Annotated in this window: 105 protein-coding genes (1 of these 105 cut by a window edge); 70 read left to right on the top strand and 35 right to left on the bottom strand. The window is 73.2% G+C overall.

All coding sequences use genetic code 11. From position 1 onward, the window contains the following. From ACA514_RS10185 to ACA514_RS10165, 5 genes are all read right to left on the bottom strand, one after another. Positions 1-99, bottom strand: partial view of a DUF4097 domain-containing protein gene (locus ACA514_RS10185; RefSeq protein ID WP_375040801.1) — the 5' portion only. It extends 726 nt beyond the left edge of the window; 99 of the gene's 825 nt are visible here — the first part of the coding sequence; the start codon lies at positions 97-99; the stop codon falls past the left edge of the window. Between the two features lie 98 nt (positions 100-197). Further along, the gene (locus tag ACA514_RS10180) at positions 198-377 is read right to left on the bottom strand and encodes a DUF6104 family protein (protein WP_375040800.1); all 180 of its coding nucleotides are present in this window, start codon (positions 375-377) and stop codon (positions 198-200) included. A 95-nt stretch (positions 378-472) separates the two neighbouring features. Beyond that, complete coding sequence (locus ACA514_RS10175) at positions 473-4,198, bottom strand: multifunctional oxoglutarate decarboxylase/oxoglutarate dehydrogenase thiamine pyrophosphate-binding subunit/dihydrolipoyllysine-residue succinyltransferase subunit (protein WP_375040799.1); 3,726 nt, start codon at positions 4,196-4,198, stop codon at positions 473-475. A gap of 204 nt (positions 4,199-4,402) precedes the next feature. Next, the gene (locus ACA514_RS10170; protein WP_344261644.1) at positions 4,403-5,074 is read right to left on the bottom strand and encodes an AIM24 family protein; all 672 of its coding nucleotides are present in this window, start codon (positions 5,072-5,074) and stop codon (positions 4,403-4,405) included. A gap of 107 nt (positions 5,075-5,181) precedes the next feature. Beyond that, positions 5,182-6,102 carry a glutathione S-transferase family protein gene (locus ACA514_RS10165; protein WP_375040798.1) on the bottom strand — a complete coding sequence of 307 codons (921 nt, stop codon included), beginning with the start codon at positions 6,100-6,102 and terminating at the stop codon, positions 5,182-5,184. Between the two features lie 271 nt (positions 6,103-6,373). Here ACA514_RS10165 and ACA514_RS10160 point away from each other — a divergent pair, with 271 nt between their 5' ends. Further along, complete coding sequence (locus ACA514_RS10160) at positions 6,374-7,045, top strand: DedA family protein (RefSeq protein ID WP_375040797.1); 672 nt, start codon at positions 6,374-6,376, stop codon at positions 7,043-7,045. Between the two features lie 3 nt (positions 7,046-7,048). Here the strand turns inward: ACA514_RS10160 and ACA514_RS10155 are convergent, their stop codons facing one another. Next, positions 7,049-8,131, bottom strand: a complete 1,083-nt coding sequence (locus ACA514_RS10155) for a dihydrodipicolinate reductase (protein ID WP_375040796.1) — start codon at positions 8,129-8,131, stop codon at positions 7,049-7,051. A gap of 271 nt (positions 8,132-8,402) precedes the next feature. On the opposite strand from ACA514_RS10155, the gene ACA514_RS10150 reads away from it, so the two are divergent. Together ACA514_RS10150 and ACA514_RS10145 are read left to right on the top strand one after the other, a co-directional pair. Further along, entirely contained in the window at positions 8,403-9,305 is a 903-nt protein-coding gene (locus ACA514_RS10150; RefSeq protein WP_375040795.1) for an SDR family oxidoreductase, read from the top strand. Between the two features lie 4 nt (positions 9,306-9,309). Next, complete coding sequence (locus ACA514_RS10145) at positions 9,310-10,107, top strand: enoyl-CoA hydratase/isomerase family protein (protein WP_375040794.1); 798 nt, start codon at positions 9,310-9,312, stop codon at positions 10,105-10,107. Between the two features lie 56 nt (positions 10,108-10,163). Here the strand turns inward: ACA514_RS10145 and ACA514_RS10140 are convergent, their stop codons facing one another. Then, positions 10,164-11,006 (bottom strand): hypothetical protein, encoded by an 843-nt coding sequence (locus ACA514_RS10140; protein ID WP_375040793.1) that lies wholly within the window; start codon positions 11,004-11,006, stop codon positions 10,164-10,166. A gap of 306 nt (positions 11,007-11,312) precedes the next feature. Here ACA514_RS10140 and ACA514_RS10135 point away from each other — a divergent pair, with 306 nt between their 5' ends. The 10 genes from ACA514_RS10135 to ACA514_RS10090 all read left to right on the top strand — a co-directional run bounded on the left by ACA514_RS10135 (position 11,313) and on the right by ACA514_RS10090 (position 23,206). Next, positions 11,313-14,201 carry a nitrate- and nitrite sensing domain-containing protein gene (locus ACA514_RS10135; RefSeq protein WP_375040792.1) on the top strand — a complete coding sequence of 963 codons (2,889 nt, stop codon included), beginning with the start codon at positions 11,313-11,315 and terminating at the stop codon, positions 14,199-14,201. Then, a complete protein-coding gene (locus ACA514_RS10130; RefSeq protein ID WP_375040791.1) occupies positions 14,198-14,668 on the top strand; it encodes a roadblock/LC7 domain-containing protein in 471 nt (156 codons plus the stop codon). The genes ACA514_RS10135 and ACA514_RS10130 overlap by 4 nt, the downstream gene beginning before the upstream one ends. A 62-nt stretch (positions 14,669-14,730) precedes the next feature. Continuing rightward, positions 14,731-15,108, top strand: a complete 378-nt coding sequence (locus ACA514_RS10125) for a DUF742 domain-containing protein (RefSeq protein WP_344261663.1) — start codon at positions 14,731-14,733, stop codon at positions 15,106-15,108. Then, positions 15,089-15,778, top strand: a complete 690-nt coding sequence (locus ACA514_RS10120) for an ATP/GTP-binding protein (RefSeq protein ID WP_375040790.1) — start codon at positions 15,089-15,091, stop codon at positions 15,776-15,778. Before ACA514_RS10125 ends, ACA514_RS10120 begins: the two co-directional genes overlap by 20 nt. 105 nt (positions 15,779-15,883) lie before the next feature. After that, positions 15,884-18,685, top strand: coding sequence for a nitrate- and nitrite sensing domain-containing protein (locus ACA514_RS10115; RefSeq protein WP_375041103.1), 2,802 nt, complete (start codon positions 15,884-15,886; stop codon positions 18,683-18,685). Continuing rightward, positions 18,682-19,125, top strand: coding sequence for a roadblock/LC7 domain-containing protein (locus tag ACA514_RS10110; RefSeq protein WP_375040789.1), 444 nt, complete (start codon positions 18,682-18,684; stop codon positions 19,123-19,125). Before ACA514_RS10115 ends, ACA514_RS10110 begins: the two co-directional genes overlap by 4 nt. Position 19,126: 1 nt before the next feature. After that, entirely contained in the window at positions 19,127-19,606 is a 480-nt protein-coding gene (locus tag ACA514_RS10105) for a DUF742 domain-containing protein (RefSeq protein WP_375040788.1), read from the top strand. Then, on the top strand, positions 19,587-20,195 hold the full coding sequence (locus tag ACA514_RS10100) for an ATP/GTP-binding protein (RefSeq protein WP_375040787.1): 609 nt from the start codon (positions 19,587-19,589) through the stop codon (positions 20,193-20,195). Before ACA514_RS10105 ends, ACA514_RS10100 begins: the two co-directional genes overlap by 20 nt. 221 nt (positions 20,196-20,416) lie before the next feature. Beyond that, entirely contained in the window at positions 20,417-21,622 is a 1,206-nt protein-coding gene (locus ACA514_RS10095; RefSeq protein ID WP_375040786.1) for an ROK family protein, read from the top strand. A gap of 60 nt (positions 21,623-21,682) precedes the next feature. After that, on the top strand, positions 21,683-23,206 hold the full coding sequence (locus ACA514_RS10090) for a sugar ABC transporter ATP-binding protein (protein WP_375040785.1): 1,524 nt from the start codon (positions 21,683-21,685) through the stop codon (positions 23,204-23,206). Between the two features lie 14 nt (positions 23,207-23,220). Here the strand turns inward: ACA514_RS10090 and ACA514_RS10085 are convergent, their stop codons facing one another. Next, positions 23,221-24,417 carry an RNA-guided endonuclease InsQ/TnpB family protein gene (locus tag ACA514_RS10085; RefSeq protein WP_375040784.1) on the bottom strand — a complete coding sequence of 399 codons (1,197 nt, stop codon included), beginning with the start codon at positions 24,415-24,417 and terminating at the stop codon, positions 23,221-23,223. Positions 24,418-24,518: 101 nt separating this feature from the next. On the opposite strand from ACA514_RS10085, the gene ACA514_RS10080 reads away from it, so the two are divergent. From ACA514_RS10080 to ACA514_RS10065, 4 genes are all read left to right on the top strand, one after another. Next, the gene (locus ACA514_RS10080) at positions 24,519-25,553 is read left to right on the top strand and encodes an ABC transporter permease (RefSeq protein WP_375040783.1); all 1,035 of its coding nucleotides are present in this window, start codon (positions 24,519-24,521) and stop codon (positions 25,551-25,553) included. 111 nt (positions 25,554-25,664) lie between these two features. Next, positions 25,665-26,729 (top strand): ABC transporter substrate-binding protein, encoded by a 1,065-nt coding sequence (locus ACA514_RS10075; protein ID WP_375040782.1) that lies wholly within the window; start codon positions 25,665-25,667, stop codon positions 26,727-26,729. A gap of 55 nt (positions 26,730-26,784) precedes the next feature. Beyond that, positions 26,785-27,933: a Gfo/Idh/MocA family protein gene (locus ACA514_RS10070; protein WP_375040781.1), complete on the top strand. Its 1,149-nt coding sequence runs from the start codon at positions 26,785-26,787 to the stop codon at positions 27,931-27,933. After that, positions 27,933-28,937, top strand: a complete 1,005-nt coding sequence (locus ACA514_RS10065) for a sugar phosphate isomerase/epimerase family protein (protein ID WP_375040780.1) — start codon at positions 27,933-27,935, stop codon at positions 28,935-28,937. Before ACA514_RS10070 ends, ACA514_RS10065 begins: the two co-directional genes overlap by 1 nt. Positions 28,938-29,009: 72 nt before the next feature. Here ACA514_RS10065 and ACA514_RS10060 read toward each other — a convergent pair whose 3' ends face one another. Then, positions 29,010-29,717, bottom strand: a complete 708-nt coding sequence (locus ACA514_RS10060; protein ID WP_375040779.1) for a cupin domain-containing protein — start codon at positions 29,715-29,717, stop codon at positions 29,010-29,012. A 154-nt stretch (positions 29,718-29,871) separates the two neighbouring features. Between ACA514_RS10060 and ACA514_RS10055 the strand changes: the two genes are divergently transcribed. Continuing rightward, complete coding sequence (locus ACA514_RS10055; protein ID WP_375040778.1) at positions 29,872-31,761, top strand: GTP-binding protein; 1,890 nt, start codon at positions 29,872-29,874, stop codon at positions 31,759-31,761. Here the strand turns inward: ACA514_RS10055 and ACA514_RS10050 are convergent, their stop codons facing one another. After that, positions 31,762-32,706, bottom strand: a complete 945-nt coding sequence (locus tag ACA514_RS10050; RefSeq protein WP_375040777.1) for an NADP-dependent oxidoreductase — start codon at positions 32,704-32,706, stop codon at positions 31,762-31,764. A gap of 123 nt (positions 32,707-32,829) precedes the next feature. Further along, positions 32,830-33,414 carry a Uma2 family endonuclease gene (locus tag ACA514_RS10045; RefSeq protein ID WP_375040776.1) on the bottom strand — a complete coding sequence of 195 codons (585 nt, stop codon included), beginning with the start codon at positions 33,412-33,414 and terminating at the stop codon, positions 32,830-32,832. Between the two features lie 174 nt (positions 33,415-33,588). Here ACA514_RS10045 and ACA514_RS10040 point away from each other — a divergent pair, with 174 nt between their 5' ends. Both ACA514_RS10040 and ACA514_RS10035 read left to right on the top strand, forming a co-directional pair. Then, entirely contained in the window at positions 33,589-34,146 is a 558-nt protein-coding gene (locus ACA514_RS10040; protein WP_375040775.1) for a DUF1707 domain-containing protein, read from the top strand. A gap of 110 nt (positions 34,147-34,256) precedes the next feature. Continuing rightward, positions 34,257-36,779 (top strand): hypothetical protein, encoded by a 2,523-nt coding sequence (locus ACA514_RS10035; protein ID WP_375040774.1) that lies wholly within the window; start codon positions 34,257-34,259, stop codon positions 36,777-36,779. A 230-nt stretch (positions 36,780-37,009) separates the two neighbouring features. On the opposite strand, the gene ACA514_RS10030 is transcribed toward ACA514_RS10035, so the two are convergent. The 3 genes from ACA514_RS10030 to ACA514_RS10020 all read right to left on the bottom strand — a co-directional run bounded on the left by ACA514_RS10030 (position 37,010) and on the right by ACA514_RS10020 (position 39,495). Beyond that, positions 37,010-37,198, bottom strand: a complete 189-nt coding sequence (locus tag ACA514_RS10030) for a hypothetical protein (RefSeq protein WP_344261694.1) — start codon at positions 37,196-37,198, stop codon at positions 37,010-37,012. A gap of 130 nt (positions 37,199-37,328) precedes the next feature. Further along, entirely contained in the window at positions 37,329-39,221 is a 1,893-nt protein-coding gene (locus ACA514_RS10025) for an endonuclease/exonuclease/phosphatase (protein ID WP_375040773.1), read from the bottom strand. Between the two features lie 82 nt (positions 39,222-39,303). Further along, the gene (locus ACA514_RS10020) at positions 39,304-39,495 is read right to left on the bottom strand and encodes a ferredoxin (protein ID WP_344261698.1); all 192 of its coding nucleotides are present in this window, start codon (positions 39,493-39,495) and stop codon (positions 39,304-39,306) included. Between the two features lie 296 nt (positions 39,496-39,791). Here ACA514_RS10020 and ACA514_RS10015 point away from each other — a divergent pair, with 296 nt between their 5' ends. Beyond that, entirely contained in the window at positions 39,792-40,466 is a 675-nt protein-coding gene (locus tag ACA514_RS10015; RefSeq protein ID WP_375041102.1) for a class I SAM-dependent methyltransferase, read from the top strand. Positions 40,467-40,581: 115 nt separating this feature from the next. Here ACA514_RS10015 and ACA514_RS10010 read toward each other — a convergent pair whose 3' ends face one another. From ACA514_RS10010 to ACA514_RS09990, 5 genes are all read right to left on the bottom strand, one after another. Beyond that, positions 40,582-41,697, bottom strand: coding sequence for a prenyltransferase (locus ACA514_RS10010; RefSeq protein WP_375040772.1), 1,116 nt, complete (start codon positions 41,695-41,697; stop codon positions 40,582-40,584). After that, positions 41,687-42,448, bottom strand: a complete 762-nt coding sequence (locus tag ACA514_RS10005) for a class I SAM-dependent methyltransferase (RefSeq protein WP_375041101.1) — start codon at positions 42,446-42,448, stop codon at positions 41,687-41,689. The genes ACA514_RS10010 and ACA514_RS10005 overlap by 11 nt, the downstream gene beginning before the upstream one ends. An 83-nt stretch (positions 42,449-42,531) precedes the next feature. After that, positions 42,532-43,824 carry a glycosyltransferase family 4 protein gene (locus tag ACA514_RS10000; RefSeq protein WP_375040771.1) on the bottom strand — a complete coding sequence of 431 codons (1,293 nt, stop codon included), beginning with the start codon at positions 43,822-43,824 and terminating at the stop codon, positions 42,532-42,534. Positions 43,825-43,852: 28 nt separating this feature from the next. Beyond that, complete coding sequence (locus tag ACA514_RS09995) at positions 43,853-45,088, bottom strand: cytochrome P450 (RefSeq protein ID WP_375040770.1); 1,236 nt, start codon at positions 45,086-45,088, stop codon at positions 43,853-43,855. Positions 45,089-45,125: 37 nt separating this feature from the next. Continuing rightward, positions 45,126-46,391 (bottom strand): cytochrome P450, encoded by a 1,266-nt coding sequence (locus tag ACA514_RS09990; protein ID WP_375040769.1) that lies wholly within the window; start codon positions 46,389-46,391, stop codon positions 45,126-45,128. 333 nt (positions 46,392-46,724) lie between these two features. Between ACA514_RS09990 and ACA514_RS09985 the strand changes: the two genes are divergently transcribed. Next, positions 46,725-46,967, top strand: coding sequence for a hypothetical protein (locus ACA514_RS09985; protein WP_375040768.1), 243 nt, complete (start codon positions 46,725-46,727; stop codon positions 46,965-46,967). Between the two features lie 46 nt (positions 46,968-47,013). Here ACA514_RS09985 and ACA514_RS09980 read toward each other — a convergent pair whose 3' ends face one another. The 3 genes from ACA514_RS09980 to ACA514_RS09970 form a co-directional block, all read right to left on the bottom strand. Beyond that, complete coding sequence (locus ACA514_RS09980; RefSeq protein WP_375040767.1) at positions 47,014-48,006, bottom strand: MBL fold metallo-hydrolase; 993 nt, start codon at positions 48,004-48,006, stop codon at positions 47,014-47,016. A 108-nt stretch (positions 48,007-48,114) separates the two neighbouring features. After that, positions 48,115-49,275 carry a steroid 3-ketoacyl-CoA thiolase gene (locus tag ACA514_RS09975; RefSeq protein ID WP_375040766.1) on the bottom strand — a complete coding sequence of 387 codons (1,161 nt, stop codon included), beginning with the start codon at positions 49,273-49,275 and terminating at the stop codon, positions 48,115-48,117. A 781-nt stretch (positions 49,276-50,056) separates the two neighbouring features. After that, positions 50,057-51,301 (bottom strand): cytochrome P450, encoded by a 1,245-nt coding sequence (locus tag ACA514_RS09970; RefSeq protein ID WP_375040765.1) that lies wholly within the window; start codon positions 51,299-51,301, stop codon positions 50,057-50,059. Between the two features lie 343 nt (positions 51,302-51,644). Between ACA514_RS09970 and ACA514_RS09965 the strand changes: the two genes are divergently transcribed. From ACA514_RS09965 to ACA514_RS09935, 7 genes are all read left to right on the top strand, one after another. Beyond that, the gene (locus ACA514_RS09965) at positions 51,645-52,091 is read left to right on the top strand and encodes a hypothetical protein (RefSeq protein WP_375040764.1); all 447 of its coding nucleotides are present in this window, start codon (positions 51,645-51,647) and stop codon (positions 52,089-52,091) included. 231 nt (positions 52,092-52,322) lie between these two features. Next, the gene (locus ACA514_RS09960) at positions 52,323-53,324 is read left to right on the top strand and encodes a 3-oxoacyl-ACP synthase III family protein (RefSeq protein ID WP_375040763.1); all 1,002 of its coding nucleotides are present in this window, start codon (positions 52,323-52,325) and stop codon (positions 53,322-53,324) included. Continuing rightward, positions 53,321-54,085, top strand: a complete 765-nt coding sequence (locus ACA514_RS09955; RefSeq protein WP_375040762.1) for a glycosyltransferase family 2 protein — start codon at positions 53,321-53,323, stop codon at positions 54,083-54,085. The genes ACA514_RS09960 and ACA514_RS09955 overlap by 4 nt, the downstream gene beginning before the upstream one ends. After that, complete coding sequence (locus ACA514_RS09950) at positions 54,082-55,245, top strand: cytochrome P450 (RefSeq protein WP_375040761.1); 1,164 nt, start codon at positions 54,082-54,084, stop codon at positions 55,243-55,245. Before ACA514_RS09955 ends, ACA514_RS09950 begins: the two co-directional genes overlap by 4 nt. Further along, on the top strand, positions 55,242-56,771 hold the full coding sequence (locus ACA514_RS09945) for a class I adenylate-forming enzyme family protein (protein WP_375040760.1): 1,530 nt from the start codon (positions 55,242-55,244) through the stop codon (positions 56,769-56,771). The genes ACA514_RS09950 and ACA514_RS09945 overlap by 4 nt, the downstream gene beginning before the upstream one ends. Beyond that, the gene (locus ACA514_RS09940) at positions 56,768-57,694 is read left to right on the top strand and encodes an NAD-dependent epimerase/dehydratase family protein (protein ID WP_375040759.1); all 927 of its coding nucleotides are present in this window, start codon (positions 56,768-56,770) and stop codon (positions 57,692-57,694) included. Before ACA514_RS09945 ends, ACA514_RS09940 begins: the two co-directional genes overlap by 4 nt. Positions 57,695-57,743: 49 nt before the next feature. Beyond that, positions 57,744-58,484 (top strand): Clp protease N-terminal domain-containing protein, encoded by a 741-nt coding sequence (locus tag ACA514_RS09935; protein ID WP_375040758.1) that lies wholly within the window; start codon positions 57,744-57,746, stop codon positions 58,482-58,484. Between the two features lie 61 nt (positions 58,485-58,545). On the opposite strand, the gene ACA514_RS09930 is transcribed toward ACA514_RS09935, so the two are convergent. The 3 genes from ACA514_RS09930 to ACA514_RS09920 all read right to left on the bottom strand — a co-directional run bounded on the left by ACA514_RS09930 (position 58,546) and on the right by ACA514_RS09920 (position 61,337). Further along, positions 58,546-59,127: a carboxymuconolactone decarboxylase family protein gene (locus ACA514_RS09930; RefSeq protein WP_375040757.1), complete on the bottom strand. Its 582-nt coding sequence runs from the start codon at positions 59,125-59,127 to the stop codon at positions 58,546-58,548. Continuing rightward, complete coding sequence (locus ACA514_RS09925; RefSeq protein WP_375040756.1) at positions 59,117-59,452, bottom strand: hypothetical protein; 336 nt, start codon at positions 59,450-59,452, stop codon at positions 59,117-59,119. The genes ACA514_RS09930 and ACA514_RS09925 overlap by 11 nt, the downstream gene beginning before the upstream one ends. Before the next feature lie 607 nt (positions 59,453-60,059). Next, positions 60,060-61,337, bottom strand: coding sequence for a DUF222 domain-containing protein (locus ACA514_RS09920; protein WP_375040755.1), 1,278 nt, complete (start codon positions 61,335-61,337; stop codon positions 60,060-60,062). Between the two features lie 538 nt (positions 61,338-61,875). Between ACA514_RS09920 and ACA514_RS09915 the strand changes: the two genes are divergently transcribed. Together ACA514_RS09915 and ACA514_RS09910 are read left to right on the top strand one after the other, a co-directional pair. Continuing rightward, the gene (locus tag ACA514_RS09915) at positions 61,876-62,802 is read left to right on the top strand and encodes an alpha/beta fold hydrolase (RefSeq protein ID WP_375040754.1); all 927 of its coding nucleotides are present in this window, start codon (positions 61,876-61,878) and stop codon (positions 62,800-62,802) included. 51 nt (positions 62,803-62,853) lie between these two features. Continuing rightward, positions 62,854-63,921 (top strand): DUF4037 domain-containing protein, encoded by a 1,068-nt coding sequence (locus tag ACA514_RS09910; protein ID WP_375040753.1) that lies wholly within the window; start codon positions 62,854-62,856, stop codon positions 63,919-63,921. Here ACA514_RS09910 and ACA514_RS09905 read toward each other — a convergent pair. Beyond that, a complete protein-coding gene (locus ACA514_RS09905) occupies positions 63,918-65,438 on the bottom strand; it encodes a PucR family transcriptional regulator (protein WP_375040752.1) in 1,521 nt (506 codons plus the stop codon). The two genes, ACA514_RS09910 and ACA514_RS09905, sit on opposite strands and share 4 nt — an antisense overlap. Before the next feature lie 174 nt (positions 65,439-65,612). Between ACA514_RS09905 and uraD the strand changes: the two genes are divergently transcribed. The 16 genes from uraD (at position 65,613) to alc (ending at position 82,435) form a co-directional block, all read left to right on the top strand. Next, positions 65,613-66,152 (top strand): 2-oxo-4-hydroxy-4-carboxy-5-ureidoimidazoline decarboxylase, encoded by a 540-nt coding sequence (gene uraD / locus ACA514_RS09900; RefSeq protein ID WP_375040751.1) that lies wholly within the window; start codon positions 65,613-65,615, stop codon positions 66,150-66,152. Further along, positions 66,149-66,463 carry a hydroxyisourate hydrolase gene (uraH, locus tag ACA514_RS09895; protein ID WP_375040750.1) on the top strand — a complete coding sequence of 105 codons (315 nt, stop codon included), beginning with the start codon at positions 66,149-66,151 and terminating at the stop codon, positions 66,461-66,463. The genes uraD and uraH overlap by 4 nt, the downstream gene beginning before the upstream one ends. A gap of 4 nt (positions 66,464-66,467) precedes the next feature. Continuing rightward, positions 66,468-67,334 (top strand): factor-independent urate hydroxylase, encoded by an 867-nt coding sequence (gene pucL, locus ACA514_RS09890; protein WP_375040749.1) that lies wholly within the window; start codon positions 66,468-66,470, stop codon positions 67,332-67,334. 12 nt (positions 67,335-67,346) lie between these two features. Further along, complete coding sequence (locus ACA514_RS09885; RefSeq protein ID WP_375040748.1) at positions 67,347-68,219, top strand: FAD binding domain-containing protein; 873 nt, start codon at positions 67,347-67,349, stop codon at positions 68,217-68,219. Continuing rightward, complete coding sequence (locus tag ACA514_RS09880) at positions 68,219-68,704, top strand: (2Fe-2S)-binding protein (protein ID WP_375040747.1); 486 nt, start codon at positions 68,219-68,221, stop codon at positions 68,702-68,704. Before ACA514_RS09885 ends, ACA514_RS09880 begins: the two co-directional genes overlap by 1 nt. Further along, the gene (locus ACA514_RS09875; protein ID WP_375040746.1) at positions 68,701-70,053 is read left to right on the top strand and encodes an 8-oxoguanine deaminase; all 1,353 of its coding nucleotides are present in this window, start codon (positions 68,701-68,703) and stop codon (positions 70,051-70,053) included. The genes ACA514_RS09880 and ACA514_RS09875 overlap by 4 nt, the downstream gene beginning before the upstream one ends. Then, the gene (gene pucD, locus ACA514_RS09870; RefSeq protein ID WP_375040745.1) at positions 70,053-72,407 is read left to right on the top strand and encodes a xanthine dehydrogenase subunit D; all 2,355 of its coding nucleotides are present in this window, start codon (positions 70,053-70,055) and stop codon (positions 72,405-72,407) included. Before ACA514_RS09875 ends, pucD begins: the two co-directional genes overlap by 1 nt. Before the next feature lie 175 nt (positions 72,408-72,582). Next, positions 72,583-74,028, top strand: a complete 1,446-nt coding sequence (locus ACA514_RS09865; protein ID WP_375040744.1) for an NCS2 family permease — start codon at positions 72,583-72,585, stop codon at positions 74,026-74,028. Between the two features lie 9 nt (positions 74,029-74,037). Continuing rightward, positions 74,038-75,162 (top strand): XdhC family protein, encoded by a 1,125-nt coding sequence (locus ACA514_RS09860; protein ID WP_375040743.1) that lies wholly within the window; start codon positions 74,038-74,040, stop codon positions 75,160-75,162. A gap of 14 nt (positions 75,163-75,176) precedes the next feature. After that, positions 75,177-75,563: a gamma-glutamylcyclotransferase gene (locus ACA514_RS09855; protein WP_375040742.1), complete on the top strand. Its 387-nt coding sequence runs from the start codon at positions 75,177-75,179 to the stop codon at positions 75,561-75,563. Beyond that, entirely contained in the window at positions 75,560-76,369 is an 810-nt protein-coding gene (locus ACA514_RS09850; protein WP_375040741.1) for a hydroxypyruvate isomerase family protein, read from the top strand. The genes ACA514_RS09855 and ACA514_RS09850 overlap by 4 nt, the downstream gene beginning before the upstream one ends. After that, the gene (locus ACA514_RS09845) at positions 76,366-77,262 is read left to right on the top strand and encodes a 2-hydroxy-3-oxopropionate reductase (RefSeq protein ID WP_375040740.1); all 897 of its coding nucleotides are present in this window, start codon (positions 76,366-76,368) and stop codon (positions 77,260-77,262) included. The genes ACA514_RS09850 and ACA514_RS09845 overlap by 4 nt, the downstream gene beginning before the upstream one ends. Before the next feature lie 17 nt (positions 77,263-77,279). After that, on the top strand, positions 77,280-78,995 hold the full coding sequence (gcl, locus tag ACA514_RS09840; RefSeq protein ID WP_375040739.1) for a glyoxylate carboligase: 1,716 nt from the start codon (positions 77,280-77,282) through the stop codon (positions 78,993-78,995). Positions 78,996-79,014: 19 nt separating this feature from the next. After that, positions 79,015-80,154 carry a glycerate kinase gene (locus ACA514_RS09835; RefSeq protein WP_375040738.1) on the top strand — a complete coding sequence of 380 codons (1,140 nt, stop codon included), beginning with the start codon at positions 79,015-79,017 and terminating at the stop codon, positions 80,152-80,154. Continuing rightward, positions 80,127-81,458, top strand: coding sequence for an allantoinase AllB (gene allB / locus ACA514_RS09830; protein WP_375040737.1), 1,332 nt, complete (start codon positions 80,127-80,129; stop codon positions 81,456-81,458). The genes ACA514_RS09835 and allB overlap by 28 nt, the downstream gene beginning before the upstream one ends. Beyond that, positions 81,455-82,435 (top strand): allantoicase, encoded by a 981-nt coding sequence (gene alc, locus ACA514_RS09825; RefSeq protein WP_375040736.1) that lies wholly within the window; start codon positions 81,455-81,457, stop codon positions 82,433-82,435. The genes allB and alc overlap by 4 nt, the downstream gene beginning before the upstream one ends. A 244-nt stretch (positions 82,436-82,679) precedes the next feature. Here alc and ACA514_RS09820 read toward each other — a convergent pair whose 3' ends face one another. Beyond that, positions 82,680-82,913, bottom strand: a complete 234-nt coding sequence (locus ACA514_RS09820; protein WP_375040735.1) for a DUF397 domain-containing protein — start codon at positions 82,911-82,913, stop codon at positions 82,680-82,682. Between the two features lie 157 nt (positions 82,914-83,070). Here ACA514_RS09820 and ACA514_RS09815 point away from each other — a divergent pair, with 157 nt between their 5' ends. Together ACA514_RS09815 and ACA514_RS09810 are read left to right on the top strand one after the other, a co-directional pair. Then, positions 83,071-83,670 (top strand): RNA polymerase sigma factor, encoded by a 600-nt coding sequence (locus tag ACA514_RS09815; RefSeq protein WP_375040734.1) that lies wholly within the window; start codon positions 83,071-83,073, stop codon positions 83,668-83,670. Beyond that, positions 83,667-84,659: a CU044_5270 family protein gene (locus tag ACA514_RS09810; protein WP_375040733.1), complete on the top strand. Its 993-nt coding sequence runs from the start codon at positions 83,667-83,669 to the stop codon at positions 84,657-84,659. The genes ACA514_RS09815 and ACA514_RS09810 overlap by 4 nt, the downstream gene beginning before the upstream one ends. 79 nt (positions 84,660-84,738) lie before the next feature. Here the strand turns inward: ACA514_RS09810 and ACA514_RS09805 are convergent, their stop codons facing one another. Further along, positions 84,739-85,383 (bottom strand): TetR family transcriptional regulator, encoded by a 645-nt coding sequence (locus ACA514_RS09805; RefSeq protein ID WP_375040732.1) that lies wholly within the window; start codon positions 85,381-85,383, stop codon positions 84,739-84,741. A gap of 261 nt (positions 85,384-85,644) precedes the next feature. On the opposite strand from ACA514_RS09805, the gene ACA514_RS09800 reads away from it, so the two are divergent. The 7 genes from ACA514_RS09800 (at position 85,645) to ACA514_RS09770 (ending at position 92,154) form a co-directional block, all read left to right on the top strand. Next, positions 85,645-86,751: an acyl-CoA dehydrogenase family protein gene (locus tag ACA514_RS09800; RefSeq protein WP_375040731.1), complete on the top strand. Its 1,107-nt coding sequence runs from the start codon at positions 85,645-85,647 to the stop codon at positions 86,749-86,751. Beyond that, on the top strand, positions 86,752-87,924 hold the full coding sequence (locus ACA514_RS09795; protein WP_375040730.1) for an acyl-CoA dehydrogenase family protein: 1,173 nt from the start codon (positions 86,752-86,754) through the stop codon (positions 87,922-87,924). An 18-nt stretch (positions 87,925-87,942) separates the two neighbouring features. Continuing rightward, complete coding sequence (locus ACA514_RS09790) at positions 87,943-89,238, top strand: OB-fold domain-containing protein (RefSeq protein WP_375040729.1); 1,296 nt, start codon at positions 87,943-87,945, stop codon at positions 89,236-89,238. Further along, a complete protein-coding gene (locus tag ACA514_RS09785) occupies positions 89,235-90,401 on the top strand; it encodes a lipid-transfer protein (protein ID WP_375040728.1) in 1,167 nt (388 codons plus the stop codon). Before ACA514_RS09790 ends, ACA514_RS09785 begins: the two co-directional genes overlap by 4 nt. Positions 90,402-90,514: 113 nt before the next feature. After that, the gene (locus ACA514_RS09780; protein ID WP_375040727.1) at positions 90,515-90,802 is read left to right on the top strand and encodes a DUF3303 family protein; all 288 of its coding nucleotides are present in this window, start codon (positions 90,515-90,517) and stop codon (positions 90,800-90,802) included. Between the two features lie 96 nt (positions 90,803-90,898). After that, positions 90,899-91,528 carry a ClpP family protease gene (locus ACA514_RS09775; protein WP_375040726.1) on the top strand — a complete coding sequence of 210 codons (630 nt, stop codon included), beginning with the start codon at positions 90,899-90,901 and terminating at the stop codon, positions 91,526-91,528. After that, complete coding sequence (locus ACA514_RS09770; protein ID WP_375040725.1) at positions 91,525-92,154, top strand: ClpP family protease; 630 nt, start codon at positions 91,525-91,527, stop codon at positions 92,152-92,154. Before ACA514_RS09775 ends, ACA514_RS09770 begins: the two co-directional genes overlap by 4 nt. A 15-nt stretch (positions 92,155-92,169) precedes the next feature. Here the strand turns inward: ACA514_RS09770 and ACA514_RS09765 are convergent, their stop codons facing one another. From ACA514_RS09765 to ACA514_RS09755, 3 genes are all read right to left on the bottom strand, one after another. Then, the gene (locus tag ACA514_RS09765) at positions 92,170-92,589 is read right to left on the bottom strand and encodes a helix-turn-helix domain-containing protein (protein ID WP_375040724.1); all 420 of its coding nucleotides are present in this window, start codon (positions 92,587-92,589) and stop codon (positions 92,170-92,172) included. Between the two features lie 123 nt (positions 92,590-92,712). Continuing rightward, entirely contained in the window at positions 92,713-94,125 is a 1,413-nt protein-coding gene (locus ACA514_RS09760) for a glutamate decarboxylase (protein ID WP_375040723.1), read from the bottom strand. 81 nt (positions 94,126-94,206) lie between these two features. Next, positions 94,207-94,899, bottom strand: a complete 693-nt coding sequence (locus tag ACA514_RS09755) for a TetR family transcriptional regulator (RefSeq protein ID WP_375040722.1) — start codon at positions 94,897-94,899, stop codon at positions 94,207-94,209. 155 nt (positions 94,900-95,054) lie between these two features. On the opposite strand from ACA514_RS09755, the gene ACA514_RS09750 reads away from it, so the two are divergent. After that, complete coding sequence (locus ACA514_RS09750; RefSeq protein WP_375040721.1) at positions 95,055-96,677, top strand: MFS transporter; 1,623 nt, start codon at positions 95,055-95,057, stop codon at positions 96,675-96,677. Positions 96,678-96,814: 137 nt separating this feature from the next. After that, the gene (locus tag ACA514_RS09745) at positions 96,815-97,522 is read left to right on the top strand and encodes a rhomboid-like protein (RefSeq protein ID WP_375040720.1); all 708 of its coding nucleotides are present in this window, start codon (positions 96,815-96,817) and stop codon (positions 97,520-97,522) included. A 50-nt stretch (positions 97,523-97,572) separates the two neighbouring features. On the opposite strand, the gene ACA514_RS09740 is transcribed toward ACA514_RS09745, so the two are convergent. Beyond that, positions 97,573-98,829 (bottom strand): hypothetical protein, encoded by a 1,257-nt coding sequence (locus ACA514_RS09740; RefSeq protein WP_375040719.1) that lies wholly within the window; start codon positions 98,827-98,829, stop codon positions 97,573-97,575. A gap of 263 nt (positions 98,830-99,092) precedes the next feature. Here ACA514_RS09740 and egtA point away from each other — a divergent pair, with 263 nt between their 5' ends. The 4 genes from egtA to egtD are packed head-to-tail and all read left to right on the top strand — an operon-like array spanning position 99,093 to position 103,425. Next, a complete protein-coding gene (egtA, locus tag ACA514_RS09735) occupies positions 99,093-100,358 on the top strand; it encodes an ergothioneine biosynthesis glutamate--cysteine ligase EgtA (protein ID WP_375040718.1) in 1,266 nt (421 codons plus the stop codon). Next, positions 100,346-101,707: an ergothioneine biosynthesis protein EgtB gene (egtB, locus tag ACA514_RS09730; protein ID WP_375040717.1), complete on the top strand. Its 1,362-nt coding sequence runs from the start codon at positions 100,346-100,348 to the stop codon at positions 101,705-101,707. The genes egtA and egtB overlap by 13 nt, the downstream gene beginning before the upstream one ends. After that, positions 101,708-102,442, top strand: a complete 735-nt coding sequence (egtC, locus tag ACA514_RS09725; RefSeq protein ID WP_375040716.1) for an ergothioneine biosynthesis protein EgtC — start codon at positions 101,708-101,710, stop codon at positions 102,440-102,442. A gap of 26 nt (positions 102,443-102,468) precedes the next feature. Beyond that, positions 102,469-103,425: an L-histidine N(alpha)-methyltransferase gene (gene egtD, locus ACA514_RS09720; protein WP_375040715.1), complete on the top strand. Its 957-nt coding sequence runs from the start codon at positions 102,469-102,471 to the stop codon at positions 103,423-103,425. 23 nt (positions 103,426-103,448) lie between these two features. Here egtD and ACA514_RS09715 read toward each other — a convergent pair whose 3' ends face one another. Beyond that, complete coding sequence (locus tag ACA514_RS09715; RefSeq protein WP_375040714.1) at positions 103,449-104,237, bottom strand: SGNH/GDSL hydrolase family protein; 789 nt, start codon at positions 104,235-104,237, stop codon at positions 103,449-103,451. Between the two features lie 159 nt (positions 104,238-104,396). Between ACA514_RS09715 and ACA514_RS09710 the strand changes: the two genes are divergently transcribed. Together ACA514_RS09710 and ACA514_RS09705 are read left to right on the top strand one after the other, a co-directional pair. Next, positions 104,397-105,509 (top strand): acyltransferase family protein, encoded by a 1,113-nt coding sequence (locus tag ACA514_RS09710; RefSeq protein WP_375040713.1) that lies wholly within the window; start codon positions 104,397-104,399, stop codon positions 105,507-105,509. Between the two features lie 157 nt (positions 105,510-105,666). Next, positions 105,667-106,743 (top strand): hypothetical protein, encoded by a 1,077-nt coding sequence (locus ACA514_RS09705; protein WP_375040712.1) that lies wholly within the window; start codon positions 105,667-105,669, stop codon positions 106,741-106,743. A gap of 122 nt (positions 106,744-106,865) precedes the next feature. Here ACA514_RS09705 and ACA514_RS09700 read toward each other — a convergent pair whose 3' ends face one another. Continuing rightward, entirely contained in the window at positions 106,866-107,396 is a 531-nt protein-coding gene (locus ACA514_RS09700) for a cysteine dioxygenase family protein (protein WP_375040711.1), read from the bottom strand. A gap of 199 nt (positions 107,397-107,595) precedes the next feature. On the opposite strand from ACA514_RS09700, the gene ACA514_RS09695 reads away from it, so the two are divergent. Then, entirely contained in the window at positions 107,596-108,567 is a 972-nt protein-coding gene (locus ACA514_RS09695; protein WP_375040710.1) for a LacI family DNA-binding transcriptional regulator, read from the top strand. 2 nt (positions 108,568-108,569) lie between these two features. On the opposite strand, the gene ACA514_RS09690 is transcribed toward ACA514_RS09695, so the two are convergent. Next, positions 108,570-110,033: an aromatic amino acid ammonia-lyase gene (locus ACA514_RS09690; RefSeq protein ID WP_375040709.1), complete on the bottom strand. Its 1,464-nt coding sequence runs from the start codon at positions 110,031-110,033 to the stop codon at positions 108,570-108,572. 159 nt (positions 110,034-110,192) lie between these two features. Between ACA514_RS09690 and ACA514_RS09685 the strand changes: the two genes are divergently transcribed. The 5 genes from ACA514_RS09685 to ACA514_RS09665 all read left to right on the top strand — a co-directional run bounded on the left by ACA514_RS09685 (position 110,193) and on the right by ACA514_RS09665 (position 113,985). Continuing rightward, a complete protein-coding gene (locus tag ACA514_RS09685; protein WP_375040708.1) occupies positions 110,193-111,386 on the top strand; it encodes an ABC transporter ATP-binding protein in 1,194 nt (397 codons plus the stop codon). Beyond that, positions 111,386-112,036 carry an ABC transporter permease gene (locus ACA514_RS09680; RefSeq protein WP_375040707.1) on the top strand — a complete coding sequence of 217 codons (651 nt, stop codon included), beginning with the start codon at positions 111,386-111,388 and terminating at the stop codon, positions 112,034-112,036. Before ACA514_RS09685 ends, ACA514_RS09680 begins: the two co-directional genes overlap by 1 nt. Continuing rightward, positions 112,033-112,719 carry an ABC transporter permease gene (locus ACA514_RS09675; RefSeq protein ID WP_375040706.1) on the top strand — a complete coding sequence of 229 codons (687 nt, stop codon included), beginning with the start codon at positions 112,033-112,035 and terminating at the stop codon, positions 112,717-112,719. The genes ACA514_RS09680 and ACA514_RS09675 overlap by 4 nt, the downstream gene beginning before the upstream one ends. A gap of 24 nt (positions 112,720-112,743) precedes the next feature. Beyond that, entirely contained in the window at positions 112,744-113,670 is a 927-nt protein-coding gene (locus ACA514_RS09670) for an ABC transporter substrate-binding protein (protein WP_375040705.1), read from the top strand. Between the two features lie 141 nt (positions 113,671-113,811). Then, positions 113,812-113,985, top strand: coding sequence for a hydrophobic protein (locus tag ACA514_RS09665; RefSeq protein WP_285920608.1), 174 nt, complete (start codon positions 113,812-113,814; stop codon positions 113,983-113,985). Positions 113,986-114,118: the final 133 nt, after the last annotated feature.

Genomic DNA, 114,118 nt, shown 5'->3' with positions numbered 1-114,118 from the left:
GGCGAGCACCGAGACGCTTCCGGCGATCAGCGTCGTGCGCAGCGCGACCACGCCGTCGAAGTCGAGGGTGGCCGGTTCGTCGATCGTCCAGCGCGGCATCGCCTCTTGCCCTTCATCCGAGCGTCCTGTCGCTTAACACGATATGTCGCGTCAACGAAAAGTCAAGATGTATCGCGATTCCGGTGCGCCGGACGGCGTCAGCCGTCGTCCTCGTCGTCGAGGCGGGCGAGCCAGGTCGCCAGGCGCTCGACGGGCGTCTCGAACTCGGGGTTCAGGTCGACGAACTCGCGGAGCCGCTCGGCCAGCCACGTCAGGCTGACCTCCTCCGCCCCCCGGCGCTCGGTGAGCTCCTCGATGCCCCGATCGGTGAAGTACATGCGGATTCATTCCCTCTAACGCAGCCGCTCCGCGCCCCCCGCCGCGGCGGGGGACGCGGAGCGGCATGTGCCTGCCGTCTACGCCGGTGACGGCGTCAGAACAGCCTGGACAGCAGCGCCTCCTGCTCGGCCTGGTGCAGCTTGGCCGAGCCCACCGCGGGCGAGGACGACGCCGGGCGCGACACCCGCGACATCTTCAGGCCCTCGATGTGGTGCGGGAGCTTCAGCGCCATGAACGGCCAGGCGCCCATGTTCGCCGGCTCGTCCTGGACGAAGACGACCTCGACGCCCGCCGGGTACTTGGCCAGCTCCGCCCTGATCTCGTCGACCGGCGGCGGGTAGAGCCGCTCGACCCGGACGACCGCGGTGTCGTTCGCGCCCGCCGCGTCGCGGGCCTTCGCCACCTCGTAGTAGATCTTGCCGGTGGTCAGCAGCACCCGCTTCACGCCCGCCGGGTCCACCGCCGGGCTGCTCTCCGGGATGACCGGCTGGAACGCGCCCGAGGTGATCTCCTCGACCGGCGACGTCGCGGCCTTCAGGCGCAGCAGCGACTTCGGCGTGAACACCACCAGCGGCTTGCCCCGGCTCGACAGCACCTGCCAGCGCAGCAGGTGGAAGTAGTTCGCCGGCGTCGTCGGGTAGGCGACCGTCATGTTGTCCTGCGCGCACAGCTGCAGGTACCGCTCGATCCGCGCGGACGAGTGGTCGGGCCCCTGCCCCTCGTAGCCGTGCGGCAGCAGCAGCACCAGGCTGGAGCGCTGGCCCCACTTCTGCTCGCCGGACGAGATGTACTCGTCGACCACCGACTGGGCGCCGTTGGCGAAGTCGCCGAACTGCGCCTCCCACGCGACCAGCGCGTCCGGGCGGGTCATCGAGTAGCCGTACTCGAAGCCCATCGCCGCGTACTCGCTGAGCAGCGAGTCGTGCACGTAGAACTTCGACACGCCCTGCCCGAACTGCTTGAGCGGGGTGTGCTCCTCGCCGGTCTTGCGGTCCACCAGCACCGCGTGCCGCTGCCCGAACGTGCCGCGCCGGGTGTCCTGCCCGACGAGCCGCACCGGGTGGCCGTCCATCAGCAGCGAGCCCATCGCCAGCAGCTCGCCGGTCGCCCAGTCGATCGCGTCGTCCTCGATCATCTGCGCGCGGCGCTGCAGGATCGGCTGCAGCCGCGGGTGCGGGGTGAAGCCCTCCGGCAGGCTGACCTGCGTCTCGATGATCCGCTTGACGGTCTCCTGCGGGATCGCCGAGCCGGCCTTGCCGTGGTCGATCGGGATGCGCTCCTCGACGTCCGGCTTGACCACCGAGCCCGGCTCCAGGGGCTTCTTCACGGCCTCGCGGGTCTCGGTGAAGGCCCGCTCCAGCTGCTCCTGGTAGTCGCGCAGCGCCTGCTCGGCCTCCTCGACCGTGATGTCGCCGCGGCCGATCAGCGCCTCGGTGTACAGCTTGCGGACCGAGCGCTTGGCGTCGATCAGGTCGTACATCAGCGGCTGGGTGAACGAGGGGTTCTCGCCCTCGTTGTGGCCCCGGCGCCGGTAGCAGACCATGTCGATGGCGACGTCCTTCTTGAACGTCTGCCGGTACTCGAACGCCAGCCGCGCCACCCGCGCGCACGCCTCCGGGTCGTCGCCGTTGACGTGGAAGATCGGCGCCTGGATCATCCGGGCCACGTCGGTGGCGTACACGCTGGACCGCGAGTACTCCGGCGCGGTGGTGAACCCGACCTGGTTGTTGATGATCACGTGCACGGAGCCGCCGGTGCGGTAGCCGCGCAGCTGCGACAGGTTCAGCGTCTCGGCCACCACGCCCTGCCCGGCGAACGCGGCGTCGCCGTGGATCAGGATCGGCAGCACCGTGAACCCGGCCTCGCCGACGTCCAGGAGGTCCTGCTTGGCGCGGACGACGCCCTCCAGCACCGGGTCGACCGTCTCCAGGTGGGACGGGTTCGCGACCAGCTCGGTGTGGATCTTCGAGCCGTCGTCGGCGACGAAGTCGCCGGACGCGCCCAGGTGGTACTTCACGTCGCCGGAGCCCTGCGCGCTGCGCGGGTCCAGGTTGCCCTCGAACTCGCCGAAGATCTGCCCGTAGGACTTGCCGACGATGTTGGCGAGCACGTTCAGCCGGCCGCGGTGCGCCATCCCGATGACGACCTCGTCCAGGCTCTCCTTCGCCGCCGCGGAGATCACCGAGTCCAGCAGCGGGATGACCGACTCGCCGCCCTCCAGCGAGAACCGCTTCTGCCCGACGAACTTGGTCTGCAGGAACGTCTCGAACGCCTCGGCGCTGTTCAGCCGGCGCAGGACGTGCAGCTGCTCCTCGCGGGACGGCTTCTCGTGCGGGACCTCGACGCGCTCCTGGATCCAGGCGCGCTCCTCCGGGTCCTGGATGTGCATGTACTCGATGCCGACCGTCCGGCAGTACGCCATCCGCAGCACGCCGAGGATGTCGCGCAGCTTCATCGTCGGCTTGCCGCCGAACCCGCCGGTGGCGAACTCGCGCTCCAGGTCCCACAGGGTGAGGCCGTGCTTGAGGATGTCGAGGTCGGGGTGGCGGCGCTGCTTGTACTCCAGCGGGTCGGTGTCGGCCATCAGGTGGCCGCGGACCCGGTAGGCGTGGATCAGCTCGTGCACCCGGGCGATCTTGGCGACGTCGTCCTCGTGGCCGGCGGAGATGTCCTTGACCCAGCGCACCGGCTCGTACGGGATGCGCAGCGCCTCGAAGATCTCGTCGTAGAAGCCGTCCTCGCCGAGCAGCAGCTGGTGGATGCGGCGCAGGAAGTCGCCGGACTGGGCGCCCTGGATGATCCGGTGGTCGTAGGTGGAGGTCAGCGTCATGACCTTGCTGATCCCCATCCGGGCCAGCGTGTCCTCCGACGCCCCCGCGAACTCGGCCGGGTACTCCATCGCGCCGACGCCGATGATGGTGCCCTGGCCGGGCATCAGCCGCGGCACCGAATGCACCGTTCCGATCGTGCCCGGGTTCGTCAGGCTGATCGTGGTGCCCTGGTAGTCCTCGATGGTCAGCTTGTTGCCGCGCGCCTTGCGGACGATCTCCTCGTAGGCGGCCCAGAACTGGCGGAAGTCCAGCGTCTCGGCGGCCTTGATGCTCGGCACGACCAGCTGCCGGGAGCCGTCCGGCTTCTGCAGGTCGATCGCCAGCCCGAAGTTGACGTGCTCCGGCCGGACCAGCACCGGCTTGCCGTCCACCTCGGTGAACGCGGCGTTCATCTCGGGCATCGCCGCGAGCGCCTTGACGATCGCGTACCCGATCAGGTGCGTGAAGGAGACCTTCCCGCCGCGGCCGCGCTTGAGGTGGTTGTTGATGACGATGCGGTTGTCGATCAGCAGCTTGGCCGGGACGGCGCGCACGCTCGTCGCGGTCGGCACCGCCAGGCTGGCCTCCATGTTGGTGGCGGTCCGGGCGGCGACGCCGCGCAGCCGCACCTCCTCGGCGCCCGCCGGCACCGGCGGCGGGGCCGGCCGGTCGGCCTTCGGCGCCGCCTTGGCGGCCGGCCCGCCCGCCGCCGGGGCGGGGGCCTTCGGCGGTGTCACCGGCGGCTGCGGTGTCGGCGGAGCGGCCGCGGTGCCGTTGGCGGCCGCGCCGGCCGCCGTTCCGGTGCTCGTCTGGGGTGCGCCGGGGGACGCGGGGGTCACGGACGACGGCCGGGTGTCCGGCTGGTAGTCCGCGAAGAAGTTCCACCAGGCTTCGTCAACCGAGTTGGGGTCTTCGAGGTACTTCTGGTACAGCTCGTCGACCAGCCACTCGTTGGCACCGAAATCTGTGATCTTTGGGTCGGCACTAGTTTGCGACGACTCTGTCGACACGGCGGAGATCGCCCTCTTCCGCAGCTCGCAGGTGAGATAAGAGACCTATCAAGGCTACTCGCACTTGACCTCTTCCCATGCCAGCGCGTTGCGATTGCGCTCCATTCCCCGGCGGCCACAGGGATCTTGCCGAAGCCGGGGCCGCGCCTCCGACAAGATCCGCCGTCCCGGAAGGTGACCGAGGTCACCCGCCGGCGGCGCGGCTCAGTGGGTGTGCGGGGGGACGGTGGGGCCCTCGCTGGCCTGCACGAGGACGAAGCCCTGGCCCTGGTAGGCGAGCTGCATGGCCTCGCCGCTGCCGCGGCCGATGAGCGCGGCGGCCTTGAAGGTGCGGTTGACGCCGACCTGGAGGCTGGTGCTCCACGCCACCGCGGACTGGCCGTCGGCGAACGTCGGGGCCCGGCCGCAGTCGAGCATGACGGGCGTGCCGTGCGTGGTGAGCGCCACGAAACCGGTGCCCTGGAGGGTGGTGTTGAACAGCCCGCCCGCCGCGATGCCGGCGCCCTGGACGCGCTGGATGTCGGACTGCAGGTGCGAGTCGTAGGCGAGGATGTTGGCGCCGTTGACGGTCAGCCCCTCGTTCTCCAGGTAGAACAGGTGGATGTCGGCGGCGTCGTGCGCGGCGAACAGCAGGCCCTGGCCGCGGACCCGCATCAGCGGGACGCCCTCGCCGGTGACGGCCTTCTTGATGAACTTGCCGATGCCTCCGGCGCCCTCGTAGTCGAACTCCATCTGGCCCTGGAAGGCGACCATGGAGCCCTGCCGGGCCAGGACGTCCCCGTTGAGGTGGACGCGGAGCATCTTGGAGTTCTGGAGGGCGAAGTGACCGGGGAGCTGCTGCCCCTGGTCCATGTTTCCGAAGAACTGGCTGCGCATAGTCGGGGGTTCTGCCTCTCACGTCGTGATCGTTCTGGAGGTCCGCCAGCATAACGACGGTGTGTGACCGGTACGACGTGAAGTGAGCGGCGTTCGGTTCCCGGCCGTCAGCCCCGGTCCGGGACGTCGCGGCCGTGCGGGGCCGTCCAGTCGGTCAGCGGGCCCTTCGGCACGACACCGGACGGGTTGATGTTGCGCTGCGTCACGTAGTAGTGGCGCTTGATGTGGTCGAGGTTCGTCGTCTCGCCGAACGCGGGTACCGAGTACAGGTCGCGCGCGTAGGCCCACAGGTTCGGGTAATCGACGAGGCGGCGCAGGTTGCATTTGAAGTGCGCGTAATAGACGGCGTCGAAGCGGGCGAGCGTCGGGTAGAGGCGGACGTCGGCCTCGGTGATGCGGTCGCCGAACAGGTAGCGGCGCCCGGCGAGCCGTTCCTCCAGCTGGTCGAAAGTGGCGAAGAGCGCGTCGAAGGCGTCCTCGTAGGCGTCCTGCGCGGTGGCGAACCCGGCCTTGTAGACGCCGTTGTTCACCGTGTTGTAGACGAGGTCGTTGAGCTCGTCGATCTCGGGCCGCAGCGCCTCCGGGTAAAGGTCGGGCGCGCCGGGGCGGTGGAACGCGGTGAACTCGGTCTCCAGCATCGTGGTGATGGTGGGGAAGTCGTTGGTGACCAGGCGTTCCGTCACGGTGTCCCAGATGCACGGGACGGTGTAGCGGCCCTCGAAGGACGGGTCGCTCGCCAGGTAGAGCTCCGACAGGAACACGGCGCCGGTCACCGGGTCGCGTTCGGGGAGCCGCCAGCCGCGCTCGTCCCGGATCGGGTCGACGACGGCCACGGGCAGCGCGACCTCCAGGCCCAGCAGCCGCCGGACGATCAGGGAGCGGTGCGCCCACGGGCAGGCGTAGGAGACGAACAGCCGGTAGCGGCGCGGCTCGGCGGGCAGGCCGCTCGACCCGTCCGCCGTGATCCGGCCGGTGAACCGGTTCGGCTGCCGTTCGAAGCGGCCCCGCTCGACTTCCTGTGCGGTCATGTCCGGTTCCTTCCGAAAGTCGGTGCCGCGGTGCGACCTCTGGGGAGGTGCGCCGTCCGGCGGCTGCGACCCGGGGAGGAGACGGGCGCCTGGTCCGCGCACCGCCTCGGCCACCGGCAAGTCGTCCTTTCGGTGGATCCTGGCGCACCGGCCCCGCGCATACGATAACCGTCGGTGGCCCGCGTCAAACGGCGCCGACGACCACCGCACGGCACGCAGCAGGGGCCGGCCCGCCGGAGACGGCCCCGGACGGACGAGATGGCGGGGGACCATGCTCGAGACTTTCAACAGCCTGACGGACGGTCTGCCGCCGGGCCTGGTCTACGGCCTGATCGCCGCGCTGGTGTTCGCGGAGGCGGCGCTGTTCGTCGGGTTCGTCTTCCCCGGCGAGACGGCGGTGGTGGTCGGCGGCGTGCTGGCCAGCCAGGGCACGCTCTCGCTGCCGCTGCTGCTGGTCATCGCGATCGTCGCGGCGGTCGCCGGCGACTCGGTCGGCTACGAGATCGGCAAGAAGTACGGGCCGCGGCTGCTGGACATCCGCGCGGTGTCCAAGCACCGCGCGAAGGTGGAGGCCGCGCAGGACCTGATCCGGCGGCGCGGCGCCGTGGCGGTGTTCATCGGCCGCTTCACGGCCCTGCTGAGGGCGCTGATGCCGGCGCTGGCCGGCAGCTCCCGGCTCCCGTATCCGAAGTTCCTGCTGTTCAACTTCATCGGCGGCGTCACGTGGGTGGTGACGTTCACGCTCGGCGGCTACTTCGCCGGGGAGGCGTTCGACCGCGCCGCGCAGTGGGCCGGGCGGGGGCTGGCGATCGGGCTCGCGGTGATCGCGGTCGTCGCGATCGTGGTGTGGAGCGTCCGCAAGCACCGCCGCGAGGCGGAGGAGGAGCCCGGGGAGGCCGACGGCGCCGGGGCGGAGTCCCGCGTGGAGCAGACCCTGCCCTAGCGGTCACAGGCCGCCCGGAGCGGGGATCTCCATCCGGCCGGTGACCGGCGGCAGGTCCAGGTAGGTGCGGATGCCGGGCTCGGCGGCGCACAGCACGGGGATCGTGTTGAGCGCGTGCGCGGCGGCGGCCGAGACCTCGTCGGACACCCACTCGTCGTCGGTGGTGAAGGTGATGGACGGGCGGCCGTGCACCCGCACCGAGTGGCCGGGGTCGCCCCAGTCGGGGATCCGCGCGGCGTCCGCCTTGTGGATCACCTCGACGCTGATCACCGGCCGGCCGCCGGCCAGCCCGCTGAACGTCCAGCGGGCCGCGGCGACCGTGCCGCGCGGGATCCGGCCGGCGGTGATCTCCAGGTCGGTGCCGGCGAGCCGGTGGTCGACGTCCACGTCGATCTCGTCCAGGTCCACGCCGAGCCCCGCGGCGACCAGGTGCAGGCTCTCGGTGTAGAGCGAGCGCATCGCGGTGCGGGCGGGGCGCAGCGAGCGCAGGAACGCGTCCTCGTCCCGGCCGAAGCCGAGCATGTGGTGGATCATCCGCCAGGACGGGTGGCGGGCGAAGTCCGAGCACTCGCGCGAGTAGACGTGGGTGATGCGGCGGGTCAGCCGCGACAGCACGAGCGGCATCACGTCCGCCATGAACCCGGTGTTGAAGCCGGTCCCGTGCACGGAGGAGCCGCCGCGCTTGCAGGCCTGCTCCAGCTCGTTCACCAGGGCGGGCCCGTGCGCCTGCGGGTAGACCAGGCCGTTCATGCAGATCACGTTCTTGCCGGACGCCAGCAGCGCGCAGACCGTGTCGAGGTCGCCGAGCGGGTCGCCGGCCCGTCCGGGCGCGTACACGACGCAGTCGGCGTCCAGGCCGAGGACGGTGTCGAGGTCGCGGGTGGCGGTGACGCCGGTGGGCGGGCGGCCGGCCAGCAGCCCGGCGTCGGCGCCGTCCTTGGCCGGGGTGTGCACCCAGACGCCGGCGAGTTCCAGGCCGGGCCGGTCGAGCACGCCGCGGATCACCGCGCGGCCGAGCGTGCCGGTCGCCCACTGCACGACGCGGTACGGGCGGGGGCCGGTGCTCGGCGCGTCGGCAGGGCTCATCGGGACGGGACCTCCGGTGTCGAGGCGGCGCCTGTGCGGACCGGGCCGGGTTGCGCGGGTGGGTGTGGACACTACGCCGTACGTTCCGGGAAATGCGGCATTTGTCGCAAGTTTCGCTGAAGTCCCAGCACCCCCCCGTGCTTGCTCGCGCCCCACGGCGGGGAGGCCTCCGAGGGGGCCGCGGCCGAGCGGGATTCGGTTTAGTGGTACCACTGGGTAACCCCCGGATGATTACCTGGGGGCGTAGTCGGTGCGATGTGAGGAGACAGGGATGTCGGAACTGCGCTACGACGGCCGGGTCGCGGTCGTGACCGGGGCGGGCCACGGCCTCGGCCGCCAGCACGCGCTGGAACTCGCCGCGCGCGGTGCGAAGGTCGTCGTCAACGACCTCGGCGGCGACCGGTCCGGTGTCGGCGCCTCGGCGGGCCCCGCGCAGGAGGTCGTGGACGAGATCAAGAAGAACGGCGGCGAGGCCGTCGCCAACCCCGACAACGTGGCGACCCCGGAGGGCGCGCAGGCGATCGTCCAGACCGCGCTGGACGCGTTCGGCAAGCTCGACATCGTCGTCAACAACGCGGGCATCCTGCGCGACAGGTCGTTCAAGAACATGTCCGTCGAGGAGTTCGACTCGGTCATCGCCGTGCACCTGCGCGGCTCGTTCCTGGTCTCCAGCGCCGCCTGGCCGCACCTGCGCGACAACGCCTACGGCCGCATCGTCAACACCTCGTCGCCCGCCGGCCTGTTCGGCAACTTCGGCCAGGCCAACTACGCCACCGCGAAGATGGGCCTCGTCGGCTTCACCAAGACCCTCGCGCAGGAGGGCGCCAAGTACAACATCAAGGCCAACGCGATCGCCCCCGTCGCCTGGACCCGGATGACCGAGGACCTGCTCCCCGCCGACTTCGCCGACAAGCTCGGCGTCGACCAGGTCACCCCGCTCGTCGCCTTCCTCGTGCACGAGTCCAACGAGGACACCGGCGAGGTCTACACCGTCGGCGGCGGCCGGATCGCGAAGATCTTCGTGGCGGAGGGCCCCGGCTACGGGCAGAAGGAGACCCTCTCCGTCGAGGCCGTCCGGGACAACTGGGCCGCGATCAACGCCGCCGAGCCCCTCGCGGTGTTCAAGAACCCGATGGAGCAGATGGGCCCGCTCATCCAGCAGCTGACCTCCTGAGCCGTTGGACGGGATCAGGCTCGACCGGCGGGACGGGGTGCTCACCATCGCCCTGTCCCGCCCGGAGCGGCTCAACGCCGTCGACGGCGCGCTGACCGAGCGGATGCTGGACGTCCTCAACGAGCTGCAGCGCGACCCGGACACCCGGGTCGTCGTGCTCACCGGGGACGGCCGCGGCTTCTGCTCGGGCATGGACATCCAGGGCGGCGACCCGGGCCGGGAGACCAAGGAGGGCCGCGCGCAGCGGCTCTACCGCGGCATCGCCCGCGGCGGCGAGGTCACCGCGCGGCTGCGGGAGATCCCGCAGCCGGTGATCGCGGCGCTGCACGGCCCCGTCGCGGGCATGGGCGTCTCCTGGGCGCTCGCCTGCGACCTGCGGGTCGCCGACCCGACCACCCGGTTCGTCGTCCCGTTCGTCGACCTCGGCCTCTCGGCGGGGGACTGCGGGCTGTCCTGGCTGCTGCCGCGCCTCGCCGGCCCGGCGAAGGCCGCCGAGATCGCCTACCGGGCGCAGCGCCTCGACGCGTCCCGCGCCGAGGCCCTCGGCCTCGTCACCGAGATCTGCGCGGAGGGCGCCGACCTCGCCGCCGCGCAGGCCCTCGCCGACGAGCTGCTGGCCAAGTCCCCGTACGGGCTGAGCCGGACCAAGGAACTGCTGAACATGTCCCTGGACGTCCCCGGCCTGCGCCGGCAGATCGCCGCGGAGACCGGCGTCCAGGCCCTGGCCTTCTTCACCGAGGACCTGGCCGAGGGCATGACCGCCACGATGCAGAAACGCCCCCCGGAGTTCAAGAACCGCTAGCCGTTCCGAACCTCCGGCCGGGCCCCTAAAGGGCTCGGCCGGAGGCGTTTGACGGACTAGTCGGCCAGCGCCATCGAGAGCGCCTCGACGTAGCGGAGGGCGGCGAGACGGGCCAGGGCCGGGTGGGCGCCGAGGGGGGACGCGTGGGCGGCGCCGACGGCGGCGGCCGCGGCGGGCACCAGGCGGCCCTCCGGCTCGGGGCCGATGAGGTGCGGCGCGACGGCGACCGACGCGGCGCCGGCGGCGCGCAGCTGCTCGGCGGCGGCGCGGACGCCCGCCTCGTCGGCGAGGGAGGCGGTGAAGACGGGCGCGGCGAGCCGGGAGGCCAGCAGCACGCTGGTGACCTCGGCCTGCCGGACGGCGGTGGCGTCGCCGGGGGTGGCGACGATGACGCCGGTCGCGGCGGTCACCATCGTCATCATCCGGATCCGGTCGGCGCGGGCGAGGCCGGCGTCGGCGAGCCGGTCGTGCAGCGCCTCGGCGATGAGCGGGTGCGGGCCGAGCGGCTCGGCGGCGACGGCGCGCACCGGCGCGGCGGCGACGGCGGCGCGGACGGCGGCGTCCAGGGCCGGGTCGGGCCCGGTGGACAGCGGCACCACCACGGCCGCGAGCTCGTCCTGCGGCGCGCGCATCCCGCCGAGGAGGGCGCGCAGGTGCCCCTCGTCGCCGTCCAGGTGCCCGACGTAGGCGGGCTGGCCGGTGTGCTCGATCTCGACGAGCCTGGCGAGCTCGGCGGCGAGCTCGGCGCCGCCCTGCCGGGCGGGGCCGGGTACGGCCAGGATGAGCGCGGGGGATCCGGGGGGCAGCAGGAAGGATTCGTCGCCGCGGTGCCGGCCGCCGCGGGGGGCGCGGCGGCGTCGCGACGGAAGTGCCTCGGATGCCTGGCTTTCGGGACTCACGGCGGGAATGGTAACGCTCCCGGGGGCGGGAGTCGGCCTCCCGCTCCGGCCGTTCGATCCGGGCGCGCCGTGGCTGCCTGTACTGATCGTCGGTCTCCCTCCCGTGCCGGGCCGCGATCGGCGGGCGAAACAGCAGAGTATGGCCCATCGGCGCCCCGCAACAGAGGGAAATGACGCAGATGTTCCGATTTGTCGCTAACTGATGCGAGTTCGGAATATGGACGAAAGGTGGCCAAGGGGTTGCGGAGGCGTCGCGTCGCGCCTCTATGATCGGGCCACCCTACGTGCCGGAACGTCCGAGGTCCCATGAGAACCGCACGCACGCGCCCGATCCGGTCCAAGGTCGCCGCGCTCCTTCTCGTTCCGCTCGTTTCGCTGGTCGCGATCTGGGTCTACGCCGCCGACCTCACCGGCCGCGCCGCCCTCGCCCAGCGCAAATACCACACGCTGAACGAGCAGTTCGCCGCGTCCGGCCAGGGCCTGCTGGTGGAGCTCGGCAAGGAGCGGCAGGCGTCGGTGGTGTACCTCAGCGGGCCGCGCAAGGCCGCGGCCACGCCCGCCGGCCTCACCGCGCAGCGCGCCCGCCTCGACAAGGCCGTGGCCACCTTCCGCCGCACCTCCACCTCCGACGCCGCGCGCGGCGCCACCACGGCCGAGATGCGGTCGCGGGTCACGGACGTGCTGAAGGCGCTCGGCGGGCTCGGCGAACTGCGCGCCTCCGTCGACGCCCGCAGGATCGACCGGCTGGCCGCCGTCAACGACTACAGCAGCATGGTCGACGTGATGCACCGGCTGTACGACAGCCTGATCGTCATCGACGACGCGTCCCTCTACAACTGGACGCTGTCCGACCGCTCCGCGGGGCGCGCGATGGAACTGCTGCAGCGGGAGAACGCGCTGGTCGCCGGCGCGCTCGTCACGCACGGCCGGATGACCGCAGCCGAGCACCGCACGTTCCTGGAGATGCTCGGCGAGCAGCGCTGGCAGTGGCAGCGGCAGCGCTCGCTGGCCGACCCGAAGACCTACGCGCGGCTGACCGCGCCGGTGTTCGCCTCGAACCAGTACCACGCGTACAAGGACATCGAGGACCAGATCGCCGCGCACGACCGCGGGCCGCTGCCGATCAGCACCTGGCAGTGGCAGGAGACCGCGCAGCCGCTGGTGCTGTCGGTCAACAAGATGATCATGGACAACACCAACCAGGCCGCGGCACGCGCCGACCGGCTCGGCCGGGACGCCTACGTCCGGCTCGGCGTCGTCGGCGGCGCCGGCCTGCTGGTGATCATCATGTCGGTGCTGCTGGTGGTGCGGTTCGGCCGCGGCGTCGTCCGCGAGCTCGTCGGGCTGCGCGGCTCCGCCGAGGAACTGGCGGACGAGCGGCTGCCGCGGCTGGTCGACCGGCTGCGCCGCAACGAGCCGGTGGACGTCGAGGCGGAGGCGCCCGCGCTGCCGCGCGGCCGCACCACCGAGGTCGCCCGCCTCGCCGAGTCGTTCGCCAAGGTGCAGCGCACCGCCGTCGACGCCGCCGTCGGGCAGGCCGAGCTGCGCGCCGGCGTCAGCCGGATCTTCCTCAACATCGCCCGCCGCAACCAGTCGCTGCTGCACCGCCAGCTGACGATGCTGGACGGGCTGGAGAGCCGCGCCGAGGCCGACGACCTGGAGGCGCTGTTCCGCATCGACCACCTCACGACCCGCATGCGGCGGCACGCCGAGAGCCTCATCATCCTGTCCGGCGCCACCCCGGGACGCGGCTGGCGGCGGCCGGTGCACATCACCGACGTGCTGCGCGCCGCCGTCGCCGAGATCGAGGACTACACGCGGGCGGTGGTGCTGACCGAGTCCGAGGACGGCCTCGTCGGCTCCGCCGTCACCGACGTCGTGCACCTGCTGGCCGAGCTGCTGGAGAACGCGGCGTCGTTCTCGCCGCCCAACACCGAGGTGCGGGTGATGGCCGAGCGCGTCGGCACCGGGTTCGTCGTGGAGATCGAGGACCGCGGGCTCGGCGTGAAGCCGGAGACGCTCGCCGAGATCAACCGGCGGCTCGCCGAGCCGCCGGAGTTCGACCTGGTCGACACCGACCAGCTGGGGCTGTTCGTGGTCGCCCGGCTGGCCGCCCGGCACGGCATCGACGTCTCGCTGCACCGCTCCCCGTACGGGGGCGTGACCGCGATCGTGCTGATGCCGCACGAGCTCGTGGTGCCGGCCGACCGGATGGACGACGACGGCCTCCCGCTCGACGGCGACGCGCCGGACACGCCGGCGGTCGAGGCGCCCGCGGCCACCGGCGAGCCGGCGGACCACCGGGACGGAGCCGCCCCGGCCCCGGACGCCCCCGCCCCGGACGCCGCCGCCCCGGACGCCGCCGGCGCCGAACCGGTCGGTGCAGGGCCGGCGTTCATGGGCACCCCGTACACCGACGTGCCCTTCGGCGGGCCGCCGCGCCCGGAGGTCGTCACGCGCGCCGAGGTCGTCCCGGACATCGGGGTGTTCGCCCGCCGCGCCCCCGCGCGCGACGAACCGGCGCGTCCCGGCCCGGGATGGCCCGAGCCGGTGCCGCTGCGCGAGGCGCCGCCCGTCCTGCCGCAGCTCGCCGGCCCGGCGAACCCGTGGGGTAATCCGGAGGAACCCCGCGCGCCGCGCGGTGCGTCCGCGAACCCGTGGTCCGACGACCCCGCGGACGGCGTGCCGGCGAGCGCGGAAGGCGCCGCGCCGGACGACGCGTCCGCCGCGGACGGCTGGGAGCCCGCGCCCGTGTACGGGTCCGGCGTCCGCGTGCCGAACGCGCCGGGCCGCACGCCACCGGACGACGCCCGGCCGGACGAGACGCTGAGGGACGGCGCGCTCCCTGACGGCGCACTCCCGGACGGTACGGAACGGCACGGTGCGCGTCCGGGCGATGACGCGGCGGTCAACGACGGGCCCGGGGACGGTACCGTCGTCGGCGGCGAGCGCTCTCGGGGCGCGGAGGGCGGGCATCCCGCCGGGACCCACGCGGGGCTGCCCCGCCGGGTCCGGCAGGAGAACCTGGCACCGCAGCTGCGCAAGGAGCCGCGGCCGCTGCCTCCTCCGGTGGGCGGCGGCACGGCCGGCGGGATCGCGAGGTCCCCCGAGGAGGCGCGCTCGCTGATGGCCTCGGTACAGCAGGGATGGCGGCGCGGACGCGCGTCCGATGGGGAGGATGAGGGGACCCGATGATGCACAACACGGTCACCGGCGAGCTCAACTGGCTGCTCAACGACTTCGCCGAGCGTGTCATGAGCGTGCGGCAGGCGGTGATCCTGTCCCGCGACGGGCTCGCGGTCGCCGCGTCCAGCGAGCTGAGCCGCGAGGACGCCGAGCACCTGTCCGCGCTGGCGTCCGGCGTGCAGAGCCTGGCCCGCGGCGCCGGCCGGCACTTCGCGGGCGGCAACGTCCGCCAGACCATCATCGAGATGGACGCGCTGCTGCTGTTCGTCACCGCGGCCGGCGACGGCACCTGCCTGGCGGTGATCGCCGGGGCGGACGCCGACGCGGGCCTGGTCGCCTACGAGATGGCGGTGCTGGTCAAGCGGGTCGGGCAGCATCTGCAGGCCGCCCCGCGCTCCGAGCCGGCCGGCGGCGGGTTCGGCGCCGGTTTCGGCGGCGGATTCGGTGCGGGGGGTGCCGTCCCGCAGGGGCGGTGACCCCGGGCGGAGCCCGTCCGGGGAGATGTGGGGGGTCGTGCCCCTCGGGGAGGTGCTGACCGATGAACCCGTCGGCGGAGCGGTGGCTGGACCGGGAGGCCGGCCCGCTCGTCCGCCCCTACGCGCGGACCCGGGGCCGGACCCGTCCCGCGGGCGCGGGCTTCGACCTGATCGCGGTGGTCGCGGCCACCGGCGCGCAGCCGGGCGACCGGCTGCGCTACAGCCCCGACCACGCGCGGATCCTGCGCGGCTGCGCCCGCCCCGTCGCGGTCGTCGACCTGGCCTCGGAGTTCGGGCTGCCGCTCGGGGTCGTCCGGGTGCTGCTCGGCGACCTGCGCGACGAGGGGCTGATCGCGGTGGTGGACTCCGCCGCGCCCGCGGGCGGCCGCCCGGGGCGGGGCGTGCTGAGGGAGGTCCTCAATGGCCTACGCGCCCTCTGACCCCGGCACCGGCCCCGGGCCGGGCCCCGGCACCGGCACGGGCACCGGCCCCGCGGCCGGGCTCGCCGCCCGCCCGCTGGTCACCACCAAGATCCTCATCGCCGGCGGGTTCGGCGCGGGCAAGACCACGATGGTCGGCTCCATCAGCGAGATCCGGCCGCTGCACACCGAGGAGCCGCTGACCGACCGCGGCGTCGGCGTGGACGACGTCACCGGCGTGCGCACCAAGACGACCACGACCGTCGCCATGGACTTCGGCCGCATCACGCTCTCCGACCAGCTGCTGCTCTACCTGTTCGGCACCCCCGGCCAGGACCGCTTCTGGTTCATGTGGGACGAGCTGTCCGCCGGCGCGATCGGCGCGGTCGTGCTGGCCGACACCCGGCGGCTGACCGGCTGCTTCCCCGCCATCGACTACTTCGAGCGGCGCCGCCTGCCGTTCGTGGTGGCCGTCAACTGCTTCGACGGCGCCCGGCGCCACGACCCCCGCGACGTGGCGGTCGCGCTGGACCTCGACCCGGGCGTCCCGGTGCTGCTGTGCGACGCGCGCCGCCGCGACTCGTCCAAGCAGGTGCTCATCGCGCTGATGGAGCACGTGCTGAGCTGGCCGGACTCCGGCGGCCCCGCGGATGACGCTCGGTCACCTGATCGTCGCGGACCCGCGACGTAGTAGAGTCCCGCACACCCCCGTACATCCCGCTTCGGGAGGTTTCCCCCGCATGACTCACCCCCCATCGCCGAAAGCCACCGATGTGAGCATGGTCCACCAGCCGTGATGGCCTCCCGCTTCTCCTCGATCCGGGCGAGGATCACCCTGCTGGTCCTCGTGCCGCTGCTCGCGCTGGCCGCGCTGTGGATGTTCCTCACCGGCATCACCTACGGGGACGCCCACCAGCTGCTGCAGAGCCGCAAGTTCCAGCAGGAGGCGGTGCTGCCCACGCAGCGGCTGATGAACGCCCTGCAGAAGGAGCGCCGGCTGTCGATGGCGGACGCCGGCTCGGCCCGCGCGGTGGACCCGGACGTGCTGCGCGCGCAGCGGCAGGCGACCGACGGCGCCGTGCGGGACCTGCGGAAGGGCTTCGCGGACGGCGGGCTGCGCGACTCGATCCTGCCGGGCGTCGTCAAGCGGATGGACGACCTGCTGGCCAGGCTCGGCACGCTGGAGGCGACCCGGCGCGGCGTGGACGACCGGGCCTCCGGCCGCGCGGACGTGCTCGCCGACTACAGCGCCGTCATCGACGCGGGCTTCGCGATCTACAGCGCGACGACCCCGGCCAACGGGACCATCACCGCCGACGCCCGCACGCTCACCTCCGTCGGCCGCGGCCGGGAGTTCCTGTCCCGCGAGGACGCGCTGCTGACCGGCGCGCTCGCCGCCGGGCACCTGAGCGCGGCCGAGCGCGGCGAGTTCGCGCAGCTCGTCGGCGCGCAGCGGATGACGTACGCGGACAACGTCCCGAACCTGCCCGCCGTCGACCGCGCCCGCTACGAGCGCCTCACCGCCACCCCGCAGTTCGCGCAGCTGCGCAAGCTCGAGGACCAGGTGATCCGCGGCACCGAGCCGGCCCGGCCCGCGACGAAGAAGACGGCGCCCACGGGCGCGGCGGCCACCGGCACGGGGTCCGCGACCGGTGCCGCGGCGGGCAACCGGAACGCGGCGGCCGGACGGTCCGCGCGCACCGCGCGGGTGCAGCCCGTCGAGCCGTCCCAGTGGCGGACGGTCGCCGACAACGCCGACGACCGCCTCTACGACTTCGAGAACCGCAGCCTCGACGACGTCACCGGCCGGGCCCAGCACATCGCGGTCGGCGTGTTCGTCCGGCTCGGCGTCGCCGGCGGCCTCGGCCTGGTCGCGGTCGTGCTGTCCGCGCTGATCGCGATCCGGGTGTCGCGGCGGCTGCTGCGCGAGTGCCGCACGCTGGCCGGCGCGGTCGTCGACTTCACCCGCCGGCGGCTGCCGCTGCTGGCCGAGCAGGTCCGCGCGGGGCGTCCCGCCGAGCCCGAGCCGGCGCCCGGCGTCGACTTCCGGATCCGGGAGATCCGGCAGATCGCCGACTCCTTCGACCGGGCCCGCGAGGCGGTGCTGCTGGCCGCGGCCGGCGAGGTCGCGGCGCGGCGCGGGATCAGCGAGGTGTTCGTCAACCTCGCCCGCCGCAACCAGGCGCTGCTGCACCGCCAGCTCAGCCTGCTCGACACCATGGAGCGCCGCACCGAGGACCCGTCGGAGCTGTCGGACCTGTTCCGCCTCGACCACCTCGCCACCCGCATGCGCCGGCACGCCGAGGGCCTGGTCATCCTCGCCGGCAAGACGGCGGGCCGCGGTTGGCGCCGCCCGGTCCCGCTGGTGGACGTGGTGCGCGGGGCGGTCGCCGAGGTCGAGGACTACCCGCGCGTCCGGGTGCAGCCGCTGCCGCGGATCGCGCTGCTCGGCTCCGCCGTCGCCGACGTCATCCACCTGCTCGCCGAGGTGGTGGAGAACGCCACCACGTTCTCGCCGCCGCAGTCGCCGGTGCGGGTCAGCGGGCACCCGGTCGCCAACGGCTTCGCGATCGAGGTGGAGGACCGCGGCCTCGGCATGACCGACGAGGCGCTGCGCGCGGCGAACGCCCGGCTGGACGACCCGCCGGAGTTCGACCCGTCCGACAGCGCCCAGCTCGGCCTGTTCGTCGTGGCGCGGCTGGCCGAGCGGCACGACATCAAGGTGACGCTGCGGCAGTCGCCGTACGGAGGCACCACCGCGATCGCGCTGATCCCCGGCGCCCTCATCGTGGACACCGCGGACCAGGAGCCGGTCTCGCGCCGCAACACCGGCCCGATGCGGCTGCCCGCCGCGAGCACGGCCGGCGCCCTGTCGGCGGCCGCCGCGCCCGCGGTGGAGCAGGGCGGTATCGTCCGGCTGGTCGCCGAGGCCGAGCCCATGCGGGCCGAGCCGGTCCGGGCCGAGTCGGTCCGGGCAGAGCCGGTCCGGGCCGAGATGCCGGGGCCGACGCCGCTGCCGGAGCGCCGGAACGCGCGGCGCGACCAGCCGCGGACGGCACCGGACACCGCGCCCGCCCCGGCACGGGACACCGCACCGGATACCGCCCCGGACACCGCACGGGACACCGCCCCGGACGCCGCGCCCGCCACGCCGCCGGAGGCCGCGCCCGCCCCGGCGGAGGAGCCCGCACCGCCGCTGGCGGACGGCGAGCTTCCCAAGCGCCGCCGGCAGACGCACCTCGCGCCGCAACTGAAGCAGCGGGTGGACGCGCACCTCGCCGCGCGGGGGCAGGCGCCACCGCCCGCGCCCTCGCCGGAGCCGTCCATGCCGATGGCGGCCCCCGTCCCCGCCGACATGGCGCCGGCCGAACCCGCGGGCGCGCCCGCCGCGCCCCCCGCGCCCGCCGCGCCGTCCGCCGGCGCGCCCGGCGCCGGGACCGCTCCACCGGACGTCCCGGACGCGGCCCGCTCGCCCGAGACCATGCGATCGATGATGTCCGCCATGCAGCGCGGCTGGCAGCGCGGCAGGCGGGACGCGGCCGACGCCGAGGCGGAGGCCGCACCCAACCGAGGTGACCAGGAGGACGACGCCCCATGACAGAAGCCCAGCACTCCGGCGCGGAGGCCGCGGGCGGTACCGGCGGTGAGCTGAACTGGCTGCTGGACAGCCTCGTCCAGCGGGTCGCCCAGGTGCAGAACGCGGTGGTCCTGTCGAGCGACGGCCTGCGCATGGCCGCCTCCCGGGGGCTCGGCCAGGAGGCGTCCGACCATCTCGCGGCGGTCGCCGCCAGCTTCCAGAGCCTGGCCCGCGGCGCGGGCGAGTCGTTCGGCGGCGGCCCGGTCCGGCAGACCATCGTGGAGATGGAGTCGGCGTTCCTGTTCGTCACCGCCGCCGGCCGCGGCGCCTGCCTGGCGGTCCTCGCCGACGCCGACGCCGACCTCGGCATGATCGCCTACGAGATGGCGATGCTCGTCACCCGGGTCGGCCAGCACCTGTCGGCCAACCCGCGGGTGACCGCGGCCGAGGGCGGAGTGTGAGGTGGACGCGACCGAGGGTTCCGGGCCCGGGCGGCCGCACCGGCACGATCCCGGCGCGGCCGCCGGCGCCGCGGCCGCCGGCGGCACGGGCGGCACGGGATGGTTCGACGACGCCGCCGGGCCGGTCGTGCGCCCCTACGCGCTCACCGGCGGCCGCACCCACTACGCGGGCGTGGAGTTCGACCTCGTCGCGCTGATCGAGGCCGTCGACCCGCCGGAGGGCGCGGACCCGCACCCGGCCCTTCCGGCGTCCCCGTGGTCGCCGGAGCCGGAACATGACATGATCCTGGAGCTTTGCCGCACCCCGTTGTCGGTTGTCGAGATAGCGTCGGATCTGGAACTTCCCCTCGGGGTCGTCCGCGTCCTGCTCGGCGACCTGCTCGACCGTTCGCTGATACAGGTCCGGCGCCCCGCGCCGGTGGCGCAGTTCCCCAGCGAGCGCGTACTCAAGGAAGTGATCGATGGAATCCGTGCGCTCTGACGCGGCCGCCCGGGCGGGCGATTCCGCGCTGACCGTCAAGATCCTTGTGGCCGGTGGCTTCGGAGTCGGCAAGACCACCCTGGTGAGCGCGGTCAGCGAGATCCGTCCGCTGCGCACCGAGGAGGCGCTGACCGAGAAGAGCATCGGCATCGACGACACCACCGCGGTGTCGTCCAAGACCACCACGACCGTCGCGATGGACTTCGGGCGGATCACCCTGCCGAACGGCCTGGTGCTGTTCGTGTTCGGCACCCCCGGCCAGGACCGCTTCTGGTTCATGTGGGACGAGCTGGCCAAGGGCGCGCTCGGCGCGGTCGTGCTGGTCGACACCCGCCGGCTGGCCGACTGCTTCGCCTCGGTGGACTACTTCGAGCGGCGGGGCGTGCCGTTCATCATCGGGGTGAACCGGTTCGACGGCGCCGGGCGGCACACGCCCGACCAGGTCCGCGACGCCCTCGACCTGTCCCCGGACATCCCGGTCATCGACTGCGACGTCCGCGACCGGGAGGACGCCAAGCGCGTCCTCATCGCCCTCGTCGAGCACATCATGCGCACGATGAGCGGCTCCCGGCAGGCCGTCACGTACTGACACCCGCCAGATCCGGCCGAACGGCGGCCGGCGAACGAGCCCCGGTCCGGGCGTCCAACCCGGCCGGGGCTTTTTCACGGCCGACTTTGTCCTGCGACTGTGAAAAGTTTGATCGAGATGACCAAAAGGTCTTCTCAAGTCGGCGAAAGCCGGTTACGGTCTCCGCATGAGACCGGGGTCACACGCCCGGTCCCGGCACCGGAACCCGAGAGGACGGCGTGATGCGCATGCCGGCTCGCCCGCAGAACGTGCATCAGGCACGCCTGCTGCGGTTGCTGCGCGACGAGGGCCCGCGCTCGCGCGCCGAGCTGGGCGACGTCGTCCGGCTGTCGCGCTCGAAGCTGGCCGTCGAACTGGACCGGCTGGTCGAGCTCGGGCTGGTGGAGGGCGCGGGCCTCGCGGCCTCGCGCGGCGGGCGGCGGTCCGGGATCGTCCGGCTGTCGCCGAGCCTGCGGTTCGTCGCCTTCGACATCGGCGCCACCTCGATCGACGTCGCGGTGACCGACGGGGCGCTGGAGGTGCTCGGCCACGTCAGCGAGGCGTGCGACGTCCGGCTGGGCGCGACGGCCGTCCTCGACCGGGCGCTGGACCTGCTCGGCAAGCTGCGCGACGAGGGCCTGATCCCGCGGGTGCACGGCACCGGCATCGGCGTCCCCGGGCCGGTGAGCTTCCGCGACGGCATGCCGGTCGTCCCACCGATCATGCCGGGCTGGGACCGGTTCCCGGTGCGCGACGCGATCGGCCAGGAGCTCGGCTGCCCCGTCCGGGTCGACAACGACGTGAACCTGATGGCGCTCGGCGAGCTGCACGCGGGCCTCGCCCGCTCGGTGGACGACTTCCTGCTGGTGAAGATCGGCACCGGCATCGGCTGCGGCATCGTCGTGGACGGCGCCATCTACCGCGGCGTCTCCGGCAGCGCGGGCGACATCGGGCACATCCGGATCGACGACGACGGACCGATCTGCGCGTGCGGCAACGCCGGCTGCCTGGAGGCCTACTTCGGCGGCGCGGCGCTGGCGCGGGACGCGGGGGCGGCGGCGCGCTCGGGGGAGTCGCCGCAGCTCGCGGCGCTGCTGGAGGCGCACGGGGAGCTGTCCGGCGAGCACGTCGCGCAGGCCGCGGCGGCCGGCGACCCGGCGTCGGTGCGGCTCATCCGGGAGGGCGGCCGGCACGTCGGGCAGGTCCTCGCCGGGCTCGTCAGCTTCTTCAACCCGGGCCTGGTGATCATCGCCGGCGGCGTCGCCGGGCTCGGCCACACCCTGCTCGCCGAGATCCGCAGCGTCGTCTACCGCCGGTCGGCGCCGCTGGCGACCGGCAACCTGCCGATCGTGCTGTCCGAACTGGCCGGCGCCGCCGGGGTGGTGGGCGGCGCGCGGCTCATCAGCGACCACGTGTTCTCCCCGCCGCCCGACCCGCGGCCCGTCTGACCCCGCGTTTCCCCGACCCCTCATCCCCGACCCCCGTCCCTCCTCACCAGTGGAGGCCCGATGGGCCCGTCCGACCCCGAACCGCTGCTGCGCATGCGCGGCATCGTCAAGCAGTTCCCCGGCGTCCGCGCGCTGGACGGCGTCGACCTCGACGTCCGTCCGGGCGAGGTGCACTGCCTGCTCGGCCAGAACGGCGCCGGCAAGTCCACCCTGATCAAGGTGCTCGCCGGCGCGCACCAGCCGGACGAGGGCGAGATCGTCTTCGCCGGCGAACCGGTGCGCCTCGCCGGGCCGACCGCCGCGATGCGGGCCGGCATCGCGACCATCTACCAGGAGCTCGATCTGGTGGACGGGCTGTCGGTCGCCGACAACGTCTTCCTCGGCCACGAGCGCGCGACGCTCGGGTTCACCCGCCGCGGCGACGCCGAGCGGGCCGCCCGGGAGCTGCTCGCCCGGCTCGGGCACGGCGAGATCCCGCCGCGCCGGGAGGCGGGCCGGCTGTCCGCGGCGGGCAAGCAGGTCGTCAGCATGGCCCGCGCGCTGTCGCACGACGCCCGGCTCATCGTCATGGACGAGCCGTCGGCCGCGCTCGCGCACGACGAGGTGACGAACCTGTTCCGGATCATCCGGGAGCTGACCGCCGCCGGCGTCGCGGTCGTCTACATCTCGCACCGGCTGGAGGAGATCCGCGAGATCGGCGACCGGGTCACCGTGCTGAAGGACGGCCGCTCCGTCGCGAACGGCCTGCCCGCGAAGACCACGAAGACCGACCACATCGTGTCGCTGATGACCGGCCGCGACATCGAGTACGTCTTCCCCGACCGGCCCGCCCCGGCCGGCGGCCGCGACGAGGTGCTGCGGGTCGAGGGGCTCGCGCTGCCCGGCGCGTTCGAGGACGTGTCGTTCGCCGTCGGCGCCGGGGAGATCGTCGGGCTGGCCGGGCTCGTCGGGTCGGGCCGCTCGGAGATCCTGGAGACGATCTACGGGGCGCGGCGCCCGGCGCGCGGGCGGGTGCTGGTGGACGGCCGCCCGGTCCGTCCGGGCGACACGGGCGCGGCGGTGCGGCGCGGGATGGGCATGGCGCCGGAGGAGCGCAAGAGCCAGGCGCTGCTGCTGAACGACACCGTCGCGGGGAACGTGACGGTCGCCGGCCTGCGCCGGTACGCGCGGCTCGGCTGGCTCAACCGGCGCCGCGAGCTGGCGGACGTCCGCGAGCAGATCGAGGCGCTGGACATCCGGCCGCCCGACCCGCGCCGCCCGGTGGTGACCCTGTCGGGCGGCAACCAGCAGAAGGTCGTGCTGGCCCGGTGGCTGGCCGGGGCGCGGAACCTGCGGCTGCTGATCCTGGACGAGCCCACCCGCGGCGTGGACGTCGGCGCCCGCGCCGAGCTGTACGCGGTGATCCGCGCCCTGGCGGCGCGCGGCATCGGGGTGCTGCTGGTGTCCAGCGAGGTGCCCGAGGTGCTCGGCCTCGCCGACCGGGTGCTGGTCGTCCGGGAGGGCCGGGTGGTGCACAGCGGCGACGCCGCCGCACTCGACGAGGCCGCCGTACTCAACATGATCATGGAAGGGAGTGCGCTTTGACTTCCTCTGCCGCTCTAGGGAGCGACGAGTCCTTCCCTCGCGAGTCGGGCTTCCTGTTTCACGGCGGGCAGCCCCGGACGGATGTCCGGAGGTCTTACGCCCGCTCCACAGGCCGTCACCGCCAGCCCGGCGGCCAAAATGTTCTTCGCGGCGTTGAGGTCCCGGTCGTGCCGGGTGCCGCAGGACGGACACTGCCAGTGGCGAGTACCCAAATCCAGATGCGGGAGCAGATGTCCGCAGGCGCTGCAGGTTTTGGAGGACGGGTACCAACGGTCGATGACGACCACTCGGCGGCCCAGCCGGACGGCCTTGTACTGCAGCATGGAACGGAACTCGGCCCATCCGGCGCAGGAGATGGCCCGCGCCAGCCGGTGGTTACGGACCATCCCGGACACGTTCAGGTCTTCGAGGACGATCACGTCGTAACGGCGGACGAGGTCGCTGCTGGCTTTGTGCAGGAAGTCCCTCTGTGCGTCCCGCGTCCTCGCATACTGCCTGGCGGCCTTGCGGCACGCCTTCCGGCGGTTGGCCGAGCCCCTGGTCTTGCGGGCCACCATCCTTTGGTAGTGCTTCAGCCGACGCTCATGCCGTCCGACATCGTCGGGCCGACGTATGCGCTCGCCGTGGCTGGTGACCGCGAACTCCTTGAGCCCGAGATCGATTCCTACGGTGTCGCATGCTGCCGGCGCCGGCGGTGGCTCTTCTTCGACGGCGAGAGTGGCGAACCAGCGGCCGTCCGGTTCGCGGGACACGATGACCATCGTCGGATTCAGCATCGACAGGTCCACCGCGGGCCAGGACCACACAATGCGAAGAGGCCCGGTGGTCTTGGCCAGCCACAGGTTCCCCTCGCGAATGCGGAAGGCCGATCGGGTGAAATGCGCCGATTGGCGACCGGACCGGTTCTTGAAGCGAGGGTAGCGGGATCGTCCGGCGAAGAACGCCTGAAAAGCGGCGTGCTGATGCCGGAGCGTCTGCTGGAGTGGCACCGAGGACACCTCGGAGAGAAACGCCAGTTCGGACGTCTTCTTCCAAGCGGTCAGCGCGGAGTCCGTGTCCTTGTAGGAGGTCGAGCGACCTTCGGTCCGGTAGCGGGCGTGACGTTCGGCCAGCGTCCTGTTCCACACCAGGCGCACGCATCCGAACGTGCGGTTCAACACTGTGACCTGCTCGGGGGACGGGTAGGCCCGGCAACGGTACGCCCTTCTCACTCAACGCACCTTACTGCTCACTCTTCGCACGGGCAGTGGGATTTCCATCGAATTCGTCTTCCTTTCATGCCTGGAACACACCCTGTTGGCGGAGGTGCGCTGTGACCGAGACGGACGCGGGTGTGCGCGGCGCCCCGGCACGCGGAGCGTGGGCGAAGGGGCCGCTGCGGCCGCTGCGGCGCGACGGCGCGGGGCGCGGGCCCGGCGAGTTCCGCCATCTCGGCCTGGTCGCCGCGCTGGCGCTGCTGGCGGTGGTCGGCGTCGTCACCGAGCCGGACAACTTCCCGACCTCCGGCAACCTGGTCGGCATCCTGGCGCTGGCCGCCACCATCGGAGTGATCACGGTCGGCCAGACCTTCGTGATCATCGGCGGCGGGATCGACCTGTCGGTCGGGTCGGTGATGGCGCTGGCGTCGGTGTGGGCGACGACCGTCGCGACGCAGTCGTACGGCCCGGCGGTGATGGCGCTGTGCGCGATCCTCGTCGGGACGGGCGCGGGCGTCGTCAGCGGGCTGCTGATCTCCTACGGCCGGATGGTCCCGTTCATCGCGACGCTGGCGATGCTGGTGTCGGCGCGCGGGCTGGCGCAGCGGATGTCGGACCGCAAGACCCAGCTCGTCCGGCCCGAGAACGACGCGATCGAGTCGCTGTCCACCACGAAGGTGCTCGGGCTGCCGCTGGTGGTGTACATCTTCGCGGCCGTGGCGGTCGCGGGCTGGGTGCTGCTGAACCGCACCACGTTCGGCCGCCGGACGTTCGCGGTCGGCGGCAACCCGGAGGCGGCGCGGCTCGCGGGCATCGACGTCCGGCGGCACACGCTGTACCTGTACGCGCTGTCGGGGTTCTGCTGCGGCGTCGCCGCGATCATCATCATGGCCCGCACCACCACCGGCTCCAGCACCCACGGCGACCTGTACGAGCTGGACGCGATCGCCGCCGTCATCATCGGCGGGACGCTGCTGACCGGCGGGCGCGGCACCGTCGTCGGGTCGATCCTCGGCGTGCTGGTGTTCACCGTCATCACCAACCTGTTCATCCTGAACGGCCTGCAGACCAGCGACCAGCTCATCGCCAAGGGAGTGATCATCGGAATCGCGGTGCTGCTGCAGCGCCGCGGCCTGCGCTCGCCCACCTGACCCCCCGGCCGTCCCGCCGGGCCGCCCCTCGCCGCCCGTCCGACCGCCGGCCCGCGCGTCCCGGGGAACGCGCGCCCGGCGGCCCTCCACCCCTGACACCAGGAGCACGTCATGCGCGATCAGAGCCCCCGCCCCACCCGCAGAGGCGTCCTGTTCGGCGGCGCCGCCGTCGCGGCCGGCGCCCTCGCCACCGCCTGTACCAGCAACAGCGAGAAGGACGACCCCACGCCGGCCGCGCAGGCCGGCGCGCTCGGCGGCGACAACGACAAGCCCGGCAAGCAGGTCGTCATCGGGTTCTCTGCGCCCGCCGCCGACCACGGCTGGACGGCGGCGATCGCCAAGAACGCCGAGGCGCAGGCCAAGAAGTACAAGGACGTGACGTTCAAGCCCGTCCAGCCGACCAACGACATCAACCAGCAGATCTCCGCCGTCGAGTCGCTGATCTCGGAGAAGGTGAACGTGCTGGTGATGCTGCCGAACGACGGCGAGCAGCTCAACCAGGTCGCGCGCAAGGCGATGGACGCCGGCATCCCGGTGATCAACCTGGACCGGGTGTTCCCCGACAAGCTGTCGTACCGGACGTGGATCGGCGGCGACAACTACGGCATGGGCGTCTCCGCCGGGAACTACGTCGGCAAGAAGCTCAAGGCGAAGGGCGTGTCGAACCCGGTGATCGTGGAGATCCAGGGCATCGCGACGCTGCCGCTCACCCAGGACCGCAGCAAGGGCTTCGCGGACGCGCTGAAGTCCTACGGCTACTCCGTGACCGCCAAGCAGGACGCGAAGTTCACCGTGGAGACCGGCAACCAGGTCGCCTCGAACCTGCTGCAGGCGCACAAGAAGATCGACGCGCTCTGGAACCACGACGACGACCAGGGCATCGGCGTGCTCGCCGCGATCAAGCAGTCCGGCCGCAAGGAGTTCTTCATGGTCGGGGGCGCCGGGTCGGCGAACGCGATGCGCGAGATCCAGTCGGGGAGCGGGGTGCTGGAGGCGACCGTCACCTACCCGCCGACGATGGCCGCGTCCGCGGTTCGGCTGGCCCGGTTGCTCGCGCAGGGCAAGGGCATGGCCGACCTGGTCGAGCTGGCGCCGCCGCAGTCGCTCACCCTGGCGTCCGAGACCGTCACCAGGGACAACGTGAGCCGCTACCTGCCGCTCGGCTTCGAGTCCTGAGCGGCGGGCGGCGCGCCGGCGGGGGCCGGGGCGCCGCCCGGAGAACAACAGAGAGGTGAGCATATTGACCACCGTCGGAGTCGGGATGGTCGGGCACGCGTTCATGGGCCGCGCCCACTCCCAGGCGTGGCGGACCGTCGGGCCTTTCTTCGACCCGCCGCTGACCCCGGTGATGGCCGCCCTCGCCGGACGCGACGCCGGGCGCGCCGCCGCCGCGGCCCGCACGCTCGGGTGGGCGGCGGCGGAGGGCGACTGGAAGCAGCTGCTGCGCCGCGACGACGTGCAGATCGTGGACATCTGCACGCCGGGCGACGCGCACGCGGAGATCGCGGTCGCGGCGCTGGAGGCGGGCAAGCACGTGCTGTGCGAGAAGCCCCTGGCCAACTCGGTCGCCGAGGCCGAGGCCATGACCGCCGCCGCCGAGCGCGCCCGGGCGCGGGGCGTCCGGTCGATGGTCGGGTTCAACTACCGGCGCGTCCCGGCGGTGTCGCTGGCCCGGCGGCTGGTCGAGGAGGGGCGCGTCGGGACGGTCCGGCACATCCGCGCCCAGTACCTCCAGGACTGGCTGGTCGACCCCGCGGCGCCCTTCACCTGGCGGATGGACCGTGCCAGGGCCGGGACGGGCGCGCTCGGCGACATCGGCGCGCACATCATCGACACCGCGCAGTTCGTCACCGGCCACGCGCTGGCCGGGGTGTCGGCGGTGATGGACACCTTCGTCGGGGAGCGGCCGCTGCCGGGCGGCGGGACGGCCGAGGTCACGGTGGACGACGCGGCGCTGTTCGTCGGCCGCACCGACGGCGGCGCGCTCGCCTCCTTCGAGGCGACCCGGATGGCGACCGGGCGCAAGAACGCGCTCCGGATCGAGGTCAGCGGCTCGTCCGGCGCGCTGGCGTTCGACCTGGAGTCGATGAACGAGCTGTGGTTCTACGACGGGACGCAGGACGCGGCGACGGCCGGGTTCCGGCGGATCGTCGTGACCGAGCCCGTGCACCCGTACGCCGGGCACTGGTGGCCGCCCGGCCACCTGCTCGGCTACGAGCACACCTTCACCCACCAGATGGCCGACTTCCTCGCCGCGATCGCGGCCGGCACCGACCCGAGCCCGTCGTTCGCCGACGGCCTGCGGGTGCAGCGGGTGCTGGCCGCGGTGGAGGCGAGCGCCGCGTCCGGCGGCTGGGCCGACGTCGAGGGGAGCCCGTGATGGCGCGACCGATCACCCTGTTCACCGGCCAGTGGGCCGACCTGCCGTTCGAGGAGGTCTGCCGGCTGGCGTCCGGCTGGGGCTACGAGGGCCTGGAGATCGCCTGCTGGGGCGACCACTTCGAGGTCGACAAGGCGCTGGCCGACGACGCCTACGTCCCGCGGAGGCTGGAGACGCTCGCCAAGCACGACCTCAAGGTGTTCGCGATCTCCAACCACCTCGTCGGGCAGGCGGTCTGCGACCTCCCGGACGAGCGGCACCAGGCGATCCTGCCGGAGCGGATCTGGGGCGACGGCGAGGCCGAGGGCGTCCGCCGCCGCGCCGCCGAGGAGATCAAGGACACCGCCCGCGCCGCCGCCCGCCTCGGCGTCGACACCGTCGTCGGGTTCACCGGCTCGTCGATCTGGCACACCGTCGCGATGTTCCCGCCCACCCCCGAGGCGATGGTGGAGCGCGGCTACGCCGACTTCGCCGCCCGCTGGAACCCGATCCTGGACGTGTTCGACGAGGTCGGCGTCCGGTTCGCGCACGAGGTCCACCCGAGCGAGATCGCCTACGACTACTGGACGACCGTCCGCACGCTGGAGGCGATCGGGCACCGGCCCGCGTTCGGCCTGAACTTCGACCCGTCCCACTTCGTCTGGCAGGAGCTCGACCCGGTCGGGTTCCTGTTCGACTTCCGCGACCGGATCTACCACGTCGACTGCAAGGACACCAAGGTCCGCACCGGCGACGGCCGCCGCGGCCGGCTCTCCTCCCACCTGCCCTGGGCGGACCTGCGGCGCGGCTGGGACTTCATCTCCACCGGCCGCGGCGACGTCCCGTGGGAGGACGTGTTCCGCGCCCTCAACGCGATCGGCTACGACGGCCCGATCTCGGTCGAGTGGGAGGACGCCGGCATGGACCGCCTCCAGGGCGCCCCTGAGGCGCTGGAGTTCGTCCGGGCGCTGAACGCGATGGAACCGCCGTCCGCCGCGTTCGACGCCGCCTTCTCCTCCGACTGATCCCCGAGCCCGCGGCGCGCCGCCCCCTGAGGCCACGCAGGGGGACGGCGCGCCGCTCCGCGCCTGGGGCGGTCAGGGGCGGGCGCGGAAGTCGGTGAAGTCGAAGCCGGGGGAGACCACGCAGCTGACCAGGACCTCCTCGGGCCCGGCGGGACGCGCCGCCTGCCAGACGCCGGGCGGCACGACGGCCTGCGGCACCTCGCCGGCCGCCACGTCGGCGCCCAGCGTGACCGTCTCGGGGGCGGCGCCGGGCTCGTCGCCGGCCCCGCCGAGCAGGAGCGACAGCGGGCCGCCGCGGTGCCACAGCCATATCTCGGCCGAGCGCACCGCGTGCCACATCGACTCCTCGCCGGGCGGCAGCAGGAAGTAGATGCCGGTCGCGCTCGCCCGCTCGCCCGGGTAGCCGTCCGGCGCGAACGTCACGTCCGACCGCCAGGTCTCCCGGTACCAGCCGCCCTCGGGGTGGGGGAGGAGGTCGAGCGCCTCGGCGGTGGCGGGACGGTCCAGCAGCGCGACGTGCCGGCCGTCCGGACCGCGCCGGACGTACCGGATCGCCGTCGCGGTCCCCTTGTCGACGACGCCGCGCGGCGGCCTCAGGCCGGGCTCCGGATCCAGCGTGACCGCGACGACCTGGCCGGCCTCGCCGCCGCCGTACACGTCGTCGGCGATGGCCAGCAGGTCGGGTTCGGAGTCGGGCGCCCACACGGCGCCCGCGTCGGACAGGACGAACCGGGGCCCGGGCTGGGCGCGCCAGCCGTCGAGCGTCGTCAGGAGCAGCACCGCCCCAGGGTAGGGAAAAACCGGTACGCGCGTCGGCGGGCGCGCTGGCAGCATGGCCTGCCGGACGTCCAACGAGCAGCGGAGGCGAGATGCGCCAGGTCTTCGGAAACTCACAGCCCCTTCCGGACGAGAGCTTTCGAGGACTCCACCGCCCATGCCCACGCTCAACCTCGGCATCCTCGCGCACGTCGACGCGGGAAAGACCAGCCTGACCGAGCGGCTGCTGTTCGACACCGGCACGATCGCCCGGCTCGGCAGCGTCGACGCCGGTGACACCCAGACCGACCGCGGCGAGCTGGAACGCGGCCGCGGCATCACGATCCGCTCGGCGGTCGCGCCGTTCCGGCTCGGCGCGCTGAACGTCAACCTGATCGACACCCCCGGCCACGCCGACTTCGCCGCCGAGGTCGAGCGGGCCCTCGGCGTGCTCGACGGCGCCGTCCTGGTGCTGTCGGCGGTCGAGGGCGTGCAGGCGCGGACCCGCGTGCTGATGCGGGCGCTGCGCGCGCTGGCCCTGCCCACCCTGCTCTTCGTGAACAAGATCGACCGCGCCGGGGCGGACCCGGACGCGGTGCTCGCCGCGATCGGGCGCCGGCTCGGCGCCCGGGCGGTGCCGCTGAACCGGGTGCGCGGCGGCCGCGCCGTGCCCTGCGACCCGCCGGTGGAGATCCTCGCGGACGGCGACGACGCCCTCCTCGCCGACTTCGTCGAGGGCCGCGACACCCCGCCGGAGGCCGTGCGGGCGTCGCTGCGCGCGCAGACGGCCGCCGGGACCGTCCAGCCGCTGTACTTCGGCTCGGCGACGACCGGCGAGGGCGTCCGCGACCTGCTGGACGGGATCGGCTCCCTGCTGCCGCCCGCCGGCCCGGGCCCCGGCGACGGCGAGACGCGCGGGTCCGTCTTCGCCGTGGAACGCGCCCCGTCCGGCGAACGGGTCGCCTACCTGCGGCTGTTCTCCGGCGAGGTGCGCCCGCGCCAGCACGTCGCCTTCACGGGGGGACGCGGCGGGCAGATCACCGGGCTGGACGTCGCCGGAGCCCCCGGCGCACCGCTGACGGCCGGGAACATCGCCCGCGTCCGCGGGCTCGCCGGGGTCCGCGTCGGCGACCGGATCGGCCCGCCCGTCCGGGACGTCCCGCCGTTCCCGCCGCCGTCCCTGGAGACGATCGTCCGCGCCCGCCGCCCCGCCGACGGAGGCCGGCTGCGCGCCGCGCTCCTCGACCTCGCCGACGAGGACCCGCTGATCCGCGCGCGGCCCGCCCCGTCCGGCGCGACGTCGGTGCTGCTGTACGGGGAGGTGCAGAAGGAGGTCATCGGCGCGCGGCTGCTCGCCGAGGCCGGCATCGAGGCCGTCTTCGAGGAGAGCCGCACCGTCTGCTTCGAACGCCCCGCGGGCGTCGGCGAGGCCGCCGAGGAGATGAACTGGCGGCGCCGCGTGCCGGACTTCTGGGCGACCGTCGGCCTGCGCGTCGAACCCGCGCCGCGCGGCGCGGGCAACGCGTTCCGCCGCGAGACCGAGCCGGGCGCGCTGCCGCACGCCTTCGACCGCGCGATCGAGGAGACCGTCCACCGCACCCTCGAACAGGGCCTGCACGGCTGGCCGGTGACCGACTGCGCCGTGGTGCTGACCCGGTCCGGGTACGCCGGCCCGATCAGCACCGCCGCCGACTTCCGCGGCCTCACCCCGCGGGTCCTGATGGCCGCGCTCGCCGCGGCGGGCACCCGCGTCCACGAACCGTGCCACGCGTTCGAGGCGGAGATCCCCGGCGACGCGCTCAGCCGGGTCCTCGCCGCGCTCGCCGCGCTCGGCGCCGGCGCGGTCGAGCCCGCGCCGGGACCCGGCGGCTGGACGGTCAAGGGCGAGATCCCCGCCGGGCGCGTCCGCGAGGCCGAGACGTCCCTGCCCGCGCTCACCGGCGGAGAGGGCACCTGGTGGTCGGCGCCGTCCGGCGAGCGCCCCGTCACCGGCAGGCCGCCGTCGCGCCCCCGCACCGGCGGCGACCCGCTCGACCGCGCCGCCCGCCTCCGCGGCCCCGGCCGCTGATCAGACGGTGAGGACGATCTTGCCGGACACCCGTCCCGTCTCGCCCCGCTCGTGCGCCTTCGCGGCGTCCTCCAGCGGCAGCACCGTGTCGATCTCCGCGCGCAGCCGCCCGGCCGCCGCCAGCGCCGCGATCTGCGACATCGCGTGGAAGTCGGGCTCGACCAGCAGCTTCTCGAAGCGGACGCCCTGCCCGGCGGCCCGCCGCGCGATGTCCTCCGGCTGGGCGCGGCCCGCGACCGCCACCAGCGTGCCGCCGCGCCGCATCGTGCGCAGCGAGCGCGGCCCGTAGTCGCCGCCGATCGTGTCGAGCACCACGTCGACGTCCTCGGCGGCCTCGGCGAAGTCGACGCTCCGGTAGTCGATCGGCTCGTCGACGCCGAGGCCGCGCAGGAACGCGTGCTTCGATCCGCTCGCCGTCCCGATGACGTGCGCGCCCCGCGCCTTGGCGATCTGCACCGCCAGGTGCCCGACCCCGCCCGCCGCCGCGTGGACGAGCACGCGCTGCCCTTCCCGCACGTCCGCCGTGTCCACCAGCGCCTGCCAGGCCGTCAGCGCCGCCAGCGGCAGCGCGCCGGCCTGCACGTGGTCGATGCCGGCCGGCTTGCGCACGAACGTCCGCGACGGCGCCGCCACGTACTCGGCGTGCGAGCCCACGCCGTGCGGGTAGCGCAGCATGCCGAACACCTCGTCGCCCGGCTTGTGGACCGTCACCCCGAACCCGACCTCCTCCACCACGCCGGACACGTCCCAGCCCAGCGTGAACGGCGGGTCGCCGAGGAAGATCTTCATCGCCCGGTGCTTCCAGTCGGTCGGGTTCACCCCGGCGGCCCGCACCCGGACCAGCACCTCCGTCGGACCCGGCTCCGGCCGGTCCACCTCCACCAGCTTCAGCACCTCGGGCCCGCCCAGCGCGTCCTGCCTGACCGCCCGCATCCGCTCCGACATGGCGTTTCTCCCTCTCTCCGTTGCGACGTCCTCACTCTGCCCGGCCGTCACCGCGGCAAAAAGTGGCGAGATCGCCAACAACTGAAAGGATCCGGCCACCCGCCGCCCGGGCCGGCGGAGCGGTCAGTCCATCTCGGACAGGCGGACGGGGTCGAAGCTGATCGGGAACGGCGCGTCCAGCGTGATCGTCTCGCCGGAGCGGGCCTTGCCCGCCAGCTCGTAGCGGCCCCCGTCGAGCTCCAGCATCGTGATCGACGGCCGCGGCTCCAGATCGATGAGCCAGTAGTGCGGGATGCCGGTCGCCGCGTACTCGTCCACCTTGCGGACGCGGTCGATCTGCTCGTTCACGGTGCGGGGCGTCACGACCTCCGCGACCAGCATCAGGTCGGGGCCGTAGTAGGTGCGGGTCCGCCGCTCCAGCGCGGCGCGCGCCACGTCGCGGGCGACGGCGAAGACGTCCGGCTTGCGGACGCCGGCCGGGGTGGTGACGTCCTGCGGCGCGCCCGCCACGTGCACGTCCGCGTCCGCCTGGCGGGCCGCGTCCTTCAGGATCGTCTTCAGCGTGTCGGCGGCGTGGTCGTGCCACATGTCGCCCGGCAGCTCGTTCAGCCAGCCGTCCGCCAGCTCGTAACGCCGGCCCTCCTCGGGCATCGCGTCCAGGTCGTACAGCGTGTACGGGCCGTGCGCGCGCCCCGGCGTCCCGCCCATGGACCGTCCCCCCTCAATCAACGGGCTGGTTCCGAATCTACCGGCCGGACGCCCCCGAGCCCGGCATCCCATGATCGCGAGTCGGATCCGGGCGAATCTCTCGCAAACCGAGCGAGATCGAGTTAAGATACATCGCGTTGAGCCCGAGTCGCGCCGCCGCGAAGGAGATGTGAGATGACCGTCGAGCAGCCAAAGCGCCTGCGCGCCTCCGACGGCGACCGCGACCGGGTCCTCGTCCGGCTGCACACCGCCTACGCCGAGGGCCGGCTCAGCGAGACCGAACTGGACCAGCGCATCGACCTCGCCCTGGCCGCCCGCACCGAGGACGACCTGGCCGAGGTCTCGGCCGACCTGCCGGGCGCCGCCGTCGCGTCCCCGTCCGCCACCGGGCGCGGCCCCGCCGGGCGCTTCCAGATGGCCTACAAGAGCACCGTCCGGCGCACCGGCATCTGGCGCCTGCCGGAACGGTTCACCACCGCCGTCTACAAGGGGCACGCCCTCCTCGACCTGCGCGCCGCCGAACTCGACGGGCCGGTCACGACGATCCGCGTCCTGGCCTACAAGTCGACGGTCGACGTCATCGTCCCGCCGGGCGTCCGGGTGGAGACCGGCGGCATGGGCGTCTCGGCCGACCTGCACGGCGCCCCGGGCCCCGACGCCCCGGTCGTGCACATCAAGGGCTTCGCCTACAAGGGCGAGATCGAGGCGAAAGACCGGATCCGCCCGGCCTGAGGTGATAGGAACGCTCCAGCGGCCTGATCGGCCGCCGTTCCCGCAGATGTCCGAACAGGCACCGGCGTGGCGCGGTTTGATAATGGCCCCAGGCCCGTGAAGGAGCATGTGTGACGGCGAGGACCCCGGAGCGGGACGGCATCGCGTCCCCGGCGGGCGCGGAGCCCCCCGCCGACGACCGGTCGACCGGATCCCGCCAGGTCAGGCGCCGCCTGACGTTCGGCGTCGGCGGCGACCTCGCCGACCTTCCGGCGGCCCTGTCGCCCTGGCAGCGCGCCTACGAGGCATGGCGCACCGCCGGCATCGGCTGGGGCCACGGAGCGCCCCCGCGCGACAGTGCGGCCGAGCCCGAGGCGCCGCCGAGCCGCAACGCCATCCGCGCGGACGCCCCGTCCTCTGAGCCTTCGGATCCGGCGGACGCCGCCGAGCCTTCGAACGAGAAGAAGCCTGAGGTGGTGGAGCCGGCGGCGACCGCCCCGGGAGATGCGAGGCGGCGGACGCGTGGTTTGCGGGTCGTCATTGCGGGGGCGGCTGGGTTGGTGGTCGTCGCGGGCGGCGTGCTGTTCGCGCTCGACCGAGGCGACGACGGAGCGAAGAAGCCGCGGGTGCCCGCGGCGGTTCCGGCAGGTGCGATGTTCGCCACCGATCCGGTGGCCGCGTCGGACGGGCTCGTCCAGGACCTCGCCGTGGTGGCCGCGTCCGGGCGGACGATCGTCGCCGCCGGCACGGAGGGCGACGGCACGCCGGGACAGGAGCGCACGCGGTTCCTGGTGTCTGCGGACGGCGGGCACGCGTGGAAGGCGGCGAAAGTGCGCGGGGCGGACGGCGCGGAGCCGCCGGCCGGCGAGCGCCCGCGGCTGGTCGCGGCCGGGACGGGAAGCTGGGTGGCGCTCGGCCGGTCGCCCGCGGGCACGGTGGTGTGGCTGAGCGACGGCGGCGCGACCTGGACGCGGCGCCTCGACGCGTCCGCGTTCAAGCCGGGCGACCAGGTGAACGCGCTGGCCGCGACCGCGCACGGGTACGTCGCGGTGGGGTCGGCGGGCGGCCGGGCGGTCGTGTGGAGCACCGCGGACGGCCGGGCGTGGCAGCGCATCGACGGCCTGCAGGCCGGGATCACCGGGCTCGACCGGCTCGCCGCGTCCGGGGACGTGCTGGTGACGCACGGGACGTTCAGCCGGAAGGTGACCGGCAAGAAGGGCAAGAAGAAGGTCGCCCGGACGGTGCGGGGCGACGGCCTGTGGCGGTCCGCGGACGGCGGGCGGACGTGGACGGCGGTGAACGTCCCGCCGGCCCAGGGGTCGTACGGTTCGGTGAACGGCCTGGTCGCGGGGCCGGGCGGGTTCGCGACGGTGCGCGAGGGGCAGCGGGCGACGGGCCGGAAGAAGCATCGTAGGACGACCCGGTTCGGGGTGCTGTTCACCTCCCGGGACGGCCTGAAGTGGCAGGCGCAGGGCCGGTTCTCCGTGCCCGGGTACGCGGGCGTGGAACGGTTCGGCGGCTCCGCGGCCGGGCTCGCTGTCCTGGTCAAGGGCGCGGACGGCCGGCGCACGGTGCTGCGCAGCGCCGACGGGCGCGGCTGGCAGCCGTCCGGGACGGTCGCGGGCCCCGTGGTGAGCAGCGGGCTCGCGGTCGCGGCGGGCGGCGCGGTCGTGGTCTCGGGCCGGCAGGGCGGTGACGCGTACCTGTCGGGGGTGAACCTCGCGGCGGTGCCCGGCGCGGTGCACGCCGAGCGGGCCGTCCGGTCGCTCGCCGCCGGCCCGGGCCGGGCGGTGGCGGTGGGCGGCACGAACGGCGGCGCGGCGGTCTGGATTTCGCCCGACGGCCGCGGCTGGACGCGCGGCCGGTTCCCGGTCGTCGCCGGGGCGCTGGCGGACGTGGCGTTCGGGGCGCGGGGCTGGCTGGCGGTCGGCCGGACGTCCGGTCCCCGCCCTGGTGCGCTCGCGATGACGTCGCAGGATGGGACGGTGTGGCAGCGGGCGCCGATGCCCGCGGGCCCGCTGGCCGCCGTCGCGTCCGGTCCGGCGGGCTACGTCGCGGTCGGCGGAGGCGCCGCGTGGCGGTCGGCCGACCTCAGGACGTGGAGGCGGGTGCCGGTGGCGGGCAACCTCGCCGACGTGGTGGCGACCGGCACGGGGTACGCGGCGGTCGGCGGCCGGGACGGCAGGCCCGCCGTCTGGACGTCGCCGGACGGTGTGAAGTGGACGCCGGCGGCCGCCGTGCCGCCGGGCACCGGCCCGCTCGGGCAGGTCGCGGCGCGCGGGAACGCGCTGGTCGCCGCGGGAACGGGCGCGGGCCTGCTGGTGTCGGCCGACGCTGGGCGGACCTGGGCGGCGCGTTCCCCGGCGGGTGCGCGGCAGGTGACGGCGCTGGCGGCGACGCCGAAGGGGTTCGTGGCCGCCGCCGCGACCGCGGCGGGCGACGCGGCCGTGTTCGGTTCGGCGGACGGCGCCGCGTGGCGCCGCGTCCCCGCGCGGGGACTCGGCGGGCGCGGCGATCAGCGGCTCACCGCGATGGCGCCGGCCGGCGGCACGCTGCTCGCCACCGGCGTCAGCGTCCGGGACGGCGCGGAGACGCCGCTGCTGTGGCGGGCGCCCGTGCCGGTGCCGGGCGCCGCGCCGAGGACGGACCCCTAGGGCGGGGCCCGGTCAGGGGTCACCCGTTGCAGCCGCAGGAGCAGCCCTTCGGGCACGAGCATCCGCCGCCATGTCCGCAACTGCAGTCTCTTTTCGTCATGAGCGGAAAGTAACTCGGCGAGTGCTCTGCGGTCTATGACCCCGGCGCGACGGGGACCTGTCGCCGGGGGTGGAGGGCACGGACCGCCCGACGGCGGGGGGACGCGCGGGCGGCCCGTGCGGTCTCGGGCTCAGCCGCGGATGTGCAGGTCCACGCCGAGCAGGATGAGGAACCAGAGGAATATCGCCAGCAGCGCGCTGCCGACCTGGCGGAGCAGCGGGACGTCGATGTAGCCGCGGTCCCACGCGACGAACACGCCGATGATGAGATAGATCAGGCCGATCAGGCTGATGTGGCGCGACCGATATCTGTACGCCATGGGGGGCGTCTCCTCCCTGAGGGGGTGTGACGACCGGTCGCTGCCCCCGGGCCGGGGAGACAAACACCAGCGGGTTTCCGGATCGCTCGAAGGCGATCTTTCGGTGCCGCCGGAAAGGGGGCGGCGCCCGTCACTTCCCGGACAGGTCGATGCGCACCACGGTCGGGTCGTGGTCCCCGGCGCGCGCGGCGAACTCCGAGCCGCGGTGCACGATGTCGAACTCGTGCTTGCGCTTGCGCAGCGACCGGCTGAGCAGGATGTGGTCGAGGTCCTCGGAGTTCCCGCCGGTCACGGTGGTGTAGCGGTCCTTCGCCGGCAGCCCGGCGGGCAGGTCGGCCAGTCCGGTGCCCGCCGTCAGCGTCCGGACCGGCACGGACGTCCCGCCGTCGCCGAGGCCGCCCGTCACGATCACATCGGCCTTCCGGCCCGCCGCCTGCACCGACCTGACGAACCCGGCGACGACGCGGGCCTGCGCGTCGCGGCGCCACGCGGTGGGCGTGGCCGGCGGCTGGAACCGGCCGAAGGCGGGCTGGTCGTCGCCGCTGCGCGGGTACCAGTCGTCGGCGACGACGATGATGCGGCGGCCCCGCCAGGTGACCTCGCCGGCCAGCGGCTTGCGCGCGCCGCTCCAGGCGGGGTCGCGCGGCGCGATCCGGCCGGGGGACAGCGACAGGCCCGCCGAGCCGCCAGACCGCCGCACCGCCTTCACCGCCGTGACGGACGGGTCGGGCTGCCCGGCGGGCGGGTCGCCGGCCATCGGGTCGGCGGCCTCGGGACGGTCGACGAACGCCAGCCCGCGGTCGGTGCGGAACAGGAACCCGATCCGGCTGTTGCCGCCCTTCCCGCCGCCGTCGGCGCCGTCGCGCGGGTTCACCGAGCGCCAGTCGTAGGCGGGGCCGCCCACCTCGCTGATCGCGGTGATCAGCTGCGCGACGGTCTGGTCGGCGGCGACGGTGCCGTCGTCGCGCGGGCCGTTGTTGTCCTGCAGCCCGCTGACCGCGACGAGGTCGGGGGAGCCCAGCCCCTGGACGATGTCGCCGGCGAGGTCGCGGAAGCGCTGCGGCGGGCTGTCGGGGTTCAGGCCGGCCAGCCCCGCGGTGCCGACCGCGAGCTCGCCGGGCTTCTGCGGCCGGGCGACCTCCTGCGGCAGGCCGCCGCCCACGCGGCGCGGGGTGGCGGTGAGCAGCAGCGTGAAGTCGCCGTAGGAGTAGTCGAGCACGCCGTCGTTCGCCCCGGGCAGCCGGTCGCCGACGTTCATCCCCGGCAGCGGGGCGAGCGCGTCGTCCAGGACGATCCGCTCGGGGTTGGCGTCGCCGTCGCGCAGCAGGATGCCGCCGCGCCCGGTGCGCGTCCCGGCGCCGGCGCCGTTGGCGGGCAGCACCGGCACCTGCCCGTCACTGGACGGCCCGACGGCGACGGCGTCGCCGATCCGGACGCGCATCCCCTCCAGCGACTCGTAGAAGTCGAGGCCGCTGCGCTTGGGGTCGAGCGCGCCGCCCTTCTCCACGTTCCCGCCGCGGGCCGAGACCACGGCGGTCGGCGGCCGGCGCCCGCCCGGCCCGAGCACGACGGGGGCGGGCAGCGCGGCGCCGTGCCCGGCGACGGCGGTCGAGGCGGCGTCGATCTCGGTGCGGGCGAGCCCGGCGGACGAGGCGCCGCCCGGCCGGAACTCGCTGACCTTCCCGCTCACCCGGACCGCGTCCCCGGCGACGGCGGACGGCCGGGTGCGGGTGAAGACGAACACGCCCTCGGACGTGGCGTCGTTGCGGTCGGGGCGGGGGTCCTGCATCCAGAAGCCGTTGCCGGTCACGGCGGTGACGACGCCGGGGACGTTCGCGACCGCCGCGCCGTTCAGGGGCGAGAGGTGCGCCGCCCCCTGGATGTCGCGGATGTGCCGGCCCGTGCGCGGCGCGGCCGCGAGCGCCGCCGGCGGCACGGCCAGGGGGGCGGCCAGTGCCGCCGCCAGAACGGATGCGAGCGTCCGGGCCGTCCGGAGACGGCCCGCTGCAGCTGCGAACGCCACCCGCACTCCACGATCGTCTAGTCGCCTGAGGACAGGCAGCAGGATGGCACGCGGAGCGGGCCGCTGACGAACCGCGGGCCGGCTACTCCTCCAGGCTCAGGGCGGCCTTCGGGCAGGAGCGCACCGCGTGCCGGACGTGGTCCGCCTCGTCCGCCGGCACGTCCGGCTTGAGGATCTCCAGCTCGTCGTCGTCGTTGAGGTCGAAGACCTCGGGGGCGAGCCCGACGCAGACGCCGTTGGCCTCGCACACCAGCGGGTCGACTCGTACTCTCATCGGCTACTCCGTTCGCGTTCCCGGATGGGCGGGCGGTCCCGGGGGCCCGCGCGGCGGCGCGGCCCCGCCGGCCCGGTGCTCGGCGCCCAACCTACCGAACGGGGTTCTGCCGCCGGTCGCCCGCCCGGAAAAGTAGAACACGTTCCATTCTGAGCTGGCAAGACCGGGCCGAGACCCGAGTCTCATTCGGCGTCGGATAGTGTGCCCCGATGACTGGAACCCCGTCCGCTTTTCACGAGGCGTCCACCGTCCCGGGGACGACCGGGGCCGCGGACCGCCCGGCCGGCCCTCCCGCGATGCCGGCGGACCTCCTGCGCGCCGCCCGCTGCGCCAAGGGCTTCATGCCGGACGACGAGGGCCGCGTCCTCTACGAGACGGCTCTGGAGTACGGGGCGCGGCTCGCCGCCACCGGTCCGCTGCTGGAGGTCGGGACGTACTGCGGCAAGTCGGCCATCTACCTCGGCGCCGCCGCCCGGCGGGCCGGCACGGTCGTCGTCACCGTCGACCACCACCACGGCTCCGAGGAGAACCAGGCGGGCTGGGAGCACCACGACCCGGCGCTGGTCGACCCGAGCACCGGCCGGATGGACACGCTGCCGACCTTCCGCAAGACGGTCGGCGCCGCCGGCCTGGAGGAGCACGTCGTCGCGGTCGTCGGGCAGTCCCGGACGGTCTCGGCGTTCTGGCGCACCCCGCTCGCGCTGCTGTTCATCGACGGCGGGCACGCCGAGGAGCACGCGCAGGGCGACTACGAGGGCTGGGCGCCGCACGTCGCGGTCGGCGGCGCGCTGGTGATCCACGACGTGTTCCCCGACCCCGCGGACGGCGGCCAGGCCCCGTACCGCCTCTACCTGCGGGCGCTGGCGAGCGGCGCGTTCGAGGAGCGCCGCGTCCAGGGCTCCCTGCGCGTCCTGGAGCGCGTCTCCGCCGCCGACCCGGCCGCCGCGCCCCGGCCCGCCGCCGGGGCCTGAGCCGCCGCGCACAGGCCACAGAAGCCACATAGGGCCCATAGCGCCCGCGGGGCCGCACCGGAGAGCACCGGTGCGGCCCCACGGCCGTGAAACGCGTTCTAGCTCCGCGCGGGCGTCACAGCCGGGTCCGCACCGGGACCGGCGCGCAGCCGCACGCCAGCGGATCGGACGCGGCGCACGGCCCGAGCGGGCGCCCGGCGATCTCCTTGAACAGCCGCGCCCCCGGCGAGGCGTCCGCCAGCGCGTCCGCCGCCAGGACCACCGCCGCCGCCGTGTAGGTGGAACGGTCCCCGGGGAAGTGCCGCTCGTTCTCGAACTGCCAGCCCGTCCAGTACGAGCCGTCCTCGTGCCGCAGGTGCTGGATGGTGGCGAACAGCTCCAGCGCCCGGTCGCGGTCGCCCGCCGCGTCCAGCGCCATCACCAGCTCGCAGCTCTCCGCCGCCGTCACCCACGGCTGGTCGGACACGCAGCGGCAGCCGAGCCCCGGCACCACGAAGGCGTCCCACTGCTCCGCCAGCCGCCGCGCGGCGGCCTCGCCGCGCACCGGGCCGCCGAGCACCGGGTAGTACCAGTCCATCGACCAGCGGCTCTTGTCGGCGAACGCCTCCGGATGCGCGGCCACCACGTGGCCGAGCTGGTCGGCGGCCAGCTCCCACTCCGGCTGCGGCTCGCCCAGGTGCTCCGCCAGCGCGACCGCGCAGCGCAGCGACTGGTAGATCGACGAGCAGCCGGTCAGCAGCGCGTGGTCGGACGCCTCGCCGCTCTCGTGCCGGATCCAGATGATCTCGCCGCGGCGGGTCTGCAGGCCGAGCACGAAGTCGACCGCCCGCCGCACCGTCGGCCACATCCGCCGCGCGAAGTCCTCGTCGCCGGTGCACACCAGCTCGTGCCAGACGCCGACCGCGACGTAGGCGGCCTGGTTGGACTCGCCGCCCGGCTCGGTGACCTCGCCCAGCACCCACTTCGCGGGCCACGACCCGTCCGGGCGCTGCACGCCGGCGAGCCACTCGTAGGCCCGCCGAGCCTGCTCGCCGAGCCCCGCGACGGTCAGCGCCATCGCGGCCTCGACGTGGTTCCAGGCGTCGACGTGGCCGGGCACGCCGCCGACCGGCGAGAACCAGGGGATCGCGCCGGACGCCTCCTGCTGGCGGGCGATGCTGCGGGCCGTGGCGACGATGTCGTCCGAGGTCACGACCCCCGGGACGGAGGGGGGAGCGGTCTCAGACGGCATCCGCCGTCTCCCTGGCCGGGGCCGCCGGCGTGCTCGGCGCCGCGGGCTTGGTGAAGTACACGACGACGCTCTTGCCGATCAGCGGGTTCAGAGCGCGCTCGGCCAGCCGGGTCGCCAGCGGCCGCTTCATGATGTCCCAGACGAGGATCTGGTGGTAGGCCTTGGCGAGCGGGTTGCCGTCGTCGTTCACGCCGACCGCGCACTTGATCCACCAGTACGGGGCGTGCAGCCCGTGCGCGTGGTGGTGGCCGCCGACCTTGAAGCCGATCGACTTGAACTTGGCCTCCAGCTCCGCGCGCGTGTAGATCCGCACGTGGCCGCCGGGGGCGGTGTGGTAGTCCTCCGACAGCGCCCAGCAGACCCGTTCGGGCAGCCAGCTCGGCACCGTCACGGCGAGCCTCCCGCCCGGCCTGAGCACCCGCAGCAGCTCCCGCATCGCCCGCATGTCGTCGGGGATGTGCTCGAACACCTCGGACGCGATGATCTTGTCGAAGTGGTCGTCGGGGAACGGCAGGTCCAGCGCGTCGCCCTGCACGGTCTCGGCCGTCGCGCCCGCGGGGACCTCGCCCTCCAGGCGCATGGCGCCGAACATCGTCTCGACGCCGGCCAGCTCGTCCGCGTCGAGGTCGAAGGCCACGACGTGCGCACCCCGTCGGTACAGCTCGAAGGCGTGCCGTCCGGCCCCGCATCCCATGTCGAGGATGCGGTCCCCGGGGGTGACGCGGAACCGCTGGAAATCCACGGTCAGCAGGGTCGTGCTCCTTCCGTACGGGGAGGCCCCGATGGGGTTCCCACAGACTTGCGTGATGCGGCCCCTTCCGGGTGCCGCCCGTCTCAGCCGCCGGCCGCCCGCTTGGACGCGGCGAGCCGCAGGTAGTTCCGCTCGCGGATCGCGGCGCGGTAGTGCTCGACGGTGGCCTTCGCCACGGCCGGCCACGCGAACCGCTCCTGCACGCGGGCCAGCCCGGCGGCGCCCACGCGTGCCCGCTCCGCGGGGGAGTCGTGCAGCAGGCGCAGCGTCGCGGCCAGCTCCTCGACGTCGCCGGGCGCGACGAGCACGCCGGCGTCGCCGACGACCTCGGGCAGCGCGCCGGCGCGGCTCGCGACCAGCGGCGTGCCGGACGCCATGTGCTCGACGGCGGGCAGCGAGAAGCCCTCGTAGCGGGACGGGACGACGGCGACCTCCGCGGACGCCAGCAGCTCGCCCAGCTCGTCGTCGCTGATGCCGCTGACGAACCGGACCCGCTGGCCGAGCGCGAGCTCCCGCACCAGCTTGTCGGTCGGGCCGTCCTTCTGCGGGCGGCTGACCACGATGACGTGCACGTCCCGCTCGGTGGCGACCTTGGCGACCGCGCGCAGCAGCACGTCCACGCCCTTGATCGGGGCGTCCGCGCTGGCCATCGCGACGATCCGGCCGGGCACGCGCTCGCCGCGCGGGTGGAAGATCCGGGTGTCGACGCCGAGCGGAAGGATCTCGATGTCGCGCGGGTCGACCTTGAAGTCCTTGACGATGTCGACCTTGGACGACTCCGACACCGTCAGCACCGGGCCGATGCGCCGCGACACCTGCGACTGCATGCCGACGAACCCGTACCAGCGGTACTTGCCGAGCTTCTGCTTGACGCCCTGCGCGGCCTCCAGCTCGATCCGCCGGTCGACGCTGATCGGGTGGTGGATGCTGGTCACCAGCGGCAGGCCGAGCCGGGTGATGCCGAGGTTGCCGAGGCCGAGGACCTGGTTGTCGTGCACGACGTCGAAGTCGCGGCGGCGGCGCCTCAGCTCGCGCAGCGCGCGCAGGCTGAAGGTCAGCGGCTCGGGGAAGCCGCCGGTCTTCATGTGCGCGAACTCCAGGACGTCGACCCAGTCGCGGAACTCGCCGAGCGACGGGGTGCGGAACGGGTCCTCGTCCCGGTACAGGTCCAGGCTCGGGATCTTGGTGAGGGCGATCTCGTCGCGGTCCAGCTCCGGATACGGCTGGCCGGACAGCACCTCCACGGTGTGCCCCAGGTCGACCAGTTCCCGGCTCAGATGCCGGAGGTAGACGCCCTGGCCGCCGCAGTGCGGCTTGCTCCGGTAGGAGAGCAGGGCCACCCGCAGCGGTCCGCCCGGCTCGTCTGCCTCACCCACGCCAGTACCTGCCCACGCACCACTCCCGTCAGTCGCGGGACGCCGGTCGCACACGCACCGGCATCTCCTTAATGCCGTTGATGAAACTAGACCTTAGCCTCCGTACGTTACCGCCGAGTTCAATATTGGGCACAGTGTCCAAAAGTGTTTCGAAAAGCACACTCAGCTCGAGCCGGGCGAGATGGGACCCCAGGCAGAAGTGCGGCCCGCCGCCGCCGAACCCCAGGTGGGGGTTGGGGTCCCGGCCGGCGTCGAAGGCGTGCGGGTCGGCGAACACCGCCTCGTCGCGGTTGGCGGAGGAGTAGAAGACCACGACCTTGTCGCCCTCGGAGATCCGGCGTCCGCCCAGCTCGGTGTCCCGGACGGCCGTCCGGCGGAACATGTTCACCGGCGTCACCCACCGGACGATCTCGTCCGTCGCCGTCCGCACCAGCGCCCGGTCCTCCCGCAGCCGCGCCCACTGCTGGGGGTTCTCCAGCAGCGCGAGCATCCCGCCGGACGCGGCGTTGCGGGTCGTCTCGTTGCCGGCCACCGACAGCAGCATCACGAACAGCTCGAACTCGTCGCCGTCCAGGACCTGGCCGTCGGCGTCCGGCTGCAGCAGCCGGGTGACGATGTCGTCGCGCGGGTTCTCCCGCCGGTCGGCGGCCAGCACGTTGGCGTAGGCGTACAGCTGCGTCGCCGCCTCCTGGCCCTCCTCCGGCGTCCGCTGGAACTCCGGGTCGTCCCCGCCGATCAGCGTGTTGGACCAGTGGAAGATCTTCTCCCGGTCCTCCGGCGGGGCGCCCAGCAGCTCGCAGATGACGTAGAGCGGCAGGGGCGCGGCGAGGTCGCGGACGAAGTCCGCCTCCTCGCCGCGCGCCACCGTCTCCGCCACCAGCCTCCGGCAGATCTCCCTGATGTGGTCGGCCAGCGCGCCGATCGCGCGCGGCGTGAACCCCCGGTTGACGATGCCGCGCTTGCGCGTGTGCTCCGGCGGATCCTGGTTCAGCATCATCAGCCGCTGCAGCGCCAGGTGCTCCTCCGGCGGCTCGTCGAACAGCGCGAGCCGCTCGTAGGAGGAGAAGACCTCCGGATGCCGGGACACGTGCACCACGTCCGCGTGCCGGGTGACCGCCCAGAAGGGCGGGTTGCCCCGGTCGGGGTCGCCGTGGTGCCGGTGCACCGGGTCGTGCTCGCGCAGCCAGGCCAGCTGCTCGTGGGGGATGCCGCCGCGCTCGTACGCGCCGGGCTCCACCAGGTCGATCTCAGGGGTGGTGGTCATCGCGCCAGGACCTCCTTGTCCGGGGGGACCTCGATCGTCAACCTCGGCGGGGGGACGGGGTGAAGCGCACGGGCAGCTCCTTCAGCCCGTTGACGAAGTTGGAGCGCAGCCGGCGCGGCTCGCCGGCCGGTGCGATGTCGGGCATCCGGTCCAGGATCGTGTCGAAGATCATCCGCAGGTTCATCCGGGCCAGGTGGGTGCCGAGGCAGAAGTGCGGGCCGCCGCCGCCGAACCCGATGTGCGGGTTCGGGTCGCGGCCGACGTCGAAGGAGAACGGGTTCTCGAAGACCCGCTCGTCCCGGTTCGCCGACCCGTAGAACAGCACGACCTTGTCGCCCTTGCGGATCAGCTTCCCGCCCATCTCGACGTCTTCCATCGCCGTCCGGCGGAACTGGTTGATCGGGCTGACCCAGCGGACGATCTCCTCGACCGCCGTGGGCAGCAGGCTCCGGTCGGCCCGCAGCCGCTCCCACTGCTCGGGGCGCTCGAAGAACGCCTGCATGCCGCCCGCCGTCGCGGTCCGGGTCGTCTCGTTCCCGGCGATCGACAGCATGATCACGAAGAGCTGGAACTCCTCGTCGCTGATCCGGCTGCCGTCCGCGTCCGGGGTGAGCAGCTTGGTCACGATGTCGTCGCGCGGCGTCGACGCGCGCGCGGCGGCGAGCTCGCCCGCCCAGCCGGCGAACTCGGCGGCGCACAGCTGGGACTCGGTGCGGTCCCCGATGTACTCGGGGTCGTTGAAGGCCACCAGCTTGTTGGACCACGCGAAGATCTTCTCGCGGTCCTCCAGCGGCGCGCCGAGCAGCTCGCAGATCGTGTACAGCGGCAGCGGCGCCGCGAAGTGCTCGACGAAGTCGCACTCGCCCAGCTCGGCCGCCTCGTCGATCAGCCGGTTGCAGATCTCCCGGATGTGGTCCTGCAGCTTGCCGATCATCCGCGGGGTGAAGCCCTTGTTGACCATGCTGCGCAGCCGGGTGTGGTCCGGCGGGTCCTGGAACAGCATCATCTGCCCGTACAGCGCGATGTCCTCGTCGGTGAACTCCTCGAACATCGCCGACCGCTCGTGCGAGGAGTACAGGTCGGGACGCCGCGACGCGCGCACCACGTCCTCGTGCCGGGTCACCGCCCAGAAGCCGTCGACCCCGTCGTTCGGATCGGCGTGCCAGTGCACGGGGTCGTTGTCGCGCAGCCACGCGAACTGGCGGTGCGGGATGCCGCCGCGCTCGTAGACGCCCGGATCGATGACGTCGATCTCCGGGGCGACGAAGGCCGGGGTGGGAGCGGTACGGGTCTCAGTGGCCATGGGTTTCCTTCGAGCCGGTGCGGGCTGGTCACTTCGAGGACGGGACGGTGGCTCCGTGTCGCGCCACGCGGGGCCGGTCACCGGCGTCGGACGCCGGTCGGGACGATCGTGTTGTCGAACGCTTGCTTGGCATCCGGATATAGAACACGTTCTAACATGAGACTGGAGTCTCATCAAGAGTCCAGACGGCAGAGTGACTCGGATCGCATCGTCCCGTCACCCTGCGGCGACGCCCATACGCGGGCCGTTGTCCGGCATCGAACGGTGTAGGGCTGTATGTGCGGGAATGTCACTCTTGTACGCGCCCGCGTTCGGGGGATGGGAGGTCCCGCGATGTTTCTCGCACTGGTGGCCGGCGGGATCCTGGTGTACGCCGTCGTCGACCTCGTCAGAGGGGCGGTCCGCAAGCGCCGGGCCCGGCGGGCGGCGATGCCGCGCCCGCAGGCGTGGACCGGGCCGGCCGCGCTCACGACGGCGGAGCTCGAGCGGCTCATCGCCGCCGAGCCCGAGGCCCTGATGTGGACCGAGGACGATCAGCGGTGGCTGGAGAGCCGCCGCATCAGCCTGCACTCCTGACCGGCCTGCGTTTCTGACCGGCCCGGGCTCCCGACCGGCCCTCTCGCTAGCTCAGGACGTAGCGGAGGGGGTCGTCGGCGCCGTCGCGGCGGACGACGCCGCGGTTCTCCAGCGTCCGCAGGTGCGCCGCCGCCTCGCCGGCGGCCATGCGGCGGGCGCCGAGCGGCATCCGCTCCCACGGGTGCCGCCAGGTGAGCGCCGCGGTGACGTCCCAGAGCGTCACCGGACGCGACGACAGCAGTGCCGTCACCTCCGCGAGCCGCTCCTCGTGGTGGCCGATGATCTCCTGTGCCCGGCCGGACAGGCCGTTGAACCGGTACTGGTGCGCGGGCAGCACCTCGTCCGCGGACATCGCCGAGATCTTGTCCAGCGAGCCGAGGAAGTCCGACAGCGGGTCCACGTCCGGGGTGTCGTAGGGGTAGAGGCCGATGTGCGGGGTGATGCGCGGCAGGACGTGGTCGCCGGTGAACATCCGGTCGCCGTCCTCCAGGTGCAGGCAGATGTGGCCGGGGGAGTGCCCGGGCGTCCAGACGACCCGCAGCCTGCGGCCCGGGACGTCGACCAGCTCGCCGTCGTCCAGCTCGCGGTCGGGGATGGCCGGCGGGTCCACCCGCGGCTGCTCCATCCCGCCCGCCAGCTCGGACTCGCCGGCCCCGGCGCGGCGCATCGAGGTCAGCTCGAACGAGCGGCGCTCCTCGTGCCCGAGGCTCGTGTGGAACAGCCGGACGATCTCGGTGTCCGCCCGGTGCATCGCGATCCACCCGCCGGACGCCTCGCGGACCCGCCCGGCGAGCCCCGCGTGGTCGGGGTGGAAGTGCGTGACGACGACCCCGCGCACGTCGGCGACGTCGATGCCGAAGGTGCCGAGCCCGTCGCGCAGGGCCGTCCAGGCGTCCTCGTGCTCCCAGCCCGCGTCGATGAGGACGGGGCCCTGCGGGCTCTCCACCGCGTACACCAGCGTGTAGGCCAGCGGGTTGCCCGGAATGGGGACGGGAACGCTCCACAGCCCCCCGCCGAGATCTTCGGGTACCGGCTCCACGGGACCGCCTTTCGCGCCCAATCGGTCGGGCGAGTCGGTTCGGGGGGACCCTAACGGAGTGCGGAACGGCGCTCCGCATCCGGGGTCCCCCTGTCGGGCGCGCCCTCGTCAGATGCGCTCGATGATGCTGGCGGTGGACAGCGCGCCGCCGCAGCACATCGTGATCAGGGCCGTCTGCGCGTCCCGGCGCTCCAGCTCGTGCAGCGCCGTGGTGATCAGCCGGGCGCCCGTGGCGCCGACCGGGTGGCCGATCGCGATCGCGCCGCCGTTGACGTTGACGGTGTCCATGTCCGGCTCGTGCACCGACGCCCAGGACAGCGCCACCGAGGCGAACGCCTCGTTGACCTCGCAGATGTCGATGTCGCCCATCGTCATCCCGGCCCGCTTGAGCACCCGCTCGGTCGACTGGACCGGCCCGTCCAGGTGGTAGTACGGCTCGCCGCCCACCAGCGCCTGCGCCCTGATCCGGGCGCGCGGGCGCAGCCCCAGCTCGAACGCCTTCTCCTCGGACATGACGACCACCGCGGCGGCGCCGTCGGAGATCTGCGACGAGGTCCCGGCGGTGTGCAGCGTCCCCTCGCCGAGGACGGGCCGGAGCTTGGCCAGGCCCTCGGCGGTCGTCTCGCGCAGGCCCTGGTCCCGGGTGACGGTGCGGGTCTCGCCGGTCGGCTCGCCGTCGGCGTCCAGCACCGGCGCCTCGATCGGGACGATCTCCCGCTCGAACCGGCCGTCCGCCCACGCCTTGGCGGCCAGCTGCTGCGACCGCGCGCCGAACGCGTCCAGGTCGGCGCGGGTGAGGCCGCGCCGCTGCGCGATCCGCTCGGCCGCCTCGAACTGGTTCGGCATGTCCAGCGACCAGTCGTCCGGGCGCGGGTTGTGCGGCAGCACGTTGGTGCCGAGGGGCGCGCGGCTCATCACCTCGACGCCGCAGCCGATCGCGACGTCCACGACGCCGGCGGCGACCTGCGAGGCGGCCAGGTGGACGGCCTGCTGCGCCGACCCGCACTGCGCGTCGATCGTGGTGACCCCGGTCTGCCAGGGCAGCCCGGCGTAGAGCCAGGCGTAGCGGCCGATGTGCGAGCCCTGCTCGCCGGCCTGCGTCACGCAGCCCGCGAAGACCTGCTCCACCTGGGCGGCGTCGATGCCGGCGCGCTCGACGGCGGCGATCAGCGTGTGCGACAGGACGGCCATCGGCTTCAGTCCCGCCAGCCAGCCGTTGCGCTTCCCGAGCGGCGTGCGCACCGCCTCGACGATCACCGGGGTACCCATGCGGTCTCCTTCTAGAACGGGATTCGCCTTCGACTGTAACCAGTTCTACTTTCACCCGGAAGTCCCGTCCCGCCCATCGGGATCACCCGCAGCGGCCCCCGCCGGCCGGGGGAGGCGGCGCGGATGGGCGAAGAGGGGCCCGGGCGGCTTCGGCAAGGCGACGGCACCGAGTCCCTCTTCGCGTGTACCGGTACGGCGTCTCCCGGTGGCGTGAAACCGGTGCGCTCGATACCCGCACTGAGGCCCGAGGGTAAGCCGCCGCGCGCGATCGAATCGATCCGCCGGCCGGCGATGAACGCCTGCCGCCGCGGCCACCTTTTCAAATCCGCGGCGCATTGACGGCCCTTCGAGATCGGGGTCGATTCGTATTCCAGGATCTTTATCACTCGGCATGCGATGCCTGTCCCCGCTGGTCAGCCGCATGTTGCTCGCGAGGAAGTGCGCACGGGTGACGCCCTCTTGCCGGGCGCGTGGCACTGCTATTTCCTTTCCCAGTGATCGCGGTGGCGGCTGACTACGTCAGGCCGCCGGCAATTCGCGTCCCGGGTGGCCGCGAACGGCGAATGCGGCGTTTGGTGAAGGCGGCGCGCGGCGATCCCGGAGAACGCTCGTCCCGTTCGGGCGGGTCCCCGGGCCGTTGCCCGGCCCGCCGATCACAAGGCAGGTGGAGATGCCGAACACGGCGGCGCCCTCGACGGTCTCGGCGAGCAGCGGCAGCGCGCCGGCCGCCGCCCGCGCCTCCGGCTCCGCCGCCGCTGACCCGGCCGACCCGAACGGCGGGTCAGGCGTACCGGACGGGGAGCTCCTTGATGCCGTTCAGCCAGGCGGAGCGGAGCCGGCGGGGCTCGCCGATCCGGGCGATGTGCGGCATGTGGTCGGCGATGGCGTCGAACATCAGGCCGATCTCCAGCCGGGCCAGGTTCGCGCCGATGCAGTAGTGCGCGCCCGTGCCGCCGAACCCGAGGTGCGGGTTGGGGGAGCGGGTGATGTCGAACGTCCCGGGGTCGGCGAAGACGTCCTCGTCGAAGTTGGCGGACGAGTAGTACATCGCCACCCGGTCGCCCGCCCGGATCTCCACGCCGCCGAGCTCGGTGTCGCGGACGGCGGTGCGCTGGAACGCCGTCACCGGCGTCGCCCACCGGACGATCTCGTCCGCCGCGGTCTCCGGGCGCTCGGCCTTGAACAGCTCCCACTGCTCCGGGGCGTCCATGAACGCGATCATGCCGTGGGTGATCGCGTTGCGGGTCGTCTCGTTGCCGGCGACGGAGAGCAGGATCATGAAGTAGCCGAACTCGTCGTCGCTGAGGCCGCGGCCGTCCACGTCCGCCTGGACGAGCTTGGTCACGATGTCGTGCGCGGGGCAGCCGCGGCGCTGCTCGGCCAGGTTCATCGAGTAGCCGATGATCTCGGCGGCGGCGCAGGCCGGGTCCGCGTCGTACTCGGGGTCGTCGTAGGCGAGCATCTGGTTCGACCAGTCGAACAGCCTGCGGCGGTCCTCCTGCGGCACGCCCATCAGCTCGGCGATCGCCTGCAGCGGCAGCTCCGCGGCGACCTCCGTGACGAAGTCGCCCTCACCGCCCTTGCGCAACGCCTCGGCGACGATCCGCTCCGCGCGTTCGCGCAGCTTGTCGTGCAGGCCCTTGACGACCCGGGGCGTGAACCCGCGCGAGACGATCTGGCGCAGCTTGGCGTGCTGCGGCGCGTCCATGTGCAGCAGCAGGTTCTCGCGCTGCAGGTCCAGCTCGTCGCGCCCGAACGTCTCGTTGAACCGGATGACCGCGCCGTTGGCGTTCGCGGAGAACAGCTCGGCGTCGCGCGAGATCTCCTTGACGTGCGCGTGCCTGCTGATCACCCAGAAGCCGTCGTCGTCGAAGCCGGTGCGGCCGCGCGGCTGGGCGTTCCACCAGGGGCGCGCCGTGCGGCGCAGCGCGGCGAACTCGGCGAGGGGCACCCGCTCGGCCATCAGGTCCGGGCTGCAGAAGTCGAACCCGGCGGGGACGGCGGTCTCCGGTGCGGTGGCGGTCATGCGCGGCTCCTCCCGATGCGCGACGCGGAACGTCGTGCTCACCGTAGAACCCGTTCCAGCGGCGGGACAAGAGCAAATGAGACTCAAGTCTAACCATGAGTCTTACACAAGCGCTTGGTTGGTCGATGGAGGTCGCCTCCCCTTTTCAACAGGCGGAATCGGCCGGGCATGGCTCTGTCATGGCGGACGTGTCGACCTCAAGAGGATGGGGCGGTGACCTTGCTCACTCCGGCGGCGGCCGGTAACTGGAACGCGTTCTCGTTTCGCGGGCGGATCCGGAGGTTCAGCGGACGCGGCCGTCCACTAGCCTGGGCCTTGCAGTCCCCCCGCGCCGGAGACGTCCATGCCCGCAGATTTCGACGAACCCCTGTTCGACGAGGAGTTCGTCAGGAACGCCGCGTTCACCGAACCGTCCGCGCGCGAGCGCGCCCAGCCGCCGCGCCGCACCAGGCGATGGCGCGCCGCCCGGCGCCTGCGCGGCAGGCCCGGCGGCCGGTTCGGTGCCCGGGCCTGGCGGGCGCCCCGCGGGTACCGCGAGCCGAGTCATCGGCGGGCCGTCATCCAGGTCATCGGCGGGGTGCTCGTGCTGCTGGCCATCTCGGTCGCGCTCTGGTGGTGGCAGTCGGGATCGCGCAGGGGCGACGACGAGCGCCCGGTCGGGCCCATCATCATGAACTCGCCGCCGCCGTCGGCCCCGCCGTCCTCGGCCCAGCCCTCGGTGCCGCCCACGACGGAGATCCCGCGCGTCGCCGTCCCCCTGGACCCGGTCGTTCCCGTCCCCGCCGGCTGACGCCGTTCCCGTTCCCGTTCCCGTTCCCCGGGGCGCGGGCGCCGGGTGGCGCGGCGGCCCGTGGCCGGAACCGGCACGTCCGGCAAAGTACTCATTTCGGATGAGTATCAGTACTCACCGCAAATCGGGCTAGAACGCCTGGTCCGTCTTCCGTAGGGTCTCCCTGTCCGGACGCGGCCGCGGCCCGCGAACCTGGCCTTCCACACAGGACGAGAACCGGGGGACCGGCCCATGAGAGCCCGTATCACCGCAGTCGCCGCGCACCTGCCGCCGCGCGTCGTCACCAGCGCCGAGGTCGAGGCGCGCGTCGCCGCCGAGAGCCCCGGCTACCGGCCGCACCCCACGATCGTCGAGCGGATGACCGGGATCCGGGCGCGGCACGTGATGGACGCCGCGGAGCAGGCGTCCGACCTGGCCGTCGCCGCCGCCCGCCGGGTGCTCGCCCAGCGCGGGACCGGCGCGGACGCCGTCGACCTGCTGGTCTTCGGGTCGGCCTCGCAGGACCTGATCGAGCCCGCGACCGCGCACATCGTCGCGGCGAAGCTCGGCGCGTCCTGCCCGGTCTTCGACGTCAAGAACGCCTGCAACAGCTTCCTCAACGGACTCCAGGCGGCGGACGCGCTGATCCGCACCGGCCAGCACGAGCGGGTGCTGGTGTGCACGGGGGAGACCCCGTCCCGCGCGATCCGCTGGACGGTGCGCGACCGCGCGCAGTTCGTCGACGCGTTCGCCGGCTACACCCTCTCCGACGGCGGCGCGGCCATGCTGGTCGAGGCGTCCCCGGACGGCGGCATCTTCTACCGCGACTTCGCCGCCGTCTCCAGCGCCTGGGAGATCGGCACGCTGCCCGCCGGCGGGTCGATGCACCCGCGCGACCCCGAGTACACCTACTTCAAGGGCGACGGGCGGCGGCTCAAGGACGCGTTCCTGGCGGCCGGGCCGGAGATCTTCACCACCGCCCTGGAGAAGACCGGGCTCACCTGGGACGACTTCGCGGTCGTCGCCGTCCACCAGGTGACGCTGCCGTACCTGGAGGTGCTGCGGGCGGCGCTCGGCATCCCGCCGGACCGGCTCGTCGTCACGCTGCCCGAGCACGGCAACGTCGCCTCCGCCAGCCTGCCGCTCCAGCTCGCCACCGCCATCGCGGCGGGACGGTGCGGTCCCGGCGACCGCGTCGCACTGGTCGGGCTCGCCGGCGGCGTCAGCCTCGGCGTCATGTTCGCGGAGCTGTGACCGTGATCATGGACCTGTGGGTCGTCGTCCCCGCCTACGACGAGGAACGCTCGATCGGCGCGACGCTGCGCCGGCTCGCCGCGCAGACCGACACCGGCTTCACGCTCGTCGTCGTCGACAACGGCAGCCGGGACGGGACCGCGAAGGCCGTCCGGACGTTCGCGGAGGAGCACCCCGGGATGGACGTCCGGATCGTCCCGGAACCGGAGAAGGGGACGGGCGCCGCCGCCGACACCGGCTTCCGGCACGCGATCGGCGCCGGCGCCACGCACATCGCCCGCACCGACGCCGACTGCCTGCCGGACCGCGGCTGGATCGCGGCGGTCAAGCGGGCGTTCGCGGACGGGCTGGAGATGGTGTCCGGGCCGCTGCGTCCCCGCACCGACGAGTTCCCGCTGAGGTTCTGGGAGCGGCGCCTGCTGCCCGCGGTGATCGAGGTCGCGGCGGTGTTCGGCCGGTTCCGCCCCGGCAACCAGGACCCGCTCTACCTCGGCCCCTACGTGATGATGCCGGGCTGCAACGTCGCCATCACCGCCGACCTGTACAAGCGGGCGGGCGGCTTCCCGCGCACCCGCATCGAGGAACTCCACGAGGACCGCGCCCTGGTCAACCGCGTCCGCTACCTGACCGACGCCTACGGCCTGCGCAGCGACGTCGCCGTGTACGGGTCGGTGCGGCGGCTGCGGGCGTTCGGGCTGGTCAAGACGCTCGGCTGGTACGCCGACCACCGCTACGTGCCCGAGGTCGTGGACATCCGATGAGGGCACCGGACTGGGAGCGGCGGCTCTACCTCGCCGCGCATCCCGTCGCGTATCCGCTGCTGCGCGGGCTCGCCCGGCGCGGGCCGGTCGTCCGGGTGCCGGGCGTCGGCGTCGTGGTGAACGCGGCGCCGCTCGCCCGCGCGGTGCTGATGGACGGCGACACGTTCCGCAAGGACGGGCCCGGCTCGCCCGGCGACCTGTGGACGCCCGTGCTCGGGCCGTCCGTCCTGCTCAACATGGAAGGCGACGCGCACCGCGCGCTCCGCCGCCGCCTCACCGACCTGTTCACGCCGTCCTACGCCGGGGCGCTGTGCGACCGCGTGCTGGCGGAGCCGCTCGCGCGCCTCGCCGACCGCCTGGCGCGCGGCGCCACCGTCGACCTCGTCGACGCCGCGCGCGTCATGGCCGGCGCCGTGATCAGCGAGGTCATCGGCCTGGACGCGGCCACGGAGGCGGACTGGCGGCACCTGTTCGAGCAGGGCGAGCAGGTCGTGTCGATGGTGTCGCTGCGGACGCGGCGGCTCGGCCCCGCGCAGGTGGAGCGGGCCCGCGCGGTCCTCGACCCGCTGGGCGCCATCGCCGCCAAGGCGTACGCCTCGGGCGACGAGTCGACGGTCATGGGACGCATGCGGGCGCTCGGCCTGTCCGAGGACGAGGCGCGCGGCGCCGCCGGGGCGTTCTTCCTCACCGGGACCGAGACGGTCGCCACCCTCGTGCCCCGGCTGATCGCGCTGCTGGCCGACTCCGGCGCGCTCGGCCGGGTCGCCGCCGGCCGCGTGCCGCTCGACCGGGCGATCGAGGAGGCGATGCGGGTGACGACGCCGACGCCGGTGATGCTGCGGAGCGTGCACCGCCCGGCGGTCGTCGGCGGCGTGGCGATCCGCCCGGGGGACCGGGTCCTCATCGCCACGCACAACTGCTGCCGCGACCACGGGCCGTTCGATCCGGACCGCCCGCACCCGCCGGAACTCCGGCGCCTCTGGTTCGGCGCGGGACCGCATTTCTGCATCGGCTACCCATTGGCCATGGCCCAGATCCGGCGGGTCGCCCGCACGGTCCTGGACGCCGCGCCATTGCGGATCACCAGCCGGGCCGCCGCCCGCGGCGTCCTGATTCCCACCTACCGCCACCTGGCCGTCCGCTCGGAGGCCGTCTCATGACGCTCGTCCGGCAATTGCTCGACCAGGCCGCGCGGACACCGGACGGAATCGCGCTGGTGTCCGGGGACGGTTCCCCGCTGACCTACGGAGAACTGCGGCGGCGGGTGCTCGCCGTCCGGCACGGGCTCCTCTCCGAAGGGCTCCGCACCGGCGACGGAGTGCTGTTCTCCGTCCGCCCGTCGCCGGAATCCCTCGTCCTCGCGCTCGGCGTCGTCGCCGCCGGCGGAGTCGTCGTCTTCGCCGATCCCGGGGCCGGACCGGAAATGTTCACGGCACGCCTCCGGCTGGCACGGCCCCGCTGGTCCGCCGCCGAATCGATCCTTTATGCCGGCAGCCGTCTCGGGCTCGTCCGCGCCTATGCCCGGCGACGCGGGCTCCTGCTTCCGAACCTCGCCGAACTGCAGATCCCCGGCGGGCCCCCGATGCGGCACATCCATGCCGGGCGCCGGCTCCCGGGCGTGCCGCGAGGCTCCCTGTCGCTCGCCGACCTGGTACGCGGCGACGCACCGGAACCGCCGGACGACACCGACCCCGACGCCCCGGCGGCGGTCATCTTCACGTCCGGCACCACCGCGGAACCGCGCGCCGTCGTCCATTCCCAGGCGTCCCTCGCGGCGGCCCTCGGCCTTTTCCGCGACCGCATGCCGCTGGGGCCGGGCGACGTCGTCCACACCGACCAGTTGATGCTCGGGCTGCCGACGCTGATCTCCGGCGCCCGCTGGTCGATGCCGCCGCTGTTCTGCCGGCCCGCCGATTTCGTGCGGCTGATGCGCGAGCGCGCCGCCACCCACGCGTTCTGCGTTCCCGTCCACCTCGCCGAAATCCTCGACACCGCCCCGGAACTGCCGCCGACGCTCCGGTACGTCCTGCTCGGCGCCGCGCCCGCACCCGCCGGAATCCTGAAGCGCGCGGTCAAGGCGACGTCCGCCGAAGTCCTCTCCGTTTACGCGATGACGGAAATACTGCCCGTCGCTATCGCCTCCGCCGAAGAGAAACTCGCGCACACCGCCTCCGGCGCCGAAGGCGACCTCCTGGGCGCGCCTCTGCCAGGCGTCGGAACATGCCTCGCGGACGACGGGGAACTGCTCCTTTCCGGCCCGAACCTCTGCCGCGGCTACCTCGGCGCGGAGCCGTTCGACGAACTCCCCACGGGGGACCTCGCCCGGCTGGACGAAGGGCGGCTCGTCCTGATGGGCCGGAAGAAGGACATGCTGATCCGAGGAAAGTTCAACCTCTATCCCGGCCTTTACGAGCCGTCGATCGCCGCGCTCCCCGGCGTGGAGGAGGCCGCCATCGTCGGCGTCCCCGACTCCGAAACCGGGGACGAGGAGGTCGTGCTCGCCGTGACCGGCCCCGCCGGACTGCCCGCGCGCCTGCGCCGCGACCTCCCCGGCGTCATCGACCACGACGCCCTGCCCGACCGCATCGTCGTCCTGGACGAACTGCCCCGCTCCGGCCGCACCCGCAAACTCGACCGCGACCTCCTCCGCGAACAGGTCGCGCGGCGTGCGGGAACGCCGCGGTGAAGGTCGCGGTCACCGGCGCGTCCGGCTTCGTCGGCGGCGCGGTCTGCCGCGCCCTGACCTGCCGCGACGTCACCACGTACGCGTTCGGCCGCCGCCCGGCCGTCCCGCCCGGCCACCTCGCCGGGGCCGCCTACCGGCCCTGGGACCTCACCCGCGGCCCGATCCCGGACCCGCCCGCCGTGGACGCGGTCGTCCACTGCGCGGGCAGCGTCACCGACTGGGGACGGCCCGCCGGCCTGTTCGCCGCCAACCTCACCGGCACCCGCAACGCCCTGGCGTCCTTCCCCGCGGCGCGGTTCGTGCACGTCAGCACCGCCAGCGTGTACGACCCGTTCCGTCCCAGCGTCATGGCCACCGAGGACCAGGCGCCCGTCGGCCGCTACCTCAACGCCTACGGCGCCTCCAAAGCGGCGGCCGAACGGCTCGTGCTCGGGCGCGACGCGATCGTCCTGCGCCCGCACGCCGTCTACGGGCCCGGCGACACCACGCTGCTGCCGCGCGTCCTGTCGGCCGTCCGCGGCCCGGTCCTGCCCGCCGTCGGGACGGGACGCCAGCGGATCAGCCTGACCTCGATCGCCAACCTCGTCCAGGCCTGCCTGCTGGCCGCGACCGGCCCCGTCGGCTCCGGCGTCTTCAACATCGCCGACGCCGCCCCGATCGTCATTGACGACGCGTTCCGCGAGATCCTCGCCGAACGCGGCATCGCGGCCCGTCCCGTCTACATCCCGGCGGGCGCCGCCCGCCCCCTCGCCGCCGTCGCCGAGGGCGCGTTCCTGCTGGCCCGCCGCCCCGAACCGCCGCGCCTGACCCGCTACGCGATCAGCCACCTGGCCGTCGAGCGGACCCTCGACATCACCGCCGCCCGGAAGGTCCTCGGCTACGCGCCGCACGCCACGTCCTTCACCGGAGCCGCCGCCTGGTGATCGTCAACCCGCGGTTGACGATTCTCGGTCGTCAACCTATGGTTGACGCATGACCGAACCTACGCAGAACAACGTCCAGGTCCGGCTCGACGACCTGATCGCCGCCATCAAGAAGGTCCACCCCGACGCGCTCGAGCAGCTCACCAGCGCGGTCGTCGCCGCCGAGCACCTCGGCGAGGTCGCCGACCACCTCATCGGCCACTTCGTCGACCAGGCCCGCCGCTCCGGCGCGTCCTGGACCGACATCGGCAGGAGCATGGGCGTCAGCAAGCAGGCCGCGCAGAAGCGCTTCGTCCCCAAGGACGTGACGGGCGACCTCGACCCGTCCCAGGGCTTCTCCCGCTACACCCTCCGCGCCCGCAACGTCGTCATCGCCTCGCAGAACGAGGCCCGCGCCGCCGGCAGCGCCGAGATCGGCCTCGCCCACCTCGTCCTCGGGCTGCTCGCCGACCCCGAGTCGCTCGCGGCCAAGGCCATCACCGCGCAGGGCGTGCTGCTCGACACCGTCCGGCAGGCCGCGACCGCCGCGCTGCCCCCGGAGGCCGCCGAGCTCCCCGCCCTCATCCCCTTCGACCAGGACGCCAAGAAGGCCCTCGAACTGACCTTCCGCGAGGCCCTGCGCCTCGGCCACAACTACATCGGCACCGAGCACATCCTCCTCGCCCTCCTCGAACACGAGAACGGCAACGGCGTCCTCGCCGAGGCCGGCGTCCAGAAGGCCGCCTCCGAGGCCCACATCACCGAGGCCCTGGCCGCCGTGGTCGCCGCCCAGACGAAGAAGTCCACCTGACCGGCTGCGCGCACCGCGGTGCGGCCCCCGCGACCGCACCGCGAGGCGGCCCCCCGCCGAACTACCGGTAACCCCGCTTCAGCAGGTACTTGGCCCCCGCCTCGAAGCCCTCCGGACTGAGCATTTCGAACCGGAACGCGTCGGCGAGCCGGTCGGTGATGTCGAACGCCGCGCACACCGCCAACGCGTCCTCGACCTGCTGGGGCGAGACACCGGCGGCCAGCACGTCCCGCATGTCCTGGGCGCTGACCTCTCCGTCCCGGGTCAGCTTGCCGAGCATCCGCAGCGTCGCCCGCAGCGGCTCCTCCACAGGGGCCGATTCCAGATCGGCCAGCACCGCCGCGACCCGCTCCCCGTCCTGGTACGCCTGCGTCGCGGTCGCGGTGTGCGCCCCGATACAGAACGCGGACCCGTTCACCTCGGACACATAAGCCGCCATCAACTCCCGGTCGCCCACCGACCAGGCGGACGGCCCGCGCATCGCCTCATGGGTGAACTCCTTGGCCCGCGCACCGTAGAAATCGGGCCGATAGAACACCAGCTTGGCGGCGTCCGGCAGCGGATGCCCGGAGAACAACCGGACGACCGCGAACAGCAACTTGGTGCGGCGGCTGTAACCGTCGTTGAGGATCTCAAGACGCACGATCCGACCTCTCCCTACCGGTCGCCTCAGCGAGGGCCGCCAGTCCCGCTTCGTACAACCGCGCCGATCGCCCGACCGCGGCGCACACGACCAGCTCGAAAAGCTCGTCCTCGGTACAGCCGGACGCCTTCGCCGCAGCCACATCGGCATCGGTGATCTGCGCCGGCCTGTCGACGACCTTGCCGATCAACGCGTCCAGGGGCGGGGAGAGTCCCTCGTTGCCGAAGGCGCGCGCTCGCTGCTCCGCGGACGCCCTGCCCTCCCCGTTCAGCACCCGATCCACCAGGGCCCGGTGCGCTGCCCGCTTCCTGCCCTCGTCCGTCACGGCGCCTCCGCCTCCTTCACCGCTCGACGATCTGCCCTCTCTCGCTAAGACGATCGGCACACCACCGAACTCGACACGCAGCCGAAGAAATCCCCTCTCGATGATGTACCCGCAGGCCAGGCGGATGTTTCCTCTTGGTCACCTCGCGGGGTGCTGAGTTGATGCGGACGTCGATGCGGAGGCGGACGTCGATCGGGGGCGTGGGGTGATGGGCCGTCCTGCCCTGGGACTTGGGGGCGAGGGGTGTTCGTGCGGTGGGGTGGCGCTGGCGTACGGGGCCGCCCCTCCAAAGTCAAGGGCGCCTTCGGCGTCGCTTCGCGATGGACTTCGTCCACCCTTGACTTTGGAGCCTCTGCGGCCTCTGAGGCAGCGCTTTGGGGGCAGGCTCCGCCTGCCCCGCCTGGTCGCGCCACCCCACCGCCCCCGAACCAGCGGACGAAGACTCGGGCGCCGGGCGGGCTGAACGCCGAGCGGCTGACGAGGCAACACTGGGGCCGCCAGTGCGGGCATCCGGTGGAGCAGCGGAGTGCCGGGGTGGTGTGGGCATGCCGGTTCGCCCGAGATCCGAGATGGATTCGGGCGAACCGATGGAGTGGGGTGGGGCGGGTTACGCAGCCCAGTTGGCGGTGGTGTCGGGTGGGCCGATCGTCCCCGGTGGCCCGCTGCCCGTTCGGGATCTTGTTCGGGCGCCCGGTGGTGGGAGCAGCCGGTACACATAGCGCCCGTCGGGGTCTTTGCTGATCCCGATCTGGTTCGGGCTGGTGTGTTTGAAGCGGTTGTGCCATCCGCAGGTGAGGGTGAGCTGGTCGATGTCGGTGGGTGAGTGTCCGAGGGCCCAGCCGTTGACGTGGTCGACCTCGCACAACGTCCCCGGGATCTCGCATTCCCGTACCGCGCAGGTCGGGTACAGGGTTTCGAGGACTTGGCGTTGGGCGGCGCTGGCGAACCGCTCCCGGTAACCGAGGTACAGCGGTGTGTGCCCTCGCCCGAGGATCAGCGGTGACACTCCGGCGGCCAGGGCGATGCGGCGGGCTTGGGCGGCGGGGATCGGTGTCCCGTCGGTCAGGCGAGCTGGGGCGTTGCCGCCGGTCAAGGTCTCGAGGTCGCAGATGACGGTGACCTTGGTGGCCTTGTGCCCACCCGACAGCACACTGGACAACGCCGCCGCCGTCCGCTCACCCACATCGCGGTGGTCCTCAGGCCCGGCCGGCTTGGCCAAGGGTGCGAGGGTGCCGTCCCAGATGGCGGCGTCCTCGGCGTTCAACCAGCCCTTGATGTACCGGCCGCCGTCCAAGGAACCGGTGCTGGTGATCCAGGATTTGGCGTAGCCGCGCTTGGCGTCTTCACCGGGTGCGGTGTCGGTTCCGTCGCGTTCGGCGATCACGTCGCAGATGCGGCGGCCGAACACCCCCACCTTCGCGGCTGAGAAGCCTTGGTCGACGAAGCTCAGCAGGGTCGTTTCGGCTTCGGCGCAGTCGGTGTCCTCCAAGCGGGCCACACTCTGCGCGACCGTGGCCGCATATCCGTAGGACAGCTCCCCGGCCGCCAGGCGTTCGGCGACGTTCGGGAGGCGGTGGCGTTGCCGGGCCAGGATGAGGCGTTCGGTGGTGCGGTTCTCCCGCATCCCCAGCCGGGACCGCAACCACGCCCGGGTGGAGGGATATCCCCAGCGTTTCTGCTCGCCGGTGGCATCGACTCGGCGGATGAAACCGGCGAGTGCGCTTTCCTGGATATCGCAGGCGGCGGCCAGTGTCTCGGTGAGTTCCAGGCACGCCGCCGCTGACTCCGGGGCTTGGCGCTGGGCGAGTTCAGCGGCGATCACCGAGACCGCGTCCACCAATTGCATGGTGGACGCGGCCTCCAGGTCGACCGTCACTGATTGCATAGGTAAAGCATACCCTACGTGGCTGACAAATATCGGCTCGACGGGCCGTTATTTCGACACTTCGGAGAAAGGTATGGCTAGGTATACCTGCCGGATTCTGATCACCCTCTCCCTGGCTCGCGGAATGCCGTTTCGTAGGGATTTGCGAGCACGCGTGCGTGGGTGGGTGGTGGGGTGGCGCGACCGGGCGGGGCAGGCGGAGCCTGCCCGTTTGCGCTGCCTCAGGGGCCGCAGAGGCTCGAAAGTCAAGGGTGGACGAAGTCCATCGCGAAGCGACGCCGAAGGCGCCCTTGACTTTTGAGAGGCGGCCCCGTACGCAGCGCCACCCCACCACCCGAACACCCTTCCAATGAACACTCGAACACTCTCTGTCCCATGCCGAACTCAACCCCCGACTTCCGAATCGGCACCATAATTCCGAAATGCTCACGCCTGGAACTTGATCAATCAGCCACCGCTTCGGTCAAGAACGGGAGTCCTGTACGGCCGACCGAGACGGCCGCGATGAGTTTCGATGGCGCCGGCGGTCTGACTTGGTATGGAGTCCTTCATCAAGGTCAACGGGGTGTCGTTGTGCGTGGAAACGTTCGGCGAACCGGGCGACGCGCCCGTGCTCCTCGTCGGCAACACGATGCTCACCTGGCCGGACGACCTCTGCGGGCGGTTGGCGGCCCTGCGGCGGTTCGTCGTCCGCTACGACCTGCGTGGCACCGGACGGTCCGCCGGCGCCGGACTGACCAACGGCCCCGGTTCCTCCGTCGGGCTGAGTGGGGACGCGGATGCTCGTTCGGCGGGCGGCTCGGGGGACGGGGAGTGGACGCTGCGCGATCTCGTCTCCGATGCGGCCCAGGTCCTGGACGCGCATGGGCTGGCGGCCGCGCATGTCGTCGGGTTCGGGACCGGCGGGTGGATCGCCCAGTTGCTCGCTCTCGACCATCCCGAGCGCGTCGCCACGCTGACACTGATCGCGACGCGGCCGACCGCGCCCGGGCCGAACGATTCCGACCTGCCGGAGCATGCGCCGGAGCTGATGGCGCGTTTCATGGATCGGCCGGCGGTGGACTGGACCGACCGCGCCTCGGTCGTCGGGTTCATGGTGGAGAACGCCCGCCACATGGCCGGGGCGGGGTTCGACGAGGCGGAGGCGCGGGCGAACATCGAGCGCATCCATGATCGCACCGAGGTCTTCGGGGATCCCGGTGAGGCCCACCGCGCGGACCAGATGGGGGCGCTGTTCGCCGCGCTCGACTGCGGTCCGCGCTGGCGCGAGCGGCTCGGGTCCGTCGCGGCGCCGACCCTGGTGGTGCATGGCGAGGACGATCCGTTCTTTCCGCTGGGCAACGGGCGTGCGCTCGCCGCCGAGATTCCGCGCGCCGAGCTGCTGGTCCTGCCGGGTACCGGAAGTGAGATCCCGCGCCGGACGTGGGACGTCCTCGTCCCCGCCCTGCTTCGCCATACGTCCTGACCCCGGAGAATTGGTTGGCCGGAGCGCCGCCGAGTCTGCTGGGGTGGCCCTGTGGACGGTCATCCGAGCGGCGCGGAGCTGGCGCGCGCGTACTACGGCGATCTCGTCCGGCCGCTGCTGGACGTGCACTTCCCAGGACTGAGCCATGCGGCGGCGCGGCTCGGGTCCGGGTCGGACGTGCTGGGGTTCGACGACGCGACGAGCCGCGACCACGACTGGGGCTGCCGGCTGACGCTGCTGCTGGACGACGCGCATGCGGACGCGGCGCCGGACGTGATCGCGATGCTCGAACGCGAACTGCCCGACCGGTACCGCGGCCACCCCGTCCGCTTCCCCGTCACCTGGGACCAGACCGTGTCCCACAAGGTGGAGGTCTCGGCCGTCGGCGCGTTCTGCCGGTCGAGGCTGGGCGTCGATCCGACCGGCGGGCCGTCGGTCCTCGACTGGCTGTGCCTGGTCGGGCAGTGCGTCCTGGAGGTGACCGCCGGCCCGGTGTTCGAGGACGGGACCTCGACCCTCGCCGGGATCCGCGCGACGCTCCGCCGCTACCCGCCGGACGTCGAGCGGTACGTCCTGGCGGCGTGGTGGCGGCGCGCTTCGCAGTGGTTGCCGGTCGTGGGCCGGACGGCGGCGCGCGGTGACGAGACCGGGTCGCGGATCCTCGCCGCGCGGGTCGCCGAAGATCTGATGCGGCTGGCGTTCACGCTGTCCGGCGCGTGGGTGCCGTACGGCAAGTGGCGCGGTACCGCCTTCAGGGAGCTGCCGATCGCTGAGGATCTCGCGGGCCCGCTCGGCACGGCCGTCGCCGCGGACGGCAGGCGCGAAAGGGAGGCGGCGCTGGTCGAAGCGGCCGAGATCCTGCTGGACGTCCAGCGTGGACGCGGACTGCCGGCACCGGAGAAGGCGGTCGTCCCGTTCTGGGACCGCCCTTACTGGATGATCGACGCCGCCGTCGCCGACGGGCTCGTCGCGGACATCGGCGATCCGGAGGTCGCCGCGCTGCGGCCGGGCATCGGGTCGGTCGAGCAGTGGGTCGACAGCGTGGACGTCCTCGGCCACGCCGACCGCCGCGCCGCGCTCCAGGTCGCCTACCGCACCTGGATGGAGCGCGGCCTCTAGGACAGCCGGAGCGCGAGGAAGAAGTCCACGCGGTCCTCCAGGCGGGCCAGGTCGCGGCCGGTCAGGTCCTGGATGCGCTGGATGCGGTACCGGACGGAGTTGACGTGCAGGTGGAGCTGCTCGGCGCAGCGCGTCCACGATCCGGAGTTCTGCAGGAACGTCTCCAGCGTGCGGATCAGGTCGGCCTTGTGGACCTCGTCGTACTTGCGCAGCGGATCGAGCAGCCGCACCTGGAACATCTGCCGGACGTCGTCGGGCACGGTCGCCAGCAGCAGCACATGGGTGGCCAGCTCGTCGTGCCGGACGACGCACACCGGGTCGGTGCGCCCGGAGGCGAGCCGCCGCGCGTACCGGGCCTCGTCCACGGCGCCCCGCAGCTCGCCGGCGCCGACGACGTCGCTGACGCCGACCGCGATCCCGGCGCCCGCCAGGCCCGGGGCGAGCGCGCCGAGCGCCCGCCGGATCGCGGCGGCGACGTCGGGCCCGCCCTCCCGGGCGACGGGCAGGAGCGCGATCGCCTCGTCGTCGAGCAGGCCCACGACGGGCCGCGGGACCGGCATGACCTCGCCGAGGACGGTCCGCAGCTCGCCGGGCCGCAGCGTCCCGCGCCCGGCCGCGGCGACCGCGACGTAGCGGGCGTGCGGGTCGAGTCCGGTGAGTTCCAGCCGCGGGACGATCTCGTCGGCGGCCGCGGCGGACACCACCAGCCGGACGAGTTCCTGGGCGAGCCGCCCCTCGACGCTGAGCCGGTCGTCCAGCCGGGCCCGTTCCAGCGCGGCGATCGCGGCGAGCTCGGTGGTGAGCGCGCGGCGTTCGGCGGGCCAGTCGGCGTGGTCGCCCTCGCAGGCGACGAACCAGTCCGCGACGCGCGAGGTGGTGTCCTCGGCGACCGGGAAGATCGACACGTCCGACCCGGCCGGGTGGTGCGGGAGCCGCGGCGCGGTGAGGAACGCGCGGGCCAGCGCGGCGCCGTCCGGGGCGTCCGGCGGGCCGGCGACGACGCGTCCGGTGGCGGTCAGCACCCAGCAGCGCATCCCGAGGTCGCGGCCGACGAGGTCGAGGACGGCGCCGAGGCCGGCGCCCTCGCTCATCCCGGCGACGAGCCGGCGGTGCCGGTCCAGCACGGCGGTCAGGTCGGCGGCGCGGGCGCCGGACAGGTGCCGGACGACCTCCTCGGTGACGGTCGCGAACGCCACGTCCTCCGGCACCTTGAACAGCGGGATCCGGTGCCGGCGGCACGCGTCGACGAGGTCGCCCGGGATGGTGCCGGTGGCGAGGTCCCATGCCGCGAGCGCCGACACCCCGGCGCGGGCGAGCGCCCGGACGAACACCTCCGAGTCGGCCGGCTCGGACCGCCAGACCAGCCCGGACAGCACCAGCTCCCCGCCGCCGAGGTAGCGCCCGGGATCCAGCAGGTCGGTGGTGACGACCCAGGTGATCACCCGGTCCAGCTCGTCCTCTCCGGTGATCACCTCCAGCCGCAGCTCCGGCATCGCGGGCAGCGCACGCAGCTTCATAGGACCAGTTAACCCATCGTTCGCCGGCCCGCGTGTCAACGGCCGGGGGCCGCGATTGGAGCAACGCACGAAAACACCGGCGTGAGCCGAGTCACAGTTCGGATGTCCTGTCCCTTCACCCGGGGTCCGGTTGCCGTATCTACTGGCGGCAATGACGAAGACAGGGAGGTGCCGGTGAGGGAACGGCTCGACGTCACGGAGGGCGGGCTGCTGGCGTGCTGCGCGTCCCGCCGCTGGGCCGCCGAGGTCGCCGCCGGGCGGCCGTACGCGGATCTCGCGGGGCTGCGGGCGGCGTCGGCGAAGGCGCTCGCCGGCCTGGCCTGGGCCGATGTCGAGGAGGCGCTGGACGCGCATCCCCGGATCGGCGACCGGCCGAGGAGCGGCGGCGACCGGCTGAGGAGCGGCGGCGACCGGCCGGGGAGCGGCGACCGGGAGGCGGCGTGGTCGCGGGGCGAGCAGTCCGGGATGGACGCGGCGGCCGCGGAGCTGCGGACGGCGCTGGTCGAGGGCAACCGGGCCTACGAGGAGCGGTTCGGGCACGTCTTCCTCATCTGCGCGACCGGCCTCAGCGCCGCCGAGATGCTCGGCGCGCTGCGGGAACGCCTGGGCAACGACGCAGAGGCCGAACGGGCGGTCGTCCGGACGGAGCTGGCGAAGATCGTCGACCTGCGGCTGGCGAAGCTCGCCGCGGAGCCGGCGGAGGGGGAGCGATGAGCCTGTCGACGCACGTGCTGGACGCGGCGAAGGGCCTGCCGGCGGCGGGCGTGGCGGTGCGGCTGGACCGGCGGGAGCCGGACGGGTCGTGGACGACGATCGCCGAGGCCCGCACCGACGCCGACGGCCGGATCAAGGAGTGGGACGCCGAGCCGGGCGCGGGCGTGCACCGGCTGACGTTCGACACCGCCGGCCTGTCCGACTTCTTCCCGGAGGTCACCGTCGCGTTCGCGATCGGCGACGCCGGGCGGCACCACCACGTCCCGTTGCTGCTGAGCCCGTTCGCCTACTCGACCTACCGAGGGAGCTAACCCGATGGCCATCGTTCTCGGCCCCAACCGCTACGGGAAGGCGGAGGTCCGCGTCGTCCGCGTCACCAGGGACGGCGGGACGCACCGCATCCGGGACCTGAACGTCGGGGTGTTCCTGTCCGGCGACATGGACGAGGTGCATCTGACCGGCGACAACGCCGCCGTGCTGGCGACCGACACGCAGAAGAACACGGTGTTCGCGTTCGCGAAGAAGTACGGGATCGGGGAGCTGGAGGAGTTCGGGCTGCTGCTGGCGCGGCATTTCGTGGATTCGCAGCCGACCATTCACCACGCCCGCGTGCAGCTCGAGGAGTACGCCTGGGATCGCATCACCGGCCCGCACTCGTTCGTGAAGGGCGGCACGGAAGTACGGACGGCGGTGATCCACAGCGACGGATCGGACGGCGCCGAATCGGTGGTCTCGGGATTGACGGACCTGACCGTCCTGAACTCGACGGGCAGCGAATTCCACGGGTACGTCGAGGACGAGTTCACGACGCTCGAACCGACCGACGACCGGATCCTCGCGACGGCCGTGACGGCGCAATGGCGGCATCGCGGCACCGACTCGAAATGGGACGCGTCCTACGCGGCCGCCCGCAAAGCCCTCCTCGACGCGTTCGCCACGACGCACAGCCTGTCGCTCCAGCAGACGCTCTACGCGATGGGCCGCCGGGTGCTGGAGGAACGTCCGGAACTGTGCGAGGTGCGGATGTCGATGCCGAACAAGCACCACTTCCTGGTCGACCTGGAGCCGTTCGGGATGGACAACGACAACGAGGTCTATTTCGCGGCGGACCGCCCGTACGGGCTCATCGAGGGAACCGTGCTCACCGACGACGCGCCGGACGCCCCGTCCGCCTGGAACTGAGGAGGCCGCGACATGGAGTTCCTGCGCCCGGCGACCTGGGCGGACGCCCTGGCCGCGAAGCGGGAGACGCCGGCGGCGCTGCCGATCCAGGGCGGCACCGACGTCATGGTGGAGATCAACTTCGACGTGCACCGGCCGGCGGCGCTGCTGGACCTGACCCGGGTCCGCGAGCTGACCGAGTGGGACGAGGCGGACGGCCGCCTGCGGATCGGCGCCGGCGTCCCGTACGTGCGGGTGATCGGCGAGCTGGGGGACCGGCTGCCGGGCCTCGCGCAGGCGTCCCGGACGGTCGGCTCCCCGCAGATCCGCAACCGCGGCTCGGTCGGCGGCAACCTGGGCGCCGCCTCGCCCGCCGGTGACAGCCACCCGCCGTTGCTGGCCGGGGACGCGGTGATCGAGGTCGAGTCGGCGGAGCGCGGCGTCCGGATGATCCCGGCGGCCGACTTCTACCTGGGCGTGAAGCGGAACGCGCTGGAGCCCGACGAGCTGATCCGCGCGGTCTGGACCGCTCCCGCACCCGGCCCGCAGTACTTCTCCAAGATCGGCACGCGGAACGCGATGGTGATCGCCGTCTGCTCCTTCGCGGTCGCGCTGCATCCGGAGGAGCGCCGCGTCGGCACGGGCGTCGGCTCCGCCGCCCCCACGCCGCGCCGCGCGACCGCCGCCGAGGAGTTCATCTCGAACGAACTCGACTGGGACGGCCGCGGCCCGCTCACCGACGCCGCGGCGCAGCGGTTCGGCGAACTCGTCCGCGAGGCCGCCGCGCCGATCGACGACGTGCGCGGCACCGCCGACTACCGCGAGCACGCCCTGTCGGTGATGGCGCGCCGCACGCTGACCTGGGCCTGGAACGACCACCGCGCCGAGCGAAGGGAGGCTTCCTGATGCGCGTGAACGTCACCGTCAACGGCTCGAAGGAGACCGTCGACGATGTGTGGGAGGGCGAGAGCCTGCTCTACCTGCTGCGGGAGCGGATGGGCCTCCCCGGCTCGAAGAACGCCTGCGAGCAGGGCGAATGCGGTTCCTGCACGGTCTACCTGGACGGTGTGCCGGCCTGCGCGTGCCTCGTCGCGGCCGGGCAGGCCGAAGGCCGCGAGGTCCGCACCGTCGAGGGCCTGGCGGAGGGGCAGCCGGGTGACGAGCGGCTCGACCCCGTCCAGCAGGCGTTCCTGGAGACGGGCGCCGTCCAGTGCGGGTTCTGCACGCCCGGCCTGATCGTCCAGTCCCATGACCTGATCGAGCGCAACCCCGCGCCGTCCGACGCCGAGATCCGCGAGGCGCTGGCCGGCAACCTGTGCCGCTGCACCGGCTACGAGAAGATCCTGGACGCGGTGCGGCTGGCGGCCCGGCGAAAGGCGAGCGGCAAGTGACGACCATCATCGAGAACGCGCACGTCGTGACCGTGTCCGGGGACGAGCACCCGGGCGGCCACCTCGTGATCGAGGGCGACCGGATCACCGCCGTCGGTGCCGGTCCCGCGCCGGAGATCGCGGGCGCCGACCGGATCGACGGGACCGGCTGCCTCGCCACGCCCGGCCTCGTCAACGCGCACCACCACCTGTACCAGTGGGCGAGCCAGGGCCTGGCCACCGACAGCACGCTGTTCGAGTGGCTCACGACCCTCTACAAGCCGTGGTCGAAGATGGACGCCGAGGTCGTCGCGGGCGCCGCGAGCGCGGGGCTCGGATGGCTCGCCAAGTCCGGCTGCACCACCTCGTCCGACCACCACTACCTGTTCCCGCGCGGGCGCGGCGACCTGTTCGACGCCGAGATCGAGGCGGCGGCGGAGCTCGGCATCCGGTTCCAGCCGTGCCGCGGCTCGATGGACCGGGGCGAGTCGCAGGGCGGCCTCCCGCCGGACGAGGTCGTCGAGGACCTCGACACGATCCTCACCGAGACCGCGGCGGCCATCGACCGTCACCACGACGCGTCGCCCGGCTCCATGCTCCGCATCTCGGTCGCGCCGTGCTCCCCGTTCTCCGTCACCCGCGACCTGCTCGTCCGCTCCGCGGAACTGGCGCGCGACAAGGGCGTCCGGCTGCACACCCACCTCGCCGAGACCCTCGACGAGGAGGAGCACACCAACGAGCAGTTCGGCATGACGCCGACCGAGTACATGGACTCGATCGGCTGGCTCGGCCCGGACGTGTGGCTCGCGCACTGCGTCCACCTGCACGACACCGACATCAAGCGGCTCGCCGAGACGGGCACCGGCACCGCGCACTGCCCGAGCTCCAACGCCCGGCTCGGCGCCGGCATCGCCCGCGTCTCGCATCTGCTGGAGGCGGGCGCGACGGTCGGGATGGGCGTGGACGGGTCGGCGTCGGCGGAGTTCGTCCCGCTCGCCGGGGAGATCCGGCAGGCGATCTACATGCAGCGCGCCCGCTACGGGCCGACCGCGCTGACCGCCCGCCAGGCCCTGGAGATGGCGACGCTCGGCGGCGCCCGCTGCCTCGGCCGCGACGACGAGATCGGCACCCTCGAACCCGGCAAGCTCGCCGACGTCGCGCTGTGGCGGGTCGACGGGTTCCACGCCGCCGTCGACGACCCGGTGGTCGCGTTCGCGTTCGGCGGCACCCCGCCGCTGGAGCGGCTGCTCGTCGGCGGCCGGACGATCGTCGCCGCCGACACGCTCGTCTCCGTCCCGCAGGACGTGGTCGGGCGGCGCGGCGCCGACGCCCACCGGCGCCTCATGCGGCTCGCGGAGGAGGTCCTCTGATGGCGTCCCCGGTGAAGAGCCCCGGCCCGGTCAAGAGCCCCGGCCCGGTCAAGACGCCCGGCCATGTCGTCGCGCCCGGCATCGGCGGCGTCGGCGACAGCCCGCTGCGCCCGGACGGCACCCTCAAGGTCGCCGGCGAGTTCGCCTACGCGTCGGACCTGTGGATGGACGGCATGCTGTGGGGCGCGACGCTGCGCAGCCCGCACCCCCGCGCCCGCATCCGCTCGATCGACATCGGCCCCGCGCTGGCGACCCCGGGCGTGCACGCGGTCCTCACCCACGAGGACGTCCCCGGCCGCAAGGTGTACGGGGAGGACCACACCGAGGACCAGCCGGTTCTCGCGATCGGGGAGGTCCGGCACCAGGGCGAGCCGGTCGCCGTCGTCGCCGCCGACCACCCGGAGATCGCGCGCCGCGCCATGGAGCGCATCGCCGTCGACTACGAGGTCCTGGAGCCGATCACCGACCCCCGGGCGGTGATCGCCGACCCGGAGCGGCTGAAGGTTCAGCCGCTCGGTGGCATCACCCGGCACCAGCCCGTCAGGGTCGGGGATGTGGACGCCGCGCGCGCTCTGGCCGAGGTCGTCGTGTCGGAGGAGTTCGAGGTCGGCATCCAGGACCAGGCGTTCCTCGGGCCGGAGGCCGGCCTGGCGATCCCGGCCGAGGACGGCGGCGTCGACCTGTACGTCTCCACGCAGTGGATGCACAACGACCTGGCGCAGATCGCGCCCTGCCTCGGCCTGGACGAGTCGCAGGTGCACATGACCCTCGCCGGCGTCGGCGGCGCGTTCGGCGGCCGCGAGGACCTCTCGGTGCAGATCCACGCGGCGATGCTCGCCCTGCACACCGGCAAACCGGTGAAGATGTCGTACAACCGGTACGAGTCGTTCTTCGGGCACGTCCACCGGCATCCCGCGCAGATGCGGTACGAGTACGGCGCCACGGCCGACGGGAAGCTCGTCTACGCCGACGTCAAGATCATCCTGGACGGCGGCGCGTACACCTCGTCCACCCGGAACGTCACCGGGAACGCCGCGTCGCTCGGCGTCGGCCCGTACGAGATCCCGAACATCAAGATCGACGCGTACGGGGTCTACACGAACAACCCGCCGTGCGGCGCGATGCGCGGGTTCGGCGCGGTGCAGGCGTGCTTCGCCTACGAGTCGATGATGGACAGGCTCGGCGCGGCCTGCGGGCTCAGCCCGGTCGAGATCCGCCGCCGCAACGCCGTCTCGCAGGGCTCGAAGCTCGCGACGGGGCAGGTCATCGAGTCGCCGGCGCCGCTCGCGGAGATGCTGACCCGGCTGGAGGCCATGCCGATGCCGCCCGCCTGCGACGCGTCCGACATCCGGAACCTGCCGGGCGGCGCGTCCCAGACCACGCACGGCGAGGGCGTCGTGCGCGGCGTCGGCTACGGCGTCGGGATCAAGAACATCTGCTTCTCCGAAGGCTTCGACGACCTCGCCACCGCCCGCGTCCGGCTGGAGGTCATCGGCGGCGAGCCGACCGCGCTCGTGCACACCGCCGCCGCCGAGGTCGGCCAGGGCCTCGTCACCGTCCAGGCGCAGGTCGCGCGGACGGAACTCGGCGTGCAGAGGGTCACCATCGCCCCGGCGGACAACCGGGTCGGCGACGCCGGCTCGTCCAGCGCGTCCCGCCAGTCGTACATGTCCGGCGGCGCCGTCAAGACCGCCTGCGAGGCCGTCCGCGCCGAACTGCTCGCGCGCGCCGCCCGCCGCTACGGCCACGACGACCTCTCCACCGTCGGCGGGAAGATCGTCTCGCGGACGGCCGGGGTGCTCGGCAGCATCGAGGACGTCCTCGGCGACGACGCCATCGAGGAGACCCGCGAATTCCACCACCGCCCCACCACCGGCATGGACCCGGTCACCGGCCAGGGCGTCACCCACACCCAGCTCGCCCTGTGCGTGCACCGCGCCGTCGTGGACGTCGACGTCGACCTCGGCCTGGTCAAGGTGGTCGAGATGGCCGCCGTCCAGGACGTCGGCAAGATCCTCAACCGGCTGTCGCTGGAGGGCCAGATCCACGGCGGCTCCGCGCAGGGCCTCGGCCTTGCCGTGATGGAGGAGATCGTCGTGTCCGGCGGCCTCGTCCGCAACCCGTCCTTCACCGACTACCTCATCCCGACCATTCTCGACATGCCGCCGATGCGGCTCGACATCCTCGAGAACCCCGACCCGGACGCCCCATACGGGCTCCGCGGCGCCGGAGAGCCACCCACGCTCTCCTCCACGCCCGCGATCGTCGCCGCCGTCCGCGACGCCACGGGCAGAGCGCTCACCCGAGTGCCGGTTCGACCGGAGCACATCGTCTCCCCGGAGACCTCCGGCTAGCGATTGATCAACAGGGGCGGCCCGCGCTCCGTTCTCGGGGGACGGCGCGGGCACCACCCCACAACCGCACCCGATCGACCAGTACGGACGGCCCGCACGGGCCGCGCCGGTGGCCGATCACGCCCCCGTGCTCGCCCCGGGGGCGGCCCCGGACCCCGGAAAGAGGGCACGAACCGTGACCGAGACCCAGGAGAGGCTTCCGGAGAAGCCGTCCACCCCCGACCGTTCCGCGCTCGACCGGTTCTTCGACCTGCGCGGGCGGGGCACCACCGTCGCCCGCGAGGTGCGCGGCGGGCTCACCACCTTCGTCGCGATGGCCTACCTGGTCATCCTCATCCCGCTGATCATCGGTGACGCGAAGGACGTCACCGGCGCCACCCTCGACCCCGCGCAGCTCACCACCATGGTCGCGCTGTCGGCCGGGCTGACGACGCTGCTGATGGGCCTGGTCGGGAACGCGCCGCTGGCGATGGCGGCCGGCCTCGGCGTCACCCCGATCGTGGTGTTCCAGGCCGCGCCGCACATGACGTGGCCGCAGGCGATGGGCCTGGTCGTGCTGGAGGGCGTGGTGATCGTGCTGTTCGCGGTCACCGGGATCCGGCAGCTGATCATGGACGCGATCCCGCTCGCGATCAAGCAGGCGATCGGCGTCGGCATCGGCGCGTTCATCGCGCTGATCGGCCTCGTGGACGCCGGGTTCGTCGGCCACCACGACACCGCGTCCACGCCCGTCCAGCTCGGCGTGTTCGGTCAGCTCGTCGGCTGGCCGGTGCTGGTGTTCTGCGCCGGCCTCGTGCTGACGCTCGTGCTGTTCATCCGCAGGGTGCCGGGCGCGATCCTGATCGGCATCGTCGCCGCGACCGTGTTCGCCGTCATCGTCGACAAGGTCGCGAAGGTCGACCCGAAGACGTGGGGCGCGGTCGAGCCGAAGCTGCCGCACTCGATCGCCGCGACCCCCGACTTCGGGCTGCTGTTCAAGGTCGACCTGTTCGGCGGGTTCGGCCGCGCCGGCGTCGTCACCGCGACCGTCGTGCTGTTCACGCTGGTGCTGTCCGGGTTCTTCGACGCGATGGGGACGATCCTCGGCGTCTGCGAGGAGGCCGGGATGACCGACGAGAAGGGCAGGCTGCCCGGCCTCAGCCGCATCCTCACCGTGGACGGGTTCGGCGCGATCGTCGGCGGCGGCGTCAACGGGTCGGCGAACACGGCGGTCGTGGAGTCGGCCGCCGGCGTCGCCGAGGGCGCCCGCACCGGCCTCGCCAGCGTCGTCACCGGCCTGCTGCTCACCGCGCTGATCTTCCTGACGCCGCTCGCCGGGGTCGTCCCGGTCGGCGCCGCCGCGCCCGCCCTCGTCGTCGTCGGCGCGCTGATGATGTCGCACGCCCGCAAGATCGACTGGGCCGACATGGAGATCGCCGTCCCGGCGTTCCTCACCATCGTGCTGATGCCGTTCACCTACTCGATCACGGTCGGCGTCGCCGCCGGCGTGCTCGTCCACACCCTGCTCAAAGTGGCGCGGGGGAAGTTCGCGGAGATCCACTGGCTGCTGTACCCGCTGTCGCTGGTCTTCGTGGCCTACTTCGCGCTCCACCCCATCGAGGAAGCCCTGGGTATCAAGTGAGGTCCGTTCATGCGTGAGATCGCCGATCGGCTGGCCGCCTGGAACGACGCCGGTGTGCGTTACGCCGTGGCCGTCGTGGTGTCCGTGCGGGGCAGCGCGCCGCGCGCGCCGGGCGCGGCGATGGCCGTGTCCGCCGACGGGGAGGCCGTCGGAAGCGTGTCCGGCGGCTGCGTCGAGGGCGCGGTGTACGAACTGTGCCGCGAGGCCCTCGACACCGGCGAGACCGTCCGCGAGACGTTCGGCTACAGCGACGACGACGCATTCGCCATCGGCCTGACCTGCGGCGGGACGGTCGAGGTGCTCGTGCGGCCCGGGCCGTTCCCCGCGTCGGCGCTCACGCATGACGAACCGGTCGCGGTCGCCCACCTGATGGACGGATCAGGCATCCTGACCGTCCATGCGTCCCACCACACCGGGACCACCGGACGCGCCGACGTCGACCAGGCCGTGGTCGCTGAGGCCCGCGCCATGCTCGACGCGGGCCGGACCGGAATCATCTCGGTCTGTGCCGCTCGTGGGGGGACGACCCCCCACACCCCCCGGCAACTGCGCCGCGACGACGTGGAGGCGTTCGTGCACAGCTACGCGCCGCCGCCTCGGCTGCTCGTGTTCGGCGCGATTGACCACGCGGCGGCGCTCGCGCGGCAGGGGAGCGTCCTCGGCTACCGCGTGACGGTCTGCGACGCGCGGCCCGTCTTCGCCACGCCGGCCCGCTTCCCCGGCGCCGACGAAGTGATCGTCGACTGGCCGCACCGGTACCTCGCCGCCGAGGCGGAACGCGGCGCGCTCGACGGCCGGACGGTGGTGTGCGTGCTGACCCACGACGCCAGGTTCGACGTCCCGCTGCTGAAGGTCGCGCTGCGGCTGCCCGTCGCCTACGTCGGGGCGATGGGGTCGCGGCGCACCCATCACGACAGGCTCGCCCGGCTGCGCAAGGCCGGGCTGTCCGACGGGGAGCTGGCGCGGCTGCGCTCCCCGATCGGGCTCGACCTCGGGGCCCGCACCCCGGAGGAGACCGCGCTGGCGATCGCGGCGGAGTTCACCGCCGCGCGCCGCGACGGCACCGCGCTGCCCCTGGGGCAGATCAACGGGCCGATCCACCACGACCGGGCCGCCGTCGCGGCGGCCCAGTGAAGGGAGGAGAGGACGTGCCACCCCTGTTCCTCAACGGAGGCGCGATGCGCGGGGGACCGCTGCATCACCTGCTGGACGGGGCGCCGCTCGTCGCGTCCACCGGCACCGCGCCCCGCTACCGCTTCTACTCGGTCGGCGACCGCTGCCCGGCCCTGTCACCCGTCGCGCACGGCGGCACCCGCGTCGCCGGCGAGGTGTACGAGGTGTCCCTGGACGTGCTGCGCGACCGGCTGCTGCCCGCCGAGCCGTCCGAGCTGGAGCTCGGCGTGATCGAGCTGGACGACGGGTCGTCGGCGCTCGCCATGCTGCTGCGCCGGCCGTACACCTCCTATGTCGGGCTGACCGACATCACCGAACATGGCAGCTGGCAGAGCTACCAGAGTTCTAGGGAGGCCGCATGAACGCGGACCGCACGTGGGCCGTCAACTGCTCGATCCTGTTCACCGACCTGCCGCTGCTGGAGCGGCCCGCCGCCGCGAAGGACGCGGGGTTCGGCGCCGTCGAGTTCTGGTGGCCGTGGCCGGGCGAGCCGGTCCCGTCGGCGTCCGAGGAGGACGCGTTCTGCCAGGCGATCGAGGACGCGGGCGTCCAGCTCATCGGCCTGAACCTGTACGCGGGCGACATGCCGGCGGGCGAGCGGGGCGTGCTGTCGGACCCGGCGCGCGCCACCGAGTTCCGCGAGAGCGTGGACGTCACCGTCCGCATCGCCGAGCGGACGGGCGTCCGGGCGTTCAACGCGCTCTACGGGCAGCGCCTCGACGGTGTCGCCGCGTCCGAGCAGGACCGGATCGCCACGCGGAACCTCGTCCACGCCGCCGGCAAGGTCGGCGCGTTCGGCGGGACGCTGCTGATCGAGCCGCTCGCGCGGGGCCTGAACGGCGCCTACCCGCTGGAGACCGCCGCCGACGCGATGGCGGTCGTGGAACGCGCCCGCACGGCCGGGGCGGGCAACGTCAGGTTCCTGTTCGACACGTTCCACCTGGTCAGCAACGGCGACGACCTGGAGAAGGTCGCGCGGCGGCACGCCGCCGACATCGGCCACGTGCAGATCGCCGACGCGCCCGGACGCGGCCGTCCCGGCACCGGCGGCATCGACTTCGGCGCGCTGTTCGCGCTCCTCGACGAGATCGGCTACCGCGGCCGGATCGCCCTGGAGTACGTGGACCCGCGGCCGGACTTCGCATGGATGGAGAACCACCGAACATGAGCAAGATCGGATTCATCGGGCTGGGCATCATGGGCGCGCCGATGGCGGCCCACCTGGTCCGCGCGGGGCACGACGTGACCGGCTACGACGTCGTCCCGAAGGGCGTGGACGCGCTGGTCGCGGCGGGCGGGTCGGCGGCGTCCGGGGTGCCGGGCGCGGTCGCCGGCGCGGACGTCGTCGTCACGATGCTGCCGCAGGACGAGCACGTCGAGGCCGTGTACTTCGGCCCGGACGGCGTCCTGGAGAACGCCGAGCCCGGCACGCTGTGCATCGACTTCTCCACGATCCGCCCCGAGACGTCCGTCCGGGTCGCCGAGGCGGGGCGGGAGCGCGGGCTCCGGGTGCTGGACGCGCCGGTCAGCGGCGGCGAGACGGGCGCGAAGGACGCCGTCCTGTCGATCATGGTCGGCGGGGACGAGGCGGACGTCGCCGCCGCCGCGCCGGTCTTCGAGGCGGTCGGGAAGACCGCGGCGCGGGTCGGCGGCAGCGGCGCGGGCCAGTACGTCAAGGCCGCCAACCAGCTGATCGTCGGCGGCACGTACGCGCTGGTCGCCGAGGCGATCGTGCTGATGGAGGCGGCCGGCGTGGACGCACGGGCCGGGATCGACGTGATCGCCGGCGGGCTCGCCGCCAGCCGCGTCCTCGACCTCAAGCGCGCGTCGATGCTGGACCGCGAGTTCGCCCCCGGCTTCCGCATCGACCTGCACCACAAGGACATGGGCATCGCGACCGCCGCCGCCCGCTCCGCCGGGGTGTCGCTGCCGATGACGGGCCTGGTCGCCCAGCTCATCGCCGCCGCCCGCGCCCGCGGCTACGGCTCCCTCGACCACTCCGCGCTGCTGAAGGTCGTCGAGGACCTCTCCGGCCGCGCCTCCGGCGCCATCACCGCCTGACCGAAGGGAACACAGACATGCCGAAGATTCCCGTCATGCGGGCGGTGGTCGAGGTCCTGAAGTCCGAGGGCGTGGACGTCGTCTACGGCTGCCCCGGCGCCGCGATCCTGCCGCTGTACAAGGCGATGGAGGAGGACGGCGGGATCGAGCACCTGATCGTCCGGCACGAGGAGGGCGCGACGCACATGGCCGACGGCTGGTCGCGCACGACCGGCGGCGTCGGCGTCGCGATCGGCACCTCCGGGCCGGCCGGCACCAACATGATCACCGGCCTGTACACCGCGCACGCCGACTCCGTCCCGATCCTGTGCGTCACCGGGCAGGCCGCGTCGGACAAGCTGCACCAGGAGGCGTTCCAGGCCGTCGACATCGTGTCGATCGCCGAGCCCGTCACCAAGTGGGCGGTGCAGGTGAGGGAGGCCGCGCAGGCGCCGTGGATCTTCCGGGAGGCGTTCCGGATCGCGCGCAGCGGCCGTCCCGGGCCCGTCCTGATCGACCTGCCGATCGACGTGCAGAAGCAGCTGATCGAGTGGGACGCCTCGATCGACGCGCCGCTGCCGGTCGCAAAGGCGGAACCGCACCGGCCGCGTGTCGAGAAGGCCCTCGACCTGCTGCTGGCGGCGGAGCGTCCGCTGATCCTGGCGGGCGGCGGCGTGATCCTCGCCGACGCGCACGCCGAACTGGTGGAGCTGGCCGAGCTGCTGCAGGTCCCCGTCCAGGCGACGCTGATGGGCAAGGGCGCGATGGACGAGGACCATCCGCTCTATGCCGGTATGACCGGCGTGCAGACGTCGCAGCGGTACGGCAACGCCTCGTTCCTCGAATCGGACCTGGTCCTGGCGCTTGGCGCCCGGTTCGGCGACCGCCACACCGGGCAGCTCGACGTCTACCGCGAGGGCCGGACGTTCGTCCACGTCGACATCGAGCCGACGCAGATCGGGAAGGTGTTCGGCCCGGACCTCGGGATCGTGTCCGACACCAAGCTGTTCCTCCGCGCGATCATCGACCTCGCGCGGGAGCGCGGCGCGGGCCGCCCGGCGGGGGAGTGGGTGGCGCGGATCCAGGAGCTGAAGGCGACGCTGACCCGGCGCGAGGACTTCGACGACGTCCCGATCAAGGCGCCGCGCGTCTACAAGGAGATCAACGAGTTCTACGGGTCCGACACCTACTTCGTCACCGCGATCGGGCTTTACCAGATCTGGGGCGGCCAGCACCAGAAGGCGGCCAAGCCCCGGCACTACCAGGTGTGCGGGCAGGCCGGGCCGCTCGGCTGGGAGATCCCGGCGGCGATCGGCGTGAAGACGGCCCTCGCCCGCACCGAACCGGACGCAGAGGTCGTCGGGATCGTCGGCGACTACTCGTTCCAGTTCCTCGTGGAGGAGCTGGCGGTGGCCGCGCAGTACGAGGTCCCGTTCGTGCTGATCATGCTGAACAACGAGTACCTCGGCCTGATCCGGATGGCGCAGGACCACGGCGGTTATGACATGAACTACGAGGTCGACATCCGCTACGACGAGCACGGCACCGACAACGTCAAGATCATGGAGGCGTACGGCTGCGCCGGCCGCCGGGTGCTGGAGCCCGGCGACATCCGGCCCGCGCTGGAGTGGGCGCGCAAGGAGGCCGCCCGCACCTCCCGGCCCGTCCTGGTCGAGATCATGATCGAGCGGGAGGCCGACACCGCCAACGGCGTGCGGATCGACGACGTCCGCGAGTACGAACCCGTCCCGTAGCCCCGGAAAGGAGGTCCGCGTGCGGGGACACGTGCTGATCGCGCCCGACAAGTTCAAGGGCTCGCTGACCGCCGCCGAGGTCGCCGGACACGTCGCGGCCGGGCTCGCGCGGGCGCGCCCGGACGTGCCCCTCGCGCTGCTGCCCGTCGCCGACGGCGGGGACGGCACCGTCGAGGCGGCCGTGGCCTGCGGGTTCACCGAGGTCCGGACGACGGTGTCCGGGCCGACCGGGCGGCCGGTCGCCGCGTCCTACGCCGTCCGCGACCGGACGGCGGTGATCGAGCTCGCCGAGGCGTCCGGGCTGCGGCGGCTGCCCGGCGGGACCCCCGCGCCGCTGGAGGCGTCCAGCCGGGGGACCGGCGAGTTGATCGGCGCGGCGATCGGGCGCGGCGCGACCCGGATCGTCCTCGGCCTCGGCGGCAGCGCCTGCACCGACGGCGGCGCGGGGATGGCCGCCGCGCTCGGCGCCCGGCTCCTCGACGCGTCCGGCGAGCCGCTGCCGCCCGGCGGCGGCGCGCTGCGCTCGCTCGCCTCGATCGACCCGGGCGGCCTGCCGTCCCGGCTGCGCGGGGTGACGGTCGTCGTGGCGAGCGACGTCGACAACCGGCTCCTCGGCCCGGCCGGCGCCGCCGCGGTCTTCGCCCCGCAGAAGGGCGCGACCCCGGCGGACGTCCGGGCCCTGGAACGCGGCCTCACACGGCTGGACGAGGTCGCCCGCCGCGACCTCGGCGCGTACGCGGCGGCCCGTCCGGGCGCGGGCGCGGCGGGCGGCACCGGGTTCGGCGCGATGGCGTTCCTCGGCGCCACCGTCCGTCCCGGCATCGCCTACCTGCTCGACCTGCTGGGCTTCCCCGCCCGCGTCGCGGGCGCCCGGCTGGTGATCACCGGTGAGGGGGCGCTGGACCGGCAGTCGCTGCGCGGCAAGGCACCGGTCGGCGTCGCCCGCGCCGCCGCCCGGCACGGCGTCCCCGCGATCGCCGTCGCCGGACGGTGCGCGCTGACCGGCGAGCAGCTCCGCAAAGCCCGCCTCCAGGAGGCGCACGCGCTCACCGATCTCGAACCCGACCCGGAGCGGTGCATGGCCGAGGCCGGCCCGCTCCTCGAACGGCTGGCCGAACGCATCGGCCGCGAATGGCCCGCTCTGGGAGGAGCCGCGTGACGTACGACCTGGTGATCCGGTCCCGGCGGGCCGTCCTGCCGGACGGCGAGCGCCCCGCCGCCGTCGCCGTCGCGGACGGCCGCGTCGCGGAGATCGGCGGGTACTCCGCGGAGCTGCCCGCCGCGTCCGACCTCGACCTCGGCTCGACGGCGCTGCTGCCCGGACTCGTCGACACCCACGTCCACATCAACGAACCGGGCCGCACCGAATGGGAGGGGTTCGCGACCGCGACCGCCGCCGCCGCGGCCGGCGGCGTCACCACGCTGATCGACATGCCGCTGAACTCGCTGCCGCCGACCGTGTCGGCCGTCGCGCTCGCGGCCAAGCGTGCCGCCGCGTCCGGAAAGCTGCACGTTGACGTCGGGCTCTGGGGCGGCGCGGTGCCGGGGAACCTGCCGTCGCTGCGGCCCCTGCACGACGCGGGCGTGTTCGGATTCAAGTGCTTCGCGTCCGACTCCGGCGTGCCCGAATTCCCGCCGCTCTCGCCCGGCGAGATGCGGCAGGCGTTCCGCGAGATCGCCTCTTTCGGCGGGCTCGTCATCGTCCACGCCGAGGACCCGTCCGCGCTTTCCGAGCCGACCGACGGGGGATATGCCGCGTTCCTGGCGTCGCGTCCGCCGTCCGCCGAACGCCGCGCCGTCGAGCAGGTCATCCGGCTCGCCGAGGAGACCGGTGTGCGCGCGCACATCCTGCACCTGTCCGCCGCGGACTGCCTCGACCCGCTCGCCAAGGCGCAGTCGGACGGCCTCCCCATCACCGCCGAGACCTGCCCCCACTACCTGACCCTGACCGCGGCCGAAGCCGGCGGCCCGGCGTACAAGTGCTGCCCGCCGATCCGCGACCCCGCGAACCGCGACGCGCTCTGGGAAGGGCTCGCGTCCGGCGTCATCTCCTGCGTGGTCAGCGACCACTCGCCGTCAACGCCCGACCTCAAACAGGGCGACTTCGCCACCGCCTGGGGCGGGATCTCCTCCCTCCAACTCGGCCTGCCCGTCATCTGGACGGCCGCCCGCGCGCGCGGGCACGACCTCGCGTCGGTCGTCCGCTGGATGGCCGAGGCGCCCGCCGCGCTCGCCGCCGTCCCCGGCAAAGGCCGCATCACCGTCGGCGGCGACGCCGACCTCGTCGCGTTCGACCCCGACGCCCCCTTCACCGTCGACCCCGCCCGGCTCCGCCACCGCCACCCCGTCACCCCCTACGAGGGCCGCACGCTCACCGGGACCGTCCGGACGACCTGGCTGCGCGGCACCCCCGTCACCGGCACCCCGTCCGGACGCATGCTGACCCGAAAGGACACTCCTTGACCGACTTCACGGCCCTTCCCGACCTCGCCGCCCGCACCCTCGGCGGCTCGGTCATGGCCGCCAGCGACGAGTCCTTCGAGGAGAAGGAGAACCTGATCAACCCGTGGGCGCCCGCCTTCCGCCCCGAGACGTTCGGCCCGAAAGGCCAGGAATACGACGGCTGGGAGACCCGCCGCCGCCGCGAACCCGGCCACGACTGGGCGCTGGTCCGGCTCGGCCTGCCCGGCGTGATCCGCGGCGTCGTCATCGACACCGCCTGGTTCAAGGGCAACTACCCGCCGCACGCCTCCGTCGAGGCCTGCGCGGTGGACGGCCACCCCACCGACCTCACCGGCGCCGACTGGGTGGAGATCGTCCCGAAGAGCCCGCTGACGGGCGACGCCGCGCACGCCTTCCCCGTGCACGCCGAACGCCTCTTCACCCACGTCCGGCTGAACATGTTCCCGGACGGCGGCATCGCCCGCCTGCGCGTGCACGGCGACGTCGTCCCGGACCCGGCCTTCCTCACCGGCCTGACCGTCGACCTCGCCGCACTGGAGAACGGCGCCCGTGTCGTCGAATGCTCGAACATGTTCTATTCGTCGCCCGACAACATGCTCTTCCCCGGCCTGGCCCGCAACCAGGCCGAAGGCTGGGAAACGGCCCGCCGCCGAGAACCCGGCAACGAATGGGCCCTCATCCGTCTCGCCGCTCCCGGCACCATCCACATGGCCGAGATCGACACCACCAACCTGAAATTCAACGCCCCCGCCGAGGTCTCCCTCACCACCGCCGACGGCACCCCCCTCCTGCCGCGCACCCGCCTCCAACCCGACGCCCGCCACCGCTTCCGCCTCGAAACCCCCGAGGTAGACCACGTCCGCGTGAACATCTACCCCGACGGCGGCCTGGCCCGCCTCCGCCTATGGGGCCCCCTGACCCCCACCGCCGAAAAGGCCCTCACCACCCGCTGGACCACCTTGCACCAAAAACCCTAATCCGCCTCGGTCCTGAAGATCCTCGCGGCGCGGGGCCTGGCGGTGTCCGATGAGGTGCGCGAGCGCGTCCTGGGCTGCCAGGAGGAGAGCCAGTTGGACGACTGGCTGATCCGCGCCGGCACGGTAACCTCAGCCGAAGACCTCTTCACGTAACCCCCGGCTCCCGCGGGCCCGCTTTGGGCGGGCCCGGCCTTAGGGGGCCTTGTTGTTGACGGGTGTTTGTCGGGGGCCTTGGGGCGGCCGGTCAGTTCTCGGCGGGTTCTTCTTCCAGGAGGTCGTCGAACTCGCCGTCCTTGACGCCCGCGATGAAGGCGTCCCACTCGGCCTCGGTGAAGTAGAGGATGGGGCCGTCGGGCTTCTTCGCGTCGCGCATCACGACGGCGCGTTCGCCGAAGTCCTTGTGCTTGACGGGAACGTCCTTGCCGTCGATGAACTCGATGATGACCCCGTCGCTGAGGATCGGTTCCTGCTCGGTCACTGGCACACCTTCTTCGTCCGCTCCGGTCGCGTCCAAGGGTAATGGGCGGTGACCCGCCGCACATCCCAAAGCGGCGCCGCGAACGCCGCGGGCCCGATCGGCGAAGCAGGGGTGACCATCCACCCGGAAGGCAGGACATGAACCGAGAGATCTGGACATGGCCGCGGTGACCTCGGCGCGGGACCCGCGCACCGAGGGGGACGGCGAGATCATCGCGCGTTCCCGGGACGAGCCGGAGTGCTTCGCCGGCGTGTTCGACCGGCACTACGGCGCCATCCACGGGTACGCGGCGCGGCGGCTCGGCGCGGGCCTCGCCGACGACGTGGCCGCCGAGACGTTCCTCATCGCCTTCGACCGGCGCGGGAACTACGACGTCGCGCGCGGCGACGCGCGGCCCTGGCTGTACGGGATCGCCTCCAACCTCGTCTCCCGGCACCACCGCGCCGAGGTCCGCCAGTACCGGGCCCTCGCCCGCACCGGCGCGTCCGACGTCGCCGAAGGGCACGCCGAGCGGGTCGCCGGACGGCTCGACGCGCAGGCGGCGCGCGGCGCGCTGGCGGCGGCGCTGGGCTCGCTGGCCGCCGGCGACCGGGACGTCCTGCTGCTGGTCGCGTGGGCGCAGCTCGGCGTGCGGGAGACCGCCGAGGCGCTCGGCATCCCGGCCGGGACGGCGCGGTCCCGGCTGCACCGGGCCCGCAAGAAGATCCGCGCCGCGCTGGGCGACACCGACCCGCTCCGAGAGGACCCGAACCGATGAACGACCTGGACATCCTGCGCGACACCTGGGCCGAGCCCGCGCCGCCGTCCGGCGCGGCCCGCGCCTCGGCCCGCGCCGCGCTGCTGGAACGCGCCGCCGGGTCCCGCCCGGAGCCCCGCCCGGCGCGGCGGGTCCGGCTCCGGCTCCCGCGCCCGGCGGTCCGGCTGGTGGCGGTCGGCGTCCTCGCCGCCGCGGTGGCGGTGGGCGTCACCGTCGTCCAGTCGGGCGGCACGGACGGGCACGGCCGGCCCCGGCCGGTGCTGCCCGGCATCCCGGCGGGCCCGGTGGCCAACGCGTCCGAGGCGCTGGAGCGGGCCGCGCAGGCGGCGGAGCGGCGCCCGTTCACCCCGCCGAGGCCCGACCAGTGGGTGTACGTCGAGTCGCGGGTGCGCAGGGGCGACACCCCCAACGGCCCCGTCTCCAAGGGCAGGACGCTGGTGACGCGCGACTGGAAGCGCGCGGACGGCGAGAAGGTGGCGGGCCTGGAGCACGGCAAGATCGTGTTCGCGGACACGATGCCGACGACGCCGCCGTCCGACTACGCCTCCCTCGCGGCGATGCCGACCGCCCCGGACGCCCTGCTGCGCTGGCTCTACCAGCAGATGGGCGGTCTCGGCGACACGGCGGAGGGCCGGTACGAGACCGCGTACTCGATGCTCGGCGCCGTGCTGCGCGACAACCTGCTCCCGCCGAAGACGGAGGCGGCGGTGTTCCGCGCGCTCAAGCAGATCCCGGGCGTGACGCTGGCGCGGGCGCCCGTCCAGGGCCGTCCGGCGCTCGCGCTCGCGCGCCTTGAGGAGGGCTGGCTGCACGAGGAGCTGATGCTCGACCCGAACACCTACCGGTACCTGGGCGAGCAGTCGGTCGCCGTCAAGAACCACACCGACCACGGCGACGACGGGAATCTCGCGGTGAAGAAGGGCGACGTCCTCAACATGACGATCCGCCTCAAGACCGCCATCGTCGACGCCCCCGGCCAGCAGTCCTGATTCCGGCCCGGTCGAACCGGTGCGAAAAGCTCTCGACCGTGACGGGGTTCCCAGGGGGCCGTCCCCCTGGGAGCCCGGGTCAGACCAGCAGGCGGTCGGCGGAGATCTCCAGGCGGGCCTGGATCTCGTCGGCGGTGGCCTGGCCGCGGAGCATCTCGATCATCTCCATCGTCCAGACGGCGGACAGTGCCCGGGCGACGACGCGGCGGCGGTCGTCGGCCGGGATGTCGCCGGTCGGGCCGACGGCGGCGCGCAGCATCAGGTTCGTCATCCGGTCGCTGAAGTCGGTCTTGACGTCCGACAGCAGCAGGGAGCGGATCAGCGCCTCGGCGAGCTCGGGTTCGCGCATCAGCCCGCGCGTGGCGCGCATCAGCACCTCGACGGTGCGCTCCGCGGGGGCGCCGCCGCGCGGCGGGCGGCGCTCGATGCTGCGCTCCAGGAGGTCGATCTCCTCGCTGACGACCGCGACGACCAGGTCCATCTTGGACGGGAAGTAGCGGTAGAGGGTGCCGAGGGCGACGCCGGCGCGCTCGGCGACGGTGCGCATCTGCATCGCCTCGATGCCGCCGCGCGAGGCGAGCGCGGCGGCGGCCTGGACGATACGCTTGCGCCGCTGGTGCTGGCTGCGCGAGCGCACGCCCTGCCCCGCGGCCTGGCCCGCCCGCCGGTCCGCCGCGGGACCGCCCGAGGGCTCGTCCCCGGTCACTGTCGGCTCTGCGGTCACGGTCATCCTCCTCGCGCGGGCGCCCGTTGCGCCGCCGCTCCGGCCTCAAGCGTACAGCCCAGGCGAGAACCTGTTATCTGATCGGCCCGGGGGCGGTCGCCGGACCGGTGTCCGCGGGGCGGTCACCGATCCCTTACATGCTAGGTGAATCCCCATTTCGCGGGCGATGATCACACCCCTGGACACAGACTAGAATCTGTTCTACTTTTTCGCCGTGGGCGTCCGTCCGGCCGGCCGCGCCGCCAGGAAGGGAGCGGATGAGTGGACTTCAACCTCGACGAGGCCCAGCAGGAGCTGAAGGGGCTCGCGGCGGACCTGCTCGCACGTGAGGCCGCGCAGGAGCGGCTGGAGGCGTTCGAGAAGAGCGGCGCCCCCTACGACGCGGCGGCCTGGAAGGCGTTCGCGCAGGCCGGCCTGCTCGGGGCGGTGCTGCCCGAGGACGCCGGCGGCGCGGGGCTCGGGCAGATCGAGCTGGCGGTGATCCTGCGCGAGGTGGGCGCGCGGACGGCGCCGGTCCCGGCGTACGCGTCGCTCGCGCTCGCGGCCGTCCCGATCGCCGCGCACGGCACCGCCGAGCAGCGCGCGCTGCTGGCGCCGCTGGCCGCTGGCGAGACCGTGCTGACCGGCGCGTACCGGGAGGTCGGACCCGCCGGCGAGGTCGCTTCGACGGCCCGCCGCGACGGCGACGGCTACGTGCTGGACGGCGTGAAGACGTTCGTCCCCTACGCGCGGGAGGCGGCGCGGATCCTGGTCCCGGCGCGGGTCGAGGGCGCGGGCGTCGGGGTCTTCCTCGTCGAGCCGTCCGCCGTGACGATCACGCCGCAGCCGTCCGAGACGACCGAGCCGCTGTCGCGGGTCGCGCTCGACGGCGTCCGGGTGGGCGCCGACGCCCTGCTCGGCGCGGCCGCCGACGGCGCCGCCTGGGACACCCTGCGGCTGACCGCCGTCGCGGGCGCGGTCGCGCTGTCGTCCGGCGTCATCGAGGGCGCGCTGGAGCTCACCAAGGAGTACACCAAGACGCGTGAGCAGTTCGACCGTGCGCTCGCGCAGTTCCAGGCCGTCACGATGCAGGTCAGCGACGTCTACATCGCGAAACGGGCCTTGGACGTGGCCGTCTGGGCGGGGGTGTGGCGGCTCGCCGAGCGCGCCGCCGACGCCGAGGAGCTGCTCACCGTCGCGGCCTACAACGCCTGCGACCCCGTCGTGAAGGCGCTCTACACCTGCCAGCACCTGCACGGCGGCATCGGCCTGGACATCACCTACCCGCTGCACCGCTACTTCGCCTGGGGCAAGCACGCCGGGCACCTGCTCGGCGGCGCGGAGGACCGGCTCGACGCGCTCGGCGCGCTCATCGCCCAGGAGGCCTGAATGTTCATCGACCTGACCGACGAGCAGAAGAAGCTCCGCGCCGAGCTGCGCGAGTACTTCGAGAACTGCCTGACGGCCGAGCAGCGCGCCGCGATCGCCGCCGACCCGTTCGGCCCGCCCTACCTGGAGCACTGCAGGCGCCTCGGGCGCGACGGGATGCTCGGCGTCGCGCTGCCGAAGGAGTACGGCGGCCGCGGGTTCGGCCCGGTGGAGCAGACCATCTTCGCCAACGAGATCGCCCGCGCGGAGGTCACCTACCCGCTGATCACGCTGAACTCCGTCGCGCCGACGATCCTGCAGTACGGCTCGGACGAGCACAAGGAGTTCTTCATCCCGCGCATCCTCGCGGGCGAGTGCCACTTCGCGATCGGCTACAGCGAGCCGGGCGCCGGCACCGACCTCGCCGCGCTGCGCACCACCGCCGTCCGGGACGGCGACCAGTACGTGGTGAACGGCCAGAAGATCTTCACGTCCGGCGCGCAGACCGCCGACTACGTGTGGCTCGCCGCGCGCACCGACCCGTCCGCGAAGAAGCACAAGGGCATCTCGATGCTCATCGTGGACTGCGCGGACCCGGGGTTCTCCTGGACGCCGATCATCACGATGGACGGCGCGCACCACACCAACTCCACCTACTTCCAGGACGTCCGCGTCCCCGCCGACATGCTGATCGGCGGGGAGAACAACGGCTGGGACCTGATCGTCAACCAGCTGAACCACGAGCGGGTCACGCTCGGCCCGGCGGGCAACATCGGGCACACCCGCAACCGGTTCGAGCGCTGGGCGCGCGCGACGCCCGGACGCGACGGCCGGCCGCTCATGGAGGAGCCCGCCGTCCGGCGCGCGCTGGCGCAGGTGCACGCCTACCTGCGCGTCAACGAGATCCTCAACTGGCAGGTCGCGGCGAACCAGGACCTCGGCTGGCTGGGCGCGGCCGACGCGTCCGCCACGAAGATCTACGCTTCGGAGCGGGTGCAGGAGGTCGGCCGGATCGTCGGGGACGTGCTCGCCCGGTACGGCGACCCGGGCCACCCGGCCACGGCCGAGTTCATGAGGGTGACCGACCGGATGGCCAAGGGCGCGCTCGTGCTGACGTTCGGCGGCGGGGTCAACGAGATCCAGCGCGAGCTGATCGCGATGATCGGCCTCGGCCTGCCGCGCGCTCCGCGCTGACCGGGACGGGGAGAGCCGGTGCACGACGAACTGACGGCCCTCGCCGGGCGGCTGGCCGCCGCCGGCGGGCAGGACGCGCTGCCCTGCCCCGACCCGGTGAACGCCGCGATGATCCGGAACTGGACGCAGGCGCTCGGCGACACCGGGACCTGGGACGACGTCGCGCCGCCCGCGATGATCCAGGTGTGGTCGATGCCGGGTCTGGTCCGCCGGCCGGACCAGAAGGGCGTCGCGGACGATCCGCTGCGGCTGCTGGAGGACAACGGCTACACCGGCATCGTCGCGACCAACTGCGACCAGACCTACGACCGCTACGTGAAGGTCGGCGAGCGGTTGCGGACGCGGATGCGCTTCGGCGGTGTCACCGGCCCGAAGAAGACCGCCATGGGCGAGGGCTACTTCGTCACCTGGTACCAGTCCTGGTACGACGAGAACGACGAGCGCGTCGCCGAGATGCTGTTCCGGGTGCTGAAGTTCAAGCCGAACAAGAAGCAGCCCCCGGCACCGGGTGGCAAGTATCCGCTGCAACCCGCGATCGGTCGCGACACCGCGTTCTTCTGGGACGGCGTCGACGCGGGCGAACTGCGCATCCAGCGGTGCGCGGACTGCGGTGCGCTCCGCCACCCGCCCGGCCCGATGTGCCCGAAGTGCCAGTCGCCGAACCGCGACTACGTCGTGGCGAGCGGGCGCGGCGAGGTGCACAGCTACGTCGTCCACCACCACCCGCCCGTCCCCGGCCGGACGCCCCCGTTCGTCGTCGCGGTCGTGGAGCTGGAGGAGGGCGTGCGGATCGTCGGGAACGTCAACGGCTGCGCGCCCGACGACGTGAAGGTCGGCATGCCCGTCCGGCTGGTCTTCGAGCGGATGGACGACGAGCTCGTCCTCCCGCAATGGACCCCGGCGGACGCGCCACCGCCGCCGGAGGAGCCCGCCGCCCCACCCGCCGCCGAGGCTCCGGCGGCGGACGGGCTGCGCATCGAGCTGACGCCGACGTTCATCATCTCGACGGCCATCGCGACGCGCGACTTCATGCCCGTCCACCACGACCCCGCGCTGGCGCGCGCCCAGGGCTCGAAGGACATCTTCGTCAACATCCTGACCAGCGTCGGGCTCGTCCAGCGGTACGCGCTGGAGACCGTCCCGGACGCGGCGCTGGAGAGCATCGAGGTCCGCCTCGGCGCCCCCGCCTACGCCGGCGACACCCTCACCCTGACCGGCGACCGCGTCGACGAGCGCACCCTCCGCGTCCGCGGCGCGGTGAGCCTCGGCGACCACCTCACCGCCACGGTCCGCTTCAGGGGGGACGCGGAATGAGCCTGTCCGGAAAGGCCGCCATCGCCGGGATCGGCGCGACCGAGTTCTCCAAGGAGTCGGGCCGCTCCGAGCTGCGGCTCGCCGCCGAGGCGTGCCTGGCCGCGATCAAGGACGCGGGCCTGGCCCCGTCCGACGTCGACGGCCTCGTCACCTACACCGCCGACGCCAACTCCGAGATCGCCGTCCAGCGCGAGCTCGGCATCCCCGCGCTGCGGTTCTTCTCCCGCGTCGACTACGGCGGCGGCGCCGCCTGCGGCACCGTCGCGCACGCCGCGATGGCCGTCGCGACCGGGCAGGCGAACGCGGTGCTGTGCTACCGGGCCTTCAACGAGCGCTCCGGCCACCGCTTCGGCCAGGCCGCCCCGTCGGCCCGCGCCGACGCGACCGGCCTGGAGTTCTCCTGGCACCTGCCGTTCGGCTTCGCGACCCCCGCCGCGTGGGTGGCGATGCAGGCCCGCCGCTACATGCACGACTACGGCGCGACCAGCGAGGACTTCGGACGCGTCGCCGTCGCGATGCGCCGCCACGCCGCCGCGAACCCGGCCGCCTGGTTCCACGGGCGCCCGATCACCCTGGAGGAGCACCAGGCGTCCCGCTGGATCGTCGACCCGCTCCACCTGCTGGACTGCTGCCAGGAGTCCGACGGCGGCGTCGCGGTCCTGGTCACGTCCGTGGAACGGGCCCGCGACCTGCCCCACCCGCCCGCCGTCATCGCCGCGGCGGCCCAGGGGACGGGCCCGGACCAGATGATGATGTTCGGCTACTACACCGGCGAGCTCTCGGCCCTCCCGGCCATGGGCACCGTCGGCGGCACGCTGTGGGCGCAGTCGGGGCTGACCCCCGATGACGTCCAGACGGCGATCCTCTATGATCATTTCACCCCGTTCGTCCTGGTTCAGCTGGAGGAGCTCGGCTTCTGCGGCCGCGGCCAGGCGAAGGACTACATCAGGGACGGTGGCATTGAGCTCGGCGGCAGGCTTCCGGTCAACCCCCACGGGGGTCAGCTGGGTGAGGCGTACATCCACGGCATGAACGGCATCGCGGAGGCCGTCCGGCAGGTCCGCGGCACCGCGGTGAACCAGGTCCCGGACGTGCACAACGTCCTGGTCACCGCCGGTACGGGCGTTCCCACCAGCGGCCTCGTGCTCACCACCGCGAACTGACGTCACCCGCGTTTGCCCCCGCGGCGGACGGACAGACTCACCCCGAACACCGCCGGGATCCCATGAGGCGCGAACGTCCGCGCCGGTCCGGCGGCATACGGGGGACGAGTGCGATGAGAGTCATGCTGCGGGCGCAGATGGACACCCAGCTGGGGAACGAGGGCATCAAGAACGGCAGCCTGCCGAAGGCCATGCAGGCGCTGATCGAGCGGCTCAAGCCCGAGGCGGCCTACTTCACCGCCCTCGAAGGCCACCGCACCTGCACCCTGGTGTTCGACATGCAGGACAGCTCGCAGATCCCCGCCATCGCCGAGCCGCTCTTCCAGTCCTTCGGCGCGCAGGTCGAGATCGTCCCGGTGATGAACCTGGACGACCTCCAGAAGGGCCTCGCCGCCCTCTGACCGCCCGCGACCCGGCGCGGTCCCGCTGCTCTGGGCGGATCCGCCGTGGGCGGATAGGGCTGTGACCAGTACGCGCGCCGGCACAGAGTGAAGGGCATGAGCGAGGAACAGAAGAGCCCTTTGTTCAACGAACGCGTGCGGCGCGAGCTGTACGCCCAGCGCGTCCTCGTGCTGGACGGCGCGCTCGACGACGACAACGGCACGCTGCTGGCGACCCAGCTGATCACCCTGGCGGGGGAGGACCCGTCGGCCGACATCGCGCTGTGGATCCATTCCCCCGGCGGGTCGGTGCCGTCGATGCTCGCGATCCGCGACGTCATGCGGCTCATCCCGTGCGACGTGGCCACGGTGGTGCTCGGCATCGCCTACAGCGCCGGGCAGTTCCTGCTGTCGTCCGGAACCCCCGGCAAGCGCCGCGCGATGCCGCACGCCCGCGTGCTGATGCACCAGGGGTCCGCCGGGATCGGCGGCGCCGCCGTCGACATCGAACTGCAGGCCAACGACCTGCGCCACACCCGCGACACCGTCCTCGGTCTCATCGCCGAGGACACCGGCCAGCCCCTGGAGCGGGTCTTCGAGGACTCGCTGCACGACCGCTGGTACACGGCGCGGGAGGCGCTGGAGTACGGGTTCATCGACGCGATCGTCGACGGCTACGACGACGTCGTGCCGCCGCGCCGCCGCTCCGTCGGCCTCGGCGCCCCGTCCGGGGGAGCCGCCCGATGAGCACCTACACGATCCCGAACGTCATCGCGCGGGACTCGCGCGGTGAACGGATCATGGACGTCTACTCGCACCTGCTGACCGAGCGGATCATCTATCTCGGCACCGCCATCGACGCCGGGGTCGCGAACGCCCTCGTCGCGCAGCTGCTCCACCTGGAGGCGGACAGCCCGGAGAGCGACATCCAGCTGTACATCAACTGCGAAGGAGGAGACCCGAGCGCGATGCTCGCGGTGTACGACACGTTGCGCTACATCCGGCCGCAGGTGGCGACGACCTGCGTCGGGCAGGCCGTCGCGGTCGGGGCGGTGCTCCTCGCCGCGGGCGCTCCCGGCAAGCGGTCCGCGCTGCCGCACACCCGCGTCGTCCTGCACCAGCCGATGGGGCAGGGGCGCGGAGCGATCCCGGACCTCATCCTCCAGGCGGACGAGGTCGTCCGCGTCCGCGCGGACATCGAGCAGATCCTCTCGCGGCACACCGGGCAGGACACCGCGACGCTGCGCGCCGACACCGATCGCGACCGCGTGTTCACCGCGAGGTCGGCGCTGGACTACGGCCTCATCGACCACGTGATCGAGGAGCGGCAGCCCGTCCCCGTCGTCGGGGCCGGGCGGGCGGCGCTCAGCTAGGCGGCCAGGGAGCGGCTAGGCGGCCAGGGCGTAGGCGGCCTGGCAGGTCGGGCCGGTCGGCGCGGTGCCGGCCGGCGCGGCCAGCAGGCTCGTCGCGACCGCGAGGGTGAGATCGGCGAGCGTCACGTCCAGGGCGCCGGCGACCGCGGCGATCATCTCGCTCGACGGCTCCTTGACGCCGCGCTCCATCTCGGAGAGGTACTGCGGGGACACCCCGGCCCGGCGCGCGGTCTCCGTCAGTATCTCGCCGCGCTCGTTGCGCAGGCGCCGCAGGCACCGGCCGAGCGCGTCGCGCCACAGCGGCTCGTCCGGCCCGCGCGTCGCGGCCGGCCGGTGCGGCGCGGTCGGCTCGCGCGTCGCGGCAGGTCCGCGCGTCGCGGCCGGTCGCTGCTGCGTCTCGTCGGCGGGCATGAGCGGTCGGGTGATCTCGGCCATGGGCCCACGGTAACCCGGCGCTGCGGCCGGAGACCACGCGTTCCGCCCACCGCAGAACGCCGGCGCCCCCGGCCGCCCGGAAGCCCGCCCCCCGCTCGCCGGGGTGGTCCGGGGGCGGCCGGGTCAGTGGCGGCCGGGGGTCCTGGGGTTCTTGGTCTCGGCGCCGTGGGCGAAGCCGCCGGAGTCCTCGGGGGTGCGCTGCGGGGACGTCTGCGCGGACAGGCGGGGCAGGACGCGGCGCAGGTCGTCCAGGAGCAGGTCGGCGAGGTCGTGGCTGAAGCCGTTGCGGACGACGACGCGCAGCACGGCGAGGTCCTCGCGGTTCTTCGGGAAGGTGTAGGCGGGGACGAGCCAGCCGTGCTCGCGGAGCGCGGCGGAGACGTCGAAGACGTTGAACCCGGCGCCGCCGTGCGCGCGGAACGCGAAGACGGGGATGTCGGAGCCGTCGGTGAGCAGCTCGAACGGGCCGAGCTTGGCGGTCTCGGCGGCGAGGCGGGTCGCGACGTCGCGGCAGTTCTGCTGGACGCGGCGGTAGCCGTCGAAGCCGAGCCGCAGGAAGGTGTAGTACTGCGCGACCACCTGGGCGCCGGGGCGGGAGAAGTTCAGCGCGAAGGTCGGCATGTCGCCGCCCAGGTAGTTGACGTGGAAGACCAGGTCGTCCGGGAGGGCGTCCCGGTCGCGCCACAGCGCCCAGCCGACGCCCGGCATGACCAGCCCGTACTTGTGCCCCGAGGTGTTGATCGACGCGACGCGCGGCAGCCGGAAGTCCCAGTCCAGGTCGGGGTCCAGGAACGGGGCGATCATCGCGCCGGACGCCCCGTCCACGTGGACGGGGACGTCCACGCCGGTGCGCTGCTGGAGGTCGTCGAGGGCGGCGCAGATCCCGGCGACGGGCTCATAGCTGCCGTCGAAGGTGGAGCCGAGGACGGCGACGACGCCGATGGTGTTCTCGTCGCACAGCGCGACGGCCTCCTCGGCGCCGAGGTGGTAGCGGTCGCCCTCCATCGGGACGTAGCGGGGCTCGACCTCGAAGTAGTCCGCGAACTTCTCCCAGCAGATCTGGACGTTGACGCCCATCACGATGTTGGGCCGGCCCTTCAGGCCCTTCCGCTGCCACCGGCGCTTGAGGGCGAGGCCGCCGAGCATCGCCGCCTCGCTGGACCCGGTCGTGGAGCAGCCGACGGCGCGGCGGGGGTCGGGCGCGTTCCACAGCCGGGCGAGCATGTGCACGCAGCGCAGCTCCAGCTCCGCGGTCTGCGGGTACTCGTCCTTGTCGATCATGTTCTTCTCGGCGCACTCGGCCATCAGCCGCAGCGCCTCCGGCTCGGCCCAGGTGGAGACGAACGTGGCGAGGTTCAGCCGGGCGTTGCCGTCCAGCATCAGCTCGTCGTGCACGATCTGGTAGGCGGTGCCGGGCTCCATCTCGCCGCGCGGCAGCGCGTACCGGGGCACCTCGACGGGCTCCCGGCTGAAGATGGGGTTGACCTGCAGGTCGCGGTCGCCGCGGCCGTCGTGCCGGGGATGCTTGAGCACCATGGTCGCCGTCCTCTCCGAGCCGTCCCGGGGAGGCGGTACCCGCCCGCCCCGGGACCACACCGGGGCGGGCGCGGGCCCGGTCTAGGAGTCCTGTTCTGGAGGGCCGCTCGGGGCGTTGAGGCCCTCCTCCAGGATGGCGAAGGCCTGGTCGACCGTCTCCGACAGCGAGCCGAAGGCGCCGCCGTGCCGGCGGGCGACGTCGGCGGCGGCCTGGAAGCCGCAGGTGGCGGCGGCGGCGATCACGTGCGGGCGCAGTTCGGTGGCCGGGTCCAGGCCCATCCGCTCGGCGATGATCGCGGTGATCAGCTGCTGCTTCTTCTGCGCGTGCTCCAGGCTGCCCGCCATCAGGGTGGGGCTCTCGCTCATCATGGTGAACATGCACTCGAAGCGCTGGGGGTCGAAGCCCAGCTCGCCGCGCTCGCAGGCGCCGGCGATCCCCACCACGGTGCGCCGCAGCGCGGTCATGATCGGTTCGTCCGGGGGGCGGTCGGCCAGCGCTTGCATGACGGCGCTGGTCTGCTCCTCCTGGAAGGTGAGCGCGACGTCCTCTTTCGAGGCGAAGTAGCGGAAGAACGTGCGGGACGAGACGTCCACGGCGTCGGCGATCTCCTCGACGGTGGTCGCGTCGAACCCCTTCTCGGCGAAGAGGGTGAACGCGGCGTCGACGAGCGCCTCACGGGTGCGCTGCTTCTTGCGTTCGCGCCGGCCCGGGGGCTGGGATCCGGGGCCCGCGGGATCGTTGCCCGGACGGGTCTCGGGGGCGGTCGCGGTCATGTGCGAAGTGTAACGACGCGCGGACCCGACGCCAAGTGACTGCGGCCGACTTTCGTCGTGATCTGAATCATGTCCTTCTATGACCTGAGGCATTTGACGACAACTGTCAGCACGTGACAGTTTAGGGGCCTCAACGTCGCTACGGAGGCTCGACCATGTCCCAGACCCGCGGCGCCGAGGTGCTCGACACCGGTGCGTCCCACCCGTCCAGCCCCCGTGACCAGGCACGCGGCCGTCCAGCCCGGCCCGGCCACGGGCATCCCTGGCTGACCCTCGTCGCCGTCGCGCTCGGCGTCATGATGGTCGGCCTGGACGCCACCGTCGTCTCCATCGCCAACCCGGCGATCGCCAAGGACCTCGGCGCGTCCCTCTCCGGCCTCCAGTGGGTGACCAACGCCTACCTGCTGGCCCTCGCCGTCACGCTGATCCCGGCCGGCAAGATCGCCGACCGGTTCGGCCGCAAGCGCACCTTCCTCGCCGGGGTCGTCGGCTTCGGCATCGCCTCGCTCGCGATCGGGCTGTCCGGCGGGCTCGGCATGGTGATCTTCTGGCGGGTCGTGCAGGGCTTCGCGGGGGCGCTCCTGCAGCCCGCGAGCCTCGCCATCCTGCGCAACACCTTCCCCGCCGACAAGCTCAACGCCGCCATCGGCATCTGGGGCTCCACCGTCGGCATCTCCATCGCGGGCGGCCCGATCGTCGCCGGCCTGCTGGTGGAGAACGTCAACTGGGAGTCGGTCTTCTTCCTGAACGCCCCCCTCGGCCTGGTCGCGCTGCTGGTCGGCCTGTGGGTGATCCGCGAGTCCAAGGACGAGGAGGCCGCCGGATCGTTCGACCTGCCCGGCGTCGCGCTGCTGACCGGCGCGCTGTTCGCGCTGGTCTGGGGCCTGATCAAGGCCGGTGAGCACGGGTTCGGGAACGCCACCCCGCTGGTGTCGTTCGCCGCGGCCGTCGTGCTGTTCGCCGCGTTCGTGTGGAACGAGCTGCGGGTCGAGCGCCCGCTGCTGCCGCTGTCGCTGTTCCGCTCGGTGTCGCTGTCGGCGGCGACCGGGCTGATCGTCCTCGGCTTCTTCGGGATGTTCGGGACGATCTTCTTCATCACCCTCTACCTGCAGCAGGTGCACGGCATGAGCCCGGTGGACGCGGGCGTGCGGATGCTGCCGATGACCGGCGTCTTCATCGTCGCCTCGCCGATCGCGGGCGCGCTCACCAACCGGTTCGGGCCGCGGGTGCCGCTCATGCTCGGCATGGCGTTCACCGCCGCCGCCATGTTCGGCCTGTCCCGGATCGGGGTGGACGCCCCCTACGTGCAGCTGTGGCCGTGGTTCGTGCTCGTCGGCCTGGCGTTCGGCATGGTCATCGTCGCCGGCACCGAGGCGATCGTCGGCAACGCGCCCGCGCACCTGGCGGGCGTCGCGGGCGGCCTCCAGCAGACCGCGTCGCAGCTCGGCGGCGTCCTCGGCACCTCCGTGCTCGGGGTCCTGCTGTCCACCAAGGTCGGGGACGTGCTGGTCGGCCGGCTCACCGAGTCGGGCGTGCCCGCGGGAGCGGCGGACCAGCTGTCCGGGACGGACGGGCTGGTCGCGCAGGGCGTGGCGCCCATCCCGCCCGGCACGCCGGGACCCGCCGCGAAGGCCATCACCGACGGCAGCCACCTGGCGTTCATGGACGGGTTCCAGACCTCGCTGACGGTCGCCGGCGCGGTCGCCCTCGTCGCGGTCCTCGCGGCGCTGCTCGTCCGCCGCGGCGACACCCCGGTGGACGCCGCCGCCGCCGTCTGACGGCCCGCGGCGTCGAACCGGGCGGCCGGAATCCCCGTACCGATGACCAGGGAGGAGCCTTGGAGAAGCCGCCGTTTTCCGGTGAGTCTTGGGGGTATCGGGACCCCGACACTTCTGGAGCACCTAGGCTTGCCGGGATGATGGGCGGGTTTATCAAGCGGTACCCGATGCCGCTGACGTTCCTGGGCCTGTTCGGCGCGATGTGGCTGGTGCAGGTCTTCCTGCTGCCGCCGGCCGCGCAGCGGGCGGTCGTCGCGTGGGCCAGCACCAACCTGGCGAACCTCGGGGTCGACCCGGTCGGCACCATGATCGCCTCGGCGTTCGTCGCCGAGGGGTCGCAGGGCGCGCTGCTGGTCGTCGCGGCGCTCGGGCTGTTCCCGGTCGCCCGGCGGTTCGGCAACGTGCGGGCGATCGTGCTGGTCGCGGTCTCGCACGTCGCCGGCACGCTGATCAGCCAGGGCATCGCGTTCGTGCGGCTGGAGGCCGGCCTGCTGTCGGACTCGGTCCGCACGATCTCCGACGTCGGCCCGTCCTACGTGCTGTGCGCGGCGCTCGTCGCCGCGGTCCTGTACGGGCACGGCCGCGTCCGCCGGCTGCTGGCGTTCGGCGCCTGGGCCGCGCTCCTGCCCTTCCTGTTCGAGGGCCTGCCCTCGCTGGAGGTCGCCGCGGTCGGGCACCTGGTGGCCATGCTCAGCGGCGCCCTCGTCGGCGGCCTCCTGCTCCTGTTCGAGCGCCGCGGCGGCCCCGTGGCCGCCGCCATCGAGGCGGCCGAGGCCAGGGCCGTCCACGCGGTGCAGGAAGTCCAGGACTCCCTCAAGCCCAACCCGGCCCCTTCCGAGGCCTGACCCCCACAAGCCCGGGCGTGAACCCGGACCACACGCCGAAGGCGTGCACCTCAGCTCTGGCCGGGGTCCGGAGCGGGGTTGGACGTGGGGCTCGGCGCGGGGGTGCCGGGGTCGTCGGTCGACGGCGGCGTGGACGGCGGCGTCGTCGGGTCGGTGGAGCCGTCGTCGGGCGGGGTGGTGGGGTCGGGGCCGCCGGTGTCCGGGGGAGTGGTCGGCGTGTCCGAACCGGGCGGCGTCGACGGGGCCGGCTTCGTCGGCTTCGCCGGGGTGCCGGTGCTCGGATCGGACCCGTGCGCGGGCGTGGAGTGCTCGGGGGACGTCGCCGGCGCGGACGTCGCGCCCGGGGTGCCCGGCGTGGTGCCGGAGCCGGGGACGCCGCCCGCGGGCTGCGGCCGGCCGTCGAACGCGCTGGTCACCGGGTTCTCGGACGGGTCGGGGTTCCCGCCGGTCGAGCGCTCGGAGCCGGTGCGGCCGGTCGGCGGGTCCTCGGTGATGCCGGTCGTCTTCGCGGACGCGGGATCGGTGCGTCCGCTGCCCGCCGTGGGGACGAGCGACGCGGCGCCGCCGCCCTTCGCGGTGGGCCAGGACGCCAGCAGTCCGATGACGGCGGCGGCGGACGCGGCGACGCCCGCGACGGCGCCGAGGCCCTTGGACCAGACGCCGCGCTTGGCGCGCGGCCTGCGGTGGGGCTCGCCGAGGACGACGAGCGGCGTCGGGGCGGAGACGCTCGGCAGCGGCCCGGTGGCCTCCTGCTCGCAGGCGGCGAGGACCTGGGCGCGCAGCCAGTCCGGCGCGTGCGCCGGGGCGCGCTTGGCGAGCAGCTGCGGCAGCCGGCCCTTCTCGAACGCGGCGATGACGTCGAGCCGCGGTTCGGCGGTGCCGCGCATCAGCGTGTCGAGGACGGCGCGCTCGAGCCGGGACCGGGCGGCGTTCAGCAGCTGGACGACGGTGTCGGGCGCGAGGCCGAGGACGCGGGCGATGTCGCGGGTCTCCAGCCATTCGCCGGCCCACAGCAGCAGGACCTCGCGGTGGTCGGCGCGCAGGCCGCCGGCGGCGCGGACGAGGGGGTCGGGGTCGGCGAACAGCAGGCCGCCGGACGGGGTGGCGAAGGCGCCGCGCTCGGCGCAGGCCGTCCGGGACAGCGCGTACAGCCAGAGCACGCTGTCGCCGCGCGGCGGCTGGTGCACCGCCGCGGCGAAGGTGTCGCCGACCGCCGCCGCCGCGAGCTGGTCGCCGACGAGCGACCAGCAGTAGGCGTACAGGCGGGCGGCGTGCGCGTCGTAGAGCGAGCCCAGGTCGCCGCGCATGTGACCTCCCGGTCGTCTCCGGTGCTGGCACCGGGCTGCACTCGATCAGTGCATACCGGTCGGTAGCGGGACTCTAGCGCCTGCAGTCAACCGGTGAGAAGCGGGGGAGTGAACATCGTGTCGAATAGCACGGAAAGTAATCACTTCGACGGCAGACGGTCATGTTCACCCAGATTTAAGGAAGTTCACAAAAATTCGCGGATTCCTGATCCGGTTCAGCAGGGAAGGATTCGAACTCGTTATCGAGTTTTCGAGGAGGCCGCGTGTCAGGACTCACCGAAGACGACGTCTACCAGCACATTTACGGCGTCTGCTTCAAGACCGGCCCGCCCGGGACGGTCGGCGCGGAGACGGAGTGGTTCGTCGTCGACGACCGCGACGCGACCGCGCACGTGCCCGCGCGGCGGGTGCGCATGCTCGTGGACGAGGCCGGGCCGCCGCCCGGCGGAAGCGCCGTCACCTACGAGCCCGGCGGGCAGCTCGAACTGAGCTCCGCGCCGTTCCCCGGCATTTCCGAACTGCAGGCGGCGCTCGCCGGGGACATCGCGCACGTGCGGGACGCGCTCGCCCCCGCCGGCCTGGACCTCGTCGGGCACGGCGTCGATCCCGTCCGGCGGCCCCGCTTCCAGGCCGAGCATCCGCGCTACGGGTGCATGCGCGACTACTTCGTCGCGGGCGGGTTCGCCGACGCCGGGATGGCGATGATGTGCTCGACCGCGTCCGTGCAGGTCTGCCTGGACATCGGCGCCGACCGCGCCGACGCGGCCCGCCGCTGGCGGCTGGTGCACGCGCTCGGGCCGCTGCTGGTCGCGGCGTTCGCCAACTCGCCGCTGCACGCCGGCCGGCGCACCGGGCTGCGCTCGTCCCGGCAGGCCATCTGGACCGAGCTGGACCCGTGCCGCACCCTGCCGGTCCTGCGCGACGGCGCGGACGGCGACCCCGCCGAGGCGTGGACGCGGTACGCGCTGGACGCGCAGGTCATGCTGGTCAAGACCGCGTCCGGGGAGTGGGTGTCCGACCCCGGCATGTCGTTCCGGGAATGGCTGGCCAAGGGCGAGCCGGGCGCCCGGGACCTGGACTACCACCTGTCCACGCTGTTCCCGCCGGTCCGGCCGCGCGGCTGGCTCGAACTGCGGATGATCGACGCGCTGCCGGCCCGGTACTGGCCGGTGCCCGTCGCCGTCGCCGCCGCGCTGCTGGACGACCCGGCCGCGTCGCGCGCCGCCGAGGAGGCGGCGGAGCCGGTGGCGCACCTGTGGGCGGAGGCGGCCCGCGACGGGCTCGCCGACGCGTCGCTGGCCGCCGCCGCCCGCACCTGCTTCACGGCGGCGCTGGACGCGCTGCCCCGGATGGGCGCGGCCGGGCTCGTCCCGCTGGTGGAGGAGTACGCGCGCCGCTACGTCGAGCGCGGCCGCACTCCCGCCGACGACGGCCCCGCCCGTCCCGCGCGCGCCGGCTCCGCCCGCGCCGGCTCTTCCGGCGAGGCTCCCACCACGATGTCCGAGGAGGACCTGACATGGCACCACTGAGCTCCCCGGGCCCGATCGCCGAGTACGACGAGCACGACGAGGACGCGCTGAAGGAACTGATCGCCACCGAACTCGGCACGGTGCGCGACCGCAGCTTCGGCCTGACCACCGACGTCCTCGACGGGACCGGCCTCACCTCGCAGGTGTCGCCGCTGATGTCGCCGCTGGTCTGGGACCTGGCGCACGTCGGCAACTACGAGGAGCTGTGGCTGCTGCGGGAGGCCGCGGGCATCGAGCCGATGCGCCCGGAGATCGACACGCTGTACGACGCGTTCGAGCATCCGCGCGCCGAACGGCCGTCGCTGCCGCTGCTGTCGCCGGAGGAGGCGCGCGCCTACATCGGCACGGTGCGCGCCAAGGTGCTGGACGCGCTGCCGTCCGTGCGGTTCGACACGGCGAACCCGCTCACCTCGGGCGGGTTCGTGTACGGGATGGTCGTCCAGCACGAGCACATGCACGACGAGACGATGCTGGCGACGCATCAGCTCCGCAAAGGTGCTCCCGCACTCCTCGACCCGGCGGCGGAGCCCTTGCAGAAACCAGCCGCAGCGTCCGGGGCCGACGAGGTGCTCGTCCCCGCGGGGCCGTTCGAAATGGGCACGTCGGACGACCCCTGGGCCTACGACAACGAGCGCCCCGTCCACAGGGTGGATCTGCCCGCGTACTACATCGACGTGGAGCCGGTCACCAACGCCGCCTACACCGCCTTCATGGAAGCGGGCGGATACGACGACCCGCGCTGGTGGACGCCCGCCGGATGGGAGTGCCGCACCACCACCGGTAAGCGCGCCCCCGCGTTCTGGTCGAAGGAGGGAGGGCAGTGGGTGCGGCGCAGGTTCGGACGCACCGAACCGGTCCCGCCGCATGAGCCCGTCCAGCACGTGTGCTGGTACGAGGCCGACGCCTACGCGCGATGGGCCGGCAAGCGCCTCCCCACGGAGGCCGAGTGGGAGAAGGCCGCCCGCTGGGATCCGGCCACACAGCACTCCCGCAAGTTCCCATGGGGCGAGGTCTACGAAGAGGGCCGCGCCAACCTCGGGCAGAGGACGCTACGCCCGGCCGATGTCGGCTCCTACCCGTCCGGTGCGTCCGCCTACGGAGTCAGGCAGCTCATCGGCGACGTGTGGGAGTGGACGTCGTCGGACTTCCACGGCTACCCGGGCTTCCGTTCGTTCCCCTACAAGGAGTACTCCGAAGTGTTCTTCGGCCCCGACTACAAGGTGCTGCGCGGCGGTTCGTGGGCCACGCACCCGCTCGCCATACGCGGCTCGTTCCGCAACTGGGACTACCCCATCCGGCGGCAGATCTTCTCCGGGTTCCGCTGCGCGCGCTCGGCAGGTGAGGGCTGAGTGTGCCGCCACCTCGGATACCTGGGCACCGAGCGGACCCTGCATTCGCTCATCTACGAGGGCGAGCACTCCCTCGAACACCAGGCGTACGCGCCGCGCATGACGCAGGGGAACCTGCTGAACGCCGACGGGTACGGCGCCGGCTGGTACTCCGGCGGCGCCGCCGTCCGGTTCCGGCGGGCCCAGCCGCTCTGGACCGACCAGTCGTTCCGCGAGATCGCCGGGACCGTCCGCGCGTCCTGCGCCGTCGCGGCGATCCGCTCGGCGACCGTCGGGTTCCCGGTGGACGAGTCGTGCGCGCAGCCGTTCCGCGAGGGCGCCTGGCTGTTCAGCCACAACGGCAAGGTCGAGGGCTTCGCCGGCGTCGAGGCCAAGCTCCGCGAGCTCGCCGGCGACCTCGCCGGCGTCCCGGACGCCCGCGCGCCGCTCGACTCGGCGCCGCTGTTCGCCATCGCCGTCCGGCACTGGCGCGACGGCGCGTCCCTCGGGGAGGGCCTGGCCGCCGTCGTCGCGGCCGTCACCGGCCTGACCGGCGGCCGCTACAACCTGCTCGCCTCCGACGGGACGGCCCTCGCCGCCACCACCTGGGGCGACTCCCTGTTCGTCCGCGAGGACGCGGACGCGGTCCAGATCGTCTCCGAACCGCTGGACGAGCGCCCCGGCTGGCGGCCCGTCCCGGATCGCTCGCTCGTCACCGCCGGACCCGGTTCCGGCGTCCGTATCGACTCCCTTTGACAGGGACCCGCTGCTAGGAGGACCACGTGGACCGGTTCCTGACCGCCGACGACCTCGCCAAGACGCTCCGACAGGACGTCCGGGAGGGGCTCACCGGCACGCCGAAGACCCTGCCGCCCAAGTGGTTCTACGACGAGCGCGGCAGCGCGCTCTTCGAGGAGATCACCAAGCTGGAGGAGTACTACCCGACCCGCCGCGAGCGCGAGATCCTCACCGCCCGCGCCCCCGAGATCGCCGAGATCACCGGCGCCCGCACGCTGCTGGAGCTGGGCGCCGGGTCGGGGGAGAAGACCCGGCTGCTGCTCGACGCCCTGTCCGGGACGCTCCGCTCCTACGTCCCGGTGGACGTCAGCGGCGACTTCCTGGAGGAGGCGGCGGCCGGGATCGCCGCCGACCATCCCGGCCTCACCGTCCGGACGGTCGTCGCCGACTACGAGCAGCACCTGCACCTGCTGCCGGCCGGGGAGCGGCGGCTGATCGCCTTCCTCGGCGGGACGATCGGCAACATGCCGCCCGCCGCCCGCATCGGGTTCCTCGGCGGGCTGCGCGCCACCATGTCCGACGGCGACTTCCTGCTGCTCGGCGCCGACCTCGTCAAGGACCCCGGGCGGCTCGTCCGCGCCTACGACGACGCGGCCGGGGTCACCGCCGAGTTCGACAAGAACGTCCTGTACGTCATCAACCGCGAGCTGGACGCGGACTTCGTCCCGGACGCGTTCGAGCACGTCGCGGTCTGGAACGAGGCCGACGAGTGGATCGAGATGCGGCTGCGGTCCACCCGCGACCAGGACGTCCGCGTCGGCGGCCTCGACCTGGAGGTCTCGTTCGCCGAGGGCGAGGAGATGCGCACCGAGATCTCCGCGAAGTTCCGCCGCGAGCGCCTCGCGTCCGAACTCGGCGCCGCCGGCATGGAGCCGGCCGAGTTCTGGACCGACGAGTCCGGCGACTTCTCCCTCACCCTCGCCCGCCCCGCCGGAACCTGACCGCCGGGGCCTGATCGGAGGGGTCAGCCGGTCTTGCGGACGGGCTGAGCGAGGCCGAGGCGCTCGACGTCGGCCGCGAGGCGGGTCGCCACATAGCGGTGGCCCGCCTCGTCGGGGTGCGTCCCGTCCTTCTTGATGTACTGCGGCGCGTTGCCCTGGCGGGTCAGCCGGTTCCCGGTGATCCACCGCTCCGCGAGCGGGTCGACGAACGGGACCGCCATCTGCGTCGCCAGGTTCCGCAGCGCGTTGCGGACGGCCAGCTCGTTGGGCGGCGGGGTGTCGTTGCCCCACAGCGGGCCCATCAGCACGATGTGCGTGCCGGGCCAGCGCTGCCTCGCCCGCTCGAGCAGTGCCCGCGCCGCGGCGGCGACGCGCGGCGCCGGCGCCCGCCAGTCGTTGTGGCCGCCCGAGACGATCAGCATGTCGGGCGCGGGGCGCCAGCCGAGCTGGCTCTCGAACAGCTGCAGGAACGCCTGCCCGCCGACCGTCTTGACGAAGCCGGTCCCGGCGCGCCCCTTCACGATGACCTGCCAGCCCATCAGCCGCCCGGTCGCCGACGCGTAGGTGCTCTCCGGCTGGACGCCCCGGTCGCCGACCGTGTAGCTGTCGCCGAGGAAGAACACCACCGACGGGCGGGCCGCCTTCCCCGGGCCGGCCTTCGCGGGGGCCTTCTGGAGGGCGGGGCCGTCGGCCCTGGCCGTCCGGTGCCCGGTTCCGCTGACGCCGCCGCAGCCCGACAGCAGGGGCAGGCCGAGCAGGCCCAGGCACAGCAGGAGGGTCGCCGCGCCGCGTCGGGCGCGGCGAGATGTCATGGAGGACCACCAATTGTTGGGGAAGATGCACGGGTATCTTACTGATCCCCTCCTTCCGCACGGGCCCGTCTGAGCGCAATGCCCCGCCTACACCCGCCGTTCACCGCGTCCTCATGCCGCGTCCGGCGCCGCGCCACCCGTCCCCGAAAGGGTTCCGCGGTGACCCGACACCCACGGCTGCGCGAACTGGACCTGCTCCGATTCCTGGCGGCGACGGCGGTCGTCCTGTACCACTTCACCGGGTTCGGCGGGGCGGGGCCGTGGCCGGAGCACGCGCGCGAGGTGTTCCCCGCGCTCGGCGCGGTCACCCGGTACGGCTACCTCGGCGTGGACCTGTTCTTCGTCATCAGCGGGTTCGTGATCCTGATGAGCGCGTGGGGGCGCTCGCCGGGGGAGTTCGGCATCTCCCGGCTGGTGCGGCTGATGCCCGCGTACTGGGCGAGCGTGCTGCTCGGCGCGGTCGTGTACGCGGTGTTCCGGCAGGGCCACGGCGTCCCGGGGCTGGTGGTGCCGAACCTGACGATGCTCCAGGGCGGGCTGGGCGTGCAGAACGTCGACGCCGTCTACTGGACGCTCTGGGTGGAGATGCACTTCTACGTGCTGGCGGCGGTGCTCGCCGGGATCGGGATCACCTACCGCTCCTGCCTGGTCTTCATGGCGGCGTGGACGTTCGGCGGCGTGTTCGCCGACGAGGCCGGCAGCAACCTGCTCCAGATCATGCTGGTGCCGACGTGGAGCCCGTACTTCGTGGCCGGGATGGCCCTGTTCCTGATCCACCGGTTCGGGCCGACGCTGCTGCTGTGGGGCTTCGTCGCGGTGTCGTACCTGCTGGCGCTGCACTGGGGCTCCTGGCGCGCCGGGACGGCGTTCAAGGGCTCGGACGACCGGGTCGTCGCGGTCGCCGTCACCGCGATCTTCCTGGTGATGATCCTCGTCGCGACGGGGCGGCTGGCGTGGGCGCGGTGGCGCGGGCTGACCGTCTTCGGGGCGCTGACGTATCCGCTGTACCTGGTCCATTCGCAGCTCGCGCTGCCCCTCCTGGACGCCGTGTACCCCGGGCTGAACCGGTGGGCGGCGCTCGCGGTCGTCGTCGCGGCGTCGCTGGCGCTCGCGTACGCCGTGCACCGGCTGGTGGAACGGCCCGGCGCGGCATGGCTGCGGGCGCGGCTGCTGGCGTCCCTGGAGCCGGTACGGGGCCGCAAGCCCGTTCCCGCCGACGACGTGCCCGCCCCGCGCGCCCCCGAGCCGGAGCCGGAGCTGGTCTCCCGCTGACCGTCCGGCCTGGACGGCCTTATGTTGGTCGGTCATGGCCATAGGGGTGGACGCCGCGGTCGTACTGTCGACCGCCGTGAGCCTTGCATTCGTGCCGCGTCTGGTGCGGAACGGGAATGCGGGTGGAAACGCTGGGCGTGCCTGGGCCCGGCCGGAAATGTTCCTCGCGCTGGTGGTAGCGCTCGTCTACCTCAACCAGGTGTTTTTCACCGTGTACATATTGCGCGTGCACGGCGGCGACACGTCCTTCATAGCGCGGTACGTGCCCGAGGGGTGGTTCGCGCTGGCGGACGGGTCGTCCATGCGTTCTCTGGCCGCGCACTTCCCGCACCCCGGACTGCTGGCGCCGTGCCTGCTGCGTGTGCCGGCGTTCCTTGAGCTGCCGTTCGGGTTGCTCTCGTTCGTGACGGTCTTGCGGTGGCTGGATCGCGGGCTTTACAGGCGCGTCGCCACGTCATGGATGCTGTGGGCAGCGTCCCTCTCCTACACGTTCTCCTTCTGCGCCGTGGAGTGGAATCTGCACACTCCTTACACGGTGGACGACATCGTCATCCGCGTGTGCACCGGCCTGGTGACGCCATTGCTCGTCCAATGGCTCGCCCGGCAGGACACCGACGCGCCTACCGTTTCGTCGTTCCCGCAGATGCTCCTGTTCGCCGTCTCGGTGTGGGCGCTAGGGCAACTGGTGCTGACCGTCTATGACACGGCCCTCCTCTACAACCTCGGGCATCTCGGTGGACGCCTGCCAGGCGCGATGGTCACGGCGGTGATTCTGGTGGCGGCCCGTTGGTGGGCGACCCGGCTGCCGCAGGGCGGCGAGTCCGGACTGGCGTTGACGTCCATCGGCACCGGGCTGCGCTGGGCCCTCGCCCTCTTCTTCGTTCCGGCACTGGCCGTCCGGTACGGCGTGAACTTCGGGACGCCGATCGTCTCCGGCGTGGCGGGCCTGCTCATCTGCGCGGCGGGCGCGGTGTACGCGCTCAGGGAAGGGCTCTCGGGTGCCGGGACGCGCCGCACGGTGCTCTGGGCCGTCCAGATCGTCCTGGCGCTGCTCGCCGGGGGAGCGGCCGGGGTCGCCGCCGTCCTGCTGGTGACCGACGCCTACTACGAGGCCGGGGTGCTCCGCGCCGCCGCGCTGTGCTTCGCCGTCGCCGTCGCGGTGTGCGCGCTGACCGACCGGTGGATCGACCGCCGCCGCGCGGCGCCCCCGGAAACCGTCGCGCCGGGGGTGTGACGTTTTCGGGAGGCGGTGCGCTGAGTGTTCTGTGAGTGGCCGTCCGATGTGAGCGGGCATCGGACGGCCGCCTTCCCTGGCGGGCCCGTCTCCCCCGGTCGGGCCCGCCAGGGGTACCAAGATCAGGCGGGCGCGTCCTGCGGGCGGAGCTCGTCGGCGTAGCCGACCGACAGGCGGCGCATCACGCCCGACTCGTCGATGGTGTACTGGCCCATCCGCCACAGCGGCGGCGAGTAGGCGTGGATGGAAACGCTGGCGTCGGCCACCCCGGTGAGCCGGTGGATGTGGTCGGGGCCGAAGCAGAACGACCGCCCCTCCGTGACGACCGTGCGGACGTGCGCGCCGCCGATGCGGGGGTTGTTCTCCTCGATGGCGCCGCTGACGACGCGTACCGCGCCCGAGGACACGTCGTGGTCGTGCCACCCGGTGTCGTTGCCGGGCGTCCAGCACAGCAGCCACACGTCCACGTGCTCGTCCCGGTACAGCGAGGCGTAGTGCCGGTGCCCGTCCGGGAACTCGACGTGCTGCCGCCACAGCCCGGGGCGCTCCGCCAGGTCGTCCACCAGGGCGCGCAGCTCGCGCTTGTCGAGCGGGCGGGCGGGCAGGTCCGCGAGACCGGGGTCTGGGGACAGGACGTCGGCATCGTGCGGCACGGGTCGCTCCCTTCCTTTTCTTGACGGGTGTACGGGTGGTGCGGTGAGCAGGGGAGATGGCAGCTGAACCGTATCAGTTAACCGTTTCAGTGAAGCGGTTCAGCAACCGACTCGTCAAGTGGGGTCCCCCGCCCTGTCAGCGGGGCCGTCTAACGTTGGAGGGATGTCGGAGAGGCGCAAACGCGCGACCATCCGTGAAGTGGCGCAGGCGACGGGGCTGTCGCCCGCCGCCGTCTCGTACGCGCTGCGCGGCATCCAGACCTCGGAGGAGACCCAGGAGCGGGTCCGCGCGGCGGCCGAGGAGCTCGGCTACGAGGCCCATCCCATCGCCCGCGCGCTGGCCAGCGGCCGCACCGACCAGGTCGGGCTGCTGTGCGGGTCGCTGGAGGACTACTGGCAGCAGTCCCTGGCGACCGGCATCGGCCGCGCGCTGCTGGCCCGCGACCGCTACGCGCTGATCGTCGACGCCGGCGGCGACCCCGAGCGCGAGCTGGCCCTCGCCCGCCGGCTGCGCGACCAGCGGGTGGACGGGCTGATCGTCCAGCCGCTCGACCCGGCCGCCCCCTTCTGGGCCGAGCTGTCGGAGACGGTCCCGGTGGTGTCGATCGGCGACGCCCTGCACGGCGGCCGGTCGCAGGGCGAGGTCGTGTTCGACAACCGGCGCGGCGTCACGCTCGCGCTGGAGCACCTGCGCGACCTCGGCCACCAGCGCGTCACCGTCTTCACCTCCACCGGCGCGAGCACCCCCGACCGCCCGGCCGACGTGCACGTCAACGCCGAGGCCGAGCGGCTCGGGCTGCGCGTCGACGTGGTCGTGGTGCCGCAGTCGCTCGCCGAGTCCACCGAGGTCGCGCGGCGGGTGCTCGCCGGCCCCGACCGTCCGACGGCGGTGTTCTGCTTCGCCGACTCCATCGCCTACGGCGTCTACGCCGCCACCCGCGAGCTGGGCCTGGACGTGCCCGGCGACATCGCGGTCTGCGGCTACGACGACCATCCGATGTCGGCGCTGCTCACACCGCCGCTCACGTCCGTCGACTGGGACATCGACGGCATCGTGCACGCCGCCGTCCGGCTCATCGTGGACGTCATCGACGGCAAGCCCCGCAAGCGCCGCGTGGTGCGCGAGCCGTCGCTGCGCGTCCGCACCTCCACCGGCGGCCCGCCCTCCTAGCGTCAGGGGTGCAGGCGGGCCAGCCGGGGCAGCAGGTCGGCGGCCACGGCGATGTCGGCGTCCAGCGGCCGGTCCTCCACGCGCGGGTCCAGGACGGCCTCCGCCAGGTCGACCGCCGACCGCAGCGGCCCGCCCGACGGGGCGCGCCCCTGCATCCGCAGCGCCCGGACGGCGGCGACCAGCTCGCAGCCGAGGCCGAGCCGGTAGGCGGCCACGGCGTCGGTCGTCGCGCGCGCCGACTGGGTGGAGAAGCCCGCGTGCTCCTCGACGCCGCGCGACAGCACCGCGCTGCCGAGCGCGGCTGGGGTGGCGAGCCGGCGCACGTCGGCGAGGCAGGAGTGCGCCACGTACTCCAGGATCATGATCCCCGAGGACGCCTCGGTGGCGCCCTGGAACGGGTACAGGCCGGTGAACGACGGCTCGGCGAGCGTGCCGAGCCGCGCGGCGGCCAGCGCCATCGTCTGGAACAGCGCGGCGCGGGCGGCGTCGAGGGCGAGGCCGACGTAGGCGGTGTGGAAGTTGCCGTTGTGCCAGACGGTCCGCCCGGCGACGTCCACCAGCGGGTTCTCGGCCGCCGCGTTGATCTCCCGCGCGACCACCTGCTCGGCGTACCCGGCCGCCTCCAGCGCCGGGCCGTGGACCTGCGGGAACGCCCGGTAGCCGTACGGGTCCTGGATCCGCATCGGGGCGGGCCGGTCGAAGGCGAGCAGGGTGCGCATGGCGCCGGCGGCCGCGCGCTGGCCGGGGTGCGGGCACGCGTCCTGCACGGCCGGCGCGTACGGCTCCTCCGACGCCCGGACCGCGAAGTGCGACAGCGCGGCCACGACCGTCGAGGCGCGCAGCGTCTCCCGCAGGTCGGCCACCGCGACCGCCGCCTCCCCGAGCGTGGCGGCGTTGGAGCTGATGAAGGCCAGCGCGTCGGCGGACTGGAGCCGGTACCGCGGGCCGCGCTCGGGCGTCCCGTCCGGCCCGGCCAGCCAGTCCCGCTCGCCCAGCAGGCACAGCGCCGTCGACGCCAGCGCGGTCAGGTCGCCGGTGCCGATCGCCCCGTACACCGGGACGGGCGGGAGCAGCCCCAGGTTGAGGACGTCCGCGAGCGCTTGGAGCGCTCCAGGTTCGACCCCCGAGCCGCCCGCCGCGATCTGGTTCAGCCGGACGGCCAGCATCGCGCGGACGATCTCCGGCGGGACCAGCGGCCCCGCCCCGGCCGCGTGGCTGCGCAGCAGCCGCAGCCCGTGCGCGTCGGCGTCCTCCCACTCCACGTCGACCACGCGGTTCGCGCCGACCCCCGTCGTCCGCCCGTAGACCGGCTGCGACGCGGCGACCTCGCGGGCCACCTTCCAGGCCGCGCGGGCACGCTCCACCCCCTCGGGAGCTATGGCGACCGTCACATCTTCGCGGGCCGCCGACACGACCTCAGCGCAGGTGAGCGAGGCGCCGTCGATAACGATTCGGCTGTTCTCCACAGGCCTACGCTACTTTCCCCAGATTTCAGATAGTTATCCTCAAGAACCGATGTTCCGGACAGGCCGGGACTCTGACGGGACGGTACACATTGGCTACGGTTGAGGAGAAGGCCGAAGTCGATCATCGGCGTTGCGACGCCCAACGAGGACGTGAATCGTTTGATCACCTTTGAGGGCGTGACCAAGCGCTACCCGGACGGCACCGTCGCGCTCGACGACGTCAGCCTGGAATGCCAGACGGGCCGGATCACCGTGTTCGTCGGCACCTCCGGCGGCGGCAAGACCACCGCGCTGCGCACCATCAACCGCATGGTCGAGCCCACCGCCGGGCGCGTGCTCATCGACGGCGGGGACGTCCGCGAGCGCAAGCCCGCCGAGCTGCGGCGCGGCATCGGTTACGTCATCCAGCACGCCGGGCTGTTCCCGCACCGCACCATCGAGGACAACATCGCGACCGTCCCGTACCTGCTGCGCTGGAGCAAGAAGAAGGCCCGCAAGACCGCGCACGAGCTGATGGAGCGGGTGGGCCTCGACCCCTCGATGGCGAGCCGGTACCCGTTCCAGCTGTCCGGCGGGCAGCAGCAGCGCGTCGGCGTCGCCCGCGCGCTCGCCGCCGACCCGCCGATCATGCTGATGGACGAGCCGTTCAGCGCCGTCGACCCGGTCGTGCGCGCCGAGCTGCAGGACGAGTTCCTGCGCCTGCAGGCCGAGCTGCACAAGACGATCGTGTTCGTCACCCACGACATCGACGAGGCGATCAAGCTCGGCGACCGCGTCGCGGTGTTCCAGACCGGCGGCAGGCTCGTCCAGGTCGACGCCCCCGAGGACCTCCTGGCCCACCCCGCCGACGACTTCGTCGCCGGGTTCATCGGCCAGAACCGGGGCATCCGCACGCTGTCCTTCGCCGACACGGGCGGGCTGCGGCTGAGCGAGGAGGCGATCCGGCCGGCGTCGGCGCCCGCGGCGGACGCCGCGGGCCTGGACTGGGTCCTCGTCGTCGACGGCGCCCGCCGCCCGCTCGGCTGGGTGCGCCCCGGCCGGGTCGCCGGCCCGCTGGGGGAGGCCCCGCTCGCTCCGCTCGGCGCCACGTTCCGCCCCGGCGAGGACTCCGCGCGGGCCGCGCTCGACGCGGCCGTGCTGTCCCCGGCGGGGCTGGCGGTCGCCGTCGACGGCACGGGAGCCGTCCTCGGCACCGCGAGTGGCGCCGACCTGCTCGCCGTCCCCACCCACGGGGCCGACCGCGGGGACCGCGCCGACGACCCGGCGCCGGCCGGCCCGGCGCCCGCGGACGACCCGGCGGCGGCCGACCCGGCGCCCGCCGACGCGCCCGTGAAGGGCGGTGCCGGCGACTGATGGACATCGACTGGGGCTGGATCGGCGAGCACACCGACTCGCTCGGCGACCACGCCGTCATCCACATCCGGCTGGCGCTGCTGCCGGTGCTGTTCGGGCTGATCATCTCGCTGCCCGCCGGGGTCGCCTGCCGCCGCTGGCGGTGGCTGTACGCGCCGGTCCTGACCGTGTCGAACGTGCTCTACGCGATCCCGTCGCTGGCCCTGTTCATGCTGTTCATCCAGTACACCGGGCTGAGCGCGTCCACGGTGATGATCCCGCTGACCCTCTACAGCCTGTCGGTGCTGATCCCGAACGTGGTGGACGGCCTCGGCTCGGTCTCCGAACCGGTCCGGCAGGCCGCCACCGCGATGGGGTTCGGCACGATCCGCCGGCTCGTCCAGGTCGAGCTGCCGATCGCGGTGCCCGTCGTCATCGCCGGCGTCCGGGTCGCCGCGGTGTCGTCGATCAGCCTCGTCGCGATCGGCCAGCTGATCGGCCAGGGCGGGCTCGGCTACGACATCATCCGCGGGTCCCAACTGCAGTTCCAGACCCAGATCCTCGCCGCGTCGGTGCTGATCGTCCTGCTGGCGCTCGCCACGGACGCGGTCCTGGTCATCGTCCAGCGGCTGCTCACCCCCTGGGCGCGGGCGCGCAGGAGGGCATCGTGAACGACGTGTGGAACCAGATCCATCTGTGCTGGACGTGGCTGACCACGTCCGCGCAGTGGCACGGCGAGGACGGCATCCCGCACCGGCTGCTCCAGCACGTGATCTACAGCGGCGTGTCGCTGGCCTGCGCCGCCGTGATCGGGCTGGCGCTCGGCCTGCTCATCGGGCACACCGGCCGCGGCGGCTTCGCCGTGGTCAGCATCGCCAACCTGGCCCGCGCGATCCCCACGTTCGGCCTCGTGGTGTACGTCGTCCTCGTCCACTACAGCATCACGGCCGCGCTGATCGCGCTCGTCGCGCTGGCCATCCCGCCGATCCTCGTCAACACCTACGAGGGCCTGCTCGGCGTCGACGCCGACGCCAAGGACGCCGCCAGCGGCATGGGCATGACGGGCTGGGGCGTGCTGTGGCGCGCCGAGGTGCCGATGGCGCTGCCGCTGATCCTGCTCGGGCTGCGCACGTCCGCGATCCAGGTGGTGGCGACCGCCACCATCGTCGCCTACCCGGGCTTCGGGGGCCTCGGCCGCTACATCATCGACGGCCTGGCCCGCAACGACTACCAGCTCGTCGTCGGAGGGACCGTGCTGGTGGTGCTGCTCGCGCTGATCGTCCAGGTCGTCTTCGCGGCGCTGCGCCGCCTCGTCGTCTCGCCGGGCCTGCTCGGCACCGCCCGTTCGTCCTGACCCTTTCAACGAAGGAAACCGACCATGAAGCACATCATCCGTGGCGCGGCCGTCGGCCTCGCGGCCGCCCTGGCGCTGTCGGCCTGCGGCGGTGGGGGCGACGACAACGACAAGAACCCCCTGTCCGGCGGCGGCGCCGCCAAGGGCACCATCACCGTCGGCGGCGCCAACTTCCCCGAGAGCGGCCTGATCGGCGAGGTGTACGCGCAGGCGCTGGAGGCCAAGGGCCTCAAGGTCGACCGCAAGTTCAACATCGGCGCCCGCGAGATCTACTACGACCAGGTCGTCAAGGGCGGCATCGGCGTGATGCCGGAGTACAACGGCGCCCTGCTGACCACCTCGGTCGACAAGACCAGCACCGCGGCCACCACCGACGAGGTCAACGCCGCCCTCAAGGCGAAGCTGCCCGCGTCGGTGGAGGTCCTGAACTCCGCGCAGGCCGAGGACAAGGACTCGGTCACCGTCAACCCGCAGACCGCGTCCAAGTACAAGCTGAAGAGCATCGCCGACCTCAAGCCGGTCGCGAACCAGCTCACCATCGCCGGTCCGTCGGAGTTCAAGACCCGCCAGCAGGGCCTCGTCGGCCTGAAGAAGGTGTACGGCCTGGACTTCAAGAAGTTCCAGCCGTTCGACGCCGGCGCCCAGGCCACCCTGGTCAAGCTGCTCACCGAGAACAAGGTGCAGGCCGCCGACCTGTTCACCACCGACCCGACCATCGTGCAGAAGAAGCTCGTCGTCCTGGAGGACCCGCAGCACGTCTTCAGCGCGCAGAACGTGACGCCGCTGGTCAACAAGTCCGCGGTGAACCCGACCGCGGTGGCGGCGCTGAACGCCGTCTCCGCCAAGCTCACCACCCAGGACCTCCTGGACATGATGAAGCGGATCGCCATCGACAAGGACGACCAGGAGAAGGTCGCCAAGGACTGGCTCACCAAGTCCGGCCTGGCCTGACCCGCCCTCCCCGGAAGCCCGCCGCGCCGCCGCGGCGGGCTTCCGCGCGTCCGCGGCGGACCAAACGTGATCCTTGTCAGGAGTCAAAGGCTCTTCTTTGGGGACACTCTGCGCCGACACGACCAACTAGGAGGCCCCCCGATGCCCTGGCTCATGATTCTCGTCCTGCTCCTCGCGCTGCTCCTGTTCGGGATCGGCTTCACCCTGAAGGTCCTCTGGATCGTCGCGGCCGTCGTCCTGATCGTGTGGCTCGTGGGCTTCGTCGCCCGCAGCACTGGCCCGTCCGGCCGCCGCGGCCGCTGGTACCGCTGGTGACACCGGCTCGGAAGCCGGTGAGCAGCCACCATGTGTGACCGGCCTGCTCGGCGGTGATGCCGTCCCGCAGGCCCCCGCCTCATGGAGGCGCCGGGCCAGACCCTCCAGGCCGTGGGCGCGGCCCGACCCCCCC

The organism is Actinomadura sp. NTSP31, from assembly GCF_041951385.1.
GTDB classification, from domain to species: Bacteria; Actinomycetota; Actinomycetes; order Streptosporangiales; family Streptosporangiaceae; genus Spirillospora; species Spirillospora napierensis.
The sequence above is the reverse complement of the archived record's forward strand: the minus strand, read 5'-3'. Positions and strand labels throughout refer to the sequence as shown.

Bases quoted from the DNA above. Each gene is read 5' to 3' on its own strand.
- ACA514_RS10180 (WP_375040800.1), bottom strand. From the start codon at position 377: ATGTACTTCACCGATCGGGGCATCGAGGAGCTCACCGAGCGCCGGGGG.
- ACA514_RS10170 (WP_344261644.1), bottom strand. From the start codon at position 5,074: ATGCGCAGCCAGTTCTTCGGAAACATGGACCAGGGGCAGCAGCTCCCC.
- ACA514_RS10165 (WP_375040798.1), bottom strand. From the start codon at position 6,102: ATGACCGCACAGGAAGTCGAGCGGGGCCGCTTCGAACGGCAGCCGAAC.
- ACA514_RS10160 (WP_375040797.1), top strand. From the start codon at position 6,374: ATGCTCGAGACTTTCAACAGCCTGACGGACGGTCTGCCGCCGGGCCTG.
- ACA514_RS10155 (WP_375040796.1), bottom strand. From the start codon at position 8,131: ATGAGCCCTGCCGACGCGCCGAGCACCGGCCCCCGCCCGTACCGCGTC.
- ACA514_RS10150 (WP_375040795.1), top strand. From the start codon at position 8,403: ATGTCGGAACTGCGCTACGACGGCCGGGTCGCGGTCGTGACCGGGGCG.
- ACA514_RS10135 (WP_375040792.1), top strand. From the start codon at position 11,313: ATGAGAACCGCACGCACGCGCCCGATCCGGTCCAAGGTCGCCGCGCTC.
- ACA514_RS10130 (WP_375040791.1), top strand. From the start codon at position 14,198: ATGATGCACAACACGGTCACCGGCGAGCTCAACTGGCTGCTCAACGAC.
- ACA514_RS10125 (WP_344261663.1), top strand. From the start codon at position 14,731: ATGAACCCGTCGGCGGAGCGGTGGCTGGACCGGGAGGCCGGCCCGCTC.
- ACA514_RS10120 (WP_375040790.1), top strand. From the start codon at position 15,089: ATGGCCTACGCGCCCTCTGACCCCGGCACCGGCCCCGGGCCGGGCCCC.
- ACA514_RS10115 (WP_375041103.1), top strand. From the start codon at position 15,884: ATGGCCTCCCGCTTCTCCTCGATCCGGGCGAGGATCACCCTGCTGGTC.
- ACA514_RS10110 (WP_375040789.1), top strand. From the start codon at position 18,682: ATGACAGAAGCCCAGCACTCCGGCGCGGAGGCCGCGGGCGGTACCGGC.
- ACA514_RS10100 (WP_375040787.1), top strand. From the start codon at position 19,587: ATGGAATCCGTGCGCTCTGACGCGGCCGCCCGGGCGGGCGATTCCGCG.
- ACA514_RS10095 (WP_375040786.1), top strand. From the start codon at position 20,417: ATGCGCATGCCGGCTCGCCCGCAGAACGTGCATCAGGCACGCCTGCTG.
- ACA514_RS10090 (WP_375040785.1), top strand. From the start codon at position 21,683: ATGGGCCCGTCCGACCCCGAACCGCTGCTGCGCATGCGCGGCATCGTC.
- ACA514_RS10075 (WP_375040782.1), top strand. From the start codon at position 25,665: ATGCGCGATCAGAGCCCCCGCCCCACCCGCAGAGGCGTCCTGTTCGGC.
- ACA514_RS10065 (WP_375040780.1), top strand. From the start codon at position 27,933: ATGGCGCGACCGATCACCCTGTTCACCGGCCAGTGGGCCGACCTGCCG.
- ACA514_RS10055 (WP_375040778.1), top strand. From the start codon at position 29,872: ATGCCCACGCTCAACCTCGGCATCCTCGCGCACGTCGACGCGGGAAAG.
- ACA514_RS10050 (WP_375040777.1), bottom strand. From the start codon at position 32,706: ATGTCGGAGCGGATGCGGGCGGTCAGGCAGGACGCGCTGGGCGGGCCC.
- ACA514_RS10045 (WP_375040776.1), bottom strand. From the start codon at position 33,414: ATGGGCGGGACGCCGGGGCGCGCGCACGGCCCGTACACGCTGTACGAC.
- ACA514_RS10040 (WP_375040775.1), top strand. From the start codon at position 33,589: ATGACCGTCGAGCAGCCAAAGCGCCTGCGCGCCTCCGACGGCGACCGC.
- ACA514_RS10030 (WP_344261694.1), bottom strand. From the start codon at position 37,198: ATGGCGTACAGATATCGGTCGCGCCACATCAGCCTGATCGGCCTGATC.
- ACA514_RS10020 (WP_344261698.1), bottom strand. From the start codon at position 39,495: ATGAGAGTACGAGTCGACCCGCTGGTGTGCGAGGCCAACGGCGTCTGC.
- ACA514_RS10015 (WP_375041102.1), top strand. From the start codon at position 39,792: ATGCCGGCGGACCTCCTGCGCGCCGCCCGCTGCGCCAAGGGCTTCATG.
- ACA514_RS10010 (WP_375040772.1), bottom strand. From the start codon at position 41,697: ATGCCGTCTGAGACCGCTCCCCCCTCCGTCCCGGGGGTCGTGACCTCG.
- ACA514_RS09995 (WP_375040770.1), bottom strand. From the start codon at position 45,088: ATGACCACCACCCCTGAGATCGACCTGGTGGAGCCCGGCGCGTACGAG.
- ACA514_RS09990 (WP_375040769.1), bottom strand. From the start codon at position 46,391: ATGGCCACTGAGACCCGTACCGCTCCCACCCCGGCCTTCGTCGCCCCG.
- ACA514_RS09985 (WP_375040768.1), top strand. From the start codon at position 46,725: ATGTTTCTCGCACTGGTGGCCGGCGGGATCCTGGTGTACGCCGTCGTC.
- ACA514_RS09975 (WP_375040766.1), bottom strand. From the start codon at position 49,275: ATGGGTACCCCGGTGATCGTCGAGGCGGTGCGCACGCCGCTCGGGAAG.
- ACA514_RS09970 (WP_375040765.1), bottom strand. From the start codon at position 51,301: ATGACCGCCACCGCACCGGAGACCGCCGTCCCCGCCGGGTTCGACTTC.
- ACA514_RS09965 (WP_375040764.1), top strand. From the start codon at position 51,645: ATGCCCGCAGATTTCGACGAACCCCTGTTCGACGAGGAGTTCGTCAGG.
- ACA514_RS09960 (WP_375040763.1), top strand. From the start codon at position 52,323: ATGAGAGCCCGTATCACCGCAGTCGCCGCGCACCTGCCGCCGCGCGTC.
- ACA514_RS09950 (WP_375040761.1), top strand. From the start codon at position 54,082: ATGAGGGCACCGGACTGGGAGCGGCGGCTCTACCTCGCCGCGCATCCC.
- ACA514_RS09945 (WP_375040760.1), top strand. From the start codon at position 55,242: ATGACGCTCGTCCGGCAATTGCTCGACCAGGCCGCGCGGACACCGGAC.
- ACA514_RS09935 (WP_375040758.1), top strand. From the start codon at position 57,744: ATGACCGAACCTACGCAGAACAACGTCCAGGTCCGGCTCGACGACCTG.
- ACA514_RS09920 (WP_375040755.1), bottom strand. From the start codon at position 61,337: ATGCAATCAGTGACGGTCGACCTGGAGGCCGCGTCCACCATGCAATTG.
- ACA514_RS09915 (WP_375040754.1), top strand. From the start codon at position 61,876: ATGGAGTCCTTCATCAAGGTCAACGGGGTGTCGTTGTGCGTGGAAACG.
- ACA514_RS09905 (WP_375040752.1), bottom strand. From the start codon at position 65,438: ATGAAGCTGCGTGCGCTGCCCGCGATGCCGGAGCTGCGGCTGGAGGTG.
- uraH (WP_375040750.1), top strand. From the start codon at position 66,149: ATGAGCCTGTCGACGCACGTGCTGGACGCGGCGAAGGGCCTGCCGGCG.
- pucL (WP_375040749.1), top strand. From the start codon at position 66,468: ATGGCCATCGTTCTCGGCCCCAACCGCTACGGGAAGGCGGAGGTCCGC.
- ACA514_RS09885 (WP_375040748.1), top strand. From the start codon at position 67,347: ATGGAGTTCCTGCGCCCGGCGACCTGGGCGGACGCCCTGGCCGCGAAG.
- ACA514_RS09880 (WP_375040747.1), top strand. From the start codon at position 68,219: ATGCGCGTGAACGTCACCGTCAACGGCTCGAAGGAGACCGTCGACGAT.
- pucD (WP_375040745.1), top strand. From the start codon at position 70,053: ATGGCGTCCCCGGTGAAGAGCCCCGGCCCGGTCAAGAGCCCCGGCCCG.
- ACA514_RS09860 (WP_375040743.1), top strand. From the start codon at position 74,038: ATGCGTGAGATCGCCGATCGGCTGGCCGCCTGGAACGACGCCGGTGTG.
- ACA514_RS09850 (WP_375040741.1), top strand. From the start codon at position 75,560: ATGAACGCGGACCGCACGTGGGCCGTCAACTGCTCGATCCTGTTCACC.
- ACA514_RS09845 (WP_375040740.1), top strand. From the start codon at position 76,366: ATGAGCAAGATCGGATTCATCGGGCTGGGCATCATGGGCGCGCCGATG.
- gcl (WP_375040739.1), top strand. From the start codon at position 77,280: ATGCCGAAGATTCCCGTCATGCGGGCGGTGGTCGAGGTCCTGAAGTCC.
- allB (WP_375040737.1), top strand. From the start codon at position 80,127: ATGGCCCGCTCTGGGAGGAGCCGCGTGACGTACGACCTGGTGATCCGG.
- ACA514_RS09815 (WP_375040734.1), top strand. From the start codon at position 83,071: ATGGCCGCGGTGACCTCGGCGCGGGACCCGCGCACCGAGGGGGACGGC.
- ACA514_RS09810 (WP_375040733.1), top strand. From the start codon at position 83,667: ATGAACGACCTGGACATCCTGCGCGACACCTGGGCCGAGCCCGCGCCG.
- ACA514_RS09795 (WP_375040730.1), top strand. From the start codon at position 86,752: ATGTTCATCGACCTGACCGACGAGCAGAAGAAGCTCCGCGCCGAGCTG.
- ACA514_RS09785 (WP_375040728.1), top strand. From the start codon at position 89,235: ATGAGCCTGTCCGGAAAGGCCGCCATCGCCGGGATCGGCGCGACCGAG.
- ACA514_RS09780 (WP_375040727.1), top strand. From the start codon at position 90,515: ATGAGAGTCATGCTGCGGGCGCAGATGGACACCCAGCTGGGGAACGAG.
- ACA514_RS09775 (WP_375040726.1), top strand. From the start codon at position 90,899: ATGAGCGAGGAACAGAAGAGCCCTTTGTTCAACGAACGCGTGCGGCGC.
- ACA514_RS09770 (WP_375040725.1), top strand. From the start codon at position 91,525: ATGAGCACCTACACGATCCCGAACGTCATCGCGCGGGACTCGCGCGGT.
- ACA514_RS09765 (WP_375040724.1), bottom strand. From the start codon at position 92,589: ATGGCCGAGATCACCCGACCGCTCATGCCCGCCGACGAGACGCAGCAG.
- ACA514_RS09760 (WP_375040723.1), bottom strand. From the start codon at position 94,125: ATGGTGCTCAAGCATCCCCGGCACGACGGCCGCGGCGACCGCGACCTG.
- ACA514_RS09755 (WP_375040722.1), bottom strand. From the start codon at position 94,899: ATGACCGCGACCGCCCCCGAGACCCGTCCGGGCAACGATCCCGCGGGC.
- ACA514_RS09750 (WP_375040721.1), top strand. From the start codon at position 95,055: ATGTCCCAGACCCGCGGCGCCGAGGTGCTCGACACCGGTGCGTCCCAC.
- ACA514_RS09745 (WP_375040720.1), top strand. From the start codon at position 96,815: ATGATGGGCGGGTTTATCAAGCGGTACCCGATGCCGCTGACGTTCCTG.
- ACA514_RS09740 (WP_375040719.1), bottom strand. From the start codon at position 98,829: ATGCGCGGCGACCTGGGCTCGCTCTACGACGCGCACGCCGCCCGCCTG.
- egtB (WP_375040717.1), top strand. From the start codon at position 100,346: ATGGCACCACTGAGCTCCCCGGGCCCGATCGCCGAGTACGACGAGCAC.
- ACA514_RS09715 (WP_375040714.1), bottom strand. From the start codon at position 104,237: ATGACATCTCGCCGCGCCCGACGCGGCGCGGCGACCCTCCTGCTGTGC.
- ACA514_RS09705 (WP_375040712.1), top strand. From the start codon at position 105,667: ATGTTCCTCGCGCTGGTGGTAGCGCTCGTCTACCTCAACCAGGTGTTT.
- ACA514_RS09680 (WP_375040707.1), top strand. From the start codon at position 111,386: ATGGACATCGACTGGGGCTGGATCGGCGAGCACACCGACTCGCTCGGC.
- ACA514_RS09670 (WP_375040705.1), top strand. From the start codon at position 112,744: ATGAAGCACATCATCCGTGGCGCGGCCGTCGGCCTCGCGGCCGCCCTG.
- ACA514_RS09665 (WP_285920608.1), top strand. From the start codon at position 113,812: ATGCCCTGGCTCATGATTCTCGTCCTGCTCCTCGCGCTGCTCCTGTTC.